This is a genomic window from Pantoea sp. E956-1, assembly GCF_982223955.1.
Window position 1 is genome coordinate 171,347 of record NZ_CEUYZP010000006.1, and the last position, 98,463, is coordinate 269,809.

Consider the following 98,463-nt stretch of genomic DNA (forward strand, 5'->3'; position numbering starts at 1 on the left):
GGGGTGCGCTGGTACAGCTCTACACCGTGCGCTCTGAACAGAACTGGGGCATTGGCGACTTCGGCGATCTCGACCAGCTGCTGGTGCAACTGGCTGAACGCGGTGGCGATTTCGTCGGGCTGAATCCGCTGCATGCGCTCTATCCCGCCAGCGCCGGTTTCGCCAGTCCGTACAGTCCGTCGTCGCGCCGCTGGCTGAACGTGATCTATATCGACGTCAGTCAGGTCGCCGATTTTCAGCAAAGCGCGGCGGCGCAGAAGTGGTGGAAAAGCGCCAGAACCCAGAAGGCGCTGACCAAAGCGCGTGAGGCGGAGCTGGTTGACTACGAGGCCGTAATGGCGCTGAAGCTTGCTGCGCTGCGGCACGCCTGGGCGCACTTTCAGGCGCGAGACAGCCAGAGCGAAGAGCATCAATCCTGGGCGGCCTTTGTGCGTGAAGGCGGCGACAGCCTGCGTTATCAGGCCGCCTACGACGGCATACAGCTGGAGCGGCGGGCAGACAAGGGGCAGCAGGGCGGCTGGCCTGCGTGGCCGGAAGCGTGGCGCAACAGCCAGTTGCCAGAGGTACAGAAGTGGTGTGCACAGCATGAAGAGGAGATCGCCTTCTGGCAGTGGCTGCAATGGCTGGCGCAGCAGCAGTTCTCTGACTGCTGGGCGCACAGCCAGGTGCTGGGCATGAGCGTCGGACTCTATCGTGACCTGGCGGTGGGTGTCGCAGAAGGCAGCGCTGAAACCTGGCACGATCCGGAGCTTTACCGGCTGAAAGCCTCGGTAGGTGCGCCGCCTGACCGTCTCGGTCCGCTGGGACAAAACTGGGGCTTACCGCCGATGGATCCGCATGTGATGCAGGCACGCGGCTATCAGCCATTCATCGACATGCTGCGCGCCAACATGCGCGACTGCGGCGCGTTGCGCATCGACCATGTGATGTCGCTGCTGCGTCTGTGGTGGGTACCCGCCGGGGAGACGGCAGATAAAGGCGCCTATGTGGCCTATCCGGTCAACGATCTTCTGGGCATCCTGGCGCTGGAGAGCCACCGGTTGCGCTGCATGGTGATTGGCGAAGACCTGGGTACCGTGCCCCAGGAGATTGTCAGTCTGCTGCGCAAAAGTGGCGTCTTTTCATGGAAGGTGCTCTGGTTTGAGCAGGAAAAGGATGCGCGCTATCGCGCGCCGCAGGACTATCCGCGCCAGTCGATCGCCAGCGCCAGTACGCATGATCTGCCCACGCTGACCGGTTTCTGGGAGCAGGGCGACCTGGCGCTGGGGGAGAAGATTGGCCTCTATCCGGGCGATGCGGTGAAAGCGTTACATCAGCAGCGCGCCGCGCAGAAGCAGGCGCTGCTGGATGCGCTGCATCAGGCGGGTGCCTTACCGGCACGCAGCCAGAAGAAGGCGGAGAAGCTCGCCATGACACCTGCGCTGAACCGGGCAATACATCGCTTCCTGGCCGATACTGAGAGTGCGCTGCTTGGCCTGCAGCCTGAGGACTGGCTCGGTATGACCACGCCGGTCAATGTCCCGGGCACGGTGGAGCAGTACCCTAACTGGCGACGCAAGCTGAGTAAAACGCTGGAGGAGATCTTTGCCGACAAGGAAGTGAATGCACTGCTGAAAGTGGTCAGCCAGCAGCGTCAGTCAGGACAGAAAGGGCAATAACAGAAGCGCGGCAGCCAGGCTGCCGCGCTTAACATCAGTAGAACGAGTGTTCACCGCGCTGATGCTCGGTAATATCCCGCACGCCTTTGAGTTCCGGGAAGGCTGCCAGCAGCTCTTTCTCAATACCATCTTTCAGAGTCACGTCGATCATCGAACAGCCGTTACAACCACCGCCAAACTGCAGAATGGCGTAGCCCTCATCGGTGATCTCCATCAGCGACACGCGACCACCATGGCCGGCCAGCTGTGGATTGATCTGCGCCTGAAGCAGATACTCAACGCGTTCAACCATTGGCGCATCATCAGAGACTTTACGCATTTTGGCATTCGGCGCTTTCAGCGTCAGCTGCGAACCGAGGTTGTCGGTAACGAAGTCAATTTCAGCATCTTCCAGATAAGGCTTGCTCAGTTCATCAACATAAGCAGAGAGCTTTTCGAACTTCAGTTCGGTGTCGGTGGCTTCAACAGCATCGGGCGGACAGTAAGAGACGCCACACTCGGCTGTTGGCGTACCCGGGTTAATCACGAATACGCGAATCTGGGTGCCATCTTCTTGTTTGGATAGCAGTTTAGAAAAATGTTCCTGGGCAGAGTCAGTAATTCGGATCATGTCGATTGCTCAATAGTTGACTAATTTAGTTGGTTATAATACGCCCATCAAAGACGCTCTACAAGGTACGGCACAGGCACCAGACCTGCACGCTGGCGGCACCCTGCGCCAGTAACAGACGACTGATTTCATCTACCGTACTGCCGGTGGTAATGACGTCATCCAGCAGGGCGATATGGCGTCCCTGCACCGCCATTTCAAGGCGGAAAGCACCGCGTAAGTTGGTGCGGCGCTGGCGGGCACTGAGCTGATGCTGCAGTGCGCCCCGTCGCTTGCGGGAAACACCTTCGCGCCATTCACATCCCAGCCAGTGTGCCAGCGGTGCGGCCAGCAATACCGTCTGATTGAAGCCGCGCTGCCAGCGTCGCCGCCGATGCAGCGGAACCGGCAGCAGCAGATCGGGACGCGGCACACTGCCACGCCGGTAAACATTAAGCCAGCTTAGCAAAAGCAGCCGCGCCAGCATCACCCTGAGTGCGGTTATGTAAGAAAATTTTAGCTGATTAACCCACTGGCTGAACGGCGGACAATAGTCATTGACGCAGACCAGCGCCTGCCAGGCGGGCGGTTTAAGCTGGCAGCGGCCACAGGCGACCTGTGCTGAACCTGCCGGCAAGCCGCAGCGCGGACAGAGCAGCGGTAACGGCGGTAATCTGCGCAAACATAAGCTGCAGATGCCGTGCCGGGCTATTTGCAACGGCATCCGGCATAGCCAACACAGGGCGGGCATTGCTAGCATAGCGACCTCCTTATCATTTTCGGGATAGTAACTGATGACGTCGCTCTACTGGCACACCTGCGGAGAAGGAAAACGCGATCTTGTGCTGCTGCACGGATGGGGACTGAATGCCGAAGTCTGGCAAAGCATAATTCCGCGACTCAGCGCGCACTATCGCCTGCATCTGGTCGATCTGCCGGGCTATGGCCGCAGCCAGCATTTCGGTGCGCTGACGCTGGAGCAAATGGCAGCGCAGTTGCTGCCTGCGCTGCCACCCCAGGCGATTGTGGTGGGCTGGTCGCTGGGCGGACTGGTGGCGACGCAGCTGGCGCTGAGTGCGCCAGAAAAACTGGCTGCATTGATCACCGTTTCCTCGTCGCCCTGTTTCACCGCCACAGAGAGCTGGCCCGGCATTAAACCGGAGACGCTGCAGAACTTTCAGCAGATGCTCAGCAACGATTTTCAGCGCACGGTAGAACGCTTTCTGGCGCTGCAGACGCTGGGTACCGAAACGGCCCGCGCCGATGCGCGGCAACTGAAAGAAGTGGTGCTGTCGCAGCCGATGCCGGAGGTGGCGGTACTGGATGGCGGACTGGAGATTCTGCGCCAGGTCGATCTGCGCGACGCGTTACCGCAAATTACGCTGCCGTTCCTGCGACTCTATGGTGCATTAGATGGACTGGTGCCGCGCCGGATTGCGGCGGAGATTGATGACATGTTGCCAGCGTCGCCCTCAGTGGTTATCGAAAAAGCAGCACATGCGCCTTTTATTTCGCATCCTGAGCGATTTTGTCAGCATATTGTTAATTTTATCAGTAATCTGCCGGGATAATGACGCTTTGCATTGGCAAAATCGCTGACAGCAGCAATACTTCTCTCTGTGAGCGAGGCCGTTGCAATTTTATGTGATTAGTCATGGAAATGACTATGCCGTTCCATACTGCCTTACGCGTTTAGCGGCTGCTTACATCTCACAATGGATCATGAATGAGGGTAAACATAATGAAGGTTTTTAAATGGGTTGTGGCTTCAATGATGATGGGCGCGATTTCATTTTCTGCGATGGCAGCGAAAGAAGTCACCAAAGAAGAAGTTAAAACAATGAACCTGCAGAAGATCGGCACCGTTAACACCACGGCGGAAACCACCTCGCCAATGGATGCTAAAAAAGTGCTGTCGCAGCTCGCTGACGAAAAAGGCGGTAAATACTACCTGGTGATCGCGGGCCGCGAACACGGTAAATTCAGCGCCACGGCTGAAGTCTACAAGTAATTAACGTAGCCACATAAACTGCCAGGCATCCAGCTTAACCGGCTGGGTGCCATCAATTTTCTCTCCGCTCACCACATCCTGCAACGTATGCGCCACCGGCAATTGCGTCTCCACTGACCGTCCACTGAGATTAAACACGCAAAGCAGCCCATCGCCGCTTTCTGGCTGATGACGTCTGAGCACCAGCACGGCGTTTTCGCTCTCATAAAGCGTCATCGGATTATCCGGGTGAAACGCAGGCTGGCGACGACGCAGCTGAATCAGTTGTCCGAGCCGGGTATAGACCTGCTGGCGCAGCCAGTTACCGCCCGCCAGCTCCGCTTCTATCTGCTGTAAATCATACTTCTGACGATTAATCGCCCGGTTGTGTCCGGCGGCGCGCACGCCCTCGTAATGGTTACGACCGCCCAGAATGCTCTGGATATAGATGGCAGGCACGCCGGGGAAGACCAGCAGAATGGCATGGGCCAGCATAAAACGTTTCAGTCGCGTGGCGTCGTCGTCGTCTTCGCGGTTGAGCGCATCCAGATAGGTCACGTTGATTTCATAGGGGCTGGTGGTGCCGTCAGGGTTGTTTTTATAGGAGACCAGCGCGCCTTCCAGCGCCAGATCGCGCACCAGCGCAACAATTTCCACTTCAGACAAAATGCCGCGCGCCGGATTAAGCCCGATGCCATCGTGTGACGCCAGGAAGTTGAAAAAGGTGGTGTCATTGCTGCTGAGATCCAGGGCGCTCGCCCACTGCCGCAGTGCGCGCGCCGATCCGGTGTGAATCGCATGCAGCACCAGTGGCGGCAGTGAAAACTGATAGACCATCTGCGCCTCATCATGCCCGTTACCCAGATAGCTGATGTTGTCCTGATGCGGCACGTTGGTCTCGGTGATAATCACCGTGCCTGGCGCAACCTGGTCGGCAATCGCGCGAAACAGCTTCACCAGCTGATGGGTTTTTTCCAGATGAATACAGCGCGTGCCGGGCGTTTTCCACATGTAGCCGACCGCATCGAGACGCACATAGTCGGCACCGCGTATCAGGTAGTCGAGCAGTACATTAGCCATGCGCAGCAGCACTTCAGGATTGGCGAAGTTGAGGTCGATCTGGTCGGCGCTGAAAGTGGTCCAGATAAAGCGGGTATCGCCATCCGCCATTTTAAACGGCGTCAGCAGCGGCGAGGTACGTGGACGTGTCACAGCGCTGAGATCGGTGGCGGGCGGCATACTGATAAAGAAATCGTCCCAGCCGGGATCCTGTGCCAGGAAGTGGCTGAACCAGGCGCTGTGTGCCGACATATGGTTGCAGACAAAATCAAACATCAGCCGGGTTTCCTGATGCAGCCGTGCAACATCCTGCCAGTCGCCGCACAGCGGATCGACCTGATGGTAATCAATTACCGAAAAGCCATCATCGGACGACCAGGGGAAAAAGGGCAGCAGGTGAACCAACGGAAACGTGGATTGCAGGTGCTGCTGATAGAACCGGGAAAAGGTACTGAGTGTCGGTTTATCGGCTTCGCGAAACTGATCGGCATAGGTGATCAGCACCACATCCTGCTCATCCCAGTGTGCCTTGCGCGGCAGCTTAATGGCCTCGCGGGCCGTGGCGATGTCAGCCAGCAGGCGCGCAAAGGTCGCCTCCGGAAATGTGCCAGCATAAATCTTATCAATCAGATCGGTGATCGTTTCCATCGTGAATTGGGTGCCACAGCAGGTGTTGTTTTTATGACAGGCGTCTTTTTAGCGTAGCGCGATGGCGGGGATTTTCAACCGGGGAAAAGCGTGTAAAGAGGGGGCCAGACAGTGGCCCCCTGAAAAGCTTAGCGTTTTTTACCGAAAGCCGCAGCCAGCGCATCACCCATCACACTGTTACCTGCTGACGAGCTGACCGGACGCGGACGACCTTTCGCGGTGTTCTGACGTTTCTCTTCACGCGGAGCACCGTTCTTCGCGCCACCACGTGCATTACCTTCGCCTGGCTGCTCATCAAGACGCATGGTCAGGGCAATACGCTTGCGCTGGAGATCGACCTCCATCACTTTCACTTTAACGATATCGCCCGCTTTCACCACCTGATGCGGATCTTCCACGAAGCGATCGGAGAGCGAAGAGATATGCACCAGGCCATCCTGATGCACGCCGATATCCACAAATGCACCGAAGTTGGTTACGTTCGTGACGGCACCTTCGAGGATCATGCCCGGCGTCAGATCGTTCAGCGTCTCTACGCCTTCAGCGAACTGGGCGGTTTTAAACTCAGGACGCGGATCGCGGCCTGGCTTCTCCAGCTCTTTCATGATGTCGGTGACGGTCGGCAGACCAAAACGTTCATCAATGAAATCGCGGGCGCTGAGGTTACGCAGGCTGCCTGCGTTGCCCATCAGGTCGCTCAGTGCCTGCTCGGTGGCGGCCAGGATGCGCTCCACCACCGGGTAGGCTTCCGGATGCACAGTTGAGGCATCCAGCGGGTTATCGCCATGGTTGATGCGCAGGAAGCCCGCACACTGTTCAAAGGCTTTTGGCCCAAGGCGGCTCACTTTCAGCAACTGCTGACGGTTCTGGAAGCGGCCATGCTCATCACGCCAGCCGACAATATTCTGCGCCATCATGCGCGTCAGGCCCGCCACGCGGGTCAGCAGCGGCACCGAGGCGGTGTTGAGGTCAACGCCGACGGCGTTCACGCAATCTTCTACTACGGCGTCGAGTTTCTTCGCCAGCTGACTCTGACTGACGTCATGCTGATACTGACCCACCCCGATCGATTTCGGGTCGATTTTCACCAGCTCTGCCAGCGGATCCTGCAAACGCCGCGCAATCGACACCGCGCCGCGCAGCGAAACATCGAGATCCGGGAACTCCAGCGCCGCCAGTTCAGAGGCCGAATAGACAGATGCGCCAGCTTCACTGACAATCACTTTCTGCGCCGTGACCTGCGGGAACTGCTGCTGCAGATCCAGGAAGAAGCGCTCAGTTTCACGTGAAGCGGTGCCGTTGCCAATCGCCACCAGCTCAACCTGATGCTTAATGCAGAGTGCCGCTACGGCGGCTGCGGCTTTCGCGGTCTGGCCGGTATGCGGATAAACGGTATCGGTCGCGACGACCTTGCCGGTGGCATCGACCACCGCCACTTTGACACCGGTGCGCAGACCCGGATCCAGCCCCATGGTGGCGCGCATACCGGCGGGTGCGGCCATCAGCAGATCGTGCAGGTTGCGGGCAAAGACGTTAATCGCTTCATCTTCTGCGCGTTCGCGCACCGTGCCCATCAGCTCCGTTTCCAGATGCAGCATCACCTTGATGCGCCACGTCCAGCTCACCACCGCTTTACGCCAGCTGTCGGCAGGAGCGTTATTCAGGCGCAGGTTCAGGTGCTCAGCAATCAGCGTTTCGCCGTGGCTCTCACGCGGTGCTTCATCAAACTGTGGATCGGCATTCAGCGAAAGTTGCAGTACGCCTTCGTTGCGGCCACGCAGCATCGCCAGCGCACGGTGCGACGGCACGCCGCTCAGCGCTTCGTGGTGATCAAAGTAGTCGCGGAACTTCGCGCCCGCTTCCTCTTTGCCTTCCACCACGCGTGACACCAGATGGGCATTTTTCCACAGGTAATTACGCACTTTCGCCAGCAGCGCGGCATCTTCAGCGAAACGCTCCATCAGAATGTAGCGGGCACCATCCAGTGCGGCACGAACGTCGGCGACACCTTTGTCGGCATCGACATACTGTTCGGCAAGCTGCTCAGGGACGTGAGACGGCTCCTGCCACAGCGTCTCCGCCAGCGGCGCCAGACCGGCTTCGATAGCGATCTGTCCACGCGTCCGGCGTTTCTGTTTGTAGGGCAGGTAGAGGTCTTCAAGCTCGGTTTTGCTGAGGGTGGTGTTGATCGCGCGGGCGAGGTCGTCAGTGAGTTTCCCCTGATCGTCAATCGACTTCAGAATCGACTGGCGTCGCTCTTCAAGTTCACGCAGATAGCTGAGGCGGGTTTCCAGCTGGCGCAGCTGGGTATCATCCAGCCCGCCGGTGACCTCTTTACGATAGCGTGCGATAAACGGCACGGTATTCCCTTCATCCAGCAGGCGAACGGCGGCGTCAACTTGCTCTGGACGCGCCTTGAGCTCACTGGCAATTATCTGGCTCAGAACTTTCATCATCAGGATTGTCTTGCTTTCCGGGTTGAGAAATAGCCGACAGTTATACGGATTGATGGTTAAAATTGCCAGAGACGCGGGCGGCTTTCAGCGATAATCTGAAGGGTTATTGCGGGTAGTCAATCGCGTTGATATACCACAGCGCCGGCCCCACTGGCGTCTCGACGGTGGCGGCATCGCCGACCTCTTTTTTCAGCAGCGCCCGCGCCATGGGCGAGTCGATGGAGATGTAATCTTTGCGGCCAAAAATCTCATCGTAGCCCACAATGCGGAAGCGTTTGAGGTCGCCCTCATCGTTTTCAATTTCCACCCAGGCACCAAAGAAGACTTTGCCATCCTGCTGGGGTGAATAGTCAACGATACGCAGCTGTTCAAGACTTTTGGTCAGATAGCGAACGCGACGGTCGATTTCACGCAGCCGTTTTTTATTGTACTGATAATCGGCATTTTCACTGCGATCGCCAAGACTGGCGGCCCAGGTGACTTTTTTTGTCACTTCCGGTCGCTCTTCACGCCAGAGATAGTCGAGTTCTGCTTTCAGCTTGTCGAAGCCTTCGCGGGTAATGAGTCGGGTTTTCATGCTATACCGGCCAGAGAGATCCAAAGAGGAACAGTGTAAGACAAAGGGGGCGCGGCAAAAAAGGGCGGGGAAAGGGTTTTTAAAGGCTAAAAACCCACGTTGACTTCCCCGGCGGCGAAAGGGTTAGTGCTGAACAATAATCTGAAGCTGTGAAAGACGTCGTGATAGTTATTTACCGGCGTGAGTCGCCGTGGTGGTCGATGTACCGGTGCTGTGACCGTCACCGCCGCCGCCGCCCATGGTGGCCAGCGCAACGCCCAGCAGGGCTGCGACTGCGCCAACACCGATGGCGTTAGAGTTACCTTGTGCTGTCGTGGTTGCCGCTGCGCCAGCCGCTTCACCGGTGGCGGTAGCAGCATAAGCTGGGCTGACGCTGCTTAATGCCAGCGCGCTCAGCAGTAAAATGGTTTTTTTCATTGTATGTATTCCCCGTTGAGACATCGAATGTTGCCTGAGCAGTCTGGTTGAAAACGGAGAAGGCGAAAAGTTGGCTTTACTGATTGATTTAACGGACTTTAATTTCAACTGGCCTTGCTGGTGGCACCGCTGAAACTAATCCGAGAGGAGAGTGAGGCGTTACGCAGGTTTACTGGAATATTATGCTGTCTGACTGCTGTTGAGGTAGATTATCTGGAGCTTATCCACAATGATGGCTGATCATTAAGTCAAATTGTCTGCTAACTCACTGAATTCGTTCATCGAATAAAAAATGGCCTGCTTCTGACGCCAGTGATTCAGAGAAACAGGGCGGTTTTTTCAGATTTGCCGTAACCGGGGCCGGGCAGCGCCAGACGCGTTAAAACTGACCCGAAATCGCCTTAAATCAAATATAAGCTCCTGTTTAATATGCTTTGTAACAATTTTGGCTAGAATATAAACCATTAATGACTGTCACTATAAGGCATCTTTTTTTAACAATGTTGGCTCAGGCAATAGCGCCTTTGGGAGTAGAAAATGCAAGAGAACTACAAAATTCTGGTCGTCGATGATGATATGCGTCTGCGTGCACTGCTTGAACGCTATCTCACCGAGCAGGGCTTTCAGGTGCGCAGTGTCGCTAATGCCGAGCAGATGGATCGCCTGTTAACCCGTGAATCCTTTCATCTGATGGTGCTCGACCTGATGTTGCCGGGCGAAGATGGTCTCTCTATCTGCCGTCGTCTGCGCAGTCAGAGTAACCCGATGCCGATTATTATGGTGACCGCCAAGGGCGAAGAGGTGGATCGTATCGTGGGGCTGGAGATCGGCGCTGACGACTATATTCCCAAACCCTTTAACCCGCGTGAGCTGCTGGCGCGCATCCGTGCGGTGCTGCGCCGTCAGGCCAATGAACTGCCAGGTGCGCCTTCGCAGGAAGAGGCGATCATTGCCTTTGGTAAGTTCAAACTTAACCTCGGCACCCGCGAGATGTTCCGTGAAGATGAGCCGATGCCGCTGACCAGCGGTGAGTTTGCGGTGCTGAAAGCACTGGTCAGCCATCCGCGTGAGCCGCTGTCTCGCGATAAGCTGATGAACCTGGCGCGTGGCCGTGAATACAGCGCCATGGAACGTTCGATTGACGTCCAGATCTCCCGCCTGCGTCGCATGGTGGAAGAGGATCCTGCGCATCCGCGCTATATCCAGACCGTCTGGGGTCTGGGCTACGTCTTTGTGCCGGACGGCAGTAAAGCATGAAGCGACTGCGCTTCTCGCCTCGCAGTTCGTTTGCCCGCACCCTGCTGCTGATCGTTACCCTGCTGTTTGTCAGCCTGGTAACGACCTATCTGGTGGTGCTGAACTTCGCCATTCTTCCCAGCCTGCAACAGTTCAATAAGGTGCTCGCTTACGAAGTTCGTATGCTGATGACCGACCGGTTGCAGCTGGAGGATGGCACGCAGCTGGAAGTGCCACCGGCGTTTCGCCGGGAAATCTACCGCGAACTGGGGATCTCGCTCTACACCAATGCAGCAGCAGAGGAGAGCGGATTGCGATGGGCGCAGCACTATGAATTCCTGAGCGAGCAGATGGGCCAGCAGCTTGGCGGCCCCACCGATGTGCGGGTTGAGGTTAACAAAAACTCACCCGTCGTCTGGCTGAAAACCTGGCTGTCGCCCGATATCTGGGTGCGGGTGCCGCTGACGGAGATTCATCAGGGTGACTTCTCGCCGCTGTTCCGCTACACCCTGGCGATTATGCTGCTGGCGATTGGCGGTGCCTGGCTGTTTATCCGCATCCAGAACCGACCGCTGGTGGATCTGGAGCACGCCGCCCTGCAGGTCGGGCGCGGGATTATTCCTCCGCCGCTGCGCGAGTATGGCGCGTCAGAAGTGCGATCGGTGACCCGCGCCTTTAACCAGATGGCGGCCGGGGTGAAGCAGCTGGCGGATGACCGCACGCTGTTAATGGCGGGCGTGAGCCATGATTTGCGAACGCCGCTGACCCGTATTCGTCTCGCCACCGAGATGATGAGCGAGCAGGATGGCTATCTGGCCGAATCGATTAATAAAGATATCGAAGAGTGCAACGCCATTATCGAACAGTTCATCGACTACCTGCGTACCGGTCAGGAGATGCAGACTGAGCGCGCCGATCTTAACAGTGTGCTGGGCGAAGTGGTGGCCGCTGAAAGCGGCTATGAACGTGAGATCGAAAATGCGGTGATGCCGGAAGAGTTAATGCTGGATATCAACCCGCTGTCGATTAAACGGGCACTGGCTAACCTGGTGGTCAACGCCGCGCGATACGGTAATGGCTGGATCAGGGTCAGCAGCGGACGGGAACTGCATCGTGCCTGGTTCCAGGTGGAAGATGATGGACCTGGCATCAAGCCGGATCAGCTGGCGCATCTGTTCCAGCCCTTTGTGCGTGGCGACAGTGCCCGCAGCACCAGCGGTACCGGTCTGGGTCTGGCGATCGTGCAGCGTATTATTGATGCCCATCAGGGCTCGCTGGAGATTGGCGAGAGCGAACGCGGCGGTTTACGCATTCGTGCCTGGTTGCCGTTAGTGGAAAGCATGGCGCTGAGCCACAATAACGGCAGCAACAGCGTGTCGGGATGATAAAAACGGCGCGGCAGTTTCATTGCCGCGCCGCTTCTTTTAGCGTTGCGGGCCAGCTTTCACCAGCGCAGCACCTGCGGCGGTATCTGTGTACTTGTCGAAGTTATCAATAAAGCGCTGTGCCAGACCTTCGGCGGCGGCGGTCCACTTCTCCTCACTCTCCCAGCTACGACGCGGATCGAGCGTGTCACTATCCAGTTCGCCCAGCATAACCGGCATCTGCAGATTAAAGATCGGCAGCGTTTCCATCGGCGCATCATCCAGCTCACCCGCCAGAATGGCATTGATAATGGCACGGGTATTCTTCAGTGAGATACGTTTGCCGCTGCCGTTCCAGCCGGTATTAACCAGATAAGCCTGCGCACCGGCCGCCTCCATCCGTTTCACCAGCACTTCCGCATACTGCGTCGGATGCAGCATCAGGAATGCCGCGCCGAAACAGGCGGAGAAGGTGGGGGTCGGCTCAGTGACGCCACGCTCGGTACCCGCCAGTTTGGCGGTGAAACCTGACAGGAAATGATACTGCGTCTGCTCCGGCGTCAGACGTGATACCGGTGGCAGCACGCCAAACGCATCCGCGGTCAGGAAAATCACTTTCTTCGCGTGGCCCGCTTTTGAGACCGGCTGCACGATGTTGTCGATGTGATTGATCGGATAGGAGACGCGGGTGTTTTCGGTTTTGCTGCCGTCGTCATAATCGACGCTGCCATCTTCACGCACCACCACATTTTCCAGCAGCGCATTGCGGCGAATGGCGCGGTAGATCTCCGGCTCAGCCTGCTCAGAGAGATTGATGGTTTTGGCGTAACAACCGCCCTCGAAGTTAAACACGCCATCATCATCCCAGCCGTGCTCATCATCGCCGATCAGCTGGCGGTCAGGATCGGTAGAGAGTGTGGTTTTACCGGTGCCCGAGAGGCCAAAGAAGACCGCTACATCGCCCGCTTTACCGACGTTTGCTGAACAGTGCATCGAGGCGATGCCTTTCAGCGGCAGCAGGTAGTTCATGATGGCGAACAGACCTTTCTTCATCTCGCCGCCGTACCAGGTTCCGCCAATCAACTGCATGCGTTCAGTCAGATTGAAGGCGACAAAGTTTTCAGAGTGCAGACCCTGCGCCTGCCAGTCTGGATTGGTGCATTTGGCGCCGTTCATCACCACAAAGTCAGGGGTGAATTCGGCCAGTTCAGCGTCGTCAGGCTGGATGAACATGTTCTTCACGAAGTGTGCCTGCCAGGCCACTTCGGTGACAAAACGTACGCTCAGACGCGAATCGGCATTGGCACCACAGAACGCATCCACCACAAACAGGCGCTTGCCGGAAAGCTGGCGGGTGACGCAGCTTTTCAGCGCGTTCCAGGTCTCCTGCGACAGGGGCTGATTGTCATTTTTGCCGGTGCCCTGGTCGTTCCACCACAGGGTATCGCGCGTGGTGTCGTCACGCACAATGTACTTATCCTTTGGCGATCGCCCGGTGAAAATCCCGGTGTCTACTGCAATCGCGCCGCTCTGCGTCAGGGTGCCACGAGCAAAACCTTCGAGGTCCGGGCGCGTCTCTTCCTGAAATAGCGTGTCGTAATCAGGGTTGTAAACCACTTCCGTGGTATCCACGATGCCCAAAGCGGCAAGGTCTTGCGAGGTCAGGCCGTTAACGCGCATTTTACTGCTCCTTAAATCGGTGTCTGTTCTGCAAAGCAGAGATAGGTTGGGATCGTGCCAGCGGCTGTTGCATCGGCTGCGGCAAATCACTGACAGTCGACTGCGCTTCGTCACGACAGCCTGCAAAGATCACCGGACTGTTCAGGGCATCTGCCTCTGACTTCCGGGCGTTTGCACGATCGCGCGCAGTTTACTCTTCTGCGTTAAGGGAAAAAGGGCAGTGATCTAAAAATGCGACTCAGGGCGCGTTAAGGCTATGTTTCGAACGTTTAAAAGATGTTATGAAAGTAAAAAAAGATAATTTGTCTGAAAAATTATGGGGATAGAGATGGGGGGCGGGGAAGGGGCGGCAGAAGCCGCCCGATAAATCAGTGAAGCTGGTTATTATTCTCAAGGGAGTGGCTGCGGATACCGGCGATATCGACGGCGTCAAACACGTAGTTTGAGCCGCAATAGTCGCAGTGCATGTCGATTTTGCCATCTTCCGCGATGATCTCATCCACCTCTTCCTGCGGCAGCGTGTTCAGTACTTCGCCACAGCGCTCACGCGAGCAGGTGCATTTGTAGATCACCGGCTGCGGATCGTAGAGGGTGACCTCTTCCTGATGATAGAGACGCCACAGCGCTTCATTCGCAGGCAGATCGATCAGCTCTTCCGTTTTAATGGTTTCGGTCAGCGTTGCCAGATGGTCGAAAACCTCTTTCTCCGTATCCTGCGCCGGCATCACCTGCAGCAGAATACCCGCGGCGCCTTTGTCGCTGGTGCGGATAAACAGGCGCGTTGGCAGCTGCTCTGAGCGCATGAAGTAATCTTCCAGGCACTCCGCCAGAGTTTCACCTTCCAGTCCCACCACACCCTGATAACGTTCGCCCTTTTCAGGGGAAATGGTAATCACCAGATAGCCATTGCCCACCATGCTTTTCAGGGTACTGTCGTCCGGGATGTCGCCTTTGATACGCGCCACGCCGCGCAACTCCTGGTTGTTGTTACCGTTGATCACCGCCAGCGACAGCGGACCGTCACCCTGCAATTGCACCGTTATTTCGCCATCAAACTTCAGTGTGGCAGTCAGCAGGCTGGTGGCGACCAGCATCTCACCCAGCAGCGTTTTAACCGGTGCCGGATAGTCATGGTTCTTTACGGTTTCACGCCAGGTGTCAGAGACGTTCACCAGCTCGCCGCGCACGGCGGCATTTTCAAACAGATAACGGTGCAGTTGATCCTGGACTGACATATTTTTCTCTCACTGGTACGGGGCGATGGCGCGTCAGCTAAGACGGCGTTACTCATCGCCCGATAATTTAAACTTCATCAAATCGCGACGCTCTTTTTTGTCAGGTCGCCGATCGGGATGGGGCATAGTCAGCGCATTCATTTTGCGCGCCTGCGCCATTTTTTCGCGTTTTTCAATGCTGGCATCGGTTTCGCGATAGAGTTGCTGGGCCTCGCTGGCGGGACGGCGCTGAGCGCTGATGTCCGCCACCACCACGGTGCGTTCATCGTTGCCCTGACGCAGTGTCAGTTCCGCATTCAGCTCTACCACCTTGCCGGGTTTGCTGCGCTGGCCGTTGTAATGCACTTTGCCGCCTTCAATCATCTCCCGCGCAATCGCCCGGGTTTTGTAAAAGCGCGCGGCCCACAGCCATTTGTCGAGGCGAACCTCTTCGCTGCTTTTCTCTTTCTTCATTGCTGCTCCTGACTCAGATCAGCGTCCGGTAATCGCCGGTGGCGCGATGACGCTGAAAGATTTGCTCAGGACGACCCGAATCGGGGTTCTTTACGCCTAAGCACTCGCCGATGCCCCATGACGTTGCAGCATCCAGAATCACTTCGCTATCATCGATAAACAGCGTGCGCGGCGCAGAAAAGCCGGTGTGCTGTTGTACCGCCTGCCATAAACGTTGGTCTTCTTTCGGATACCCAAAGGTATGGGTGGAAAGTAATAAATCAAGGTGCGGCGCTAAACCTGTCTGCGCCAGTTTGACGTCCAGATTGTAAGGATGCGCGTTGGTCAGCAGGATAGTGGACTTGCCCGCGCAGCGCAGAGCCTGCAAAAAAGGCAGCGTATCGTCACGCAGCGCAATGCGGCTGCGCATCGCCCAGGTCATGGCACGGATGTCCAGCGCCAGCGCTTCTGCCCAGTAATCCAGACAATACCAGTTTAGCGTATGGGCGACGGCCTGATACTTTTCCGCGATGATCGCTTCGGCTTCCGCCCGGGTGATGCCGCGTTGCTGACTGAGTTGTTCAGGCACATGCTCCAGCCAGAAGTGACGATCAAACGCCAAATCCAGCAGCGTGCCGTCCATGTCGAGCAGCACGGTATCAATCTCAGACCAGTTGAGCATGCGGATGATTCACCCTGTAAAAAACCGGGCGACAGGGTAGCACAGAAGGGCAGGGCTCAGAATATCGGGCGCACGCTCTGCAAAGTGCCGAGGTTATGATTGAAGCACTTGTCGTAGTACTGCTGGATATCGAGCATGCGCTGGCGATTACGGTGCATACGGCGCAGGGCCATTAACCCATTGATCACACCGCAGGCCAGCAGCACCAGCAGCAGCAATACCGTGCCGAGATAACGCCACTGGGCCATAGCATCCGGTTCATTGTGCAGCATGATGTGACGCGTGCCGTTGGCATCTGTTGAAATGCTGGTGATGATGCCGCTGGCGCTGAATGGCGTATGCAGCAGCATGGCGGAGATACGTTGCAGCTCACGCCACTGAGCAGGCGGATCGAGATCAAATAGCGACACGGTTGGCTGAGGCTGATTCACCAGCTGGCGACCCTCATCGCTGACGATCAGGAACCCGCCTGGCGGCGGGCTGTTAAGATTTTCTGCTGCACGACGGGTTTCGCGGAAAAAGAAGGTCGAGGTGGCGGTATTGACCAGGTTTTCCAGGGCTTCGGCGCTGACCGGCCGCAGCAGCACATTCATGCCGTTTAGCTGGCCGGAATCTGCCCGGCGCATCAGCGCTTCCCAGTCTTTGGCATTGCCCAGGTTCACCAGCGCATTTTTCAGACGCATACAATCCTGTGGCTGATTACAGAGATCCTGTGTTTTCACCACCAGATCTGAGAAGTCATCCAGCAGGATCATCCCTGACTTCTGAATCGCGGACGCCAGCTGCGGATTCAGTTTGGGATCGGTATTGGTTTCCGGATGCAGCTGCCTGGTGGTGGTCTCCAGCAGAGCAGCGGCTTTATCAATAATATCCGATTGTGGCTGCGGCAACGGCGTGGCGTTATTCCAGTAGACCGCCGAGCAGTCGAACGGCATATAAGCGTAGCTTCGGTTGCTCTGATAGTTGTCCGGCACCGAACACATGCCGGTACCGCTCACCTTGAGGTTGTCGCCAATATTCAGGGGCACGCTGCTGAGTTTATCGACGCTGCTGACCTCCAGGCTGTCGGTGCCCCTGGCCCAGGCCAGACTGAGCTTGATCGGCATGCCGAGCGGGATCCAGGTGACCAGCATGGTCAGCACCATCAGCGAGCCACAGGCCAGCACCACGTTTTTCCGCCAGCGCTGAATAGGGAAGTTTTTGACTTCATCCTGCAGCGACAGGAAGCGACCCTGACGTACCACCTGACGGTTGAGGTAGATCTCCACATCCGTCACCTGGCCGAGATCGTGCGCGACATAAGGCTGCCAGTGCGGTGGATAGGCGAGGTCAATAATCCCCAGCGTGATATTGCTCTGCTCCTGGTTCGATTCGCTGAACAGGCCCCAGCGCTTTGGCGCGCCGCGCAGGCAGTGTATGTCACGCAGGCCGCGCTCACCCGGAATGCGGTAGAGCAGCCACAGGCTGGCGGCAATCATGACTGCACCCGTCAGCACCAGCCAGATCATCAGCGTTGCGGGTACTAACAGGCTGAAGAAAAACAGTAAGAAGGCAAGAGAGATGAGCACCGCTTCACGCGTGCCATCTGGCCGCGACAGACGATACTCTTCCGGTGTCTCTTTGCGCACCTGCAGCAGTTCGACGTTTTCCGTTTCCGCTTTGCGGATAGAGGCGTTGGTCGACACCGGACGCATCAGCGTCGGCAGCGATTGCTGATCCACGGCGTAATCCACCAGCGAGTGGCCGTTCAGCGAGATCACCAGCGGAATAGATTGGGTGCGGATTAACTCTACGTAGTTTTCGTCGGCGATGTACTGCTCCCACAGCGGCGGCAGATGAACTTCAACTTCATCAAGGTAGTAGCGCCATTTATGGGGATCGTCCGTGGAGAGTCCGTAGCGGGTAATCGCACGGGTAACGGGATAGACATTGTTGCTCTGTGCCGTCAGCGTCAGACGTTCGGACGCGCTGCGCTTATCGGTCGTCACCGTGGTACGGGGCTGCTTTTCCAGCGCGGCGACATACTTATCAACCGCCTCACGCTCCTGAGCAGAGAGTTTACGGCAGGGCGGACTGATAAATGGCAGCGGTTTCGCCAACGGCGGACGATGCCGCATAGCGTACCAGAACCCAATGCCTGCCAGGATTGAACAGGTCAGCACTATGGCCAGGATCATCAAGATTGTGCTCATGCTCTGCTCAATTCAGCCAAAATGCTGCCTTCACTTTAAACTTTCGCTTCCGGTTATGCTCACTATAAAAGAGGCATTCCGGAAGATTATATAACCCTGAGGAGTCAGACACCCGATGAAATAGTGCCAGCGTATATCTGATTGGCATTTGTTAAACCCTGCCTTGTCCGAATGGTAACCGGCTAAGACTGGATTAAATATCGGTATTATCTGAAACTTATCGCAGCATATTGACTAATGCAAATTTAGTCTTAACTGATAACCAAAGGCTGTTATTCAAGCGCTGTAATCTGTGCAACGATAACGTCATGGTCTGACTGTCGCACAATTGCCTGCGGTTAGGTATGCTAATTCGCTCCTGATAGCCGGCGCAGAATAATTTGAGGCTGATATGAAAATTCCAAAAAAACCTGACATCCTCAATATCACCGCCGTGGCACGTTCACGGTTATTCACCATTGAATCGGTCGATCTGACTTTCAGCAATGGTGCGCATCGCGTTTATGAGCGGATGAAGCCCTCAGAGCGTGAAGCGGTGATGATTGTGCCGATTATTGATGACCATCTGATCCTGATTCAGGAGTATGCCGTCGGACTGGAAACCTATGAGCTTGGTTTCCCCAAGGGGCTGATCGATTCAGGTGAAACCGTGAATGAAGCGGCGGTGCGCGAACTGAAAGAAGAGGTCGGTTTTGGTGCTGATGAGCTGACAACGCTGGGCAAACTCACTATGGCGCCCTCCTACTTTTCCAGCAAAATGAATATTGTGGTGGCGGAAGGTCTCTATGCCGAAACGCTGGAAGGCGATGAGCCGGAGCCGCTGATTGTCCACCGCTGGCCGCTGAGCGATATGATGTCGCTGCTGGATGAACCCGATTTCCGCGAGGCACGTAATGTCAGTGCGCTGTTTATGGCGCGCGAATGGCTGGTGAAGCAGGGGCGGCTGAGTTACTGAGCGAGCGCATCGGTAAGGAAACGCGCCTGTCAGCAGGCGCGTTTCGATTTTATTCTGCTCTTGCATTTTCCTGTATGGCTGATGCGGGCTTCAACAGCGGGGCGATCAACAGATAAACCACGCATGCCACGAGAATCGAATTAAGCACCGGTACGCCGTGCTCAACCAACAGCCCGGTGGCTGCGCCCGCTGCGCTGGCAATCAGTGCGGGCCAGCCGATAAGCTGAGACGTTGCCGGTAAGGAATTGCTGTTGCGGCTCAGCGCCAGCGTCTGGCGGTCAGTTTTAAGCACATAGTAATCAATGATCATCACGCCCAGTACTGGCGGGAAGATGATCCCCAGAAGTTCCAGAAAATCGACAAAACGATCAAGAATCCCAAGAATTGAACAGAGTGTGCCAAGCATGCCGAGCAGCAGCGTAATCACAGGATAACGCGGTTTATAGCTGGTTAAGCCTTCAATCGCATTGGCGATGCCCAGCGTTGACGAATAGAGATTCAGGTCGTTAATGCGCAGGGTAGAAAAGACCACAACCAGCAAACCCAGTGAGCTGGTAGTTTGAGTAATAATCGCGATGATGTCTGAGGTCTGCAATTCTCTGGCAATCAGAATCGCCAGCCCATTAATCCCATATTCTCCCGCCAGAATGGTCAGCAGCGTAATGGCGAAGACATCTTTACCGTTACGTGAGAAACGCGTCAGGTCGGGAGTCATCAGACTGGCCAGGATTGCACCGCCAATTACCATGGTAATGGCGGCGCTCACGGTAATGGTTTCGCTCGCAATAACCGGCGGCGTCATCTGGCCAGTCTGGCCGTGGAAAGCGTGCCAGAAAATCCAGCCGACCAGCACGATGAAGAGCGGAACCGCAATGCGTGCGGTAAAGCGCAGCGCCTTAAAGCCAAAGGTAACCAGTAAAGTCAACACGGCTCCTGAAAGCGCTGCCGACTCTGCAAAGCTGATTTTGCCGTTAAGGGCATAGCTCAGCGATCGGGCGAAAACGGCGTTCTGAATGCCGAACCAGCCCAGCAGGCTGACCGCGACCAGCAGACCAATGAACACTGAGCCGTGGCGACCAAAACCACACCAGCGAGCCAGCAGACTGCCCGGCAATCCCTCGCGCATCCCTGCATAGCCGAGCGCGAAGGTCAGCACGCCAAAAAGCAGGCTGGCCAGAGTGATTGCGGTAAACGCCTCGCCCGGCGTCATGCTGTTGCCCAGAACCGCGCCAAGCATAAACTGATCCAGCGCAGTCAGCATGCCCATATGCACAATAGCGACGCTAAGCAGTGAGAGCCTTTTATTTGCAGGTACAGGGCTCAGTGGATAATCATCAAATTTACTCACAACATGGTTTCCTTACCGATTTATATATAAATAACGCCTGTGCTGAGAAACCTCTCTGGCAGATAATTCTCCAGTGACTCCGCACGACAGTAGCTCTCAAATTGTTGTAGCGAATGTACACCCGCTTTTTGATAAAGCGTGGTGATGCGGTTACCGATAGTTTTTACGCTGAGGTTGTAGATGCGGGCGATCTCTTTCGCGCTGAATCGCCGTAGCAACAGGAAAATGACATCCAGCTCGGCGGGGGTGAACAGGGAATGTTCCAGGCGCGTCGTCAGTACAGAGGATTTTTTGGGATCGATAAAACTCATTGCCGTAAGGTTATCCACCGGACGTGCATTCCAGATGCAGCCCAGCCACTGATTTCGGTTGTCGAAAACAGGGTATTTCTCGCTGATGAAAGGGGTGAGATAATTGTTGCCATACCAGTAGTGGGTTTCAATCACGGCCACGCTACTGTTATTCAATTTTACCTGTTGATCATGCTCGCAGAATTCATCGGCGCAATCACTCCAGCGCGTGGGGAACTCACTGTCTCTTTTTCCCTCAAATAAATAACTTTTAGGCGTAGCAGTATACATTTTTGCAGCTTCATTCATATAAAGATGCTGCGATGCGGCATTCTTGAAACCCCAGGGTGTCGGTAATAAATCCATGGTGGTGGCGAATGCAGAAATGAAATCATCAATACTACGGTATGGGCTGTCCATGGCGCCTCGCTGAAAGCATTCCGATTATAATCTTTTTGCCAGATAATAACGTGCGTAGCGCTGCGCATATCCATCCTGTTCGCCATAGACGCGATAACCCAGTTTTTCGTAAAAACCACGTGCCTGGAAACTTAACGTGTCAACGACGGACATATGGCAGCCTCGATTACGCGCTTCTTCTTCCGCTGCCTGCATCAGCTGACGTCCTGTGCCATGCAGGCGCCAGGTATCCTCTATCCATAAATAATGAATATCCAGCGTGCCACACCAGGTGTGGGCTAACAGGCCACCCTGGATATTTTTCTGATCGTCATACAGGATAACATTCAGCGTTTTCATATTGATGTCAGCAAAGCGTCCATTATGCTGCCAGAGTCGCTGAATAATATACTCTTCAGTATCGGGGTCTTGCATATGGCCCACTTTAATTTCCATATATAAAAGTATCCATAGGTGATTAAATCAAAATAGAGGTTATCGGGCTTTCTATTCCTATCATGATGATAAGCGATGTGCAAGAGTTAATATCCCTCCTGTTATTGAACGCAATTAATATTAAGCTGGTTATCGTTGTTCAGCTGATATGCCAATAACTATGTTTGCTGACACCAGGGAAGACTAAGCTAATCATAGCGATATAATAACTAAATTCTTTTTTTAGGTTCACTTTCTGAATCGCTTCATACACATTGCTTTATATTATCTGACTGATTTAATGCCGATCGCTCAGGATGATCGGCATTTTCCTCAGCAACAAATGATGATCTCTCTCCGGCTTTTACCTTTCTTTTTCCCCATCCCAGTTGACTAAGTCGCTCAGGCACGAAAAGTATCGCGTGTTTCATCAGGATAAGCGGGCCGATAAAAAAGGCTGATCACTTCAGGTGATCAGCCTCAGATATTTCACATTGCAGATATCACATCAGAACAGCTCGTGACTCTCACCGTTATCCATAATGGTGGTACCTGCATCATGAACCGAATATTCGGTTGGCTGTGTGCCATTGATGAAGTACTCCTGACGGGTGTTACCGCCCCCATTTGCCAGCTTACCGGTGCTGCGGTCGATAGTGACGGTGACCACACCATCCGGCGGCGTTAACGGCTGCACCGGTACACCTTCCAGCGCGCTCTTCATGTACTCATCCCATGCCGGTTGCGCACTCTTCGCGCCGCCTTCATAGCCCGAAATCTGATCGGGAATGGCGCCGGAGAGCGTGCTGCGGCCCAGATTGCGGCGCGCATCATCAAAGCCAATCCAGACGGAGGTGACCACGCCAGGGCCGTAACCCGAGAACCAGGCATCTTTCGAGCTGTTAGTGGTACCGGTTTTACCGCCGATATCATTACGCTTGAGGTCACGTCCGGCACGCCAGCCGGTGCCCATCCAGCCCGGTTCGCCAAAGATATTACTGTTCAGCGCACTCTTGATCAGGAAGGTGAGCGGGGTGTTGATCACGTGGGGTGCATATTGCTGCTCACCCTGTTGTGACTGAGCAGGAACCTGCTCCAGTTCAGGCTGAGGAACGGCCTGATTCTGGTTGTTATTTGAGGCCGCAACGTTCTCGACGCTCTCTTCATTCAGAGCCAGCGCTTTTTTGGTCTCGCCGTAGATCACCGGCAGATTGCACTGAGGACAGGCGATCTTCGGTTTCTCTTCAAATACGATGCCGCCCTGTTCGTTCTCAATTCGGGTAATGAAGTAAGGATCGACCAGGAAGCCGCCATTCGCCATCACGGAGTAGCCGCGCACCACCTGTAACGGGGTAAACGAGGCCGCACCTAATGCCAGCGATTCGGTATGAACAATGTTCTGCGCCGGGAAACCAAAGCGCTGCAGATACTCCGCGGCGTAGTCCACGCCCATCGCACGCATCGCACGCACCATCACCACGTTTTTCGACTGGCCTAAACCCTGACGCAGGCGAATCGGACCATCGTATGTTGGCGGTGAGTTCTTGGGACGCCAGTCAGCACCCGCACCTGCATCCCAGCGTGAAATCGGCACATCGTTAAGGATTGAGGCGAGCGTCAGCCCGCGATCCATTGCGGCGGTATAGAGGAAAGGTTTGATGTTAGAGCCGACCTGACGCAGCGCCTGGGTCGCACGGTTAAACATGCTCTGGTTAAAGGCGAAACCGCCCACCAGCGCGCGCACGGCACCATCATTCGGATCCAGCGAGACCAGCGCCGAGTTCACATCCGGCACCTGGCCCAGCCACCACTCATCACCCACTTTACGCACCCAGATCTGCTGGCCGGCCTGCAAGACCTGCGTCACGCTTTTCGGCGTCGGGCCCTGCACGGTGTCAGACTTATAAGGACGCGCCCAGCGCACACCGGCTAATGCCAGCGACACATTGCTGCCATCTTTCAGCATCACGGTCGCCTCATCGCTGCGCGCTTCCGTTACGACTGCCGGATGGAGCGGGCCGTAGACCGGCAGCGCCTTCAGCGCTTTCTCAATCTGCGTCTGATCCCAGGCCGGTTCACCCACTTTCCACAGCACGCTGGTCGGGCCGCGATAGCCATGACGCATATCGTAGGCCATGACGTTATTGCGAACGGAGGTCTGCGCGGCTTCCTGCAGGCGACGGGTTACGGTGGTGTAGACCTTGTAACCGTCGGTGTAGGCATTCTCACCGTACCGTTTCACCATCTCCTGACGCACCATCTCGCTGAGATAGGGAGCAGAAAAAGCAATTTCCGGGCCGTGATACTTCGCGACCAGCGGCGTATTACGTGCCTCGTCATACTGCTGCTGCGTGATGTAATGCTGATCCAGCATACGCGCCAGCACCACGTTGCGGCGCGACAGAGCGCGACTCGGCGAGTAAAGCGGGTTAAAGGTAGAAGGCGCTTTCGGCAGACCGGCAATCATCGCCATCTCACTCAGCGACAGCTGGTCAACCGGCTTACCAAAATAGACCTGCGAGGCTGCGCCGACGCCATAAGCTCGGTAGCCGAGGTAGATCTTATTCAGGTAGAGCTCAAGGATTTCATCCTTGTTCAGTAACTGCTCAATACGGATCGCCAGAAACGCTTCCTTTATTTTACGCATCAGTGTGCGTTCCGGGCTCAGGAAGAAGTTACGGGCCAGCTGCTGAGTAATGGTACTGGCACCCTGCGAGGCGTGACCGGAGACCAGCGCAACGCTGGCCGCACGGAAAATACCCACCGGATCAACACCATGGTGCTCATAAAAACGGCTATCTTCGGTCGCAATAAACGCTTTCACCATCACAGGTGGCACTTGCTGCAGAGTTAAAGGAATACGGCGCATTTCGCCATACTGGGCGATCAGATCGCCATCGGCGCTGTAAACCTGCATAGGGGTTTGCAGACGCACATCTTTCAGCGTGTTTACGTCGGGCAGCTGTGGCTCTATGTATTTGTATAAACCATAAATCGAGCCAGCTCCCAACAGGATGCAACACACTGCAAGGATCAATAAATACTTTACGAACTTCACCTGGAATTTCCCATCTGTTGTCGTTTGAGCAGTTTATAAACAACCGCGCGGTAGTATAAAGGCAAGCCAGACGCTTTGATATGTCCATTTTCCCGGACGATAAGGAGATCGCGCGCATGGCTTTTCATACCTGGCAAATTGGGCTGGATATTCAGAATAGGCAGATTTGCGCCCTGGCCCTCCAGCCGCGTCGTGATGGCTGGCAGCTACGCCACTGGTGGCAGCAGCGGCTGCCGCAAGATACGTTAAGAAACGGCGTGCTGCAATCTTCGCCTGAATTACTGGCGGCCTTAACGACCTGGCGTCAGCGGTTGCCACGCCGTTATTCGCTGCGAGTCGGGCTGCCAGCCCAGCTGGTGCTGCAGCGCCAGCTTCCCCTTCCTGCGCAGTCGCTGAATGAGCCCGCGCTGGGGCACTACGTGCAGGCGGCCGCGCGCCGTCTCTTTCCGCTGGAACCCACTGCGCTGGCGCTGGATTACCGGCCGGATGCGCAGAGCGGTCAGCTCTGCGTCACGGCAGCGCGGCTGGAGATTATCGACCAGTGGGCGGCCCCCCTGTTACAGGCAGGTTTAAAGCCGCAGGTGTTCGAACTGACCACCGAAGCGCTGAAGCGGTTAGCCCGGCAGGCAGCGCTGCCTGCCGGTGCGGTGCTGGCTCTGCAGCAGGATAACCGCTGGCTCTGGAGCGATGCGCGCATCGCGGCTGACACAGGCGAAGCTGACACGCTGGCGGCACTGCAACGGCAGGCCTTCCCGGAGGCGCGTTCTGTCGCCTGGTGTACCGCAGAGCAGACGCTGTTGCCCGCCGACGTGAGTGCGTTTTCTCCCTTTGATCTGTTTCGTTATAAACAGCCGCCTTTACCGGAGAATCCGGGCGCTTTTGCGCTGGCGGCCGGGCTGGCGCTGCGTGACGGAGATGCATGATGGTCGCGGTTAATCTGTTGCCCTGGCGGCAGCGCCGTCGGCAAAAGCAGCGGCGACAGAGCCTGGTCGTGCTGTCACTGATGATGGGCATCCTGCTGCTGCTGGTCATGCAGCAAACCTGGCAGATCCATCACGCGCGTCAACATGTGGCGCAGGCGAGCAGGGTACAGCAGCAGGCGCTGGAGATCCTGAAGCAGCAGTTAGCGCAGCAGAAGCAGTTACTGGAGCAGCTCGCGGTCATGCAAAAACAGCAGGCGAAGCATCGCCAGCAGGCTGCGCAACTGGCAGCCTGGCAGCAGTTCTGGCTCGATTTACCTGCGCTGCTGCCCGACACTGCCTGGCTGACCCGGCTGGAGAAGCGCGACAACCGTCTGACACTGGAGGGGCGGGCGCAGGATATGGTAGCGGTCCGACAGTTCCGCCAGCAATTAGCTACCGTCGCCTTGTTTGGTCAGGTGAAGCAGGGCAGTGTTAAGCGTCAGGCTGATGGCAGTTATCGGTTTTCACTGCGGGCAGAAATGCAGGAGGTGAACGATGAATGAGTGGTGGGATCGCTGGTGGCAGATGGCTGCTATTGCACGCTATGGCTCGCTCGCCGCCCTCTCATCCGGTCTGCTGCTTCTCTCCTGGATCCTGTGGTTACGGCCACAGCAGCAGGCGCTAATAGCTGAACAGGAAGCACAGTTGCAGTTGACCCGTACTCTGCAGCAACGTCAGCAACAGTGGCGTCTGAATCCTGATAATGCGCAGTTGCAGGCGCGTCTGCAGTCGATGCAGATGGCGAGATCAGCATCTGCATCGGGTCGTGCGGTGGAAGAGATCCTGGCTGGGCGCCGTACCCAGCTGGAGGAGTGGCAGCCGGACGCCCCCTCTCGCACGCTCACGCTGCATCTGCAGTGGCCGGCCTTCCAGTCGCTTTTTGCCGAGCTTGCCCAGGCCTCCGCACCGTTTCCGGTGCATTTCCAGCTGCTGGCGCAGCCGCAGTACCTGGTGGCTCAACTCTGGCTGGAGCCTGACGATGCGCCATAGCCTGCTGATTTTGCTGTTGTACTGTGGCGGCGTATGGGCGCGCGATCCGTTCCGGCCTGTTGCCGGTTCCGTCTGTGAGGCGTCAGTGGAGCCGCTCACCGGCTGGCGTCTGCAGGGGATTATTGGCCGGGAGGCGCATTTCCATGCCTGGCTGCTGACCCCGCAGGGAGAGAGCATTACGGCCCGCACCGGCAAGCCATTTCCATTCGCACCCTGGCAACTGGCGGATATGACCCACCGCAGCCTCACCTTAGCGGTGCCGAATAGCTGCAACGCACAACAGATCGCATTTTATTTAAAAGGACGTTCGCATGATAAGGATAGCCACTCTGTTGCTGGTACTAAGCTGCCTGCTGTCGGCTCACGCCGCTGATGAAGAGCCTCTCAGCCTGGCATTTGATAACGCGCCGGTAGAGCGTATTTTGCAGGCGCTGGCTGACTATCAGCAGATCAATCTGATGATTGCGCCAGAGGTTGAAGGTTCGTTATCGCTGCGGCTGGATAACCTCCCCTGGCATCAGGCGCTGGACCTGGTGGCGCGCATGGCAAAGCTGACGCTGGTTGAACAGGATAATGTCCTGCTGGTCTATCCGGAAAGCTGGCAGCAGGCTCAGCAGCAGGCACGTGAGGCTGAGCAGCAGTCGCAGTTGCAGCAGGTTCCTTTGCAACAGCGCGCTGTGATATTGCGCTATGCCAGCGCCAGCGAGGTGTATACCAGTCTGGTGAGCGAGCGTCAGTCGCTGATGACACCGCGCGGTAGCGTGACGGTCGACAAACGCACCAACGCATTGTTACTGCGCGATACTGCGGCGGCTTTAAAAGAGACGGAGCGCTGGATACGGGCGCTGGATCTGCCACTGGAACAGATTGAACTGTCAGCCCATATCGTCACTATCAGCGAGGAGCATCTGCAGGAGCTGGGAGTGAAGTGGGGGTTGCAGGCGGGGGACGCCGCCGTAACTGATATTCTGCATCATCCCCGGCTGGATGTTCCGCTGGCGGTGAGTTCACCCGGCATCAGCGTGGGTATGGCGCTGGCGCGGATCGGCGGGCAGCTTCTGGATCTGGAGTTAAGTGCGCTGGAGCAGGAGAACCAGATTGAAATCATCGCCAGTCCGCGTCTCTTTACCTCTCATCAGCAGACCGCTTCGATTAAGCAGGGCACAGAAATTCCTTATGAGGTGTCGGCAGGAAACAGCGGTGCCACCAGTATTGAGTTTAAAGAAGCGGTGCTGGGTATGGAGGTGACACCGACGATTTCCGGCAATGGCCGCATCCAGCTGAAGATCCATATCAGTCAGAATATGCCGGGTCGCAGCATCAGAACCGGCGATAGCGACATATTATCCATTGATAAACAGGAAATTGAGACTCAGGTCACGGTCAGTGACGGGCAAACACTGGCGTTAGGCGGTATCTTTCAGCAGCAGCGCACCCGCGGACAGAATCAGGTGCCGCTACTGGGTAATGTACCGTTGATTGGCGGGTTGTTTCGCCAGCAATCTGATCAGCGCAAAAAAAGAGAGCTGGTGATCTTCATTACGCCGCGATTGGTCAGGGAAGCAGCGCTTACGGCTGGATAAAACGGAAAATGCGTCCCTTAAGGCCATCTGCGTTGACGCAGGAGAGGAATTAGCTTACAAGGTTTAGCGATTTTCAATACGGTGTAACCGTCTATGCTGGGTAAATCCCGGCAAACAGATCAGAAAACTCCTCTGTACGCAGCGTTGTAAAGACGCAGCGCTGGCGCGTTACAGTTTCGCGAACACAGGCCAATTCAGAAATGGATGTGCTGAAGGCAATATAATCGGTTGCCAAACAGCCTTGAGTGTTGAGATAATTTTTCATCTGACTCTTGCTAACGCTCATGAGGTCTCAGTTCCTGTCCCGCCAGCAAATGCTGAACGCGGGGTATCATTAACGAATTCTTAGTAATACCGACAAAATGGCAGAGAAACGCAATATCTTTCTGGTTGGGCCGATGGGTGCCGGCAAAAGCACTATTGGCCGTCAGTTGGCTCAGCAACTCAACATGGAGTTCTTCGATTCCGATCAGGAAATTGAGCGACGCACCGGAGCGGATGTGGGCTGGGTTTTTGATGTCGAAGGCGAAGCTGGCTTTCGCGATCGCGAAGAAAAAATCATTAACGAACTGACCGAGAAGCAAGGCATCGTCCTGGCGACAGGCGGTGGTTCCGTCAAATCCCGGGAAACGCGTAATCGTCTCTCCGCCCGCGGTGTTGTGGTTTATCTTGAAACCACCATCGAGAAGCAACTGGCGCGCACCCAACGTGACAAAAAACGTCCGTTGCTGCAGGTGGATTCACCGCCGCGTGAAGTGCTCGAAGCGCTGGCTGGCGAACGTAACCCGCTCTACGAAGAGATCGCCGATGTAACCATTCGCACAGATGATCAGAGTGCGAAAGTGGTGGCGAATCAGATTATCCACATGTTGGAAAAAAGTTGATCCAACGTTCGAAGGCTCCTTAACAGGTATCGGGCATCATGGAGAAGATCACCGTCTCACTGGGGGAACGCAGTTACCCCATCACTATCGCTGCCGGACTGTTTAACGATCCGGCTTCTTTTTGGCCGCTAACCGCGGGCGAAAACGCCATGGTGGTGACAAACCAGACGCTGGCTCCGCTTTATCTTGACCAGCTGACGGCGCTGCTGACGGCGGCAGGTGTAAAAGTGGATCAGGTGATCTTACCCGACGGCGAGCAATATAAGACGCTGGCCGTGATGGATCAGGTTTTTACCGCACTCCTGCAAAAGCCGCACGGTCGTGATACGACGCTTATCGCCTTAGGCGGCGGCGTCATTGGCGATCTTACCGGTTTTGCTGCGGCCAGTTATCAGCGTGGCGTACGCTTTATTCAGGTACCAACCACCTTACTGTCGCAGGTTGATTCTTCGGTTGGCGGTAAAACGGCCGTTAACCATCCGCTGGGCAAAAACATGATCGGCGCATTTTATCAACCCGCGTCGGTGGTGATTGATACGGCCTGTCTGCAGACGCTGCCCGCGCGCGAACTGGCGTCGGGTCTGGCGGAAGTGATTAAGTACGGCATCATCCTCGACGGTGCGTTTTTCCAGTGGCTGGAGCAGAATCTTGATGCCCTGCTGGCGCTGGATGAACAGGCACTGGCGTACTGCATTCGCCGCTGTTGTGAACTGAAAGCCGAAGTCGTGGCCGCCGATGAGCGTGAAAACGGTCAGCGGGCGTTGCTGAATCTGGGCCATACTTTTGGCCATGCGATTGAAGCACACATGGGCTACGGCAACTGGCTGCACGGTGAAGCGATTGCGGCGGGCATGGTGATGGCGGCACGCACGGCTGAACGTCTGGGTCAGTTCCAGGCGCAGGAGACGGAGCGGATTATTGCTCTGTTCCATCGTGCTGGTTTGCCAGTGCATGGGCCGCAGGTGATGCGTGCAGAGATGTATCTGCCGCACATGATGCGCGACAAGAAAGTTCTGGCGGGCGAACTGCGGCTGGTACTCCCGCTGTCGATTGGCCGCTCTGAAGTGCGTGGTGGCGTGGCACATGATATGGTGCTGGCTGCAATTAATGATTGTCAGCAACCCTGAGATTAAGCAGTTGAGTGGTGACGCGGCGCGCAGGGTGCGCAGTGCGGAATGCCGCTTTACGGAGGAGGCAAAATGGATGAGTTTAAACCGGAAGATGAGTTAAAACCTGACGCCAGCGACCGCCGTCCCTCGCGCCCTCGTAAGTCGTCTCCCGCAGCCAAAGTACCGGTTTCGCGCCAGCGCATCATGATGGGTGTCGGGATTCTGGTTCTGTTGTTACTGGTACTGGGTATTGGTTCGGCGCTGAATGGCCCGGATGAGAAAAAACCTGCGACTGCGGGCAATACACCTGCCGCTGGCGGCGGTTCCGGCAGCGAGAAGAATATCGACCTGGCCGGCTCCTCTTCCATGTCAGGTGGACAGACGACGCCGACTGGCGGGCAGACCTCGCCAGCTACCAGCGAAAATAACGCGGCGACCAGCGGTAATGCTGCGTCTGACCCGCAGCGTGACGTCTCGATGCCGCCTGTGGCTTCAACCCCTACGCAGGCCGCCCCGGTTGACGCGCCAGCGAATCAGCAGCGTGTCACGCTGCCGGGCGATCTGAACAGCGCGCTGACTAATCAGCAGCAGCAGGTCGACAATGCCGCAATGGGCACGCAGGGTGGCAGTTCACTGCCAACGGCGCCTGCCACGGTCAGCGGCAATGCCGGAACGACTGCGAATCCGGTTACGGCCCCTGCAGGCCGTCAGACGCCCAACAAATCAAACGCGTCTGCGCGTCCGGCGCACGATTCATCGCATAAAACTGCCTCGAAGCCTGCAACTCGTGACAGCAAAACGCACACCACGCCAGCACGTACGCCAGCCCCTTCTGCTCCGGCCACTGCGGCGGCAGGCAGCAGTTCAGCCAGCAAATCATTGCCAGGCGGCAGCTATACCCTGCAGCTGAGCGGTGCATCGAAGGCGGAAAGCCTGAATGCCTGGGCTAAGCAGCAGAATCTGAGTGGGTATCACGTCTACAAAACCACCCGTAACGGTCAGTCGTGGTACGTGCTGGTGAGTGGCTCCTATGCCACACCGGCTGATGCCAAACGCGCGGTAGCCTCACTGCCTGCCGAAGTGCGTGCGAAGAACCCGTGGGTTAAACCAGTAAGCCAGGTGAAGAAAGAAGCCAGCCAATAGCGGATGTGGGGCCAGTTTGTGGCCCCGTTTTAAGCGCAGATCTGCTGTCGGTCCAGCCACAGCCTCACAATAAGATGTAATAACCACGACAGCATGAAAAAAAATCGCGCTTTCCTGAAATGGGCAGGGGGAAAATTTCCCTTAGTAGAAGAGATCCATCGCCATCTGCCGCAAGGCGACTGTCTGGTCGAACCCTTTGTTGGCGCGGGTTCGGTGTTTCTGAACACTGAATTCGATCGCTACCATCTGGCTGATATCAACAGTGACCTGATTAATCTCTACAACATTGTCAAAATGCGCACGGCGGATTTCATCCGTGACGCGCAGCTGCTTTTTACGCCGGAAAGTAACAACGAGATCTGTTATTACCAGCGTCGCACCGAATTTAATACCAGCACCGACGCTTACCTGCGCGCGCTGTTATTCCTCTATCTGAACCGTCACTGTTACAACGGCCTCTGCCGCTATAACCTGCGTGGCGAGTTCAACGTGCCGTTTGGCCGCTATCGCAAACCCTACTTTCCGGAAGCAGAACTGTTATGGTTTGCCGAACGCGCGCAAAAAGCGACGTTTGTCTGTGAATCGTACGATGTTACCCTGACCAATGCCGGTAAAGGCTCGGTGGTCTATTGCGATCCGCCTTATGCACCGCTGTCGGCAACGGCCAATTTTACGGCTTATCACACCAACAGCTTCAGCCTGCGGGAGCAGGAGAATCTGGCGGCGTTAGCGGCACAGCTCGCTTCGTCGGAGAACCGGATTCCGGTACTGATTTCTAACCACGATACTGCACTGACGCGTTTATGGTATCAGGATGCAGAGTTACATGTGGTCAAAGCCCGGCGTTCTATCAGCCGAAGCATAACCGGTCGCACCAAGGTCGACGAACTGCTGGCACTTTATAGCTAGTCTGTTTCGTCCGCGACCAACGCATTACGCCAGCCTGCGTGCTGGCGCACAACAGTGGGAGAATCGGATGAAACAATATTTGCTGGCCCCTTCAATCCTTTCGGCGGACTTTGCTCGCCTGGGCGAAGACACAGCCAAAGCGCTGGCGGCCGGAGGTGACGTGGTTCACTTCGACGTGATGGACAATCACTACGTGCCTAATCTGACCATGGGTCCGATGGTGCTGAAAGCACTGCGCGACTACGGCATCACAGCTCCCATCGATGTGCATCTGATGGTGAAGCCGGTAGATGCGCTGATCCCTGAGTTCGCCAAAGCGGGTGCCACCTACATCACCTTTCATCCCGAAGCCAGTCAACACGTTGACCGCACCCTGCAAATCATCAAAGAGCATGGCTGCAAAGCGGGCCTGGTGTTTAACCCGGCGACCCCGCTGAGCTACCTCGATTATGTCATGGATAAGCTGGATATCATTCTGCTGATGTCAGTGAACCCCGGCTTTGGCGGTCAGTCATTTATTCCTGGCACCCTGGATAAACTGCGTGAAGCGCGCAGACGTATCGATCAGAGCGGCTACAGCATTCGTCTTGAAGTGGATGGTGGTGTGAAGATCGACAATATTGGCCAGATTGCCGCCGCCGGTGCCGACATGTTTGTCGCCGGTTCTGCGATCTTTGGTCACCCTGACTATAAAAAAGTGATCGACGATATGCGTAACGAACTGGAGAAGGCCAATGGCTCATTTCACTGATATTCGTGCGCTGGCGTTTGATCTTGATGGGACACTGGTGGATAGCGCACCAGGCCTGGCCGATGCGATTGATCGCACGCTAAACGACCTCCGTCTGCCGCAGGCAGGCCTTGAGCGTGTCTCAACCTGGATCGGCAACGGCGCGGATATCATGATGACCCGTGCGCTGACCTTCGCGCTGGGCCGTGAGCCGCAGCCGGAAGAGCAGCGTGATGCGCGTGTGCTGTTTGACCGGCATTATGCCGATACCGTGGATGCGGGCAGTACGCTGTTCCCACACGTCAAGCAGACGCTGGCCGCATTAAAGGCTGCCGGGCTGCCGATGGCAATTGTGACCAACAAGCCGACACCGTTTGTGGCGCCGCTGCTGGAATCACTTGGCATTGCCGATGCGTTTTCGCTGATCATCGGCGGCGACGATGTGCCGGTTAAAAAACCGCATCCTGCGGCAATCTTTATGGTGCTGGGTACCTTTGGTGTGTTGCCGAATGAGTTGCTGTTTGTCGGCGACTCACGCAATGATATCCAGGCGGCGCAGGCGGCAGGCGTACCCAATATCGGTATGACCTTTGGCTATAACTATGGCGAGCCGATTGCCACCAGCCAGCCCGATTTAACCCTCGACTCTTTCGACGAACTTTTGCCCGCTCTGGGGCTGTAAATATCAGGACTTAAGTATGAAACCCATCGTTTTCAGCGGCGCACAGCCGTCCGGCGAACTGACCATTGGCAACTATATGGGAGCGCTGCGTCAGTGGGTGCAGATGCAGGATGATTTCCACTGCATTTACTGCATCGTTGATCTGCACGCGATCACCGTGCGTCAGGATCCTGCTGCACTGCGTAAAGCGACGCTGGACACGCTGGCGCTCTATCTGGCCTGTGGTATCGACCCGCAAAAAAGCACCATCTTTGTTCAGTCGCATGTGCCAGAGCACACGCAGCTGAGCTGGATCCTGAACTGCTACGCCTACTTCGGTGAACTGAGCCGCATGACGCAGTTCAAGGATAAATCAGCGCGTTACGAAGAGAACATTAACGCCGGTCTGTTCGACTATCCGGTGCTGATGGCAGCTGACATTCTGCTCTATCAGACCAATCAGGTGCCGGTAGGTGAAGATCAGAAGCAGCATCTGGAGCTGAGCCGCGATATCGCGCATCGCTTCAATGCGATTTATGGCGATATCTTCCGGGTGCCAGAGCCGTTCATTCCGAAGTCTGGCGCACGCGTGATGTCGCTGCTGGAACCGACGAAGAAGATGTCCAAGTCTGACGATAACCGCAATAACGTGATCGGCCTGCTGGAAGATCCGAAAGCGGTCGTGAAGAAGATTAAACGCGCCGTTACCGATTCTGAAGAGCCGCCAGTGGTGCGCTACGACATCAAAGAGAAAGCAGGCGTCTCTAACCTGCTGGATATTCTGTCGGGCGTGACCGGTAAAACCATCGCCGAGCTGGAGCAGGAGTTCGAAGGCAAGATGTATGGCCACCTGAAAGGCGCAGTAGCCGATGCTGTGTCGGGTATGCTCTCTGAGCTGCAGGAGCGTTATCACAGCTTCCGCAACGATGAGGCACTGCTGGAGCAGGTGATGCGTGATGGCGCGGCCAAAGCACGCGCACAGGCGCAGGAAACGCTGAAGAAGGTCTATCAGGCGGTAGGCTTTGTCGCGATGCCGTAATGGCTGAGCAGACAACCACGACGGCGGGCATTGTGCCCGCCGTTTTTATTTGCCGGACTCAGAACCAGCGCAGGCTGTCACGCAGACTCACCACGCTCCCGATGATCATCAGGCTGGGACTGGTTACCTGACCGGCTAACGCTTCCAGCTCGCTCAGTGTCCCGGTGACCACGCGTTGACGCGTAGTGGTGCCGTTTTCCACCAGCGCCACCGGCATATCGCTGCGCATACCGTGCTTTATCAACTGCTGCTGAATCTCGCCGGCCTGCGTGAGTCCCATATAAAAGACCAGTGTCTGCTGTTCCGCCGCCAGCGTCTGCCAGGCGAGCGTGCCCTCTTTCTGCAGATGCCCGGTAACCAGTCTGACACTCTGGGCATGATCGCGGTGGGTCAGGGGAATACCGCTGTAGGCCGCACAGCCCGATGCGGCGGTGATCCCCGGCACCACGCTGAACGGAATCTGCCGCTGCGCCAGCGCTTCCAGCTCTTCACCGCCGCGACCAAAGATAAAGGGATCGCCGCCTTTCAGCCGCACTACGCGTTTTCCCCGCTGCGCCTGTTCGCAGAGCAGCTGGTTGATCTCATCCTGCGGCACGCAGTGATGTCCGGCGCGTTTCCCGACAAAAATGCGCTCGGCATCGCGGCGCACCAGATTCAGGATTTCATCGGAGACCAGCCGGTCATAGACGATGACGTCTGCCTGCTGGATTAGCTGTAAGCCTTTCAGGGTCAGTAATCCGGCATCACCCGGACCGGCACCGACCAGCGCCACTTCACCCTGTTGGGGAAGGTCAGCGTTAAAGAGCTGGTCGGTAATCTGCTCCGCGCGTTCACTGTCGCCGTTGGCCAGCGTCTGGGCCAGCCGCTCGCTGTTAAAGAAGCGTTCCCAGAAGTGGCGGCGGGCACTGACAGCGCTGAACTGCTGTTTAACCCGCGCGCGCAGGGTGCCTGCCAGCTGCGCCAGCTGGCCAAGGTGTTGCGGCAGCATCGCCTCCAGCTTCTCCCGCAACAGGCGCGCCAGTACCGGCGCGCGTCCACCGGAAGAGACGGCGACCATCAGCGGGGAACGATCGATGATCGACGGCATAATGGCGCTGGCCTGCTGCGGCGCATCCACCAGGTTGCAGAAGATCTGCTGTTTTTCGGCGGCTTCAGCCACCTGCTGATTAACCGCATCGTCGCTGGTCGCGGCGACCACCAGCCAGCAGCCGGTCAGCCAGTGCGGATTAAACGTCCCTGGCAGCAGCGTGACGGTTTCCTGCTGCGCCCATTGCCGGAAGGCGGGGGAGAAATCAAGGGCACCGACTCGTAGCTCGGCGCCGGCCTCCAGCAGCAGGCGGGCTTTCCGCTCAGCCACGTCACCTGCGCCGACCAGCAGGCAGCGTCGGCCCTGCAGGCGGCAGAACAAGGGGAAGTAGTCCATCAGACGTCCTTAAAAAAGCCCGCGGAGGCGGGCTGTTAACGGGAGTTACAGGCAGACTTCAACCTGTCCGGCATTGACCCGCACCGGCCAGGCCGCCACGGAGCGCGTTTCATCCTCCATGCAGTAGCCATCGCTAAGACGGAAACGCTGCTTTTTCAGCGGGCTGGCCACCCAGAACGCATCCTGATGTTCAGCAATAATGCCGCGTGACAGCACGCTGGCACCGGCAAAGGGGTCGATATTGCTGATCGCATAGAGCTGCTCATCGTTGCGGGGACGGAAGATAGCCACCTGCTGGCCTTTGACCAGCGCGCAGACGCCCGTAGCGGGCAGGATCTGCGTCAGCGGACACACCGGATTCCACTGGCTCATGATTCGGTCTCCTCAATCAGTGTCACGGCAATGCGTTCATCGGCGCGTGCCGGGCGGTGCTGGTCGCGCTCCGCGACCCGTTGCACGCCAGGATCGCGCTGCGGCGAGTTGATAAAGTGGGCAAAGCGCGTCAGATGATCCTTATCCTCCAGCGTCGCTTTCCATTCGCAGCTGACGCTGGCGCGCAGCGCGGCCAGCTGCTGCTCCATCTGGCTGTTGAGGCCAAGTTTGTCATCCACGATCACCTTACGCAGATAGTCGATGCCGCCATCCAGACTCTCCAGCCACAGCGAGGTGCGCTGCAGGCGGTCGGCGGTGCGGATATAGAACATCATGAAACGGTCGAGATAGGTGACCAGCGTCTGCTGATCGAGATCGGCCGCCAGCAGATCGCCATGGCGTGGTTTCATGCCGCCGTTGCCGCAGACGTAGAGGTTCCACCCTTTTTCCGTCGCGATAATACCGACATCTTTGCCCTGTGCTTCCGCACATTCGCGGGTGCAGCCAGAGACGCCAAACTTCATCTTATGCGGCGTACGAATGCCTTTGTAGCTGTTCTCCAGCATCACGCCGAAGCCGAGGCTGTCACCCACGCCATAACGGCACCACGCGCTGCCAACGCAGGTTTTCGCCATCCGCAGCGCCTTGGCGTAGGCCTGGCCGGTTTCAAATCCGGCGTCGATCAGCTGTGACCAGATAGCGGGCAGATCGTCTTTCTGCGCGCCAAACAGACCGATGCGCTGAGAGCCGGTAATTTTGGTGTAGAGCTGATAGCGCTCGGCGATCTCGCCAATCACTTTCAGTCCCCGGGGCGTGATTTCACCGCCGGGCGAGCGCGGGATCACCGAGTAGGTGCCATCTTTCTGGATGTTGCCAAGATAGAGGTCGTTGCTGTCCTGTAACGGCGCGTGCTGGGGCTTGAGCACATACTCATTCCAGCAGGAGGCGAGCAGTGAGCCAACCACCGGCTTGCACACTTCACAGCCGTAACCCTGACCATAGCGGGCCAGCAGTTCGTCAAAGGTTTTAATCTCCTCTACCTGAATCAGGTGATAAAGCTCCTGCCGTGACCAGGCGAAGTGGGCGCAAAGATGATTATTGACCTCAATGCCCTGACGGCTGAGTTCACTGTTGAGAACCTGGGTGATCAGTGGGATACAGCCGCCGCAACCGGTGCCGGCACGGGTGCTGCTTTTCAGTGCTGCCACGGTATGACAGCCACCCTGAACCGCCTTAATGATGTCGCCTTTACTGACGTCAAAACAGGAGCAGATTTGTGCGGTATCAGGCAGAGAATCGACGCCGATGGCCGGTTTATCCCCGCTGCCGGCTGGCAGAATCAGCGCTTCCGGATTAGCAGGCAGCGGAATACCATTCAGCACCAGCTGCAGCAGGTTGCCATAATCGCTGGTGTCACCCACCAGTACGGCACCCAGCAGGGTTTTCTGATCTTCGCTGATAATCAGGCGCTTATAGACCGATTTGCCTTCATCCAGCCAGACCACGCTGCGTACGCCTGGCGTAGTGCCGCGCGCATCGCCAATGCCGCCGACATCGACACCCAGCAGCTTCAGTTTGGCGCTCATGTCCGCGCCGGTAAACGCATTGTCGCGGCCCAGCAGATGGTCGCTGGCGACCTGGGCCATTTTGTACCCCGGCGCCACCAGGCCATAGACGCGATTCTGCCAGGCAGCGCACTCACCGATAGCGTAGATGGTGGGATCGCTGGTCCGGCACTGGTCATCAATGGCGATGCCGCCGCGCGGACCCAGGGCTAATCCACACTGCTTCGCCAGCTTGTCCTGCGGCCGGATACCGGTCGAGAAGACGATAAAATCGACCTCCAGCGCGCTGCCATCAGCAAACTGCAGCGTTTTGCCGCCATGCTCGTGATGCACAATCTGCCGGGTATTTTTACCGGTATGGACCCGCACGCCCATTTGCTCAATCTTGCGGCGCAGCTGCTCACCGCCTTGCTGATCTAACTGCTCTGCCATCAGCACCGGCGCAAATTCAATAACGTGGGTTTCAATGCCCAGGTTTTTCAGTGCGCCCGCTGCTTCCAGCCCCAGCAGGCCGCCGCCAATCACCGCACCGCGTTTGCTGCGGCGTGAACAGGCTTCGATGGCGTTGAGATCTTCGATGGTGCGATAGACAAAGCAGTCGCTGCCTTCGGCTCCGTTAATTGGCGGGATCCACGGATAAGAGCCGGTGGCAAAAATCAGCGTATCGTAATGCACCGCGCGACCGGTACTGGAGTGGATGAGCTTCTCATCACGGTTAATGGTGATGGCGCGTTCACCCAGCAGCAGATTGACCTGATGCTTGTCGTAATAGCCTTCACGAACCAGTGACAATTCTTCAGCGGTGTGATGGGAAAAGTAGGCGGACAGGTGGACACGATCATAGGCGACGCGGGGTTCTTCACAAAAGACGGTCAGCGAAAACTGGTCAGGCTCCGCTTTCTCAAGTAATTCTTCTATGAAGCGGTGGCCGACCATGCCGTTACCGATAATGACGACATTGTGCTTGCTCATTTTTGCCTCAAATTTGCGATATCTGCGGCTACAATAGCGCGCCGTTTCTGGCACTTATTGATATACATCAACCACGACGCCATATACCCATTAAGAGGTATATGGTTGATTTGAAATAATTTTTTCCGGTGCGGATAACCTGCTGATTATTCGGGCTTGCGGCGGGTTACCTGAATCGTGTTAGTTTTAAAACACCAAACCGGAAAAGGAGTCGGCAATGATGTCACCTAAGTGGATCAATAACGTGCGTTTACCCTGGCGGGACGGGTTATGGCAGATCGCGATCGCCGACGGCAAAATTGCCCGGCTCTCAGCCCAGCCGCAGCACGCTTCACCGGCGGATGAATCGCTGGACGGCGAGGGCGGCTTAGCCTGCGCGCCTTTTATTGAACCGCATATTCATCTGGATACGACCCAGACCGCTGGCGAACCCGCATGGAACCAGTCCGGGACGCTGTTTGAAGGCATTGAGCGCTGGGCTGAACGCAAAGCCATGCTCAGCCATGAAGATGTTAAGCGGCGGGCTATGCAGACGCTGAAGTGGCAGATTGCCAACGGCATTCAGTTTGTCCGTACCCATGTGGACGTTTCTGACCCGTCACTGACGGCGCTGAAAGCGATGCTGGAGCTAAAGGCGGAGATGGCGCCGTGGATCACTATCCAGATTGTTGCTTTTCCCCAGGAGGGGATTCTCTCTTATCCCAACGGTGAAGCGTTGCTGGAGGAGGCAGTACGGCTGGGCGCGGATGTGGTCGGCGCGATCCCGCATTACGAATTCACCCGTGAATATGGCGTTGAGTCGCTGCATAAAACCTTTGCGCTGGCTAACCGCTACGACCGGCTGATCGATGTTCACTGCGATGAGATCGATGATGAACAGTCGCGCTTTGTGGAAACCGTGGCGGCGCTGGCGCATCGCGATGGCAACGGCGCGCGCGTGACAGCCAGTCATACCACCGCGATGCACTCTTACAATGGCGCGTATACCTCACGACTGTTTCGCCTGCTTAAGCTGTCGGGCATTAATTTTGTCGCGAATCCGCTGGTCAATATTCACCTGCAGGGCCGCTTTGATACCTACCCTAAGCGGCGCGGCATTACGCGGGTGAAAGAGATGCTGGAGGCGGAGATTAACGTCTGTTTCGGCCACGACGATGTGTTCGATCCCTGGTATCCGCTGGGCACCGCCAGCATGCTGCAGGTGCTGCATATGGGCTTACACGTCTGTCAGTTGATGGGTTATGAGCAGATTGATGCGGGTCTGGATCTGATTACGCATAACAGCGCGAAGACGCTGCAGCTGTCAGGCTATGGCATTCAGACCGGCAACGATGCCAGCCTGATCATTCTGCCGGCAGAGAGTGGTTTTGATGCGGTAAGAAGGCAGGTTCCGGTGCGCTATTCAGTGCGTCGCGGCATCGTGGTGGCAGAGACAAAGCCTGCAGAAAGCGAGATTTACTGGCGGGAGCGGGAGCGGATAGACTTCCGGCGTTAAACAGCAGGGCGGCGATCAATCGCCGCCCTGAATGATTAATGCGTGACGTGACCGTGTGAGCGATGTTTAGTGACCAGCCCCAGCAGGACACACATCACAAACACCACCGCGTAGAGGCCGTTGGCGGTGGCCAGCGCCGTGTGCACGCCGCTCTTCTCGACAATCGGCGCGGTCACCACGAAGGTCAGCATGGTGCCGACGGTGCCGCAGGTCAGAATGAAGTTCACCAATTTCGGTGACGCCACTTTGGTCTGTAGTGAGCCGAGCGTGATGATGGTGGTGTAAATCGCGCTGGAGCTGAAGCCCAGCACCATAATGATCCACTTCAGCATGCTGGCATCGCTGCTGCTGACGAACCAGTACATCAGCACGGTAGCCAGTCCCGCCAGCACCATCAGAATGCGTTGCAGATCGAAGAAACGCAGCAGGAAGCTGAAGGCCCACATCCCCACCATATAAGCGGTCCAGAAGCTGCCCACCAGTTGTCCGGCATCGTTAATATTCATGCCCATCACTTTGGTGGCATATTCCGGCACCCAGGAGATAAAGCCAAGCTGGCCCAGAATGTAGCAGAGCGCCGCCACTGCCAGCAGCAGCACGCCCACACCCCATTTTTCTTTCTCAACTGTCGGGCTGTTTTCGGGCTTACGCAGCACCGGGAACTCGACAAACAGCGTCATGATGAAGATCGCGACGTAGATAAAGCCGATGCAGACGTAGACCCAGTACCACGGCAGCTGACGCGCCAGCAGAATCCCTGCCAGCACCGGAAACAGCGTGCCCGCCATGCTGAAGAAGGAGTCGGTAAACAGCAGGCGTGAACCACGCTGACGGCCTTCATACATATGGGTGATCAGGAAGGTGCCGATCGACATGGTAATGCCGCTGACTACGCCCAGCACAAACATACAGAGCGAGAAGACGGACAGATCGCGGCTGGTCATCAACCCGATTATCGCCAGAACCATCAGGACGAAGCCGAAAATCAGCTGGCGCTTCAGGGGCACAATCACCATCAGCCAGGCGTTCAGGAAAACCGCAGCCAGGATGCCGCTGTTGAGGAAGGTGAAGGTATTACTCATGCTGGAGATGGGGATCTGGAAATCTTTTGCGATATCGCCCATTACCATGCCGGTAACGATCACCAGCGCGCCGGTCAGCGCGTAGGAGAAGAAGCTTATCCAGGTGAGGCCAATACGATTACGGTTTGTCATGTTCTGAACCTGTTGAGAACCGGGTGCCAAAAAGTGTCAGAAAGTGTAAACGGAACCGTGATCTTAATAAACAACCAGTGAAACCAGAGATCCATATTTCATGTGTTGTGTGATTTTAATCACGCAATTGCCGGGGTTTAACGTTTGCTCATCTCATTTTCTGTCACAGCGTAAATATAGGTAAAACGCTGGCTCCTGGAATAGAGTCTCTTTACAATCAATCACGTTTTTGTGCCCGCTCTCCCAGGTAAGGAATCTTTCATGTTTAAACGTACTTTAACAGCGGCCATCACCCTGTTAGCGCTCTCTTCCGTTTCCGCCCAGGCGCTGGCTGCAAAAGGTGACACTCACGTTCTGCTCACCACCTCCGCCGGCAATATTGAACTCGAACTGAATAACCAGAAAGCGCCGGTTTCTGTGAAAAACTTCGTTGATTACGTCAACAACGGTTTTTACAACAACACTATTTTTCACCGCGTGATCCCGGGCTTTATGGTGCAGGGTGGTGGCTTCACCACGGACATGCAGCAGAAGCAGACCAACGCGCCGATCAAGAATGAAGCGGATAACGGCCTGCGTAACCTGCGCGGCACCATCTCCATGGCGCGTACCGCCGATAAAGACAGTGCGACCAGCCAGTTCTTCCTCAACGTCGCGGATAATGCATTCCTCGACCACGGGCAGCGTGATTTTGGCTATGCCGTATTTGGTAAGATTGTGAAAGGTCAGGATGTGGTTGAAAAAATTTCTCAGGTACCGACCAAAGATGTCGGTCCATACCAGAATGTTCCGTCCAAACCGGTAGTTATCCTCTCCGCCAAAGTCCTGCCTTAAGTCCGTTCGTCGCCATCTGCGGATGGCGACCGCCTGCCGCATCCGGCAAAGCCAGAATTTGCTCTTATACTTAGGGCAAAAACCTGAGCAGGAGGCGGCATGGCGAACAAACTCACCGAAAAACAGAAGGTCACCCTGTGGCGACAGCGGCGTAGCGCCAGCTATCAGGCCAGCTGTCGGCTGGAAGGCTTTACGCCAAATGAAACCAGCGTAAACAGCGATGATGCGGCCGCACGTCTGGCGTCACTGAGGAGGCAATATGGACTCTAATACCGCCATCAGCCAGGATCCCTATCTCTGGCAGCATGACAATGTGCTGAAAAACCTGCCCGATATTCATGATGCCGCGCAGTTGCGTAAGGCGGAGTTGAGCTTCAGTGCGGCGCGTGCCGCCACGCTGGAGCTGGGCCCCCGTAATCCTGGACTGCCTTACCTGCGCCAGATCCACCGTACGCTGTTTCAGGACATCTACAGCTGGGCTGGAGAACTGCGCACCATCGATATCTGGCGCGATGAGACGCCGTTCTGTCATTTCGAATATATCGAAAAGGAAGGTAACGCCCTGATGGCCGCGCTGGAGGAGGAGAAGGGACTTGCTGACCTGCCGCGTGACGCGTTCATTGAGCGTATCGCCCACTACTATTGCGAAATCAATATGTTGCATCCTTTTCGCCACGGCAACGGTCGGGCGCAGCGGATTTTCTTTGAACAGCTGGCACTGCATGCCGGTTATCTGCTCTCCTGGGAAGAGACTGACGCTGAGAGCTGGAAAGCGGCGAATCAGGCCGGTGTGGCCGGAGATCTGACTCTGCTGGAGCAGGTCTTTGCGAAAGTGGTGAGCGAGGCGGCTTAACCGCGTAGAATAGCGGCGCGGGTAATTATTCTGGACTGACCATGCTGCTGCTTATCGACAATTACGACTCCTTTACCTGGAATCTTTATCAATATTTCTGCGAGCTTGGCGCGCAGGTTCAGGTGGTGCGTAATGATGCCATCACGCTGGAGCAGATGGCGGCATTACCGCTGACTCATCTGGTGATCTCGCCTGGTCCCTGCACGCCGTCGGAGTCAGGCATTTCGCTGGCGGCGATCCGGCATTTCGCCGGTCAGCTGCCGGTGCTGGGCGTCTGTCTGGGTCATCAGGCGATTGCGCAGGCGTATGGCGCGCAGGTCGTGCGTGCACGTCAGGTGATGCACGGCAAAACCTCTGCGATTCAGCACACCGGCCAGGGCGTGTTCCGCAATCTGAATAATCCACTGACCGTAACCCGCTACCATTCCCTGATTGTACAACGTGACTCCCTGCCTGATGCCTTTGAGGTGACTGCCTGGACGGTGCGTGACGGCGAGCCTGACGAAATTATGGGATTCCGCCATAAAACCCTGGCGCTGGAAGGCGTGCAGTTCCATCCCGAAAGCATTCTCAGCGAGCAGGGACATCAGCTGCTGCGTAATTTCCTTGAGCAATAAGTTGCCTTTGAGTGATTTTTTATGCATATTTTATGATTATTATTTCAAGGCATCACCATAATCATTTAAATGGAGTCACTAATGGCAGCGGAAAAAATTGCGGTCACGCGGGAGACGTTCGATAACGTTATTTTGCCTGTTTATGCACCTGCGCAGTTCGTGCCGGTAAAAGGCAAGGGCAGTCGTGTATGGGATCAGCAGGGCAAAGAGTATATCGATTTCTCAGGTGGTATCGCCGTCACCGCACTTGGACACTGCCATCCTGCGCTGGTGGAGACGCTGAAAAGTCAGGGCGAGACGCTGTGGCATACCAGCAACGTCTTCACCAATGAACCGGCGCTGCGTCTTGCCAGTAAGTTAATTCAGGCGACCTTCGCTGAGCGTGTCTTCTTCGCTAACTCCGGCGCTGAAGCCAACGAAGCTGCCTTTAAGCTGGCACGTTATTACGCCTGCAAACGTCACAGCCCATTCAAAAGTAAGATCATCGCCTTTCATAACGCCTTCCATGGCCGGACGCTGTTTACCGTCACGGTCGGCGGACAGCCAAAATATTCTGACGGATTCGGGCCTAAACCGGCGGATATCGTCCATGTGCCATTCAATGACCTGAACGCAGTGAAAGCGGTGATTGACGATCACACCTGCGCCATTGTGGTTGAACCGATTCAGGGTGAGGGCGGCGTCGTGCCGGCAACGCAGGAATTTATGCAGGGACTGCGTGAGCTTTGCGATCAGCATCAGGCGCTGCTGGTGCTGGATGAAGTGCAGAGCGGCATGGGGCGCAGCGGCAAGCTGTTCGCCTATGAGCATTATGGCGTCCAGCCCGATATTCTGACCTCAGCCAAAGCACTGGGCGGCGGTTTCCCGGTCAGCGCCATGCTGACCACTAACGAGATCGCCTCGACGATGGCGCCGGGCGTGCATGGCACTACCTATGGCGGTAATCCCCTCGCCTGCGCTATTGCCGAAACCGCGCTCGATATTATCAATACGCCGGACGTGCTGGCAGGCGTTGAGACGCGTCGTCAGCACTTTGTCACGGCGCTGCAGGCCATCGATGCGAAGTATGATCTCTTCAGCGATATTCGCGGCAAGGGGCTGCTGATTGGCGCGGCGCTGAAACCGCAGCATGCCGGTAAAGCACGCGACATCCTGAATGCCGCGGCCGCAGAAGGCGTGATGGTGCTGGTTGCCGGAACCGACGTGATGCGTTTTGCCCCGTCACTGATCATTGAGCCTGCCGATATCGAAGAGGGCATGAGCCGCTTCGCCACGGCCGTCGGCAACGTGCTCAACGGCTAGCTTAGTTTTTACGTAAGCGTCTGATCAGCCAGCGGCCATGTTGCGGCCGCTGGTTCCACGCCAGCGATGAAATGGTGTACATCACGCTCAGATGATCGAGAATGCGCCGTACATGCTGCTCCACCACCGTTATCGGTCCCTCACTGATATTTTCCAGGTCATCCAGCAGGTTCACCTGTGAGCTTTCCCCATCATATTCCAGCCGCTGCTGACACCGCTGCAGCGCGATTTCACAGGATTGCAGGTAACGCTCAGCCAGCGACGCAGTGAGCATGGTGTGCTCACGCGCCAGAATCGTCATGGCGTTGATATGCTCGACGATAAACTGACTGTGCGTGACCCAGAGCCGCATATCACTCAGATAGCGGGAGTTGAACGCGGGTTCCTGCATCGCCTGATTCAGTGAGTTAAACAGCGCATTGTGTGCCTGATTGACCTTCACCCGCTGATAAGCCAGTTTCTCTGGTGACTGTTCGTCACCCAGCAACAGCCGTAGCGCATCCTGATAGGTTTCCAGTGCGTCATGGGCGTTCTGCCGTAGTAAGCCGCTCTGCCACTGCGGCCACAGCCACAGCATCCCGCCAAAAGCGATCAGACAACCCATCAGCGTATCCATGAGTCGCGGCAGCAGAAACTGCGCGCCATTCAGCGACAGCAATTGCAGCGAGTAAACCGCCGTGACCGTAAAGCCAATCATCGACCAGCCATAGAACTGGCGGGTAAAGCGATAGCTGATAAAGGTAATCGCCAGCATGATCAGCAGCACCAGCGACTCCGGCACCGCCATGCGCAGCGTGGCGGCCGCGATCACCAGACCGGCAAAAGTGCCCAGTGCCCGGTGCTGAATGCGGACACGGGTAGCGCTGTAGCCGTTCTGGCTGACGAACATGATGGTCATCAGGATCCAGTAGGGTTTGGGGATGTTGAAGAACAGCGCCAGCGCGCTGCCCAGCATCAGCATCACCGCAAAGCGGCCGGCAGTGCGCAGGGCCGATGAGCGGAACGAGAGATAACTGCGCAGCGCCGGTAACAGCGGCAGACGGCGCTGGCGGTCAGCCATCAGATCGCGCTGATAAAGGGGTTTCTGGGTGCGCAGAACCCGCGCGATGCGGTTGAAGTGGTAAAGGCAGAAGTTACCCACCGGATTGTCGGGATGCTGATGGGCGATTTTCTCCAGCGCGCCGAGCTGTTTATCCATCGCAAAGCGATCGGGTAGCTGGTGATAGAGAATGTCATCCGCCAGCACCCGCAACCGGGCCGAGATGGTTTTGGCATTCCATCGGATCACCGCTTCAGCGTGGCTCTGTTCGACCAGTTTCTGCACCTCTTCCGGCCGATGCAGGCTGACCGAGATATGTTCCTGCAGATCCAGCGCCACCTGAAAGGCGCGCGTCAGCCGTTTATGGCTGTGATCGCGGCTTGCCGACAGCATGTGCATCTGCTGATAACAGGTGTTGATCAGATCGACCACTTTCTGCTGGCGTGCCAGCAGCGGCGGCAGCGCCTTTTCCGGATCGGTCAGCTGCGTCAGCAGGGTATATTTGGCGTCGCAGTAGTTAGCCAGCTCGCGGTAGATCAGGCTCAGGCTTTCGCGCATTGGCTGCTCTTTCCACAGCCAGAACCAGAACCAGTTAAACAGCCCGTACCACAGCGTGCCGCCGATATAGAGCAGCGGGGGGACATAGATTGGCATGCGGCCAATCAGGCTCAGGGTAAAGATGGCGGCGATCAGGGTGCCGGGCAGCAGACGACCATGCAGCGGGCTAATTTCACCAGTGACGCCGAGCAGCAAGGGCATGGCGAACAGGATCAGCGGCAGAGGGATAGCATGCAGAGTAAGCCACTGCATCAGAAAGCTGCCGAGGGCAAACAGGCTGCCGCCAACAATCAGGCGTTTGAAGAAGCGTTTATGCGGGGTATCCAGACCGGCGATGTTGCAGCAGGCGGGCACTAATGAGAACAGCAAACCTTTTTGCAGGTCGCCAGCCAGCCAGCCCAGTGCCACGGGCAGACAGAGCACCAGCGTTTGCCGCAAGGCGTAGTTAACTTCAGGATGGTAAATAATTCGACGCCACATCGGCCCAACACAAACAATAACGGCGTGATGTTGCCATCACGCCGTGGGTGACAGGAATTAGCGGGTGCCGTAAACGACGATGGTTTTGCCGTGTGCGGAGATCAGGTTCTGATCTTCCAGCATCTTCAAAATACGGCCCACGGTTTCACGTGAACAACCAACAATCTGGCCAATTTCCTGACGAGTGATTTTAATTTGCATGCCGTCGGGATGCGTCATGGCATCTGGCTGCTTCGCCAGGTTAAGCAGAGTCTGTGCAATACGTCCGGTTACGTCGAGGAAAGCGAGGTTACCCACTTTTTCAGACGTCACCTGCAGGCGACGCGCCATCTGCGATGAGAGTCGCATCAGGATATCGGGATTAACCTGGATCAGCTGACGGAATTTCTTGTAAGAAATTTCCGCCACTTCGCACGCGCTTTTCGCACGTACCCAGGCGCTGCGCTCCTGGCCTTCTTCAAACAGGCCAAGCTCACCAATAAAATCGCCCTGATTCAGGTAAGAAAGAATCATCTCTTTGCCTTCTTCATCTTTAATCAGAACCGCAACGGAACCTTTCACGATGTAGTAAAGCGTTTCTGCTTTTTCACCTTGGTGAATCAGCGTACTTTTGGATGGATACTTGTGAATATGGCAATGGGACAGGAACCATTCGAGTGTAGGGTCTGTTTGCGGTTTGCCGAGAACCATTCGCTATTATCCTCTGTTGTAATCGTGCCCAAAATACAGGGGGCAGTTTTCCCTGTCAGGCGGTGAAAGCTTCAAGCGTTTCCATTTCAGGAAATTATTCGGGCCGCATCAGGCGCAGTGCGCATCATTCTTCCCGGCTTCGCCATCGGGTGACGAAAAATATTTTCAGCACTGTTTGTAGCACAGCTTTTGCCGACTGTCTTCTGTTGTCTCGCTTCAGCTACAGGCGGATTTCTCTGGATTGCTGTTTACCAGGCGAAAGCGTACTCTGGCGACAAAACAGCGTATTCCGGAGCAAAAATCATGCAGGCAAGAGTGAAATGGGTAGAAGGGCTGACATTCCTCGGAGAATCCTCATCCGGCCATCAGATACTGATGGATGGAAATTCGGGTGATAAAGCGCCCAGCCCAATGGAGATGGTGCTGATGGCGGCGGGCGGATGCAGCGCGATTGACGTGGTATCAATTCTGCAAAAAGGCCGCAACGATGTAGCTGATTGTGAAGTAAAACTGACTTCAGAACGTCGTGAAGAGGCGCCGCGAATCTTTACGCACATCAACCTGCATTTTATCGTGAGTGGCAAAGCGCTCCAGGATAAAGCGGTCTCACGCGCCGTGGATCTTTCTGCTGAAAAATATTGCTCTGTGGCCATCATGCTGGGTAAAGGCGTCAACATTACGCATAGCTATGAAGTGATTGAGCTGTAGTAGCCGCAAGGGATCTTTTAGTGATTGAGCTGTAATAGCCGCAGGGATCTTTTAAGGTCGCGGGCAAAATCTGTCGTGCTCTGCTGTCAGACTGTGCCTGCATCGGGAATCCGCTTTGATACTGTGCCTGCGCAGGGAACCGGGTCAGATCGGAAAGACGCAAAAGCCGCCATCCATGGCATGCCCGGCCCGCGCGATTACGCACCTCATCCCTGAGGTGCGCCCGTAACCGGGCCAACGCGTTGCGTTGTTCAAAAACGCTCCCGGCGTTTTTATCCGGGCGGCGGGACGCTTTCCTCTTCTGACCCGGTTCCCGGCGTGTTGAACTTATCTATTGCTGCCAGATTCTTTCTGCCCAGGCGTTGTCTGTAGCGACCTTCCTGAAACCGGATGCGGTTGCCGGACGGGAAGTGAAGGGAGCATATACCTGTAGCAAAGCATCGCGGGCCAGGGATGGCCCGCGCTGAGCCTGCCAGGGATGGCGGTTTTGCGTCTTTGCGAAAGGTGTATGCTACCTGAAGCCTGCTCAGCGGTAAGTCTTTAGCCGCAGGAAAACCAGTTTTACCATCTTTGTGAAAGACATCTGCTCTCAGAGCGGTTTTTGCTGACCTCTTACTCTATTCGCTTACCTTCCATCAGCCGCTTCACCAGCGGACCCATGATCAACTCCATCGCCAGACCCATTTTGCCGCCAGGCACCACCAGCGTATTGATGTGCGAGATAAACGAGCCCTGCAGCATCGCCAGCAGGTAGGGGAGGTCGATATCTTCCAGCGCCTGGAAGTGGATCACTACAAAGCTCTCATCCAGTGACGGAATAGCGCGGGCAGCGAACGGGTTTGAGGTATCGACCGTCGGGACGCGCTGAAAGTTGAGGTGAGTGCGTGAAAACTGTGGTGTGATGAAGTTGATGTAATCTTCCATCGAGCGCACCACCGAATCCATGACTGCTTCACGTGAATGGCCGCGCTCGCCGGTATCGCGCACCAGCTTCTGAATCCACTCCAGGTTCACAATTGGCACCACGCCAACCAGCAGATCAACCTGTTCTGCTACGTTGTGCTGCGCCGTTACCACGCCGCCGTGCAGCCCTTCGTAGAAGAGAATATCGGTGTTCTGCGGCAGCGGTTGCCACGGCGTAAAGGTGCCAGGCACCTGATTCCACGGCACCGCTTCATCGTAGGTGTGCAGATATTTACGCGACTGGCCCTGTCCGCTCTGGCCATACTCTTTAAAGCTCTGCTCCAGCAGGCCAAAGTCATTGGCTTCCGGGCCGAAGTAGCTGACATGACGTCCTAAATCGCGCGCCTTACGAATCGCCATATCCATTTCAGGACGGGTAAAGCGGTGAAAACTGTCACCTTCCAGCTCCGCCGCATGAAGATCGAGCTGCTGAAAGATCTTGCGAAACGCCACGCTGGTGGTGGTGGTCCCTGCGCCGCTGGAACCAGTCACCGCGATAATGGGATGACGTGCAGACATAGAAAAGCTCCCTGTGAGGTCGGGCAATAGGCATTGTTAACACGAAATGCCGTTGGGTGCATCAGCCACGAAATTCTTTGCGCGGCATGATATTGACCGATTCGTGCAGTTCCGACCACACCAGTACCACTTCACCCGTTTCCAGCTGACGTCGCACATCGGCCACCTTGTCGATCAGGCTGCGTTCCTGCTCGCCATAGTCCGTGCCTTCACGCAGTACAAAGGTTTCAATCAGATTTTCAAGGGTCTCAGGTGAGACCTGTTGCCAGGGAATAATCACGAGATCAGTTATCCAGAAAAGGGGCGATCCACTGGGGGATGCGCTGTTCCAGCCACATTTCAGGCTGGCGTAATGTCCCACCAACAAAACCTACATGGCCGCCGTGTGGTGTCAGTTGATAGGTAATAGTGGCAGATAATTGGCTGCTGTGCGGGATCACCTCATCACTCATAAAAGGATCATCTTTGGCGTGAATGATCAGCAGCGGTTTCTCTGCGTGCTTCAGCCAGGGCATGGCGCTGGCACGATGATAGTAATCGGCCGCATCCAGAAAACCGTGGGCGCGGGCGGTAATGGCATCATCAAAATCGCGTAGTCGCCGCAGCGCTTTCAGCTGCGCCAGATTGACCGGCAGCGTATCCGGCCAGGCGTGCAGTTTGCGGCGGGCATTTTTCTTGAGCTGCGCCAGCAAATAGTATTGATAGACGCGTGAGAAGCCGCTTTCCAGTTTTAGGCTACAGGGCTCCAGCAGCAGCGGAGCGGAGACAATGACACCCGCGTCTACCTCAGCGGCTGCGCCCTGCTGGCCCAGCAGGCAGCCCAGCATGTTACCGCCCAGCGAGAAACCGACCGCGGCGGTGGGTACGCGGCCCCAGCGGGTGCGCAGCCAGTGCAGAAAAAAGCGGGCATCTTCGGTTTCGCCGGAGTGATAGATACGGTTGAGCCGATTCGGTTCGCCGCTGCAGCCGCGAAAATGCATCACCACCGCCAGCCAGCCGCGCGCACGGCAGATCGCCATCAGGCCATGAATATAGGGGCTGTGAAAACTGCCCTCCAGCCCATGAAACAGCACCACGCGCGGTTTATGCTGCGCGAACTGCGGATCTTCACTCCAGGCGAGATCGACGAAGTCGCCATCCGGCAGGTCGAGACGCTGCCAGTGGGGATCGCCCGTAATACGACGACGTAGCAGGCGCGGCAGCAGGGTCTGCAGGTGCGCGTTACGCAGACTCTCAGGTGGCGTGAAGTGCTCGTTTTCTGGTCCGGTAAATTTCATGTGGTAAAAGCTTGTCTGTTCCATATCACACTGTTAGCTTCGATAAGTTTTTTCTTGCAGGGTAAGGAGTACCCGATTGCCATGGAACTGAGTCTTTTCTTATCAATGTTGGGATTTCTTTGGGTCGCGGCCATTACGCCCGGGCCTAATAATATGTTACTCACCGCCTCGGGCGCTAATTTTGGCTTTATGCGCACCATTCCGCTGATGATTGGCATTATGATCGGGATGCAGGTGATGCTGCTGATGGTGGCCTTTGGCGTCGGCGGGCTGATCCTGCTCTATCCTTCGCTGCACCTGGTGCTGAAAATCGCCGGTAGCCTCTATCTGCTCTGGCTGGCGTGGAAGATTGCGACGTCCAGTTATGAAAAGCTGGAAACCGATCAGGCACCGGATGCGCCGATGCCCTTCTGGCAGGGCGGCTTGTTGCAGTTGATCAATCCCAAAGCCTGGCTGATGGCGCTGGGCGCGGTCGCCAGCTTCAGCCTGGCCGGTGACGCGTATCGGCATTCCGTGATGGCGATAAGCATCGGCATGTTTCTGGTTAATCTGGTATCGGGAGTTATCTGGATGGGATTTGGTGCGATGATCGGCCGCATTCTGCGCAGCCGTCGCGCCTGGAAAATCTTTAACCTCGCCATGGGGCTGCTGACCGCTGCCTGCGTGCTGTTAATCTGGCACTGAGTCAGCTGGATGCGCGTTCAACGCGCGTCCAGGGCAGCACCTCGCGGATCACAGGCGCATTCGGGTTACGGATCTTCTGTAGCAGCAATTGCACGCTGCGCGCGCCCAGCTGGTTCATCGGCTGCTCAATGGTCGTCAGCGGCGGATTCAGGCTGCGGGTAAACGACACGCCATCAAATCCGACCACCGCCAGATCTTCCGGCACGCGCAGACCCGCTTCCAGCGCCGCATGCACCACGCCCACCGCCAGCACATCTGAAACCGCAAATACCGCATCCGGCGGTTCCGGCAGCGCCATCAACGCTCTCAGCCCCTGACTGCCTGCCTCACAGGAGATTTCGTACGTGTAGGAGACGCCGGACCACGCATACCCCAGCTCCTCAATCGCCTGCCGGTAGCCCTTTTCACGATGATGTGAGTAAAGGTAACGCATGTCGCCATTGATCAGCCCGATGCGTTTACGCCCTTTACCGGCAAGGTAGTGGACGGTGTCGCGCGCGGCTTCAAGGTGATCAATGCTGACCGAGGAGGCGGGGATATCCGGATCAAATTCGCAGCACTGCACCCACGGCGCACCGGCGATGAGCGCCTGTAAATCCTGTAAACCAGAGGCCGCATCCATAGTAATTACGCCATCCACCACTTTTCCGGTCAGCAGGGACAGATAGGCGGCTTCACGCTGGAGCTGCGAGGCGGAGTTACAGAGCAGGATGTGATAGCCGTGCAGTTCCGCTTCGGCCTCGATGCCCTGAACCACGTGTGAACAGAAGGGATTGGTGATATCCGAGATCAGCACCAGCAGCATGTTGCTTTGTGACGTACGCAGCTGACGCGCCAGTAAGTTGGGCTGATAGTCGCAGGCAGAGATTGCCGCCAGAACTTTCTCACGCGTATCGGGCTTCACGCCGGGATGCGCGTTGAGAACCCGCGATACCGTGGCTTTGGAGACGCCAGCCAGCTGAGCGACTTTCTCGATCGACATCGGATTCAGAAACCTTAACAGGCAATCATTGGGAACGCATATGAATAGCACAGAGACAATGTGAGCGCCTGACATTTTTGCTTACTTTAGCTATTTTCAGCATTTGCGATTTTTGACTTAGTTTTGCAGATAGTGATCTAAGAACTTATTTCTATTAGGGATAATTTTTAATTCCTTTATGAAACTATCGTGTGCAGAGACACTGCCTCCACTCTAAAAACGGTGGGGTAGTGATCATGGCAGCAACACGTTTAACTTTTTTAGCCGCAGCGCTGGCGCTGCTGGCGTTTCGGGCTGATGCGGTCAATGTCACCGTGGCTTACCAGACCTCGGCCGAACCGGCGAAAGTGGCGCAGGCTGATAACAGTTTTGCGAAAGAGAGCGGGGCCAGCGTTGACTGGCGCAAGTTTGACAGCGGCGCCGGGGTATTACGTGCGATGGCGTCCGGTGACGTCCAGATTGGCAACATCGGCTCCAGTCCGTTAGCGGTCGCGGCGGCGCAGAAGCTGCCGATTGAAGCCTTTTTACTCGCCTCTCAGCTGGGCAACTCTGAAGCGCTGGTGGTGAAGAAGAACATCACTACGCCCAAAGATTTAATTGGCAAGCGCATCGCGGTGCCGTTCATCTCTACCACTCACTACAGCCTGCTGGCTGCGCTGAAGCACTGGGGCATCAAACCGTCACAGGTACAACTGGTCAATCTGCAGCCGCCAGCAATTATCGCGGCCTGGCAGCGTGGCGACATTGATGGCGCTTACGTCTGGGCACCGGCGGTTAATGAGCTGGAAAAAGAGGGCAAGGTGTTAACCGACTCTGCGGAAGTGGGAAGCTGGGGATCGCCGACGCTGGATGTCTGGGTGGTTCGCAAAGATTTTGCTCAGCAGCATCCGGAGATCGTGACCGCCTTCGCCCGCAGCGCGCTTGACGCGCAGCAGGCCTACCTGAACAGCCCCGACAGCTGGCTGAAACAGTCCGATAACCTTAGTAAACTTTCTCGCCTCAGCGGTGTGCCGGAAGCACAGGTGCCCGGTCTGGTAAAGGGCAATACCTACCTCACGGCGCAGCAGCAGGTTGAGCAACTGGGCAAACCTGTCAATAAAGCGATCGTCGATACCGCGCAGTTTCTGAAAGCGCAGGGCCGGGTGCCGCAGGCGGATAATGACTACAGCAGTTATGTGACCTCCCGTTTCGTCGAGCCATTAGTTAAACCTTAAGGAGGCACTATGCTGCGCATTGCTCACCTTAATGCCCGTTATGCCGGACAGCCGGTGTTGCAGGATATCAATCTGCAACTGGATAGCCATGAACTGCTGGTGGTGCTCGGCCCCTCCGGCTGCGGCAAAACCACACTGCTCAATCTGGTTGCCGGTTTCCTGCCGGTGGAGTCGGGCAGCATCACGCTGGATAACCAGCCGGTGACCGGGCCTGGTGCGGAGCGCGGCGTGGTGTTTCAGCATGAAGGATTACTGCCGTGGCGCAACGTGCTGGATAACGTCGCCTTTGGCCTGCAGCTGGCCGGGATGTCGCGCCCGGATCGCGACACGATTGCCCGCCGGTTAATCAGGCAGGTGGGGCTGGAAGGTGCGGAAAAACGCGCCATCTGGCAGTTGTCTGGCGGTCAGCGTCAGCGGGTGGGCATTGCGCGCGCGCTGGCTACCGATCCACAACTGCTGTTGCTGGATGAGCCTTTCGGCGCACTGGATGCCTTTACCCGCGAGCAGATGCAAACCCTGCTGCTGACGCTGTGGCGCGACAGTGGTAAACAGATTCTGCTGATTACGCACGATATAGAAGAGGCGATTTTCCTGGCCAGCGAACTGATTCTGCTGTCGCCAGGACCGGGCCGCATCGTTGAGCGGCTGCGTCCTGGGTTTGGTCAGCGCTTTGCCGCAGGGGAGTCGTGCCGCAGCATCAAATCCGATCCGCAGTTTATCGCCCAGCGCGAGTATGTGCTGAGCCGGGTATTTGATCAGCGGGAGGCGTTTGCATGAGTGCACTCATCAATGACAAGTCTCTGCCGGTGCGCCGTCGTTTGCGCTGGCCGTTTTCAACCGCCTTTTCGCTGAGCATGCTGAGTCTCTCTCTGCTGTTGCTGCTCTGGTGGGGCGTGACCGCGCTGGGCCTGATTGCCCCGCTGTTCCTGCCGTCGCCGCAGCAGGTGTTAAGCAAGCTGCTGCTGATTGCCAGCGCGCAGGGCTTTATGGATGCCACGCTGTGGCAGCATCTGGCCGCCAGCCTGATACGGATGCTGATTGCGCTGACTGCCGCTGCCGCCATCGGCATTCCGGTAGGGATCCTGATGGGCCTCAGCCCGGTCGCTCGCGGGTTGCTCGATCCCCTGATTGAACTCTATCGCCCGATTCCGCCACTCGCCTATCTGCCATTGATGGTGATCTGGTTCGGCATTGGTGAGACCTCGAAAATCCTGCTGATCTATCTGGCGATTTTCGCGCCGGTGACGCTCTCCACCCTGGCTGGCGTGCGTAACACGCAGCAGGTCCGGCTTCGTGCGGCGCGCTCGCTGGGGGCTAACCGCTGGCAGCTGCTGCGCTGGGTGATTCTGCCGGGCGCGCTGCCGGAGATCCTCACCGGTCTGCGCATTGGTCTGGGAGTTGGCTGGTCAACGCTGGTGGCCGCTGAGCTCATTGCCGCCACGCGGGGCCTGGGTTTTATGGTGCAGTCAGCAGGAGAATTCCTCGCCACCGATGTGGTGCTGGCGGGTATCGCGGTAATCGCCTTTATCGCTTTTAGCTTAGAACTCGGGCTCCGCGCGTTGCAGCGCCGTCTGACGCCCTGGAGTGGAGAACAATCATGAACGAACGTCTCAGTTTTACCCCGCTTGGCCCGTACATTGGCGCGCAGGTCTCAAACCTCGATGTGTCTCGCCCATTGAGTGATGCGCAGTTTGAGCAGCTTTATCATGGCCTGCTGCGTCATCAGGTGCTGTTTCTGCGTGACCAGAAAATAACGCCCGAACAGCACCGCACGCTGGCAATCCGCTTTGGCGATCTGCATATCCATCCGGTCTATCCGCATGCGGAAGGCGTCGAGGAGATTATTGTGCTGGATACCCATCAGGATAATCCGCCGGATAATGACAACTGGCATACCGATGTCACTTTTATTGATACGCCGCCAGCGATCGCCTTGCTGGCCTCGAAGGTGTTACCGGAGTCGGGGGGTGACACGCTCTGGACCAGCGGCATTGCGGCTTACGAAGCGCTCTCTGACCCCTTTAAGCAGCTGCTGGCAGGTCTCCATGCCGAGCATGATTTCAAAAAGTCATTCCGGGAGTATAAGTACCGCAAAACGGAGGAGGAGCATCAGCGCTGGCAGCAGGCGGTAGCAAAACATCCGCCGGTGCAGCATCCGGTCATCCGCACCCATCCGGTCAGCGGCAAAAAAGCGCTGTTTGTGAATGAGGGCTTTACCACGCGGATCGTCGATTTAAGCGAGAAAGAGAGTGATGCGGTGCTGGGGTTTCTGTTTGCGCACGCCACCAAACCGGAGTTTCAGGTGCGCTGGCGCTGGCAGCCAGACGATCTGGCTATCTGGGATAATCGGGTCACGCAGCATTATGCCAATGCTGATTACTATCCTGCCCGGCGCATCATGCAGCGGGCAACGGTGCTGGGCGATAAACCCCGTTAAAAGAGAATCTCCCCGCGAGCGGGGAGATTTTTTTATGAGGCCATAATCTGTTCGAGCTGTTCCTGCGCTTCCAGCCACGCCATCTCCACTTCTTCCAGCGCAGATTTGCTCTCCGCCTGACGCTTCAGCGCGGTGGTCAGGTCCGCTTTACGGCTCTGATCATAGATAGCGCTGTCTGAGAGCTGAGCTTCGGCTTCGGCCAGCTGGCTCTGCCATTTGCTCATCTGCTTTTCCAGCTTCTCTATCTCTTTGCGCAGCGGCTGCGTCTGGGTGCGCAGTTCGGCATCACGACGCTTCTGGTCTTTACGCGCCTGGGCACTGTTGCCGTTATCCTGCTTCGGTGCGGCATCCTGTTGCGCCTGCTGCTTCTGCAGATCGCTCAGCCACTGCTGATAATCTTCGAGATCGCCTTCAAACACATCCACTTTGCCATCATGCACCAGATAGAGATCGTCGGTGGTCGCGCGCAGCAGATGACGGTCGTGCGAGACCACGACCAGCGCACCTTCGAAGTCGATCAACGCTTCAGTCAGCGCCTGGCGCATATCGAGATCGAGGTGGTTGGTGGGTTCATCCAGCAGCAACAGGTTAGGGCGCTGCCAGACAATCAGCGCCAGCACCAGTCGCGCTTTCTCACCGCCGGAGAAGCGCTTAGTGATTTCAGTGACTTTATCGCCGCGGAAATCGAAGCCGCCCAGATAGTCGCGCAGCTGCTGTTCCAGCACGTCAGGCGCAATGCGCGACAGATGCTGCAGCGGTGACTCATCGGCCCGCAGGTACTCCAGCTGATGCTGGGCGAAGTAACCGAGCTTGATCCCTTTCGCCAGCCCCATCTTGCCGTCCATCGCTTCCAGCTCACCCGCCAGCAATTTAATCAGGGTCGATTTACCGGCACCGTTACGTCCCAGCAGGCCGATGCGCGAGCCCGGCACCAGGTTGAGTTTGATGGCGTCGAGAATAATACGATCGCCATAACCTGCGGTGACCTTCTCCATTTTCATCAGCGGATTAGGCAGGTTCTCCGGCTTGCGGAAAGTGAAGCTGAACGGGTTATCGACATGGGCGGGCGCAATCATCTCCATGCGCTCCAGCATCTTGATGCGACTCTGCGCCTGCTTCGCCTTGGTGGCCTGAGCGCGGAAGCGATCAATGTAGCTGTGCAGGTGCGCCACTTTCTCCTGCTGGCTCTCATACAGCGCCTGCTGCTGAGCCAGTTTGGCGACGCGCTGCCGCTCAAAGGAGCTGTAGTTGCCGGTATATTCGAACATCGACTCCTGTTCGATATGAATAATTTTGTCGATGACGGGATCGAGGAAGTCACGATCGTGCGAGATCAGGATCAGCGTGCCTTCATAACTCTTCAGCCAGCGCTCCAGCCAGATCACCGCATCAAGATCGAGGTGGTTGGTCGGTTCATCCAGCAGCAGCAGATCGGAACGGCAAATCAGCGCCTGTGCCAGGTTGAGACGCATGCGCCAGCCACCGGAGAAGTCGCTGACCGGGCGTTGCAGCTGTTCCTGACTGAAGCCCAGACCATGCAGCAGGCTGGAGGCGCGCGCATGAATGCTCCACGCCTGCACCGCGTCCAGCTTGCCATGCAGCAGCGCAATGGCATTGCCATCGTCACGCAGATTAGCGTCCGCCAGTTCCGCTTCAAGCTGGCGAAACTGACGATCGCCATCAATCACGTACTCCAGCGCGGCTTTCTCCAGCGCAGGGGTTTCCTGATTCACCCAGGCCAGCGCCCAGTGAGTGGGGAACGTGACGGTACCGGCATCGCTGGTGATTTCACCTTTTAACAGCGACAGCAGCGTGGATTTTCCACAGCCGTTTTTACCCACCAGCCCGACCTTCTGGCCGGGATTGATGGTGGCGGTGGCATTGTCGAGCAGGACGCGGATGCCGCGGCGAATTTGTAAGGCTGAGAAGACAATCATGTAGGCGCCGTATCGTCAGAATATGTTAATTTACTGGCAACATAATGAGATTTTGCTGCGTCGTGCATGGTAGCGGAAAACCGCACCAATGACGACGCTTTGGAGAGAAAGGATGTCGCAGCCACCCAGGGTTCTGCTGCTTTATGCTCATCCGGAATCACAGGATTCGATCGCCAATCGGATCTTGCTGCAGCCGGCTCAGGCACTGGAACACGTTACCGTGCACGATCTGTACGCAACCTATCCCGATTTTTTTATCGATATTCACCATGAACAACAGCTGCTGCGTGAACATGATGTCATCATTTTCCAGCATCCGCTCTATACCTATAGCTGTCCGGCGCTGCTGAAAGAGTGGCTGGACAGGGTTCTGTCGCGCGGTTTCGCCAATGGCGTGGATGGCAATGCGCTGGAAGGAAAGTACTGGCGCAGCGTCGTCACCACCGGAGAACCGGAAAGTGCTTTCAGACATCAGGGTCTGAACCGCTATTCGCTCAATGACATTATGCGTCCTTTTGAGCTGACCGCGCAGATGTGCCGTATGCACTGGATGCCGCCGATGATCGTCTACTGGGCGCGTCGTCAGAGTCCTGAATTAATGAAAAATTACGCCCGCGCCTATGGCGACTGGCTGGCGGCACCGCTGCCGAATGGAGGGGTATAGATGGAAGGGCAAACGCTGCTGACCGCCGGGGTGATTTATCTGGTCGCGGCGGTATTGATTGTACCGGTGGCGGCTCGCCTCGGTATTGGTGCAGTTCTGGGCTATCTGGTGGCGGGTATCGCTATCGGCCCGTGGGGATTAGGTTTTATCAGCGACGTCGACGAGATTCTGCACTTCTCTGAGCTTGGCGTGGTGTTCCTGATGTTTATTATCGGGCTGGAGCTGAACCCGGCAAAGCTTTGGGCGCTGCGCCGCTCCATTTTTGGCGTCGGCGCGGCGCAGGTGATCTTCTCAGCGGCAATTCTCGGCGGCTTATTGTGGCTGACCAACTTTAGCTGGCAGGCGGCGATCATTGGCGGGATTGGTCTGGCGATGTCCTCGACCGCCATGGCCCTGCAGCTGATGATGGATAAAGGCATGAACCGCAGCGAGGCGGGGCAACTGGGCTTTTCGGTGTTGCTGTTTCAGGATATCGCGGTGATCCCAGCCCTGGCGCTGATCCCGCTGCTGGCCGGAACCGACAGTGGTCATATCGACTGGATGAAGGTTGGCATGAAAGTACTGGCGTTTGCCGGCATGCTGGTGGGCGGACGCTATCTGCTGCGGCCTATCTTCCGTTACATCGCTGCGTCGGGCGTGCGCGAAGTCTTTACCGCCGCTTCACTGCTGCTGGTGCTGGGCTCGGCGCTCTTTATGGATGCGCTGGGTCTGTCGATGGCGCTGGGTACCTTTATTGCCGGGATCCTGCTGGCGGAAAGCGAGTACCGGCATGAGCTGGAAGTGGCTATCGATCCGTTTAAAGGCTTACTGCTGGGCCTGTTCTTTATTTCGGTTGGCATGGCGCTCAACCTCGGTGTGCTCTATACCCATATTGTGACCATTCTGCTGGGCGTCGTGACGCTGGTGGCGGTGAAAACGCTGGTGCTCTATCTGCTGGCGCGCATTTATGGCTTACGCAGCTCTGAACGGCAGCAGTTCGCTGGCGTGCTGAGTCAGGGGGGCGAGTTCGCCTTTGTGCTCTTTTCAGCGGCCTCCTCGGCAAAGCTATTCTCTGGCGATCAACTGCCGATGCTGTTGGTAACGGTGACTCTGTCGATGATGACCACGCCGCTGCTGATGAAGGGAATCGATCGTCTGCTGGCACGCCGCTTCAATGAGCCGGATGACGAGGCAGAGAAGCACTTTGTTGAAGACGATCAGCCGCAGGTAATTGTGGTGGGCTTTGGTCGCTTCGGGCAGGTGGTGGGTCGTTTGCTGATGGCGAACAACAAACGCATCACCGTGCTTGAACGCGACATCAGTGCAGTCAGTCTGATGCGGAAGTATGGCTATAAGGTCTATTACGGCGATGCCACCGAACTGGAGTTGCTGCGGGCAGCCGGTGCGGCCAGCGCTCAGGCGATTGTGATCACCTGCAATGAGCCAGAAGATGTGATGACGATTGTACATCTGTGCCAGCAGCATTTTCCGCAGTTGCAGATTCAGGCGCGCGCCCGGGGCCGTGTAGAAGCGCATGAACTGCTTCAGGCGGGTGTCACGCAGTTCTCGCGTGAGACCTTCTCCAGTGCGCTGGAACTGGGACGTAAAACGCTGATGACGCTGGGGATGCATCCGCATCAGGCGCACCGCGCCCAGCAGTATTTCCGCCATCTTGACATGCGGATGCTGCGCGAGTTGATGCCCAATCTCTCTGAAAGCGCGCAGGCTTCGCGCGTCCGCGAAGCGCGACGTGAACTGGAAGATATCTTCCAGCGCGAAATGCAGCGCGAAAAGCGGCAGATCGACGGCTGGGACGATGATGAATAACTTCTTTAAACAGGCAGAAGCTAATGCGTAAACGTTTTATTGCTGGTGCGACATGCCCGCACTGTCAGGAGAAGGACACGCTGGCAATGTGGCGTGAAAATAATGTCGATGTGGTGGAGTGCGTGAAGTGTGGTCACCAGATGCGTGAGGCCGATAAGCAGGCGCGCGATCAGGTTCGCACTAATGAGCAGGTTATCGGTATTTTTCATCCTGAATAGCGGAATGGCGCAGCTTTTTTTACGCCTGGACTTACAGCGGGATTGAATTCCGTTACAATTGTCGCCATTAAGGCTGTAGTCGCAAGAGAAAGTGAAAACCCTCTTGTACTCAGCCCCGAACCTTTCTGGTTGGTGTTATTGCACGAAAGAATAGACCAATGAGACGGGATCTCAGCTCTCAACGGTTAGGAGATATCATGAAAGTAGCAAAAGACCTGGTGGTAAGCCTGGCCTATCAGGTACGTACAGAAGACGGCGTGTTAGTTGACGAGTCACCGGTGAGTGCACCGTTAGACTATCTGCACGGTCATGGTTCCCTGATTTCTGGTCTGGAAAATGCGCTGGAAAACCACATTGCCGGCGACAAGTTTGACGTGCATATCCCGGCAAACGATGCCTACGGTCAGTATGACGATAACCTGGTGCAGCGTGTGCCTAAAGACGTCTTCATGGGCGTTGACGAACTGCAGGTTGGCATGCGCTTCCTGGCAGAAACCGATCAGGGTCCGGTACCGGTAGAAATCACCGAAGTGGAAGATGATCACGTCGTGGTTGATGGTAACCACATGCTGGCGGGTCAGAACCTGAACTTCAACGTTGAAGTGGTTGCTATTCGCGAAGCCACGCCGGAAGAACTGGCTCATGGCCATGTTCACGGTGCAGATGGCCATCATCATGACCACGATCACGGCCATGATCACGACCATGATGATGGTAAAGGCGGTTGTGGCACTGGCGGTTGCGGCTGCAGCCACTAAGTCTCAACAGACCTTTTAAGGCCACCTTCGGGTGGCCTTTCTTTTGGCGCGCATTCTGGTTCTGCCCGTGAAAGCCGGGACCAGATAGCCCGCAATCAGTAGTGCGGTGGTGGCGTCTCTTCAGATTGTGAGGCGACGATCGATGGCGCATTTGCTTTGAGCTTGTCAGTTAAAATGCGCATCTGCTCACGCATTTTATTCATCTCCAGCTCGTGCTGAACGACCGCGCTGTTCAGCTGATCGATAGTCATCTCCTGAAAGGCCAGTTTGCTCTCAAGCGTCTCCAGACGCTGTTCCCACTCAGATTGTTGCATGACCTGTTCCTCTGTTAAGGTGCGACTCGGGGCATGATTCTACGACCTGACCGCCAGGAATCACCTGTTTTTTTCACGCCCGGAGGCGTTGCGCTTGAAAAAAGGCGGCGCGGCATCATCTCTGATGAAACTTCCCGATGTTATAAAGGTCGGAGGTAAACCGGGTAATTACATTGTGGGAGTGTTCGACACTGCCACGTAAAGTTATAGTGTGGACTCTGAAGTCCGCAATGTTTCCCGAGGTTAGACGCTTCGGTTTTGGAGAATGGATGAAATCACTGTTTAAAGTCACATTGTTAGCTACCACCATGGCTGTTGCGCTGAATGCTCCGCTGGCAATGGCGGCAGATACCGCTGCGGCGCCACAGGCTGCACCAGCCGCCGCGCCACAGTCTGCGCCACAGGCACCGAAAAATGCTGCCTTCAAAGATGAAGACCAGCAGTCTGCCTACGCGCTGGGTGCTTCACTGGGTCGCTACATGGACAACTCCCTGAAGGAGCAGGAAAAACTGGGCATCAAACTGGATAAGCAACAGCTGATCGCTGGTGTTCAGGATGCATTTGGTGGCAAGAGCAAGCTCTCTGATGAAGAGATTGAGCAGACGCTGCAATCCTTTGAAGGCCGCGTGAAAGGCGCAGCCTCAGCGAAAATGGAAAAAGATGCGAAAGAGAACGCTGAAAAGGGCGAAGCTTACGCAACCAAATTTGCGAAAGAGAGCGGCGTGAAAAAAACCGAAAGCGGCCTGCTGTATAAAGTTGAGAAAGCGGGTACCGGCGACGCACCTAAAGACAGCGATACCGTAGTGGTAAACTACAAAGGTACGCTGATTGACGGTAATGAATTCGACAACTCTTATACCCGTGGCGAGCCACTCTCATTCCGTCTGGATGGTGTCATCCCAGGCTGGACTGAAGGTCTGAAGCACGTGAAGAAAGGCGGCAAGATCAAGCTGGTGATCCCACCAAATCTGGCTTACGGCAAAAATGGCGTTCCGGGCATCCCGGCTAACTCCACACTGGTGTTTGATGTTGAGCTGCTTGATATCAAACCAGCGCCAAAGGCAGATGAAAAAGCACAGGCTCCTGCGCCTGCTGCTGCAGAAAAAGCGCAGTAATCTGCTCACCGCCGCCTCCGGGCGGCGGTTTCATTTCGGCTTCACGACAAACCTCTGGCATAAGCCGACGACATTTGCCAGACTAATGCCTGCCTAATTATCCCAATATTGAGTCTGCCCATAAGCCGCTGTGACAGGCTCCAGCCATTCAGGGTGATACTCTTCAATGTCTAATCCATTCAATCCGGGTGAACTGAGCGACTTCGATCTTCTGGAGCAGCGCCCGTTCGAACAAAGTGATTACGATATTCTGAAATCGTACGAGGCTGTCGTGGATGGCCTGGCGATGTTGATCGGTTCGCATTGTGAAATTGTCCTGCATTCGCTTGAAGATCTTAAGTGTTCCGCAGTGCGTATCGCCAATGGAGAACATACTGGCCGTAAAGTCGGTTCGCCTATTACCGATTTAGCCCTGCGCATGCTGCATGATATGCATGGCGCGGACAGTAATGTCTCCCGTGCCTACTTCACACGTGCCAAAAGTGGCGTGCTGATGAAATCGGTCACGATTGCGATTCGTAACCGTCAGCAACGGGTCATTGGTTTGCTCTGCATCAACATGAACCTTGATGTGCCGTTCTCACAGATCATGTCGACTTTTATGCCGCCTGAGATGCAGCAGGTTGACTCTAACGTCAACTTCGCCAGTTCGGTAGACGATCTGGTGATGCAGACGCTGGAGTTCACCATTGAAGAGGTGAGTGCTGACCGTAATGTGTCGAACAATGCCAAGAATCGTCAGATTGTGCTGAACCTGTATGAGAAGGGGATCTTCGACATCAAGGATGCCATCAACCAGGTGGCCGATCGGCTGAATATTTCGAAGCACACCGTCTATCTTTACATCCGCCAGTTTAAAAATGGCGACTTCCAGGGACAGGACAGGTAATGCGTTACACCCTGCTGGTCACCGGCCCGGCCTACGGTACGCAACAGGCGACCAGTGCCTGGCTGTTTGCCCGCGCACTGCTGACGGCAGGTCATCAGCTTGACAGCGTTTTCTTCTATCGCGAAGGGGTGCTGAACGCTAACCAACTGACGTCGCCCGCCAGTGATGAATTTGATCTGGTGCGCGCGTGGCAGACATTGCATCAGGAACAGGGTGTGGCACTGAATATTTGTGTGGCGGCCGCGCTGCGTCGTGGCGTCAGCGACCAGCAGGAAGCGGCACGACTCCAGCTGGCGGGCAGTAACCTGCAACCGGGCTTTACCCTGAGTGGGCTCGGTGCGCTGGCGGAAGCGGCGCTAAGCTGTGAACGCATGGTACAGTTCTGATGAATCGTGTCGCATTTGTCTTTACCCAGGCACCGCACGGCAGCAGTGCAGGGCGAGAGGGACTGGATGCCGCACTGGCCACGGGCGCACTCAGTGAAGATATCGGCCTGTTTTTTATCGGTGATGGTGTGCTGCAGCTAAATCTGCATCAGCAACCTGACACGATTAAGAGCCGCCACTATGCCGCAACCTTTGGCGTGCTGGCGCTGTATGAGATTGAACAGTGTTATCTCTGTCAGTCATCGCTGATAGCGCGAGGATTAAAGGTTGACGCTGACCGGTTGCTGGATGTTACGCTACTGGACGCGCCGGCGCTGCGGCAGACGCTGGCCAGCTACGATCGCATTCTTACTTTTTAAGAGACGTTAATGCTGCATACTTTAATGCACTCACCGGCACACAGTGACCTTGAGACCCTGCTTTTAATGGCAGGTGCGGGTGATGATCTGCTGCTGTTGCAGGATGGCGTGCTGGCTGCTTTAGCCGGCAGCCACGCATTGATGCGGCTCTCAGAGAGCGAAGCGACGCTCTGGGTGCTGGAAGAAGATGTTCAGGCTCGCGGTCTTGCTGGACAAATTTCGACCCGTGTGCAGTCAGTAGACTATACTGGGTTTGTCACGCTAACGATCAGGCATCAGCAGCAAATGGTCTGGTAATCGGCTAAAACCTGGTTATTTCTTGACACCCCTTTGACTCAGCCCTAAAATTCTGCCTCCTCGTAATTCTACGAGGCGATTTATTACGTGTTTACGAAGCAAAAGCAAATCCAGGAGCTATTTAATGGCAACAGTTAACCAGCTGGTTCGCAAACCACGCGTCCGCAAAGTTGCAAAGAGCAACGTGCCGGCGCTGGAAGCTTGCCCGCAAAAACGTGGCGTTTGTACTCGTGTGTACACCACCACTCCTAAGAAACCAAACTCCGCACTGCGTAAAGTTTGCCGTGTGCGTTTGACCAACGGTTTTGAAGTTACCTCCTACATTGGTGGTGAAGGTCATAACCTGCAGGAACACTCCGTGATCCTGATCCGTGGCGGTCGTGTAAAAGACCTGCCAGGTGTGCGTTACCACACCGTTCGTGGCGCGCTTGACTGCTCAGGTGTTAAAGACCGTAAGCAGGCTCGCTCCAAGTACGGCGTGAAGAAGCCAAAGGCTTAATGGTTCTCCGTTAAGTAAGGCCAAACGTTTTAAATTAAATGTCAAAATAAACTCATAGAGTTTTGGACAATCCTGAATTAACAACGGAGTATTTCCATGCCACGTCGTCGCGTCATTGGTCAGCGTAAAATTCTGCCAGATCCTAAGTTCGGATCAGAGTTGCTGGCCAAATTTGTAAATATCCTGATGGTAGATGGTAAAAAATCTACTGCAGAATCAATCGTTTATACCGCGCTTGAGACCCTGGCTCAGCGTTCAGGTAAAAACGCGCTGGAATCTTTTGAAGTAGCCCTGGAAAACGTGCGTCCGACTGTCGAAGTTAAGTCACGTCGCGTTGGTGGTTCTACTTATCAGGTACCAGTAGAAGTCCGTCCGGTTCGTCGTAATGCTCTGGCAATGCGCTGGATCGTAGATGCTGCTCGTAAACGCGGTGATAAATCAATGGCTCTTCGCCTGGCGAACGAACTTTCTGATGCTGCAGAGAACAAAGGTACAGCAGTTAAGAAACGTGAAGACGTTCACCGCATGGCAGAAGCCAACAAGGCGTTCGCACACTACCGTTGGTAATTACCACGTAGTTGTTAAACCAGCGGGCGCTCAATCAGCCAACCCGCTGGGGTCGACTTACCTTGAACGTCCGAGAATCAGAGGAATCAAATGGCTCGTAAAACACCCATTGCTCGCTACCGTAATATCGGTATCAGTGCGCACATCGACGCCGGTAAGACTACCACTACCGAACGCGTTCTGTTCTACACCGGTGTAAACCACAAAATCGGTGAAGTACATGACGGTGCAGCAACCATGGACTGGATGGAGCAGGAACAGGAACGTGGTATTACCATCACTTCCGCTGCGACCACCTGTTACTGGTCTGGTATGGCCAAGCAGTTTGAACCACACCACATCAACATCATCGACACCCCAGGACACGTTGACTTCACCATCGAAGTTGAACGTTCTATGCGTGTGCTTGATGGCGCGGTAATGGTTTACTGTGCAGTTGGTGGCGTTCAGCCACAGTCTGAGACCGTATGGCGTCAGGCTAACAAATATAAAGTTCCACGCATTGCGTTCGTTAACAAAATGGACCGCATGGGTGCTAACTTCCTGAAAGTTGTTAAGCAGATGGAAGTTCGTCTGGGCGCAACTCCAGTTCCTCTGCAGCTGGCTATCGGCGCAGAAGAGAAATTCACCGGTGTTGTTGACCTGGTGAAAATGAAAGCAATCAACTGGAACGACGCAGATCAGGGTGTAACCTTCGACTACGAAGATATTCCAGCTGATATGCAGGAACTGGCTGAAGAATGGCATGCGAAGCTGGTTGAAGCCGCTGCTGAAGGCTCTGATGAGCTGATGGAGAAATTCTTCGGTGGTGAAGAACTGACTGAAGAAGAGATCAAAACATCTCTGCGTAAGCGTGTTCTGAACAACGAAATTATCCTGGTAACCTGTGGTTCTGCATTTAAGAACAAAGGTGTTCAGGCGATGCTGGATGCAGTTGTTGAATATCTGCCAGCACCGACTGACGTTACCGCGATCAACGGTATGCTGGACGACGGTAAAGACACGCCGGCTGTTCGTCACTCTGATGACAACGAGCCGTTTGCTGCACTGGCGTTCAAAATCGCTACCGACCCGTTCGTGGGTAACTTAACCTTCTTCCGCGTTTACTCTGGTGTTGTTAATACGGGTGACACCGTGTTCAACCCGGTTAAGTCAAACCGTGAGCGTCTGGGCCGTATCGTTCAGATGCACGCCAACAAGCGTGAAGAGATTAAAGAAGTTCGTGCGGGTGATATCGCAGCTGCGATCGGCCTGAAAGATGTGACCACTGGTGACACCCTGTGTGACCCAGATAACGTCATCATCCTTGAGCGCATGGAGTTCCCGGAGCCGGTAATCTCTATCGCCGTTGAGCCAAAAACCAAAGCTGACCAGGAAAAAATGGGTCTGGCTCTGGGCCGTCTGGCAAAAGAAGACCCATCATTCCGCGTATGGACTGATGAAGAATCTAACCAGACCATCATCGCCGGTATGGGTGAATTGCACCTCGACATCATCGTTGACCGTATGAAGCGTGAGTTCAACGTTGAAGCAAACGTGGGTAAACCACAGGTTGCTTACCGTGAAGCGATTCGCAACAAAGTTACCGATGTTGAAGGTAAACACGCCAAGCAGTCTGGTGGTCGTGGTCAGTATGGTCATGTTGTTATCGACATGTACCCACTGGAGCCAGGTTCGAACCCGAAAGGCTACGAATTTGTCAACGACATCAAAGGTGGTGTGATTCCTGGTGAATACATCCCTGCGGTTGACAAAGGTATCCAGGAGCAGCTGAAATCAGGCCCTCTGGCTGGTTATCCGGTTGTGGATCTGGGCGTGCGTCTGCACTTCGGCTCTTACCACGATGTCGACTCCTCAGAGCTGGCGTTTAAACTGGCCGCGTCTCTTGCCTTCAAACAAGGCTTTAAACAAGCGACACCTGTTCTGCTTGAACCTATCATGAAGGTTGAAGTTGAAACGCCAGAAGAGAACACGGGTGATGTCATCGGTGACCTTAGCCGTCGTCGTGGTATGCTCAAAGGGCAGGAATCTAACGCTACTGGCGTTCAGATTCACGCTGAAGTTCCGTTGTCTGAGATGTTCGGATACGCAACTCAGCTGCGTTCTCTGACCAAAGGTCGTGCTTCTTACTCCATGGAGTTCCTGAAGTATGACGATGCGCCAAACAACGTAGCGCAGGCCGTTATTGAAGCTCGTAGCAAATAAGCTACGGTTTAAATTTGAACTGATGCCTTCACCCAGATGGTGAAGGCACAACGTAAGGAATTATCGCCATGGCGAAAGAGCAATTTCAGCGTAACAAACTGCACGTAAACGTGGGCACCATCGGTCACGTCGACCACGGTAAAACCACCCTGACTGCAGCTATCACCACCGTACTGTCTAAAACTTACGGCGGCCAGGCTCGTGCATTCGATCAGATCGATAACGCACCAGAAGAGAAAGCACGTGGTATCACCATCAACACTTCACACGTTGAGTATGAAACCCCGACTCGCCACTATGCGCACGTTGACTGCCCAGGCCACGCCGACTATGTGAAAAACATGATCACCGGTGCTGCGCAGATGGACGGCGCGATCCTGGTTGTTGCTGCGACTGATGGCCCAATGCCACAGACCCGTGAGCACATCCTGCTGGGCCGTCAGGTTGGCGTTCCTTACATCATCGTGTTCCTGAACAAGTGTGACATGGTTGATGATGAAGAGCTGCTGGAACTGGTAGAGATGGAAGTTCGTGACCTGCTGTCAGCATATGACTTCCCAGGCGACGACACTCCAATCGTTCGTGGTTCTGCTCTGAAAGCGCTGGAAGGCAACCCAGAGTGGGAAGCGAAAATCATCGAACTGGCTGAGCATCTGGACAACTATATCCCAGAGCCTCAGCGTGCGATCGACATGCCGTTCCTGCTGCCAATCGAAGACGTATTCTCAATCTCTGGCCGTGGTACCGTTGTTACCGGTCGTGTTGAGCGCGGCATCGTTAAAGTCGGCGACGAAGTTGAAATCGTGGGTATCAAAGATACTGTGAAATCAACCTGTACCGGTGTTGAGATGTTCCGTAAGCTGCTGGACCAGGGTCAGGCAGGCGAAAACTGTGGTGTTCTGCTGCGCGGTATCAAGCGTGAAGACATCCAGCGTGGCCAGGTTCTGGCTAAGCCAGGCTCAATCAAGCCGCACACCCAGTTCGAGTCAGAAGTTTACGTTCTGTCTAAAGACGAAGGTGGTCGCCATACTCCGTTCTTCAAAGGCTATCGTCCACAGTTCTACTTCCGTACAACTGACGTAACCGGCTCAGTAGAGCTGCCAGAAGGCGTTGAGATGGTCATGCCAGGCGACAACATCAAAATGGTTGTTACCCTGATCCACCCAATCGCAATGGACGAAGGTCTGCGCTTCGCAATCCGCGAAGGTGGCCGTACCGTTGGCGCGGGTGTAGTTGCTAAAGTTATCGCTTAATTGTGATATCTGCTGTGGCCGTGTAAATGGCCACTGCAACACAGTAAAAAGAGCACTTCGGTGCTCTTTTTTTTGCTCTGAAAACGCCATAACCCTGCAAAGGGTGGGTTTGAAATAAAAACGATTCGCATTTACACTGTGTACAGAAAATGTACCCGAGTGATGAATCAATGTACGTCTGCCTGTGTAATGCCATCAGTGATAAAACCCTTCGTGAAGTCGTGCGTCGCTATCAGCCCAAATCTATTCAGCAACTGCGCCAGCTTGTGCCGGTCGGCAAGCAATGCGGCAAATGCATTCGTGCTGCGCGTGAAATTATGGATGAAGAGCTGCAGCATGCACCACTCTACAAAGAGATAGCCTGACCGATGATCGGTGCGTGAATACCCACAATATCTGTCGCGTTTTTTTGACTTCTTTTTAACCGCATCTACGCTCTAATAAACCAGACGCGGAGGGTTAACAATGAAGGGCGATATCAAAGTTATCAGTCATCTCAACAAACTGCTTGGAAATGAACTGGTTGCTATCAATCAGTACTTTCTGCATGCGCGCATGTTCAAAAACTGGGGTCTGACGCGCCTCAATGACGTTGAGTACCATGAATCAATCGATGAAATGAAACATGCCGATAAATATATAGAGCGTATTCTTTTCCTTGAAGGGATCCCAAACCTTCAGGATCTGGGACGGCTCCGTATCGGTGAAGATGTTGAGGAGATGCTGAGTTCAGACCTGAATCTGGAGCTGGAGGGTGCGAAAGACCTTCGTGAAGCCATCTCCTATGCTGACAAAGTGCATGACTATGTCAGCCGTGACATGATGATTGAAATCCTGGCTGATGAGGAACATCACATTGACTGGATCGAGACGGAACTTGAGTTAATCCAGAAAATGGGCATCCAGAACTATCTGCAGGCTCAAATCAAACAAGAGTGAATCGGGTCTGCAGCACTATCGTTACCCAGCCCGCAATGGCCAGGAAAGGGCCAAACGGCAGCGGGCTGTCCCCCTGAATAAAACCCCGCAGTTGTAGCATCACAATCGACGTCAGCGCCATAACGGTGGCACCCAGCGCAATCCAGGGTAATGTCTGCCAGCCACAGCAGGCACCTAACGCTGCGAAGAGCTTGATATCGCCATAGCCTAACCCTTCGTACCCCCGCATCTGCCGATAGCTCCACGCGAGCAGCCACAACGCACAGTAGCCCGTCAGAGCACCCCCTATCGCCGTTGTTTCGGTTCCGGACAGCGTGGCATGGAGTAATCCGGACCAGAGCAGCAGATAATTGAGCGGGTCAGGTATACAGAAGTGGCGGCGATCGATGGCTGCCACGAGCAGCAAGAGGCCGGAGGCAGTAATAATAAAAATAGCCTCCGCAGAGTGGTCAAAGCTCTGCAACACCAGCAGGCACAGAAGGGCGAACAGCCATTCAATGACAAAACTTTCTGCGCCGAACGCGTGATGACAGAAGCGACACCGCCCTTTTAAACCTGGCCAGCTTATTAACGGCAGCGCATCGCGCCACAGCAGGCGCTGCTGGCAATGATTACAGTGCGAACCCGGAAAGCAGAGTAGGGCAAACCATTGAGCGGGTGAGAGGTCGGGGGTGAAGCGCTGGCAGGTCAGCGAAAGAAAGCTTCCCAATGCACCGCCGCCTGCGAGTGCAGCAATGTGAGTTATCAGAGTGGGCAACATGTTTATGCTCCGGACGAAAGGTTAGATGCACTCTCGTCGGCAATGGGTTCTGTGTCATCTGTGGATTAAGAACAGCGGAAACAGACTCACAACGGACTAACTGATTTATCAGCGATACGGCAGTGCAATGCGAAGTACGCCTCACTAACCAGCCACAATTTAATGGGTAAAACTTCAACACGGGTTGCTTCCTGAACAGATTTACGTATAATGCGCGGGCCTGCAGATATTGCAGGCGCGATTCGAGCAGAATCGCAGACGGCTGAAATATAGGCCGCCTGACAATACTCCCAATTGTGGAGTTATATGCTGAACGATTACACTCTCCCATCAATCGTAATGGGCTCGAGTAGTAATTTTTTTCGTCTATAAAAAGTTTGGAGCTCTGGTCTCATGCAGAACCAAAGAATCCGTATCCGTCTTAAAGCGTTTGATCATCGTCTGATCGATCAATCAACCGCGGAAATCGTTGAGACCGCCAAGCGCACTGGTGCGCAGGTTCGTGGTCCAATCCCGCTGCCAACCCGCAAAGAGCGTTTTACCGTTCTGATCTCTCCGCACGTTAACAAAGATGCGCGTGATCAGTACGAAATCCGCACTCACAAGCGTCTGGTAGACATCGTTGAGCCAACTGAAAAAACCGTTGATGCTCTGATGCGTCTGGATCTGGCTGCCGGTGTTGACGTGCAGATCAGCCTGGGTTAATCAGGTCATCGAGCGATTGAGAGGTTGAAACAATGATTGGTTTAGTCGGTAAAAAAGTGGGCATGACCCGCATCTTCACTGAAGATGGCGTTTCTATCCCCGTCACCGTAATCGAAGTTGAAGCGAACCGCGTTACTCAGGTCAAAGGCCTGGAAAACGATGGTTACCAGGCAATTCAGGTTACCACCGGTGCTAAAAAAGCAAACCGTGTGACCAAACCTGAAGCTGGTCATTTTGCTAAAGCTGGCGTTGAAGCTGGCCGTGGCCTGTGGGAATTCCGCACCGCTGAAGGTGAAGAATACTCTGTAGGTCAGAGCATCAGCGTTGAGATTTTCGCTGAAGTTAAGAAAGTTGACGTAACCGGTACCTCTAAAGGTAAAGGTTTCGCCGGTACCGTTAAGCGCTGGAACTTCCGTACCCAGGACGCTACTCACGGTAACTCCTTGTCTCACCGCGTTCCGGGTTCTATCGGTCAGAACCAGACTCCGGGCAAAGTGTTCAAAGGCAAGAAAATGGCAGGTCAGCTGGGTAATGAGCGCGTAACCGTTCAGAGTCTGGACGTAGTACGTGTTGACGCTGAGCGCAACCTGCTGCTGGTTAAAGGTGCAGTTCCCGGTGCTACCGGTAGCGACCTGATCGTTAAACCAGCTGTGAAGGCGTAAGGGGATAGCAATGGAATTAGTATTGAAAGACGCGCAGAGCGCGCTGACTGTTTCCGAAACTACCTTCGGTCGTGATTTCAACGAAGCGCTGGTTCACCAGGTTGTTGTTGCTTACGCATCTGGCGCCCGCCAGGGTACTCGTGCGCAGAAAACTCGCGCCGAAGTAACCGGTTCAGGCAAAAAGCCATGGCGTCAAAAAGGCACCGGCCGTGCGCGTGCAGGTTCTGTAAAGAGCCCAATCTGGCGTTCAGGTGGTGTGACCTTTGCTGCGAAGCCGCAGGACCACAGTCAAAAAGTTAACAAAAAGATGTACCGCGGCGCGCTGAAAAGCATCCTGTCCGAGCTGGTACGTCAAGATCGTCTGATCGTTGTCGAATCATTTGCTGTAGAAGCACCGAAAACCAAGCTGCTGGTACAGAAACTGAAAGACATGGCTCTGGAAGACGTGCTGATCATCACCGGTGAACTGGATGAGAATCTGTTCCTGGCTGCGCGCAACCTGTACAAGGTTGACGTACGTGATGCATCCGGTATCGACCCAGTTAGCCTGATCGCCTTCGACAAAGTCGTTATGACTGCTGATGCAGTTAAGCAAGTTGAGGAGATGCTGGCATGATCCGTGAAGAACGTCTGCTGAAAGTACTGCGCGCGCCGCACGTATCTGAAAAAGCATCTAGCGCGATGGAAAAAACCAATACCATCGTTCTCAAAGTTGCTAATGACGCGACCAAAGCAGAGATCGTTGCTGCTGTTGAGAAACTGTTCGAAGTAGAAGTTAAAGACGTAAACACCCTGGTAGTTAAGGGCAAAGTTAAGCGTCAAGGACAGCGTATCGGTCGTCGTAGCGACTGGAAAAAAGCTTACGTCACCCTGAAAGAAGGCCAGAATCTGGACTTCGCTGGCGGCGCTGAGTAAGTCGGAGGAGAAAGACAATGGCAGTTGTTAAATGTAAACCGACATCTCCGGGTCGTCGCCATGTAGTTAAAGTGGTAAACGCGGAGCTGCACAAGGGCAAACCATTTGCCCCGCTGGTAGAAAAAAACAGCAAATCCGGTGGCCGTAACAACAATGGTCGTATCACTACCCGTCATATCGGTGGTGGTCACAAGCAGGCTTATCGTATTGTTGACTTCAAACGCAACAAAGACGGTATCCCGGCAGTTGTTGAACGTCTTGAGTACGATCCGAACCGCTCTGCGAACATCGCACTGGTTCTGTACAAAGACGGCGAGCGCCGTTACATCCTGGCCCCTAAAGGCCTGAAAGCCGGCGACCAGATCCAATCTGGCGTTGATGCTGCGATTAAAGCAGGTAACACTCTGCCGATGCGTAACATCCCGGTGGGTTCAACCGTGCATAACGTAGAAATGAAACCAGGCAAAGGCGGTCAGATTGCTCGCTCAGCCGGTGCTTACGTGCAGATCGTTGCGCGTGAAGGTTCTTACGTTACCCTGCGTCTGCGTTCAGGTGAAATGCGTAAAGTCGAGTCTGACTGCCGCGCAACACTGGGCGAAGTCGGCAACGCTGAGCATATGCTGCGCGTTCTGGGTAAAGCTGGTGCAGCCCGTTGGCGTGGTGTTCGTCCTACCGTTCGTGGTACCGCGATGAACCCAGTTGATCACCCGCACGGTGGTGGTGAAGGTCGTAACTTTGGTAAGCACCCGGTAACTCCGTGGGGCGTTCAGACCAAAGGTAAGAAGACCCGTAGCAACAAGCGTACCGATAAGTTTATCGTACGTCGCCGTAGCAAATAATATTAGAGGATAAGCCATGCCACGTTCTCTCAAGAAAGGTCCTTTTATTGACCTGCACTTGCTGAAGAAGGTAGAGAAAGCGGTGGAAAGCGGTGACAAGAAGCCTTTGCGCACTTGGTCCCGTCGTTCAACGATCTTTCCTAACATGATCGGTTTGACCATCGCTGTCCATAATGGTCGTCAGCACGTTCCTGTCTTTGTTTCCGACGAAATGGTTGGTCACAAACTGGGTGAATTCGCGCCGACACGTACTTATCGCGGTCACGCGGCTGATAAAAAAGCCAAGAAGAAATAAGTAGGAGGAAGAGATGGAAACTTTAGCTCAACATCGCCACGCTCGTTCTTCTGCTCAGAAGGTTCGCCTTGTTGCTGACCTGATTCGCGGTAAGAAAGTGTCGCAGGCACTGGACATTTTGACCTACACCAATAAGAAAGCGGCTGTACTGGTCAAAAAAGTTCTGGAATCTGCCATTGCTAACGCCGAACACAACGATGGCGCTGATATCGACGATCTGAAAATCACGAAAATTTTCGTTGATGAAGGTCCGACCATGAAACGCATTATGCCGCGTGCCAAAGGTCGTGCAGATCGCATCCTGAAGCGCACCAGCCACATTACTGTGGTTGTGTCCGATCGCTGAGACTCTGGAGACTAGCAATGGGTCAGAAAGTACATCCTAATGGTATTCGCCTGGGTATTGTAAAACCATGGAACTCTACCTGGTTTGCGAACACCAAAGAATTCGCTGACAACCTGGACAGCGATTTTAAAGTACGTCAGTTTTTGACTAAAGAACTGGCTAAAGCATCTGTCTCTCGTATCGTTATCGAGCGTCCAGCGAAGAGCATCCGTGTGACTATTCACACCGCTCGTCCGGGCATCGTTATCGGTAAGAAAGGCGAAGATGTAGAAAAACTGCGCACGGTCGTCGCGAATATCGCTGGCGTTCCTGCACAGATTAATATCGCCGAAGTCCGCAAGCCGGAACTGGACGCGAAACTGGTAGCTGACAGCATCACTTCACAGCTGGAGCGTCGTGTGATGTTCCGTCGTGCTATGAAGCGTGCAGTTCAGAACGCCATGCGTCTTGGCGCGAAGGGTATTAAAGTCGAAGTTAGCGGCCGTCTGGGTGGCGCCGAGATCGCACGTACCGAATGGTATCGTGAAGGTCGCGTGCCATTGCACACACTGCGTGCTGACATTGACTACAACACCTCTGAAGCGCACACCACTTATGGTGTAATCGGCGTTAAGGTATGGATCTTCAAAGGTGAGATCCTGGGTGGTATGGCTGCTGTTGAACAACCGGAACCGGCTGCTCAACCTAAAAAGCAGCAGCGTAAAGGCCGTAAGTAAGGAGAGTCGCTGATGTTACAACCAAAGCGTACGAAATTCCGTAAAGTGCACAAAGGCCGTAACCGCGGTCTGGCTGCGGGTACGGATGTCAGCTTCGGTACTTTCGGTCTGAAAGCTGTTGGCCGTGGTCGTCTGACTGCTCGTCAGATCGAAGCAGCACGTCGTGCTATGACCCGTGCAGTTAAGCGTCAAGGTAAGATCTGGATCCGAGTATTCCCGGACAAACCGATCACCGAGAAGCCGCTGGAAGTGCGTATGGGTAAAGGTAAGGGTAACGTAGAGTATTGGGTTGCCCTGATCCAGCCTGGTAAAGTCCTGTATGAAATGGACGGCGTACCAGAAGAGCTGGCCCGTGAAGCATTCAAGCTGGCAGCAGCAAAACTGCCTATCAAAACCACCTTTGTAACTAAGACGGTGATGTAATGAAAGCAACTGAGCTGCGTGAAAAAAGCGTTGAAGAGCTGAACACTGAGCTGCTTAATCTGCTGCGTGAGCAATTTAACCTGCGCATGCAGGCAGCATCTGGCCAACTGCAGCAGACTCATCTGCTGAAACAGGTTCGCCGTGATGTTGCACGCGTTAAGACTTTACTGACTGAGAAGGCGGGTTCGTAATGACCGATAAAATCCGTACTCTGCAGGGTCGTGTAGTAAGTGACAAAATGCAGAAATCTGCAGTTGTTGCTATCGAACGTTTCGTGAAACACCCGATCTACGGCAAATTCATTAAACGTACGACCAAGCTGCACATCCATGACGAGAACAATGAATGTGGAATTGGTGACGTGGTAGAAATCCGCGAATGCCGTCCACTGTCCAAGACTAAATCCTGGACCCTGGTTCGCGTAATCGAGAAAGCTGTTCTGTAATAAGAATCGTTTTTTCTGAGGAAACCCTCTGCTTCGGCAGGGGGTTTTTTTTTGCCTGTAATTCGGGCTTGATCCATTTGTGCCTGTGGCAATGCGGATTTGATGGCGCTCACAAATTCAGGGGCTTGCGAGGATTAAGCTGTCTCTCTTCAGGCGACGCGGCCTGAAAGCGCCAGGCTATAAAAGCCGGGGTTATCATAACTGTACAAGGAAATGTGCCGTGAAAATGGAGAGTCATGACCGCTTACGCCGGTCACTGTTAAAATTGCCACTGTTAGCTGCGTTACCTGTGATTAGCTCTGCTAAAAGCTTGCCGCTATTATCGGGAAACACACAACCACTACTCACAGGCAATAGCATGGAACGAACTCTGTTACTAAAGAATGCTGAATGCGTGGTCTGCATGGATGCCGACCGTCGGGAACTACGTAACGCTTCTGTTCTGATAAAAGGAAATCAGATCGTTGCAGTCGGGGAGGCTGAATCGTTACCCGATAGTGCGGATGAGATTATCGATCTGCGAGGACACATTGTTATTCCTGGCCTGATCAATACGCATCACCACATGTATCAGAGCCTGACCCGCGCTATTCCTGCCGTGCAAAACGGCGAGCTTTTTAACTGGCTGACCCACCTCTATCCACTGTGGCAGAATTTGACGTCTGAGATGATTCATATCTCAACACAGATCTCCATGGCCGAGCTAATGCTCTCCGGCTGCACCACCACCAGTGACCATCTCTACGTCTACCCGAATGGCTGTAAGCTTGACGACAGTATTGAGGCTGCAGCCTTAATGGGCATGCGTTTCCATGCGAGCCGGGGCAGCATGAGCGTCGGTAAATCCCTGGGCGGCTTACCTCCCGATGCACTGGTAGAGAATGAAGCGGCAATTCTGAAAGATACGCAGCGAGTGATTGAGCGCTACCATGATGACAGCCACGGTTCGATGTTACGAATCGTCGTTGCGCCGTGTTCGCCGTTCTCAGTCAGCCGCGAGCTGATGAAGCAGTCTGCTGCGATGGCACGCAGCTTCAACGTCTCAATGCATACTCATCTGGCGGAGAACGACAGCGATATTCGTTATAGCCGTGAAAAGTTCAATATGACACCAGCACAGTATGTTGAAGACCTTGGCTGGGTAGGACCGGATGTCTGGCATGCGCACTGCGTCAAACTGGATCAGCATGGCATAGAACTCTTTGCACGTACCGGTACCGGCGTCGCGCACTGTCCTTGCTCGAACATGCGTCTCGGTTCCGGTATTGCGCCGATACGCCATATGTGTGATGCCGGCGTACACGTGGGTATGGGTGTGGATGGCTCAGCCTCCAATGACAGCTCAGACATGATGGCCGAGGTTCGTCAGGCGATGCTGCTGCAACGCGTTGGCTTTGGCCCGGATGCGATGACGGCACGTCAGGCGCTGGAACTGGCGACGCTAGGTGGAGCTAAAGTGCTTAACCGCAATGATGTGGGCACCATTGCGCCAGGCATGATGGCCGATCTGGCCATTTTTGACCTGAACCGGATTGGTCTTGCCGGGGCAGGGCACGATCCTGTCGCCGCCCTGGTGTTCTGTAATCCGGGACAGGTTGCGTATAGCATCATTAACGGAAAAGTCAGGGTACGGGGTGGACAACTCGCGGGAATTGAACTGCCAGCCGTACTGCGTCAGCATAACCAACTGGCCAGGAAACTGGCTGGTTGAGTCAGATGGGCACTTTATTTAGGAGGCGACGAAAAATAAGGCAGATTACATTTGCTACTGTTCGCACTATTCCCTAGAATACGCCCTCCCTGTCATCAGGGGAAATCAGCGGCTCGATTGAGAGCCGCTTATTTTTTCTACCCATCTGTGAGAACCGGTGTTACAATGCCGCGCCCTCAATTATGGGGCTTTCTAACGACCTGAGGTTTAGGTCCCGAAGTAGTAGTTGACATTAGCGGAGCACTAAAATGATCCAAGAACAGACTATGCTGAACGTCGCCGACAACTCCGGTGCACGTCGCGTAATGTGTATCAAGGTTCTGGGTGGCTCGCACCGTCGCTACGCAGGCGTCGGTGACATCATCAAAGTTACCATCAAGGAAGCAATTCCGCGTGGTAAAGTCAAAAAAGGTGATGTCCTGAAGGCGGTAGTGGTGCGCACCAGGAAGGGTGTTCGTCGCCCGGACGGTTCTGTCATTCGCTTCGATGGTAATGCATGCGTTATTCTGAACAATAACAGTGAGCAGCCTATCGGTACGCGTATTTTTGGGCCGGTAACTCGTGAACTTCGTACTGAAAAGTTCATGAAAATTATCTCTCTGGCACCAGAAGTACTCTAAGGAGCGAACAATGGCAGCTAAAATCCGTCGTAACGACGAAGTTATCGTGTTAACCGGTAAAGATAAAGGTAAGCGCGGTAAAGTTAAGAATGTCCTGTCTTCTGGTAAGGTCATCGTTGAAGGTATCAACCTGGTGAAGAAACATCAGAAGCCGGTTCCGGCTCTGAACCAACCAGGTGGCATCGTTGAAAAAGAAGCTGCTATTCAGGTTTCTAACGTTGCACTGTTCAACGCGGCAACTGGTAAGGCTGACCGTGTAGGCTTTAGATTCGAAGACGGCAAAAAAGTCCGTTTCTTCAAGTCTAACAGCGAAACTATCAAGTAATTTGGAGTAGTACGATGGCGAAACTGCATGATTACTACAAAGACGAAGTAGTCCAGAAACTCATGACAGAGTTTGGCTACAATTCTGTCATGCAAGTCCCTCGGGTCGAGAAGATCACCCTGAACATGGGTGTTGGTGAAGCGATCGCTGACAAGAAACTGCTGGATAACGCAGCAGCTGACCTGGCAGCAATCTCCGGTCAAAAACCGCTGGTCACCAAAGCACGCAAATCAGTTGCAGGCTTCAAAATCCGTCAGGGCTATCCGATCGGCTGTAAAGTAACTCTGCGTGGCGAGCGCATGTGGGAGTTCTTTGAGCGTCTGGTCACCATTGCTGTTCCACGTATCCGTGACTTCCGTGGCTTGTCCGCTAAGTCATTCGATGGTCGTGGCAACTACAGCATGGGTGTACGTGAGCAGATCATCTTCCCAGAAATCGACTACGACAAAGTCGATCGCGTTCGTGGTTTGGATATCACCATTACCACTACTGCGAAATCTGATGATGAAGGCCGTGCTCTGCTGGCTGCCTTTGACTTCCCGTTCCGTAAGTAAGGTAGGGTTACTTAATGGCTAAGCAATCTATGAAAGCACGCGAAGTTAAGCGTGCAAAATTAGCAGACAAATTCTTCGCTAAACGCGCTGAACTGAAAGCGATCATCTCTGATGTGAACGCTTCCGACGAAGATCGTTGGGATGCTGTTCTGAAGCTGCAGAGTCTGCCGCGTGATTCCAGCCCTTCGCGTCAGCGTAACCGCTGCCGTCAAACAGGTCGTCCGCACGGTTTCCTGCGGAAGTTTGGGTTGAGCCGTATCAAGGTCCGCGAAGCCGCCATGCGCGGTGAAATCCCGGGCCTGAAAAAGGCTAGCTGGTAATTGTCACCAATTGAATCACGGGAGTAACACAGATGAGCATGCAAGATCCGATCGCGGATATGCTGACCCGTATCCGTAACGGTCAGGCCGCAAACAAAGTTGCGGTCACCATGCCTTCCTCCAAGCTGAAATTGGCAATTGCCAACGTTCTGAAGGAAGAAGGATATATTGAAGATTTTAAAATCGAAGGCGACATCAAGCTGGAACTGGAACTTACTCTCAAGTATTTCCAGGGTAAAGCTGTTGTAGAAAGCATTCAGCGAGTAAGCCGTCCTGGTCTGCGCATCTATAAGAAAAAAGATGAGCTGCCAAAGGTAATGGCTGGTATGGGCATCGCTGTAGTTTCTACATCTAAAGGTGTCATGACTGATCGTGCAGCGCGCCAGGCAGGTCTTGGTGGCGAAATTATCTGCTACGTAGCGTAATCGGAGGATACATATGTCTCGTGTTGCTAAAGCACCTGTCGTTGTTCCTGCCGGCGTAGAGGTAAAACTCAACGGTCAGGTAATTTCGATTAAAGGTAAAAACGGCGAGCTGACTCGTACTATCAATGATGCTGTTGAAGTTAAGCATGCTGACAACGCTCTGACTTTCGCTCCGCGCGAAGGTTTCGTTGACGGCTGGGCGCAGGCGGGTACTTCTCGCGCGCTGCTGAACGCAATGGTAATCGGTGTTACCGAAGGCTTCACTAAGAAGCTGCAGCTGGTTGGTGTAGGTTATCGTGCAGCCGTTAAAGGCGACGTGGTTAACCTGTCTCTGGGCTTTTCTCATCCAGTCGATCACCAGCTGCCCGCGGGTATCACTGCAGAATGTCCAACTCAGACTGAGATCGTGCTGAAAGGCGCTGATAAACAGCTGATTGGTCAGGTTGCAGCGGACTTGCGCGCCTACCGTCGTCCTGAGCCTTATAAAGGCAAGGGTGTCCGTTACGCCGACGAAGTCGTGCGTACCAAAGAGGCTAAGAAGAAGTAAGGTAACACTATGGATAAGAAATCTGCTCGTATCCGTCGTGCGACCCGTGCACGTCGCAAGCTCAAAGAGCTGGGTGCTACTCGCCTGGTGGTACATCGTACCCCGCGTCATATTTACGCACAGGTAATCGCCCCGAACGGTTCCGAAGTTCTGGTCGCTGCTTCTACTGTAGAAAAAGCTATCACTGAACAACTGAAGTATACCGGTAATAAAGAAGCCGCAGCTGCAGTAGGTAAAGCTATCGCAGAACGCGCAATCGAAAAAGGCATCACTGGTGTTTCTTTCGACCGTTCCGGTTTCCAATATCATGGTCGCGTCCAGGCACTGGCAGATGCTGCCCGTGAAGCTGGCCTTCAGTTCTAAGGTAGAGGTCTAAGATGGCACACATCGAGAAACAAGCTGGCGAACTGCAGGAAAAACTGATCGCGGTAAACCGTGTTTCTAAAACTGTTAAAGGTGGTCGTATCTTCTCCTTCACAGCACTGACTGTGGTAGGCGATGGTAATGGTCGCGTAGGTTTTGGTTACGGTAAAGCGCGTGAAGTTCCAGCAGCGATCCAGAAAGCGATGGAGAAAGCCCGTCGCAACATGGTTAACGTCGCGCTGACCAACGGCACCCTGCAGCACCCAGTTAAAGGTGCACACACGGGTTCCCGCGTGTTCATGCAGCCGGCTTCAGAAGGTACCGGTATTATTGCCGGTGGTGCAATGCGCGCCGTTCTGGAAGTCGCTGGAGTTCATAACGTACTGGCAAAAGCCTATGGTTCTACTAACCCGATTAACGTGGTTCGTGCAACTATCGACGGCCTGGGCAATATGAAATCTCCGGAAATGGTCGCTGCTAAGCGTGGTAAATCCGTTGAAGAAATTCTGGGGTAATCACGATGGCTAAGACTATTAAAATCACTCAAACCCGTAGTTCAATCGGCCGCTTGCCTAAGCATAAAGCCACTCTGGTTGGCCTGGGTCTGCGTCGTATTGGCCACACCGTTGAGCGTGAAGACACGCCTGCAGTACGCGGTATGGTTAACGCGGTTTCCTATATGGTTAAAGTGGAGGAGTAAGAGATGCGTTTAAATACTCTGTCTCCGGCCGAAGGGTCTAAGCACGCTACCAAGCGTCTGGGTCGTGGTATCGGTTCTGGCCTCGGAAAAACCGGTGGTCGTGGTCACAAAGGTCAGAACTCACGTTCTGGCGGTGGCGTACGTCGCGGTTTCGAAGGTGGTCAGATGCCTCTGTACCGTCGTCTGCCGAAGTTCGGTTTCACCTCTCGCAAAGCAATGATCACCACAGAGATTCGTCTGTCTGATCTGGCGAAAGTTGAAGGCGGTATCGTCGACCTGAACGCGCTGAAAGCAGCCAACATTGTCGGTGTTCAGATTGAATTCGTTAAAGTAATTCTGTCTGGTGAAGTTTCTACACCGGTAACGGTTCGCGGTCTGCGTGTCACCAAAGGTGCTCGTGCTGCAATCGAAGCTGCTGGCGGTAAAATCGAGGAATAAGTAGCAGATGGCTAAACAACCGGGATTAGATTTTCAAAGTGCCAAGGGTGGCTTTGGTGAGCTGAAACGCAGACTGCTGTTTGTAATCGGCGCACTCATTGTCTTCCGTATTGGCTCTTTTATTCCAATCCCTGGTATTGATGCCACTGTACTTGCCAAACTGCTTGAGCAACAGCGTGGCACCATCATTGAAATGTTTAACATGTTCTCTGGTGGTGCTCTCAGCCGTGCTTCTATTTTCGCACTGGGTATCATGCCGTATATTTCGGCATCGATTATCATCCAGTTATTAACGGTGGTTCATCCAGCGTTAGCGGAAATTAAGAAAGAAGGGGAGGCTGGCCGTCGTAAGATTAGCCAGTACACCCGATACGGTACGTTGGTATTGGCCATATTTCAGTCGATCGGTATTGCTACCGGTCTGCCGAATATGCCAGGGATGCAAGGCCTGGTAATGAATCCAGGCTTTGCTTTCTACTTTACCGCTGTTGTGAGTCTGGTCTCAGGAACGATGTTCCTGATGTGGCTGGGCGAACAGATTACTGAACGTGGTATCGGTAACGGTATTTCGATCATTATCTTCGCAGGTATCGTTGCGGGTCTCCCGCCGGCCATTGGCCATACCATCGAGCAAGCGCGGCAAGGCGACCTGCACTTCCTTCTGTTGCTGTTGGTTGCAGTACTCGTATTCGCAGTGACCTTCTTTGTTATCTTTGTTGAACGTGGTCAACGCCGCATTGTGGTGAACTACGCAAAACGTCAGCAAGGTCGTCGCGTTTACGCTGCACAGAGCACACATTTACCGTTGAAAGTGAACATGGCGGGCGTGATTCCAGCCATCTTTGCTTCCAGCATTATTCTGTTCCCGGCAACGATTGCATCGTGGTTTGGGGGCGGTACCGGTTGGAACTGGCTGACAACAATTTCGCTGTATTTGCAGCCAGGACAGCCGCTTTATGTGCTACTCTATGCGACTGCAATCATCTTCTTCTGTTTCTTCTATACGGCGTTGGTTTTCAACCCACGTGAAACAGCAGATAACCTGAAGAAGTCTGGTGCATTCGTACCGGGAATTCGTCCGGGAGAGCAAACGGCGAAGTATATTGATAAAGTAATGACGCGATTGACCTTAATCGGCGCTCTCTACATTACGTTTATCTGCCTTATCCCGGAGTTCATGCGTGATGCGATGAAGGTTCCCTTCTACTTTGGCGGTACTTCACTGCTTATCGTAGTTGTCGTCATCATGGACTTTATGGCTCAAGTGCAAACTCTGATGATGTCAAGTCAGTACGAGTCGGCACTGAAGAAAGCTAACCTGAAAGGCTACGGCCGTTAATTCAGTTGGTTGAGAAGTTACGGAGAGTAAAAATGAAAGTTCGTGCTTCCGTCAAGAGATTATGTCGTAACTGCAAAATCATTCGTCGCGACGGTGTCGTCCGTGTGATCTGCAGCGCCGAGCCAAAGCATAAACAGCGCCAAGGCTGATTTTGTCACATATTTTTCTTGCAAAGTCGGGTTGAGCTGGCTAGATTAGCCAGCCAATCTTTTGTATGTCAGTGCGTTTCCATTTGAGTATCCTGAAAACGGGCTTTTCAGCATGGGACGTGCTTGTTTAATTATAGGAGTGCATAGTGGCCCGTATAGCAGGCATTAACATTCCTGATCAAAAACATACCGTTATCGCATTAACTTCGATCTTCGGTATCGGTAAAACTCGTTCTAAAGCCATCTGCGCTTCAACGGGTATTGCTGAAAATGTTAAGATCAGTGAGCTGTCTGAAGAACAAATTGATCAGCTGCGTGATGCAGTTGCGAAATTCGTTGTAGAAGGTGATCTGCGCCGTGAAATCACCCTGAGCATCAAGCGTCTTATGGACCTTGGTTGCTACCGTGGTTTGCGCCATCGTCGTGGTCTTCCGGTTCGCGGTCAGCGTACTAAGACCAACGCACGTACCCGTAAGGGTCCGCGTAAACCGATCAAGAAATAATCGGGGTGAGTAAATAATGGCAAAGGCACCAGTTCGTGCACGTAAGCGTGTAAGAAAACAAGTCTCAGATGGCGTGGCTCATGTCCATGCTTCTTTTAACAACACCATCGTTACCATTACTGATCGTCAGGGTAACGCACTGGGTTGGGCAACCGCCGGTGGTTCCGGTTTCCGCGGTTCACGTAAATCCACTCCGTTTGCTGCTCAGGTCGCTGCAGAGCGCTGTGCAGAAGCGGTAAAAGATTACGGAATTAAGAACCTGGAAGTTATGGTAAAGGGTCCGGGTCCAGGACGCGAATCTACGATTCGTGCTTTGAACGCCGCTGGTTTCCGCATCACTAATATTACTGATGTGACTCCTATCCCTCATAACGGTTGTCGTCCGCCGAAAAAACGTCGCGTATAACGCCCGTTTTTTTAGGATAGTTGGAGAAAGAAAATGGCAAGATATTTGGGTCCTAAGCTCAAGCTGAGCCGTCGTGAGGGCACTGACTTATTCCTTAAGTCTGGCGTTCGCGCGATTGATTCCAAGTGTAAGATTGAACAAGCCCCTGGTCAGCATGGTGCGCGTAAACCGCGTCTGTCTGATTACGGCGGTCAGTTACGTGAAAAGCAAAAAGTTCGTCGTATCTACGGCGTGCTGGAGCGTCAGTTCCGTAACTATTATAAAGAAGCAGCTCGTCTGAAAGGCAACACCGGTGAAAACCTGTTGGCTCTGCTGGAAGGTCGTCTTGACAACGTAGTTTATCGTATGGGCTTTGGTGCCACTCGTGCAGAAGCACGTCAGCTGGTGAGCCACAAGTCTGTTCTGGTAAATGGCCGCGTTGTTAACATCGCTTCTTATCAGGTATCTCCGAATGATGTCGTTAGCATCCGTGAGAAAGCCAAAAAGCAATCTCGCGTGAAGGCCGCTCTGGAGCTGGCTGAGCAGCGTGAAAAGCCAACCTGGCTGGAAGTTGATGCGACTAAGATGGAAGGTGTGTTCAAGCGTATTCCTGAACGTACTGATCTGTCTGCGGACATTAACGAACACCTGATCGTCGAGCTTTACTCCAAGTAAGGCTTAGTACCAAAGAGAGGACACAATGCAGGGTTCTGTGACAGAGTTTCTAAAACCGCGCCTGGTAGATATCGAGCAAGTGAGTTCGACGCACGCCAAGGTGACCCTTGAGCCTTTAGAGCGTGGCTTTGGCCATACTCTTGGTAACGCACTGCGCCGTATTCTGCTTTCATCCATGCCGGGTTGCGCGGTGACCGAGGTTGAAATTGATGGTGTACTTCATGAGTACAGCACCAAAGAGGGCGTACAGGAAGATATCCTGGAAATCCTGCTCAACCTGAAAGGGCTGGCGGTAAGAGTTCAGGGGAAAGATGAAGTTATTCTGACCTTGAATAAATCTGGCATTGGCCCTGTGACTGCAGCCGACATTACCCATGATGGTGATGTCGAAATCGTCAAGCCTCAGCATGTCATTTGCCATCTGACCGATGAGAACGCTGCTATCAGCATGCGTATCAAAGTTCAGCGTGGTCGTGGCTATGTGCCGGCTTCTGCCCGAATTCATTCGGAAGAAGATGAGCGCCCAATCGGCCGCCTGTTAGTTGACGCTTGCTACAGCCCTGTAGACCGTATCGCCTACAATGTTGAAGCAGCGCGTGTAGAGCAGCGCACCGACCTGGACAAGCTGGTCATCGAAATGGAAACCAACGGCACAATCGATCCTGAAGAGGCGATTCGTCGTGCGGCAACCATTCTGGCAGAACAACTTGAAGCTTTCGTTGACTTACGAGATGTACGTCAGCCGGAAGTTAAAGAAGAGAAACCAGAATTCGATCCGATCCTGCTGCGCCCTGTTGACGATCTGGAATTGACTGTCCGCTCTGCTAACTGCCTTAAGGCAGAAGCTATCCACTACATCGGTGATCTGGTACAGCGTACCGAGGTTGAGCTGCTTAAAACGCCTAACCTTGGTAAAAAATCTCTTACCGAGATTAAAGATGTGCTGGCTTCTCGTGGTCTTTCTCTGGGCATGCGCCTCGAGAACTGGCCGCCAGCAAGCATTGCTGATGAATAATCAGATCACAGGTTAAGGTTTCACTGAGAAGGATAAGGTCATGCGCCATCGTAAGAGTGGTCGTCAACTGAACCGCAACAGCAGCCATCGTCAGGCTATGTTCCGCAACATGGCCGGTTCTCTGGTTCGTCATGAGATCATCAAAACGACTCTGCCGAAAGCCAAAGAACTGCGTCGCGTAGTTGAGCCGCTGATTACTCTTGCCAAGACCGACAGCGTAGCTAATCGTCGTCTGGCATTCGCCCGTACTCGTGATAACGAGATCGTGGCAAAACTGTTTAATGAGCTGGGCCCGCGTTTCGCGAGCCGTGCCGGTGGTTACACTCGTATTCTGAAGTGTGGCTTCCGTGCTGGTGACAACGCTCCGATGGCTTACATCGAGCTGGTTGATCGTCCAGAAGCTCAAGCAGAAGCAGCCGCAGAGTAATCTGTAGCAACGTAAAAAACCCGCTTCGGCGGGTTTTTTATTGCCTGAAATTTACTACCTTAGAACTTATTATTTCATGTTCAAAGGAGCCAACTATGTGGCTGGTTGACGAGCTTGCTGAACAGCATATCAAAGCGGCGCTGGAAAAAGGCGAGCTGAGTAATCTTCCCGGTTCCGGTAAGCCGCTACAGCTGGATGACGACAGTCATGTTCCGCCTGAGTTAAGAGCGGGGTACCGGTTACTGAAAAATTCGGGCTTTCTGCCGCCGGAGCTTGAGCTCAGACGGGAAGCCATGGAAGTTAACGATCTTATTCGCAACCTCGATCCTGCGGATCAATCCTATCAGGATCATTGCCATCGGCTTCAGGTGCTGGAGCTAAGATTACGCCAGGCGGGTATCAGTACCGATTTTCTTCATGGTAATTATTCCACTGCTATTCAGCATCGTTTCCGCGAGGAGGAGTAAATGTTTCGCATCGGTCAGTTAGCTAAGCTTGCGGAGGTGACGCCAGACACGATCCGTTTTTATGAAAAGCAGCAGATGATGGATCATGATGGTCGGACGGAAGGTGGTTTTCGCCTTTACAGCGAGGGCGATCTCCAGCGTCTGAAATTTATTCGCTACGGTCGTAAACTGGGTTTCAGCCTTGAAGCGATCAGAGAGCTGCTTTCGATCCGGGTTGATCCTGTGCATCACACCTGTCAGGAATCAAAAGCGATCGTTGAAAAACGGTTGAGTGAAGTTGCTCAGATGATCGCAGAATTAGAAACGATGCAGCGTTCCCTGCGACACCTTTCCGACGCCTGTTGTGGTGACAGTCACAGTAGCATTTCGTGCTCAATTCTTGAGGCGCTGGAGCGGGGAGAGGTTTTGAGCAAATAAGCATATTGTTATTTTGCTGCAAAAGAATAGAGTATCAGACCATCTCAACAGGAGGCGTTATGAGTAAATATCAGCACACCAAAGGGCAAATCCGCGATAACGCGATTCAGGCTCTGCTACACGACCCGCTATTTCGGCAACGCATCGAGCAGAAGCAAAAGGGTAAGGGTAGTTTTAAGCGGAAAGAGAAACATGGCAAGGGGACTGGATGGGAGGGCAATGATAAGAAAGCATCTTATCACTGCCCTTCTGCTTTTACGGTTAAAAAAACCGCCTGTGCGGCGGCTGATTAACTAGACCCGGGTATTCTGCTGTTTCAGCAGATCGCGGATTTCAGTCAGCAGAACTTCTTCGTTTGACGGTTTAGCAACGGGCTTCTCTACTTCTTTTTTCTTGTACAGACGATTCATTAACTTGATCGCCATAAAGATTGCGAAAGCGATGATGACGAAATCGAAGATGGTCTGAAGGAAGATACCGTACTGCATTACAACGGCTGGCGCATCGCCAACTGCGGGCTTAAGTACCCAGGCGAATGATTTAAAATCGACACCGCCAATCAGTAAGCCTAATGGCGGCATAATAATATTGGCGACTAACGATGAAACGATTTTACCGAATGCAGCACCGATGATGACACCGACGGCTAAATCCATCACATTGCCGCGCATTGCGAAATCGCGAAACTCTTTGATTAAACTCATTCTTATCTCCTTGCCCAAGCCAATGCCATAAAGTCTATCAAACCCTACTGTTTTTGCCATCAACACAGCTAATTAAGCGGCAGTTTTGCCTGCCATGTACCCTGTTTGTATATAAACAGGACGTTTACAGGAAAAATGGACTCGGCTGGAAGAGACGTTCTACATCTGATACGAATTTCTTGTCGGTCAGGAACATGATGACATGATCGCCTTGTTCAATACGAAGGTTATCATTGGCAATCATCACATCGTCTCCGCGAACTACTGCGCCAATAATGGTCCCTGGCGGCAGTTTAATATCATCAATCGAGCGGCCGACCACGCGTGAAGTCGATTCGTCGCCATGCGCTATCGCTTCGATCGCTTCTGCAATACCGCGCCGTAACGATGAAACGCCAACGATATCTGCTTTGCGCACATGACCCAGCAGGGCAGAGATGGTGGCCTGTTGAGGTGAAATAGCAATATCGATAACGCTGCCTTGTACCAGATCAACGTAGGCGCGTCGCTGAATCAGCACCATAACCTTCTTCGCACCCATTTTTTTTGCCAGCATGGCTGACATAATGTTGGCCTCATCATCATTGGTGACGGCGATAAACAGATCAACCTGCTCAACATGTTCTTCCGCAAGAAGCTCCTGATCTGAAGCGTCACCATAAAAAACGATGGTATCCTGCAGATGCTCCGCCAGCTCAGCTGCACGCTGAGGATTACGTTCAATCAGCTTAACGCTGTAATTTTTCTCAAGCTTTTGCGCCAGACCGAAACCAATGTTACCGCCACCTACCAGCATAATCCGTTTGTAAGGCTTCTCCAGCCGCTGCATTTCACTCATTACCGCACGAATGTTCTGACTGGCTGCGATGAAAAAGACTTCATCACCCGCCTCTACGATGGTTGAGCCCTGCGGACGAATGGGGCGATCCTGACGAAAAATAGCGGCTACGCGTGTATCAATGTGTGGCATATGCTCACGCATGATCGAAAGCGGATTACCTACCAGCGGGCCACCATAATAAGCTTTCACCACAGCCAGACTGACTTTGCCTTCAGCAAAGTTCACGACCTGTAATGCGCCAGGGTACTGAATCAAACGATAAATATTGTCGATCACCAACTGCTCAGGCGAGATCAGGTGATCGATAGGCACCGCTTCAGGAATGAATAACTTGTCCGCATCACGCAGATAGTCGGCCGCGCGAATACGGGCGATACGATTCGGCGTATTGAAAAGCGAATAAGCAATCTGACAGGCAATCATGTTGGTTTCATCTGAGTTGGTCACGGCAACCAGCATGTCGGCATCTTCCGCACCGGCCTCACGCAAAATTCGCGGATGGGAACCATGACCCTGCACGACGCGCAGATCGAACTTATCCTGCAGGTGACGCAGGCGTGACGAATCGGTATCCACCACCGTAATGTCGTTATTTTCACCCACCAGATTTTCTGCCAGGGTTCCGCCAACCTGTCCTGCGCCCAGAATGATTATTTTCATCGCTTATCAATACTCATTTCAGTTTGTACCCGATTTCTTTATCAGCTTAGCGTAGAAGAAGCCATCTCCGCCTTCGGCTTCCGGGAATACCTGTAACCCGTTTGCCGGCGCATCCCTGAGGGACTCTGCCTGCGCATCGTGCTGGCGCTGCAGGAAGGCATCTATCTGCTGATGATTCTCTTCAGGCAGGATGGAACAGGTTGCATAAATCAGCGTACCGCCAGGTTTCAGGTGCGGCCAGATAGCGTCAAGAATTTCACGCTGAAGCTTTGCCAGCTCGGCGATATCACGATCGCGACGCAGCCATTTAATATCGGGATGGCGTCGGATAACACCGGTCGCAGAGCAGGGCGCATCCAGCAGAATTCGGTCAAACTGACGAACACCGCACCACTGTTGCGGTGTTCGTCCATCACCCTGTTTCACGTCTGCGTTCATCCCCAGTCGCTGCAGATTCTCATTAACGCGTTTAAGACGCTGCGCATCCACATCGACGGCCATAACTTCGGCCTGAGGCGCGATTTCAAGGATATGGGTCGTTTTACCGCCAGGTGCAGCGCATAAATCCAGAATCTGTTCGCCGTTTTGGGGCTCAAGCAGCAAAGCACAGCGCTGAGCAGATAAATCCTGCACGGTGACCCAACCCTGATTAAAGCCGGGTAACTGGCTGACCGGGGCAGGGGCATCAAGCCGCAGCGCATCCGGCACATCGGCCGCAGGCTGTGCATTCCTGCCGCTTTCGGTCAGCATTGCCAGCCACGTATCCCGATCGTGGTGCTGGCGATTAACCCGCAGCCACATCGGCGGACGCAGATTATTTGCTTCGACAATCTGTTGCCATTGTTCCGGCCAGGCATGCTGCAACCGCTTTAGCAGCCATCCCGGATGCAGATAACGTTGCGGCCCATCCTGAACAGTGGCGAGCAGCTCTTCCCGCTGACGCTGAAACTGGCGTAATACGCCATTTAATAAGCCTTTCATACTGGTGCGCTTCAGTACTTCGGCGCCCGCGACCGTTTCTGCCAGTGCAGCATGGGCAGGCACACGGGTATACTCCAGCTGATAAAGCCCGACCATGATCAGATAGTGCAGAACCCGCTGTTTGCCAGTAAGTGGACGCTCCATCAGTTTGCCAATGAGCGCTTCCAGCTGCGGTAATGAGCGCAATACGCCAAAACAGATCTCCTGCACTAACGCGCTATCTTTGTCAGAGAGCTTTTTCTGGGCGGCTGGCAGTGCCGTATTCAGGGATTCGCCCTTGTCGACCACACGCTCAATAAGTTGAGCCGAGAGGCTACGCAGGTTGATTGATTTAGTCATAGGGTTTTGTCATCAAACAAAAAGCCCGGTGAGTGACCGGGCCTGAGAGTCAGTCCAGAAGGGTTCCAGGTTCAAACCATTCCCGGCGCGAGTTGAGAAGATCCTGAGCCGACATCGGCTTTTTACCGGCGGGCTGTAGCTGCAGCAGGTTCAGCACACCCTGAGCGGTCGCCACCTGGATGCCATGCTTATCAGCATGGATAATTTCACCAGGCGCACGATCGTTGTGGGGCAGAACGGTTGCCTGCCAGACTTTAACCGGCTGATCTTCAATGGTGAAAAAGCTCATCGGCCACGGGTTAAAGGCGCGAATACAACGCTCAAGCTGTTCTGCAGAGAGTGTCCAGTCAAGTCGTGCCTCCTCTTTACTGAGTTTCTCAGCATAGTTGGCCAGCGTTTCATCCTGTTTTTCAGGTGAAGCCTGCTGAGTGCTCAGTAATGTCAGCGTATCCAGCAGCCCCTGTGGCCCAAGCTGTGCCAGCTTGTCATACAGTGTGGCACTGGTATCCTGGGCCGTAATCGGACAAGCCAGCTTATGCAGCATATCGCCGGTATCCAGTCCCACGTCCATCTGCATGATGGTCACGCCGGTTTCGCTGTCGCCAGCCCAGAGCGCACGTTGAATAGGCGCGGCTCCGCGCCAGCGTGGCAGCAGTGAGCCATGGACATTGATACATCCCAGACGAGGCATATCAAGCACGGCCTTGGGCAGAATTAATCCGTAGGCCACGACAACCATTACATCGGCTTTGAGGTCAGCAACCAGTTGCTGATTTTCTTCAGGTCGCAGTGATTTAGGCTGATAAACCGGAATATCATGTGCCAGCGCCAGCGTTTTGACCGGGCCTGGGGTTAATTTGTTACCGCGACCAGCAGGACGGTCGGGTTGGGTGAATACGCCGATAACCTGATGTTCAGAAGCAAGCAGCGCGTCAAGATGACGCGCTGCAAAGTCAGGTGTGCCGGCAAAGATGATTTTTAGCGGGGCAGACACGTTTATCCCTTATTAAAATCTCAGGAAGCCTGCGCGCTCTGACGCGCCAGTTTCTCTAATTTAGTTTTGATCCGTTGCCGCTTTAAAGGCGACAAATAATCGATAAACAGTTTGCCTTCCAGATGATCGATCTCATGCTGGATACAGATGGCCAGTAACTCGCTGGCTTCCAGCTCGAAACTTTTACCGTCGCGATCAAGTGCGCGGACCTTGACCCGCTCGGCACGCGGAACAAATGCGCGCTGTTCCGGAATAGAGAGGCAACCCTCTTCAATGCCGGTTTCACCGCTTTTTTCCAGTAGCTCAGGGTTAATCAGTACTAAACGCTCTTCGCGACTTTCAGAGACGTCAATCACGATAATGCGCTGATGAATATCGACCTGCGTAGCCGCAAGACCGATACCTTCTTCGGCATACATCGTCTCGAACATATCATCAACGATACGCTGAATGTCTGCGTTAACTTCTTTAACGGGCGCGGCGACTTTGCGAAGACGCTCGTCAGGGAAATGTAATACCTGCAAAACTGACATAAATATCCAGATCTGTATTCGGTTAAGAAAAGATTACTACCTTATATTGTAGACTTTTCGAGTCCTGATTGACAGCATTCTGCGGCAGGAAGCAAGGGCGATCAGGGAGCTGAAGATGGACAAAATAGCGCAGTCTGTACGGCTGGCCGCCGTTACTGGAATGACAGGGAAACGCTGGGTTGATGTGGCGCAGCAAATAGGTGTTGGACAGGCAGACAGGGAGCAGCTTATCCGGCTTGGCTTAGATGAGAGCCAGTGCAAGCAATATTATGATTATAATGAAAATAATCTTACAGAAGTCTATTCCTGGCTGGCTCAAAGCCCGGCTCATCATCTGGTGACTGCTCTGGACGCGGCCTATCCTGCCCGTCTTAAAGAAACAAACCGCTTTCCGCCGCTGCTCTATATTGATGGCGATCCTGCGCTTATCAGCACACCACAGTTAGCGGTGGTGGGCAGCCGGAACTGTTCACACTATGGCCGTTACTGGTGCGACTGGTTTACCCAGCACTTAAGCCTTAGCGGTCTGACCATTACCAGCGGACTGGCCAGAGGTATTGATGGTGTTGCGCATCAGGCCGCACTCAACGTGGGCGGTAAAACGGTGGCTGTGTTAGGGAATGGCTTGCAGAAGCTCTATCCCAGGAATCATACCCATCTTGCCGCAGAGATCGTTGAACAGGGTGGGGCGGTGGTGTCTGAGTTTCCGCTGACGACCCTGCCGCATCCGCTTAATTTTCCGCGCCGTAATCGTATCATCAGTGGCCTGAGCCATGGGGTGCTGGTGGTAGAAGCCTCTCTGAAGAGTGGCTCCCTGGTGACGGCGCGGTATGCGCTGGAGCAAAATCGAAACGTCTATGCCTTACCAGGCGCGCTCGGTAACCCGTTAAGCGAAGGCGTAAACTGGCTTATTCAGCAGGGGGCGCTGCTGGTGGCCCATCCCAATAACATCGTGGAAGATCTGGCAAGTGCACTTAACTGGCTGCCGATGAAACAGGCCGATGAAATTTATTCTGAGGTGAGTGACGATGCTCCATTGCCATTTGCTGATGTGTTGGCTAACGTAGGTGATGATGTTACACCTGTTGACGTTGTCGCTGAACGTGCCGGCCAATCTGTGCCAGTTATCTCAGCTCAGTTGCTGGAACTGGAGTTAGCAGGATGGATCGCAGCTGTACCCGGCGGCTATGTCCGATTGAGGAGGGCATGCCATGTTCGACGTACTGATGTATTTGTTTGAGACATATATCCACAACGAAGCAGAAATGGGTGTTGATCAGGACAGATTGACAGACGACCTGACGGATGCCGGGTTCCATCGTGAAGATATTTACAGTGCGCTGAACTGGTTAGAAAGATTGGCTGACTATCAGGAAGGACTGGTCGCACCAATTTTAATGACAAATGATCCGCTCTCCATGCGTATTTATACCGACGAAGAGAGCAAGCGTTTAGATGCTGACAGCCGTGGTTTCCTGCTGTTCCTGGAGCAGATTCAGGTGCTGAACCTGGAAACGCGTGAAATGGTCATCGAACGCATTATGGCGCTGGATACCTCTGAGTTTGACCTGGAGGATCTTAAATGGGTGGTACTGATGGTGTTGTTCAACATTCCCGGATGTGAAAATGCCTATCAGCAGATGGAAGAACTGCTATTCGACGCCAATGAAGGTATGCTGCATTAAATTTCCTTTCATGCATTGATCGCTATGAGTAAAGCTGCACTCTTCACCGTGCGTAAACAGGATCCCTGCCCCGCTTGCGGGGCAGAACTGGTTATCCGCTTCGGTAAGCACGGTCCTTTTCTGGGCTGCGCGAACTACCCGGCGTGCGACTACATTCGACCCTTAAAAGGTCAGGCCGATGGCCATGTGGTCAAAGTGCTTGAAGGCCATGCCTGTCCCGAATGTGGCGCGGATAAAGTATTGCGGCAGGGACGATTTGGCATGTTCATTGGCTGTAGCCTCTATCCGGAATGCGGATACACCGAAACCATCGATAAACCGGATGAAACCTCGCTGGCCTGTCCACAGTGTCATGAAGGCCGGTTAGTTCAGCGGCGTTCCCGTTACGGCAAAACGTTTCACTCCTGCGATCGCTATCCAGCCTGCCAGTTTGTCGTGAATCTGACACCCGTTGCCGGAATCTGCCCTTATTGCCAGTATCCTCTGTTAGTTGAAAAAAAGACGGCACAAGGGATCAAACGCTGTTGCGCCAATAAAAGTTGTGGCAAAGCCATCGCTGAAGAGAATTCATAGACCATGGAAAATCAACACCTCGCCGATTCATTTGAAACCTGCTTAGAGCAGCTGAATCGACAGGCGGTCATCGCCTATCCTACTGAAGCCGTATTTGGTCTGGGCTGTGACCCTGACAGTGAATCTGCCGTCATGGCCTTGCTGGCGCTGAAACAGCGTCCGGTAGAAAAGGGACTTATCCTGATTGCGGCTGATTACACCCAGCTTGAACCTTACATCTCCGCTCGGGAACTGTCTGTGATCCAGCGTGAGCGGATGTTTGCATGCTGGCCCGGCCCGGTGACCTTTGTTGTACCCGTCCCGCCACAAACGCCTCGCTGGCTGACCGGACAGTTTGATTCACTGGCCATTCGCGTCAGTGACCATCCTGATGTGCAGGCTCTTTGCCGCGCATTTGGTAAACCGCTGGTTTCAACCAGTGCAAATCTGTCGGGCCTGCCTCCCTGCCGAACGGCTGAAGAAGTGAAGCAGCAGTTTGGTGAGCAGTTCCCGGTTCTGTCGGGAAAAACGGGTGGTCGGCTCAATCCCTCTGAAATCCGCGATGTCATCAGCGGCGAACTTATACGTCAGGGCTAATTCATGGATCAATTCGCCGTTTTTGGTAATCCGATCAACCACAGTAAATCTCCGCTGATCCACCAGGCTTTCGCTGAACAGACGGGCATTGAACATCGCTATGGTCGGATTTGTGCCCCGATTGATGGTTTTCCTCAGGCGCTCTCTGACTTTTTCGAACAGGGAGGCCGTGGCGCCAACGTGACGTTACCGTTCAAACAGCAGGCATGGGAATTTGCCGATCAGCTCAGTGAACGTGCAGCCCAGTCCGGCGCGGTAAACTCGGTGAAAAAGCTCAGTGATGGGCAGATCCTGGGTGACAACACGGATGGTATTGGCCTGTTAAGCGATCTTGAAAGGCTGAAGATGATTAACGCTGGCGACAAGGTTTTGCTGGTGGGAGCGGGCGGTGCCGCACGTGGGGTCATTCTGCCGCTTCTCTCAGCAGACGTGACACTCACTGTTGTTAACCGTACCGCCGCGCGGGCGGAAGAGCTGGCTAGCCTGTTTGCAGAGAGCGGCACTATCCGCGCATGTGGTTTTGAGCAGCTGGCAGATCAACACTTTGATCTGATCATTAATGCGACCTCAAGTGGTGTGAATGGCGAAACTCCTCCTTTACCTGCAGCAGTCATCCATGCTGATGTGCGCTGTTATGATATGTTTTATCAAAGCGGGCTGACGCCTTTCCTGCGCTGGTGTCAGGCGCAGGGCACGTCTCATCTGGCAGATGGACTGGGCATGCTGGTGGGGCAGGCTGCTCATGCCTTCTATCTGTGGCACGGTGTGATGCCGGAAATCGCGCCGGTGATTACTCAGCTTAAACAGGCCATGCAGCCATGAATCAGGCGATACAGTTTCCTGATGATGAAACCTATGATGCTGAACTGAACGCGGTCTGTTTCCCGGTGCTGGTCAACGGTATGCGGCTGACCTGTGCAATCAGCGGGAAGTCGCTGGCTTCACGTTTCGGCGAAGGGGAGGCGATGGCGCTGTTTCAACACCATCGCTGGGATCTGGAAGATGAGGCCGAAGCGGCTATTCGTCAGGATGATGTGGATACTCAGGGCTGGATCTGGTTATCTCCCGCCATGTAATCATTTTTCCAGGCGACATAGTTATTAGCGGAATAGCGTAAACCTTCTTTCTCTGCGTCATTTAGCGGCCTGATCTGTCTGACCGGACTACCCAGATAGAGATAGCCGCTCTCCAGCCTTTTACCTGGCGGCACCAGACTTCCGGCGCCGATCATTACCTCTTCTTCTACTATTACACCATCAAGCAGAATCGATCCCATCCCGACCAGCACGCGATCGCCAATAGTGCAGCCGTGCAGCATCGCTTTATGTCCTATCGTGACGTCCTCGCCAATAAGAAGAGGGAAGCCTTGTGGGTTGGATGCTGATTTATGCGTGACATGCAGAACACTGCCGTCCTGCACATTGGTACGGGCACCAATGCGAACCTGATTTACGTCACCCCTGATTGCAACCAGCGGCCAGATGCTCACGTCATCCTCCATAATCACATCACCGATAACGACACTGCTTGGATCAACCATAACGCGCTGGCCAGTTTGCGGGAAAAGGTCTTTATAAGGACGTAGGGCGGAAGTCATGATGTTCTCCTTTATTCTGTTTTCAATGCAGCCTGATGCGTTTTTAGCCAGCTGACAAGCCAATTCTGGCCTGGATCGCTGGCGATCTCATCAATCTGGATCATTTATAACCGTTCAGATAAAAGATCCTAAAAAAGGGTTGTGCTCTGAAACGGGATCCCTATAATGCGCCTCCATCGACACGGAACACCGGCAACGGGAAGCGGGTTGAGAGGCACAGGAGACTGCGCCGCCGGAGAAAAACTTCTGAGAAAGAGGTTGACTCTGCAGGAGGAAAGCGTAATATACGCCACCTCGCGACAGGACGCTAACGCACTGTTCGCACTGCTCTTTAACAATTTATCAGACAATCTGTGTGGGCACTCGCAGGATTGATATCA

General features: G+C 54.6%; 118 protein-coding genes (1 of these 118 running past the window's edge). 83 read left to right on the plus strand and 35 right to left on the minus strand.

Features of this window, described 5'->3' with window-relative positions; all coding sequences use genetic code 11:
• Nucleotides 1-1,658, plus strand: partial view of a 4-alpha-glucanotransferase gene (gene malQ / locus AC0T7J_RS16085; protein ID WP_473795325.1) — the 3' portion only. It extends 424 nt beyond the left edge of the window; 1,658 of the gene's 2,082 nt are visible here — the last part of the coding sequence; its start codon lies off the left edge, out of view; it ends in the stop codon at nt 1,656-1,658.
• A 34-nt stretch (nt 1,659-1,692) separates the two neighbouring features.
• Here malQ and nfuA read toward each other — a convergent pair whose 3' ends face one another.
• Nucleotides 1,693-2,268, minus strand: a complete 576-nt coding sequence (nfuA, locus tag AC0T7J_RS16090) for a Fe-S biogenesis protein NfuA (RefSeq protein ID WP_010253194.1) — start codon at nt 2,266-2,268, stop codon at nt 1,693-1,695.
• Nucleotides 2,269-2,326: 58 nt separating this feature from the next.
• Nucleotides 2,327-3,007, minus strand: coding sequence for a DNA utilization protein GntX (gene gntX, locus AC0T7J_RS16095; protein WP_473795326.1), 681 nt, complete (start codon nt 3,005-3,007; stop codon nt 2,327-2,329).
• 34 nt (nt 3,008-3,041) lie between these two features.
• On the opposite strand from gntX, the gene bioH reads away from it, so the two are divergent.
• Nucleotides 3,042-3,818 carry a pimeloyl-ACP methyl ester esterase BioH gene (gene bioH / locus AC0T7J_RS16100; protein ID WP_473795327.1) on the plus strand — a complete coding sequence of 259 codons (777 nt, stop codon included), beginning with the start codon at nt 3,042-3,044 and terminating at the stop codon, nt 3,816-3,818.
• A 170-nt stretch (nt 3,819-3,988) separates the two neighbouring features.
• The gene (locus AC0T7J_RS16105) at nt 3,989-4,258 is read left to right on the plus strand and encodes a YdgH/BhsA/McbA-like domain containing protein (RefSeq protein ID WP_010253187.1); all 270 of its coding nucleotides are present in this window, start codon (nt 3,989-3,991) and stop codon (nt 4,256-4,258) included.
• On the opposite strand, the gene AC0T7J_RS16110 is transcribed toward AC0T7J_RS16105, so the two are convergent.
• The 4 genes from AC0T7J_RS16110 to yjbE form a co-directional block, all read right to left on the minus strand.
• A complete protein-coding gene (locus AC0T7J_RS16110; protein WP_473795328.1) occupies nt 4,259-5,944 on the minus strand; it encodes an alpha-amylase family glycosyl hydrolase in 1,686 nt (561 codons plus the stop codon).
• Nucleotides 5,945-6,072: 128 nt separating this feature from the next.
• Nucleotides 6,073-8,400: a Tex family protein gene (locus AC0T7J_RS16115; protein ID WP_473795329.1), complete on the minus strand. Its 2,328-nt coding sequence runs from the start codon at nt 8,398-8,400 to the stop codon at nt 6,073-6,075.
• A gap of 103 nt (nt 8,401-8,503) precedes the next feature.
• Nucleotides 8,504-8,977, minus strand: a complete 474-nt coding sequence (gene greB, locus AC0T7J_RS16120) for a transcription elongation factor GreB (protein ID WP_010253180.1) — start codon at nt 8,975-8,977, stop codon at nt 8,504-8,506.
• 168 nt (nt 8,978-9,145) lie between these two features.
• Nucleotides 9,146-9,394, minus strand: a complete 249-nt coding sequence (gene yjbE, locus AC0T7J_RS16125; protein WP_086906577.1) for an exopolysaccharide production protein YjbE — start codon at nt 9,392-9,394, stop codon at nt 9,146-9,148.
• A 537-nt stretch (nt 9,395-9,931) separates the two neighbouring features.
• Here yjbE and ompR point away from each other — a divergent pair.
• Together ompR and envZ are read left to right on the plus strand one after the other, a co-directional pair.
• A complete protein-coding gene (gene ompR, locus AC0T7J_RS16130) occupies nt 9,932-10,651 on the plus strand; it encodes an osmolarity response regulator transcription factor OmpR (RefSeq protein WP_003853014.1) in 720 nt (239 codons plus the stop codon).
• Nucleotides 10,648-12,015, plus strand: a complete 1,368-nt coding sequence (gene envZ / locus AC0T7J_RS16135; protein WP_010253168.1) for a two-component system sensor histidine kinase EnvZ — start codon at nt 10,648-10,650, stop codon at nt 12,013-12,015. Before ompR ends, envZ begins: the two co-directional genes overlap by 4 nt.
• Nucleotides 12,016-12,054: 39 nt before the next feature.
• Here envZ and pckA read toward each other — a convergent pair whose 3' ends face one another.
• The 5 genes from pckA to AC0T7J_RS16160 all read right to left on the minus strand — a co-directional run bounded on the left by pckA (nt 12,055) and on the right by AC0T7J_RS16160 (nt 18,215).
• Entirely contained in the window at nt 12,055-13,674 is a 1,620-nt protein-coding gene (gene pckA / locus AC0T7J_RS16140) for a phosphoenolpyruvate carboxykinase (ATP) (protein WP_473795330.1), read from the minus strand.
• A gap of 368 nt (nt 13,675-14,042) precedes the next feature.
• The gene (gene hslO, locus AC0T7J_RS16145) at nt 14,043-14,909 is read right to left on the minus strand and encodes an Hsp33 family molecular chaperone HslO (RefSeq protein WP_335570270.1); all 867 of its coding nucleotides are present in this window, start codon (nt 14,907-14,909) and stop codon (nt 14,043-14,045) included.
• Between the two features lie 48 nt (nt 14,910-14,957).
• Nucleotides 14,958-15,362 (minus strand): ribosome-associated heat shock protein Hsp15, encoded by a 405-nt coding sequence (gene hslR, locus AC0T7J_RS16150; protein WP_010253159.1) that lies wholly within the window; start codon nt 15,360-15,362, stop codon nt 14,958-14,960.
• Between the two features lie 13 nt (nt 15,363-15,375).
• Nucleotides 15,376-16,023 carry a GMP/IMP nucleotidase gene (gene yrfG / locus AC0T7J_RS16155; RefSeq protein WP_473795331.1) on the minus strand — a complete coding sequence of 216 codons (648 nt, stop codon included), beginning with the start codon at nt 16,021-16,023 and terminating at the stop codon, nt 15,376-15,378.
• Nucleotides 16,024-16,079: 56 nt separating this feature from the next.
• Nucleotides 16,080-18,215, minus strand: coding sequence for an intracellular growth attenuator family protein (locus AC0T7J_RS16160; RefSeq protein WP_473795332.1), 2,136 nt, complete (start codon nt 18,213-18,215; stop codon nt 16,080-16,082).
• Between the two features lie 391 nt (nt 18,216-18,606).
• Here AC0T7J_RS16160 and nudE point away from each other — a divergent pair, with 391 nt between their 5' ends.
• On the plus strand, nt 18,607-19,170 hold the full coding sequence (gene nudE / locus AC0T7J_RS16165) for an ADP compounds hydrolase NudE (RefSeq protein WP_473795333.1): 564 nt from the start codon (nt 18,607-18,609) through the stop codon (nt 19,168-19,170).
• 49 nt (nt 19,171-19,219) lie between these two features.
• Here nudE and AC0T7J_RS16170 read toward each other — a convergent pair whose 3' ends face one another.
• The 4 genes from AC0T7J_RS16170 to mrcA all read right to left on the minus strand — a co-directional run bounded on the left by AC0T7J_RS16170 (nt 19,220) and on the right by mrcA (nt 24,700).
• Nucleotides 19,220-20,518, minus strand: coding sequence for a cytosine permease (locus AC0T7J_RS16170; RefSeq protein ID WP_473795334.1), 1,299 nt, complete (start codon nt 20,516-20,518; stop codon nt 19,220-19,222).
• Between the two features lie 20 nt (nt 20,519-20,538).
• Nucleotides 20,539-21,228, minus strand: coding sequence for a helix-turn-helix transcriptional regulator (locus AC0T7J_RS16175; RefSeq protein ID WP_039388899.1), 690 nt, complete (start codon nt 21,226-21,228; stop codon nt 20,539-20,541).
• Nucleotides 21,229-21,252: 24 nt separating this feature from the next.
• Entirely contained in the window at nt 21,253-21,663 is a 411-nt protein-coding gene (locus AC0T7J_RS16180; protein WP_109652945.1) for a GNAT family N-acetyltransferase, read from the minus strand.
• 487 nt (nt 21,664-22,150) lie between these two features.
• Entirely contained in the window at nt 22,151-24,700 is a 2,550-nt protein-coding gene (gene mrcA / locus AC0T7J_RS16185) for a peptidoglycan glycosyltransferase/peptidoglycan DD-transpeptidase MrcA (protein WP_473795335.1), read from the minus strand.
• 116 nt (nt 24,701-24,816) lie between these two features.
• Between mrcA and pilM the strand changes: the two genes are divergently transcribed.
• The 5 genes from pilM to hofQ are packed head-to-tail and all read left to right on the plus strand — an operon-like array spanning nt 24,817 to nt 28,235.
• Nucleotides 24,817-25,623 carry a type IV pilus biogenesis protein PilM gene (pilM, locus tag AC0T7J_RS16190; protein ID WP_473795336.1) on the plus strand — a complete coding sequence of 269 codons (807 nt, stop codon included), beginning with the start codon at nt 24,817-24,819 and terminating at the stop codon, nt 25,621-25,623.
• Entirely contained in the window at nt 25,623-26,165 is a 543-nt protein-coding gene (locus tag AC0T7J_RS16195) for a PilN domain-containing protein (protein WP_473795380.1), read from the plus strand. The genes pilM and AC0T7J_RS16195 overlap by 1 nt, the downstream gene beginning before the upstream one ends.
• Nucleotides 26,158-26,652, plus strand: a complete 495-nt coding sequence (locus tag AC0T7J_RS16200; RefSeq protein ID WP_473795337.1) for a HofO family protein — start codon at nt 26,158-26,160, stop codon at nt 26,650-26,652. The genes AC0T7J_RS16195 and AC0T7J_RS16200 overlap by 8 nt, the downstream gene beginning before the upstream one ends.
• Complete coding sequence (locus AC0T7J_RS16205; RefSeq protein ID WP_473795338.1) at nt 26,642-27,025, plus strand: HofP DNA utilization family protein; 384 nt, start codon at nt 26,642-26,644, stop codon at nt 27,023-27,025. The genes AC0T7J_RS16200 and AC0T7J_RS16205 overlap by 11 nt, the downstream gene beginning before the upstream one ends.
• Nucleotides 26,964-28,235 carry a DNA uptake porin HofQ gene (hofQ, locus tag AC0T7J_RS16210; protein ID WP_473795339.1) on the plus strand — a complete coding sequence of 424 codons (1,272 nt, stop codon included), beginning with the start codon at nt 26,964-26,966 and terminating at the stop codon, nt 28,233-28,235. The genes AC0T7J_RS16205 and hofQ overlap by 62 nt, the downstream gene beginning before the upstream one ends.
• Nucleotides 28,236-28,326: 91 nt before the next feature.
• On the opposite strand, the gene AC0T7J_RS16215 is transcribed toward hofQ, so the two are convergent.
• The gene (locus tag AC0T7J_RS16215) at nt 28,327-28,500 is read right to left on the minus strand and encodes a hypothetical protein (protein ID WP_223265993.1); all 174 of its coding nucleotides are present in this window, start codon (nt 28,498-28,500) and stop codon (nt 28,327-28,329) included.
• A gap of 97 nt (nt 28,501-28,597) precedes the next feature.
• Between AC0T7J_RS16215 and aroK the strand changes: the two genes are divergently transcribed.
• From aroK to trpS, 7 genes are all read left to right on the plus strand, one after another.
• Nucleotides 28,598-29,119, plus strand: a complete 522-nt coding sequence (gene aroK, locus AC0T7J_RS16220) for a shikimate kinase AroK (protein ID WP_003852989.1) — start codon at nt 28,598-28,600, stop codon at nt 29,117-29,119.
• 38 nt (nt 29,120-29,157) lie between these two features.
• Nucleotides 29,158-30,246, plus strand: coding sequence for a 3-dehydroquinate synthase (aroB, locus tag AC0T7J_RS16225; RefSeq protein ID WP_473795340.1), 1,089 nt, complete (start codon nt 29,158-29,160; stop codon nt 30,244-30,246).
• Between the two features lie 72 nt (nt 30,247-30,318).
• Nucleotides 30,319-31,371, plus strand: coding sequence for an SPOR domain-containing protein (locus AC0T7J_RS16230; RefSeq protein WP_473795341.1), 1,053 nt, complete (start codon nt 30,319-30,321; stop codon nt 31,369-31,371).
• Between the two features lie 93 nt (nt 31,372-31,464).
• Nucleotides 31,465-32,280 carry an adenine-specific DNA-methyltransferase gene (gene dam / locus AC0T7J_RS16235; RefSeq protein WP_473795342.1) on the plus strand — a complete coding sequence of 272 codons (816 nt, stop codon included), beginning with the start codon at nt 31,465-31,467 and terminating at the stop codon, nt 32,278-32,280.
• Nucleotides 32,281-32,347: 67 nt separating this feature from the next.
• Nucleotides 32,348-33,031 carry a ribulose-phosphate 3-epimerase gene (gene rpe / locus AC0T7J_RS16240; RefSeq protein ID WP_179898849.1) on the plus strand — a complete coding sequence of 228 codons (684 nt, stop codon included), beginning with the start codon at nt 32,348-32,350 and terminating at the stop codon, nt 33,029-33,031.
• The gene (locus AC0T7J_RS16245; protein WP_473795343.1) at nt 33,015-33,692 is read left to right on the plus strand and encodes a phosphoglycolate phosphatase; all 678 of its coding nucleotides are present in this window, start codon (nt 33,015-33,017) and stop codon (nt 33,690-33,692) included. The genes rpe and AC0T7J_RS16245 overlap by 17 nt, the downstream gene beginning before the upstream one ends.
• A gap of 16 nt (nt 33,693-33,708) precedes the next feature.
• The gene (gene trpS / locus AC0T7J_RS16250; RefSeq protein WP_136196875.1) at nt 33,709-34,710 is read left to right on the plus strand and encodes a tryptophan--tRNA ligase; all 1,002 of its coding nucleotides are present in this window, start codon (nt 33,709-33,711) and stop codon (nt 34,708-34,710) included.
• 58 nt (nt 34,711-34,768) lie between these two features.
• On the opposite strand, the gene cysG is transcribed toward trpS, so the two are convergent.
• The 3 genes from cysG to nirB are packed head-to-tail and all read right to left on the minus strand — an operon-like array spanning nt 34,769 to nt 39,042.
• Complete coding sequence (cysG, locus tag AC0T7J_RS16255) at nt 34,769-36,133, minus strand: siroheme synthase CysG (RefSeq protein WP_473795344.1); 1,365 nt, start codon at nt 36,131-36,133, stop codon at nt 34,769-34,771.
• Nucleotides 36,134-36,178: 45 nt separating this feature from the next.
• Complete coding sequence (gene nirD / locus AC0T7J_RS16260) at nt 36,179-36,505, minus strand: nitrite reductase small subunit NirD (RefSeq protein WP_473795345.1); 327 nt, start codon at nt 36,503-36,505, stop codon at nt 36,179-36,181.
• Nucleotides 36,502-39,042, minus strand: a complete 2,541-nt coding sequence (nirB, locus tag AC0T7J_RS16265; RefSeq protein ID WP_473795346.1) for a nitrite reductase large subunit NirB — start codon at nt 39,040-39,042, stop codon at nt 36,502-36,504. Before nirB ends, nirD begins: the two co-directional genes overlap by 4 nt.
• Nucleotides 39,043-39,259: 217 nt before the next feature.
• Between nirB and AC0T7J_RS16270 the strand changes: the two genes are divergently transcribed.
• Complete coding sequence (locus AC0T7J_RS16270; RefSeq protein ID WP_473795347.1) at nt 39,260-40,537, plus strand: cytosine deaminase; 1,278 nt, start codon at nt 39,260-39,262, stop codon at nt 40,535-40,537.
• A 35-nt stretch (nt 40,538-40,572) separates the two neighbouring features.
• On the opposite strand, the gene tsgA is transcribed toward AC0T7J_RS16270, so the two are convergent.
• Nucleotides 40,573-41,751 (minus strand): MFS transporter TsgA, encoded by a 1,179-nt coding sequence (gene tsgA, locus AC0T7J_RS16275; protein WP_473795348.1) that lies wholly within the window; start codon nt 41,749-41,751, stop codon nt 40,573-40,575.
• 261 nt (nt 41,752-42,012) lie between these two features.
• Between tsgA and ppiA the strand changes: the two genes are divergently transcribed.
• From ppiA to argD, 5 genes are all read left to right on the plus strand, one after another.
• On the plus strand, nt 42,013-42,585 hold the full coding sequence (gene ppiA, locus AC0T7J_RS16280; RefSeq protein ID WP_003852970.1) for a peptidylprolyl isomerase A: 573 nt from the start codon (nt 42,013-42,015) through the stop codon (nt 42,583-42,585).
• 99 nt (nt 42,586-42,684) lie between these two features.
• Entirely contained in the window at nt 42,685-42,855 is a 171-nt protein-coding gene (locus AC0T7J_RS16285) for a YhfG family protein (protein WP_071941047.1), read from the plus strand.
• On the plus strand, nt 42,845-43,438 hold the full coding sequence (locus AC0T7J_RS16290) for a putative adenosine monophosphate-protein transferase Fic (RefSeq protein WP_473795349.1): 594 nt from the start codon (nt 42,845-42,847) through the stop codon (nt 43,436-43,438). Before AC0T7J_RS16285 ends, AC0T7J_RS16290 begins: the two co-directional genes overlap by 11 nt.
• A 41-nt stretch (nt 43,439-43,479) precedes the next feature.
• Entirely contained in the window at nt 43,480-44,055 is a 576-nt protein-coding gene (locus AC0T7J_RS16295) for an aminodeoxychorismate/anthranilate synthase component II (RefSeq protein WP_039388916.1), read from the plus strand.
• Nucleotides 44,056-44,136: 81 nt separating this feature from the next.
• Nucleotides 44,137-45,357 carry a bifunctional acetylornithine/succinyldiaminopimelate transaminase gene (gene argD, locus AC0T7J_RS16300; RefSeq protein ID WP_031593893.1) on the plus strand — a complete coding sequence of 407 codons (1,221 nt, stop codon included), beginning with the start codon at nt 44,137-44,139 and terminating at the stop codon, nt 45,355-45,357.
• A gap of 1 nt (nt 45,358) precedes the next feature.
• On the opposite strand, the gene AC0T7J_RS16305 is transcribed toward argD, so the two are convergent.
• Nucleotides 45,359-47,434 (minus strand): YccS/YhfK family putative transporter, encoded by a 2,076-nt coding sequence (locus AC0T7J_RS16305; protein ID WP_473795350.1) that lies wholly within the window; start codon nt 47,432-47,434, stop codon nt 45,359-45,361.
• Nucleotides 47,435-47,491: 57 nt separating this feature from the next.
• Nucleotides 47,492-48,124 carry a cAMP-activated global transcriptional regulator CRP gene (gene crp, locus AC0T7J_RS16310; RefSeq protein ID WP_003852956.1) on the minus strand — a complete coding sequence of 211 codons (633 nt, stop codon included), beginning with the start codon at nt 48,122-48,124 and terminating at the stop codon, nt 47,492-47,494.
• Nucleotides 48,125-48,427: 303 nt separating this feature from the next.
• Between crp and AC0T7J_RS16315 the strand changes: the two genes are divergently transcribed.
• Nucleotides 48,428-48,832 (plus strand): OsmC family protein, encoded by a 405-nt coding sequence (locus tag AC0T7J_RS16315; protein WP_010253071.1) that lies wholly within the window; start codon nt 48,428-48,430, stop codon nt 48,830-48,832.
• A 612-nt stretch (nt 48,833-49,444) separates the two neighbouring features.
• On the opposite strand, the gene AC0T7J_RS16320 is transcribed toward AC0T7J_RS16315, so the two are convergent.
• The 3 genes from AC0T7J_RS16320 to AC0T7J_RS16330 form a co-directional block, all read right to left on the minus strand.
• On the minus strand, nt 49,445-50,314 hold the full coding sequence (locus AC0T7J_RS16320; RefSeq protein ID WP_010253068.1) for a phosphoribulokinase: 870 nt from the start codon (nt 50,312-50,314) through the stop codon (nt 49,445-49,447).
• 61 nt (nt 50,315-50,375) lie between these two features.
• Nucleotides 50,376-50,594: a YheU family protein gene (locus AC0T7J_RS16325; protein ID WP_010253066.1), complete on the minus strand. Its 219-nt coding sequence runs from the start codon at nt 50,592-50,594 to the stop codon at nt 50,376-50,378.
• Nucleotides 50,595-50,598: 4 nt separating this feature from the next.
• Nucleotides 50,599-51,615, minus strand: a complete 1,017-nt coding sequence (locus AC0T7J_RS16330; protein WP_473795351.1) for a hydrolase — start codon at nt 51,613-51,615, stop codon at nt 50,599-50,601.
• A 57-nt stretch (nt 51,616-51,672) separates the two neighbouring features.
• Here AC0T7J_RS16330 and AC0T7J_RS16335 point away from each other — a divergent pair, with 57 nt between their 5' ends.
• Nucleotides 51,673-52,275: a LysE family translocator gene (locus tag AC0T7J_RS16335; RefSeq protein WP_010253059.1), complete on the plus strand. Its 603-nt coding sequence runs from the start codon at nt 51,673-51,675 to the stop codon at nt 52,273-52,275.
• A 1-nt stretch (nt 52,276) separates the two neighbouring features.
• Here the strand turns inward: AC0T7J_RS16335 and AC0T7J_RS16340 are convergent, their stop codons facing one another.
• The gene (locus tag AC0T7J_RS16340; RefSeq protein ID WP_473795352.1) at nt 52,277-53,257 is read right to left on the minus strand and encodes a LacI family DNA-binding transcriptional regulator; all 981 of its coding nucleotides are present in this window, start codon (nt 53,255-53,257) and stop codon (nt 52,277-52,279) included.
• A gap of 236 nt (nt 53,258-53,493) precedes the next feature.
• Here AC0T7J_RS16340 and tauA point away from each other — a divergent pair, with 236 nt between their 5' ends.
• From tauA to tauD, 4 genes are read left to right on the plus strand one after another with little or no spacing between them, the layout of a single operon-like run.
• Nucleotides 53,494-54,471 (plus strand): taurine ABC transporter substrate-binding protein, encoded by a 978-nt coding sequence (gene tauA, locus AC0T7J_RS16345; RefSeq protein ID WP_010253052.1) that lies wholly within the window; start codon nt 53,494-53,496, stop codon nt 54,469-54,471.
• Nucleotides 54,472-54,480: 9 nt separating this feature from the next.
• Nucleotides 54,481-55,248 (plus strand): taurine ABC transporter ATP-binding subunit, encoded by a 768-nt coding sequence (gene tauB / locus AC0T7J_RS16350; protein ID WP_010253049.1) that lies wholly within the window; start codon nt 54,481-54,483, stop codon nt 55,246-55,248.
• Nucleotides 55,245-56,072 (plus strand): taurine ABC transporter permease TauC, encoded by an 828-nt coding sequence (gene tauC, locus AC0T7J_RS16355; RefSeq protein WP_473795353.1) that lies wholly within the window; start codon nt 55,245-55,247, stop codon nt 56,070-56,072. The genes tauB and tauC overlap by 4 nt, the downstream gene beginning before the upstream one ends.
• A complete protein-coding gene (gene tauD, locus AC0T7J_RS16360; protein WP_473795354.1) occupies nt 56,069-56,908 on the plus strand; it encodes a taurine dioxygenase in 840 nt (279 codons plus the stop codon). Before tauC ends, tauD begins: the two co-directional genes overlap by 4 nt.
• Nucleotides 56,909-56,940: 32 nt before the next feature.
• On the opposite strand, the gene AC0T7J_RS16365 is transcribed toward tauD, so the two are convergent.
• Nucleotides 56,941-58,845, minus strand: coding sequence for an ABC transporter ATP-binding protein (locus AC0T7J_RS16365; RefSeq protein WP_473795355.1), 1,905 nt, complete (start codon nt 58,843-58,845; stop codon nt 56,941-56,943).
• Between the two features lie 112 nt (nt 58,846-58,957).
• Between AC0T7J_RS16365 and kefG the strand changes: the two genes are divergently transcribed.
• The 4 genes from kefG to slyD all read left to right on the plus strand — a co-directional run bounded on the left by kefG (nt 58,958) and on the right by slyD (nt 62,291).
• Complete coding sequence (gene kefG / locus AC0T7J_RS16370; RefSeq protein ID WP_010253037.1) at nt 58,958-59,509, plus strand: glutathione-regulated potassium-efflux system ancillary protein KefG; 552 nt, start codon at nt 58,958-58,960, stop codon at nt 59,507-59,509.
• Nucleotides 59,510-61,315, plus strand: a complete 1,806-nt coding sequence (gene kefB, locus AC0T7J_RS16375; RefSeq protein ID WP_010253035.1) for a glutathione-regulated potassium-efflux system protein KefB — start codon at nt 59,510-59,512, stop codon at nt 61,313-61,315. It abuts the gene before it with no gap.
• Between the two features lie 23 nt (nt 61,316-61,338).
• On the plus strand, nt 61,339-61,533 hold the full coding sequence (locus tag AC0T7J_RS16380) for a YheV family putative zinc ribbon protein (protein WP_010253033.1): 195 nt from the start codon (nt 61,339-61,341) through the stop codon (nt 61,531-61,533).
• A 197-nt stretch (nt 61,534-61,730) separates the two neighbouring features.
• A complete protein-coding gene (gene slyD, locus AC0T7J_RS16385; protein ID WP_473795356.1) occupies nt 61,731-62,291 on the plus strand; it encodes a peptidylprolyl isomerase in 561 nt (186 codons plus the stop codon).
• Nucleotides 62,292-62,386: 95 nt separating this feature from the next.
• Here slyD and AC0T7J_RS16390 read toward each other — a convergent pair whose 3' ends face one another.
• Entirely contained in the window at nt 62,387-62,605 is a 219-nt protein-coding gene (locus AC0T7J_RS16390; protein ID WP_010253031.1) for a SlyX family protein, read from the minus strand.
• A 269-nt stretch (nt 62,606-62,874) separates the two neighbouring features.
• Between AC0T7J_RS16390 and fkpA the strand changes: the two genes are divergently transcribed.
• The 11 genes from fkpA to bfr all read left to right on the plus strand — a co-directional run bounded on the left by fkpA (nt 62,875) and on the right by bfr (nt 71,114).
• Nucleotides 62,875-63,720: an FKBP-type peptidyl-prolyl cis-trans isomerase gene (fkpA, locus tag AC0T7J_RS16395; protein WP_473795357.1), complete on the plus strand. Its 846-nt coding sequence runs from the start codon at nt 62,875-62,877 to the stop codon at nt 63,718-63,720.
• Nucleotides 63,721-63,886: 166 nt separating this feature from the next.
• Nucleotides 63,887-64,609 (plus strand): helix-turn-helix transcriptional regulator, encoded by a 723-nt coding sequence (locus AC0T7J_RS16400; RefSeq protein WP_193405631.1) that lies wholly within the window; start codon nt 63,887-63,889, stop codon nt 64,607-64,609.
• Entirely contained in the window at nt 64,609-64,995 is a 387-nt protein-coding gene (gene tusD, locus AC0T7J_RS16405) for a sulfurtransferase complex subunit TusD (protein WP_010253028.1), read from the plus strand. Before AC0T7J_RS16400 ends, tusD begins: the two co-directional genes overlap by 1 nt.
• A complete protein-coding gene (gene tusC, locus AC0T7J_RS16410) occupies nt 64,995-65,354 on the plus strand; it encodes a sulfurtransferase complex subunit TusC (protein WP_473795358.1) in 360 nt (119 codons plus the stop codon). The genes tusD and tusC overlap by 1 nt, the downstream gene beginning before the upstream one ends.
• Nucleotides 65,355-65,363: 9 nt before the next feature.
• The gene (gene tusB, locus AC0T7J_RS16415; RefSeq protein ID WP_473795359.1) at nt 65,364-65,651 is read left to right on the plus strand and encodes a sulfurtransferase complex subunit TusB; all 288 of its coding nucleotides are present in this window, start codon (nt 65,364-65,366) and stop codon (nt 65,649-65,651) included.
• 124 nt (nt 65,652-65,775) lie between these two features.
• A complete protein-coding gene (gene rpsL, locus AC0T7J_RS16420) occupies nt 65,776-66,150 on the plus strand; it encodes a 30S ribosomal protein S12 (protein ID WP_003852912.1) in 375 nt (124 codons plus the stop codon).
• A gap of 96 nt (nt 66,151-66,246) precedes the next feature.
• Nucleotides 66,247-66,717, plus strand: a complete 471-nt coding sequence (gene rpsG, locus AC0T7J_RS16425; RefSeq protein ID WP_003852909.1) for a 30S ribosomal protein S7 — start codon at nt 66,247-66,249, stop codon at nt 66,715-66,717.
• A gap of 90 nt (nt 66,718-66,807) precedes the next feature.
• A complete protein-coding gene (gene fusA, locus AC0T7J_RS16430; RefSeq protein ID WP_039388931.1) occupies nt 66,808-68,922 on the plus strand; it encodes an elongation factor G in 2,115 nt (704 codons plus the stop codon).
• A gap of 68 nt (nt 68,923-68,990) precedes the next feature.
• Nucleotides 68,991-70,175 carry an elongation factor Tu gene (gene tuf / locus AC0T7J_RS16435; protein WP_010253018.1) on the plus strand — a complete coding sequence of 395 codons (1,185 nt, stop codon included), beginning with the start codon at nt 68,991-68,993 and terminating at the stop codon, nt 70,173-70,175.
• A 170-nt stretch (nt 70,176-70,345) separates the two neighbouring features.
• The gene (gene bfd, locus AC0T7J_RS16440) at nt 70,346-70,540 is read left to right on the plus strand and encodes a bacterioferritin-associated ferredoxin (protein WP_473795381.1); all 195 of its coding nucleotides are present in this window, start codon (nt 70,346-70,348) and stop codon (nt 70,538-70,540) included.
• Nucleotides 70,541-70,640: 100 nt separating this feature from the next.
• On the plus strand, nt 70,641-71,114 hold the full coding sequence (bfr, locus tag AC0T7J_RS16445) for a bacterioferritin (protein WP_010253012.1): 474 nt from the start codon (nt 70,641-70,643) through the stop codon (nt 71,112-71,114).
• Here bfr and AC0T7J_RS16450 read toward each other — a convergent pair.
• Nucleotides 71,101-71,874, minus strand: coding sequence for a prepilin peptidase (locus tag AC0T7J_RS16450; RefSeq protein ID WP_473795360.1), 774 nt, complete (start codon nt 71,872-71,874; stop codon nt 71,101-71,103). The two genes, bfr and AC0T7J_RS16450, sit on opposite strands and share 14 nt — an antisense overlap.
• Nucleotides 71,875-72,267: 393 nt before the next feature.
• Between AC0T7J_RS16450 and rpsJ the strand changes: the two genes are divergently transcribed.
• From rpsJ to AC0T7J_RS16610, 32 genes are all read left to right on the plus strand, one after another.
• The gene (gene rpsJ, locus AC0T7J_RS16455) at nt 72,268-72,579 is read left to right on the plus strand and encodes a 30S ribosomal protein S10 (RefSeq protein WP_001181005.1); all 312 of its coding nucleotides are present in this window, start codon (nt 72,268-72,270) and stop codon (nt 72,577-72,579) included.
• Between the two features lie 32 nt (nt 72,580-72,611).
• Nucleotides 72,612-73,241 carry a 50S ribosomal protein L3 gene (gene rplC, locus AC0T7J_RS16460; RefSeq protein ID WP_003850712.1) on the plus strand — a complete coding sequence of 210 codons (630 nt, stop codon included), beginning with the start codon at nt 72,612-72,614 and terminating at the stop codon, nt 73,239-73,241.
• A 10-nt stretch (nt 73,242-73,251) separates the two neighbouring features.
• Nucleotides 73,252-73,857, plus strand: coding sequence for a 50S ribosomal protein L4 (gene rplD, locus AC0T7J_RS16465; RefSeq protein WP_003850711.1), 606 nt, complete (start codon nt 73,252-73,254; stop codon nt 73,855-73,857).
• On the plus strand, nt 73,854-74,156 hold the full coding sequence (gene rplW / locus AC0T7J_RS16470; RefSeq protein ID WP_003850708.1) for a 50S ribosomal protein L23: 303 nt from the start codon (nt 73,854-73,856) through the stop codon (nt 74,154-74,156). The genes rplD and rplW overlap by 4 nt, the downstream gene beginning before the upstream one ends.
• A gap of 17 nt (nt 74,157-74,173) precedes the next feature.
• Complete coding sequence (rplB, locus tag AC0T7J_RS16475) at nt 74,174-74,995, plus strand: 50S ribosomal protein L2 (protein ID WP_008927137.1); 822 nt, start codon at nt 74,174-74,176, stop codon at nt 74,993-74,995.
• Between the two features lie 16 nt (nt 74,996-75,011).
• A complete protein-coding gene (gene rpsS / locus AC0T7J_RS16480) occupies nt 75,012-75,290 on the plus strand; it encodes a 30S ribosomal protein S19 (protein WP_001138115.1) in 279 nt (92 codons plus the stop codon).
• 13 nt (nt 75,291-75,303) lie between these two features.
• Nucleotides 75,304-75,636 (plus strand): 50S ribosomal protein L22, encoded by a 333-nt coding sequence (gene rplV, locus AC0T7J_RS16485; protein WP_008927136.1) that lies wholly within the window; start codon nt 75,304-75,306, stop codon nt 75,634-75,636.
• A gap of 17 nt (nt 75,637-75,653) precedes the next feature.
• Nucleotides 75,654-76,352, plus strand: a complete 699-nt coding sequence (gene rpsC / locus AC0T7J_RS16490; protein ID WP_009087585.1) for a 30S ribosomal protein S3 — start codon at nt 75,654-75,656, stop codon at nt 76,350-76,352.
• Nucleotides 76,353-76,364: 12 nt separating this feature from the next.
• A complete protein-coding gene (rplP, locus tag AC0T7J_RS16495; RefSeq protein ID WP_008927134.1) occupies nt 76,365-76,775 on the plus strand; it encodes a 50S ribosomal protein L16 in 411 nt (136 codons plus the stop codon).
• The gene (gene rpmC, locus AC0T7J_RS16500) at nt 76,775-76,966 is read left to right on the plus strand and encodes a 50S ribosomal protein L29 (protein WP_003850146.1); all 192 of its coding nucleotides are present in this window, start codon (nt 76,775-76,777) and stop codon (nt 76,964-76,966) included. Before rplP ends, rpmC begins: the two co-directional genes overlap by 1 nt.
• Nucleotides 76,966-77,220 carry a 30S ribosomal protein S17 gene (gene rpsQ, locus AC0T7J_RS16505; protein ID WP_003850147.1) on the plus strand — a complete coding sequence of 85 codons (255 nt, stop codon included), beginning with the start codon at nt 76,966-76,968 and terminating at the stop codon, nt 77,218-77,220. Before rpmC ends, rpsQ begins: the two co-directional genes overlap by 1 nt.
• A 358-nt stretch (nt 77,221-77,578) precedes the next feature.
• Nucleotides 77,579-78,931 carry an 8-oxoguanine deaminase gene (locus AC0T7J_RS16510; protein ID WP_473795361.1) on the plus strand — a complete coding sequence of 451 codons (1,353 nt, stop codon included), beginning with the start codon at nt 77,579-77,581 and terminating at the stop codon, nt 78,929-78,931.
• A gap of 248 nt (nt 78,932-79,179) precedes the next feature.
• Nucleotides 79,180-79,551 (plus strand): 50S ribosomal protein L14, encoded by a 372-nt coding sequence (gene rplN, locus AC0T7J_RS16515; RefSeq protein ID WP_006120590.1) that lies wholly within the window; start codon nt 79,180-79,182, stop codon nt 79,549-79,551.
• A 10-nt stretch (nt 79,552-79,561) separates the two neighbouring features.
• Nucleotides 79,562-79,876, plus strand: a complete 315-nt coding sequence (gene rplX / locus AC0T7J_RS16520; protein ID WP_003850150.1) for a 50S ribosomal protein L24 — start codon at nt 79,562-79,564, stop codon at nt 79,874-79,876.
• A 14-nt stretch (nt 79,877-79,890) separates the two neighbouring features.
• Nucleotides 79,891-80,430: a 50S ribosomal protein L5 gene (rplE, locus tag AC0T7J_RS16525; protein ID WP_003850155.1), complete on the plus strand. Its 540-nt coding sequence runs from the start codon at nt 79,891-79,893 to the stop codon at nt 80,428-80,430.
• A gap of 14 nt (nt 80,431-80,444) precedes the next feature.
• Complete coding sequence (rpsN, locus tag AC0T7J_RS16530; RefSeq protein WP_008927132.1) at nt 80,445-80,750, plus strand: 30S ribosomal protein S14; 306 nt, start codon at nt 80,445-80,447, stop codon at nt 80,748-80,750.
• Between the two features lie 32 nt (nt 80,751-80,782).
• On the plus strand, nt 80,783-81,175 hold the full coding sequence (rpsH, locus tag AC0T7J_RS16535; RefSeq protein ID WP_003850158.1) for a 30S ribosomal protein S8: 393 nt from the start codon (nt 80,783-80,785) through the stop codon (nt 81,173-81,175).
• Between the two features lie 13 nt (nt 81,176-81,188).
• Nucleotides 81,189-81,722, plus strand: coding sequence for a 50S ribosomal protein L6 (gene rplF / locus AC0T7J_RS16540; RefSeq protein WP_003850161.1), 534 nt, complete (start codon nt 81,189-81,191; stop codon nt 81,720-81,722).
• A gap of 9 nt (nt 81,723-81,731) precedes the next feature.
• The gene (gene rplR / locus AC0T7J_RS16545; protein ID WP_003850163.1) at nt 81,732-82,085 is read left to right on the plus strand and encodes a 50S ribosomal protein L18; all 354 of its coding nucleotides are present in this window, start codon (nt 81,732-81,734) and stop codon (nt 82,083-82,085) included.
• A gap of 14 nt (nt 82,086-82,099) precedes the next feature.
• The gene (rpsE, locus tag AC0T7J_RS16550; protein ID WP_003850164.1) at nt 82,100-82,600 is read left to right on the plus strand and encodes a 30S ribosomal protein S5; all 501 of its coding nucleotides are present in this window, start codon (nt 82,100-82,102) and stop codon (nt 82,598-82,600) included.
• 5 nt (nt 82,601-82,605) lie between these two features.
• Entirely contained in the window at nt 82,606-82,785 is a 180-nt protein-coding gene (rpmD, locus tag AC0T7J_RS16555) for a 50S ribosomal protein L30 (RefSeq protein ID WP_003850166.1), read from the plus strand.
• Nucleotides 82,786-82,788: 3 nt separating this feature from the next.
• Nucleotides 82,789-83,223, plus strand: a complete 435-nt coding sequence (rplO, locus tag AC0T7J_RS16560; protein WP_003850168.1) for a 50S ribosomal protein L15 — start codon at nt 82,789-82,791, stop codon at nt 83,221-83,223.
• A gap of 7 nt (nt 83,224-83,230) precedes the next feature.
• Nucleotides 83,231-84,562: a preprotein translocase subunit SecY gene (gene secY / locus AC0T7J_RS16565; RefSeq protein ID WP_003850175.1), complete on the plus strand. Its 1,332-nt coding sequence runs from the start codon at nt 83,231-83,233 to the stop codon at nt 84,560-84,562.
• 32 nt (nt 84,563-84,594) lie between these two features.
• A complete protein-coding gene (gene rpmJ / locus AC0T7J_RS16570; protein ID WP_010252805.1) occupies nt 84,595-84,711 on the plus strand; it encodes a 50S ribosomal protein L36 in 117 nt (38 codons plus the stop codon).
• A 146-nt stretch (nt 84,712-84,857) separates the two neighbouring features.
• On the plus strand, nt 84,858-85,214 hold the full coding sequence (rpsM, locus tag AC0T7J_RS16575; protein ID WP_003850176.1) for a 30S ribosomal protein S13: 357 nt from the start codon (nt 84,858-84,860) through the stop codon (nt 85,212-85,214).
• A gap of 16 nt (nt 85,215-85,230) precedes the next feature.
• A complete protein-coding gene (rpsK, locus tag AC0T7J_RS16580) occupies nt 85,231-85,620 on the plus strand; it encodes a 30S ribosomal protein S11 (RefSeq protein WP_004160563.1) in 390 nt (129 codons plus the stop codon).
• Nucleotides 85,621-85,653: 33 nt separating this feature from the next.
• Complete coding sequence (rpsD, locus tag AC0T7J_RS16585; protein WP_008927131.1) at nt 85,654-86,274, plus strand: 30S ribosomal protein S4; 621 nt, start codon at nt 85,654-85,656, stop codon at nt 86,272-86,274.
• Nucleotides 86,275-86,299: 25 nt separating this feature from the next.
• Nucleotides 86,300-87,289, plus strand: coding sequence for a DNA-directed RNA polymerase subunit alpha (locus AC0T7J_RS16590; RefSeq protein WP_003850179.1), 990 nt, complete (start codon nt 86,300-86,302; stop codon nt 87,287-87,289).
• 40 nt (nt 87,290-87,329) lie between these two features.
• Complete coding sequence (gene rplQ, locus AC0T7J_RS16595; protein ID WP_003850180.1) at nt 87,330-87,716, plus strand: 50S ribosomal protein L17; 387 nt, start codon at nt 87,330-87,332, stop codon at nt 87,714-87,716.
• A 95-nt stretch (nt 87,717-87,811) separates the two neighbouring features.
• Nucleotides 87,812-88,183: a DnaJ family domain-containing protein gene (locus AC0T7J_RS16600; RefSeq protein ID WP_473795362.1), complete on the plus strand. Its 372-nt coding sequence runs from the start codon at nt 87,812-87,814 to the stop codon at nt 88,181-88,183.
• Complete coding sequence (gene zntR / locus AC0T7J_RS16605; RefSeq protein WP_473795363.1) at nt 88,184-88,600, plus strand: Zn(2+)-responsive transcriptional regulator; 417 nt, start codon at nt 88,184-88,186, stop codon at nt 88,598-88,600.
• Between the two features lie 59 nt (nt 88,601-88,659).
• Nucleotides 88,660-88,893: an alternative ribosome-rescue factor A gene (locus tag AC0T7J_RS16610; protein WP_473795364.1), complete on the plus strand. Its 234-nt coding sequence runs from the start codon at nt 88,660-88,662 to the stop codon at nt 88,891-88,893.
• On the opposite strand, the gene mscL is transcribed toward AC0T7J_RS16610, so the two are convergent.
• The 5 genes from mscL to def all read right to left on the minus strand — a co-directional run bounded on the left by mscL (nt 88,894) and on the right by def (nt 93,652).
• A complete protein-coding gene (gene mscL / locus AC0T7J_RS16615; protein WP_022625142.1) occupies nt 88,894-89,304 on the minus strand; it encodes a large-conductance mechanosensitive channel protein MscL in 411 nt (136 codons plus the stop codon).
• Nucleotides 89,305-89,428: 124 nt separating this feature from the next.
• Nucleotides 89,429-90,805 carry a Trk system potassium transporter TrkA gene (gene trkA / locus AC0T7J_RS16620; RefSeq protein ID WP_473795365.1) on the minus strand — a complete coding sequence of 459 codons (1,377 nt, stop codon included), beginning with the start codon at nt 90,803-90,805 and terminating at the stop codon, nt 89,429-89,431.
• Between the two features lie 18 nt (nt 90,806-90,823).
• Nucleotides 90,824-92,125 (minus strand): 16S rRNA (cytosine(967)-C(5))-methyltransferase RsmB, encoded by a 1,302-nt coding sequence (rsmB, locus tag AC0T7J_RS16625; protein ID WP_473795366.1) that lies wholly within the window; start codon nt 92,123-92,125, stop codon nt 90,824-90,826.
• 49 nt (nt 92,126-92,174) lie between these two features.
• Nucleotides 92,175-93,119 (minus strand): methionyl-tRNA formyltransferase, encoded by a 945-nt coding sequence (gene fmt / locus AC0T7J_RS16630; protein WP_473795367.1) that lies wholly within the window; start codon nt 93,117-93,119, stop codon nt 92,175-92,177.
• A 20-nt stretch (nt 93,120-93,139) separates the two neighbouring features.
• The gene (def, locus tag AC0T7J_RS16635; RefSeq protein ID WP_473795368.1) at nt 93,140-93,652 is read right to left on the minus strand and encodes a peptide deformylase; all 513 of its coding nucleotides are present in this window, start codon (nt 93,650-93,652) and stop codon (nt 93,140-93,142) included.
• Between the two features lie 115 nt (nt 93,653-93,767).
• Here def and dprA point away from each other — a divergent pair, with 115 nt between their 5' ends.
• The 6 genes from dprA to AC0T7J_RS16665 are packed head-to-tail and all read left to right on the plus strand — an operon-like array spanning nt 93,768 to nt 97,562.
• On the plus strand, nt 93,768-94,892 hold the full coding sequence (dprA, locus tag AC0T7J_RS16640; RefSeq protein WP_473795369.1) for a DNA-protecting protein DprA: 1,125 nt from the start codon (nt 93,768-93,770) through the stop codon (nt 94,890-94,892).
• The gene (gene smg, locus AC0T7J_RS16645; RefSeq protein WP_473795370.1) at nt 94,864-95,337 is read left to right on the plus strand and encodes a DUF494 family protein Smg; all 474 of its coding nucleotides are present in this window, start codon (nt 94,864-94,866) and stop codon (nt 95,335-95,337) included. Before dprA ends, smg begins: the two co-directional genes overlap by 29 nt.
• Before the next feature lie 24 nt (nt 95,338-95,361).
• Complete coding sequence (locus AC0T7J_RS16650) at nt 95,362-95,910, plus strand: DNA topoisomerase family protein (protein WP_473795371.1); 549 nt, start codon at nt 95,362-95,364, stop codon at nt 95,908-95,910.
• Between the two features lie 3 nt (nt 95,911-95,913).
• Entirely contained in the window at nt 95,914-96,486 is a 573-nt protein-coding gene (gene tsaC / locus AC0T7J_RS16655) for an L-threonylcarbamoyladenylate synthase type 1 TsaC (RefSeq protein ID WP_258993368.1), read from the plus strand.
• Between the two features lie 3 nt (nt 96,487-96,489).
• Nucleotides 96,490-97,308 (plus strand): shikimate dehydrogenase, encoded by an 819-nt coding sequence (gene aroE, locus AC0T7J_RS16660; RefSeq protein ID WP_473795372.1) that lies wholly within the window; start codon nt 96,490-96,492, stop codon nt 97,306-97,308.
• Complete coding sequence (locus AC0T7J_RS16665; protein ID WP_473795373.1) at nt 97,305-97,562, plus strand: DUF1488 family protein; 258 nt, start codon at nt 97,305-97,307, stop codon at nt 97,560-97,562. Before aroE ends, AC0T7J_RS16665 begins: the two co-directional genes overlap by 4 nt.
• On the opposite strand, the gene AC0T7J_RS16670 is transcribed toward AC0T7J_RS16665, so the two are convergent.
• Nucleotides 97,529-98,083 carry a gamma carbonic anhydrase family protein gene (locus AC0T7J_RS16670; RefSeq protein ID WP_473795374.1) on the minus strand — a complete coding sequence of 185 codons (555 nt, stop codon included), beginning with the start codon at nt 98,081-98,083 and terminating at the stop codon, nt 97,529-97,531. The two genes, AC0T7J_RS16665 and AC0T7J_RS16670, sit on opposite strands and share 34 nt — an antisense overlap.
• Nucleotides 98,084-98,463 lie beyond the last annotated feature (380 nt).

Excerpts from the sequence above, each read along its gene's own strand:
- rplX (WP_003850150.1), top strand. The coding sequence starts at position 79,562 with ATGGCAGCTAAAATCCGTCGTAACGACGAAGTTATCGTGTTAACCGGT.
- zntR (WP_473795363.1), top strand. The coding sequence starts at position 88,184 with ATGTTTCGCATCGGTCAGTTAGCTAAGCTTGCGGAGGTGACGCCAGAC.
- rpmJ (WP_010252805.1), top strand. The coding sequence starts at position 84,595 with ATGAAAGTTCGTGCTTCCGTCAAGAGATTATGTCGTAACTGCAAAATC.
- AC0T7J_RS16295 (WP_039388916.1), top strand. The coding sequence starts at position 43,480 with ATGCTGCTGCTTATCGACAATTACGACTCCTTTACCTGGAATCTTTAT.
- AC0T7J_RS16230 (WP_473795341.1), top strand. The coding sequence starts at position 30,319 with ATGGATGAGTTTAAACCGGAAGATGAGTTAAAACCTGACGCCAGCGAC.
- AC0T7J_RS16365 (WP_473795355.1), bottom strand. The coding sequence starts at position 58,845 with ATGATTGTCTTCTCAGCCTTACAAATTCGCCGCGGCATCCGCGTCCTG.
- envZ (WP_010253168.1), top strand. The coding sequence starts at position 10,648 with ATGAAGCGACTGCGCTTCTCGCCTCGCAGTTCGTTTGCCCGCACCCTG.
- AC0T7J_RS16610 (WP_473795364.1), top strand. The coding sequence starts at position 88,660 with ATGAGTAAATATCAGCACACCAAAGGGCAAATCCGCGATAACGCGATT.
- rplR (WP_003850163.1), top strand. The coding sequence starts at position 81,732 with ATGGATAAGAAATCTGCTCGTATCCGTCGTGCGACCCGTGCACGTCGC.
- nudE (WP_473795333.1), top strand. The coding sequence starts at position 18,607 with ATGAAAATTCCAAAAAAACCTGACATCCTCAATATCACCGCCGTGGCA.
- rpsK (WP_004160563.1), top strand. The coding sequence starts at position 85,231 with ATGGCAAAGGCACCAGTTCGTGCACGTAAGCGTGTAAGAAAACAAGTC.
- trpS (WP_136196875.1), top strand. The coding sequence starts at position 33,709 with ATGAAACCCATCGTTTTCAGCGGCGCACAGCCGTCCGGCGAACTGACC.
- rpsC (WP_009087585.1), top strand. The coding sequence starts at position 75,654 with ATGGGTCAGAAAGTACATCCTAATGGTATTCGCCTGGGTATTGTAAAA.
- tuf (WP_010253018.1), top strand. The coding sequence starts at position 68,991 with ATGGCGAAAGAGCAATTTCAGCGTAACAAACTGCACGTAAACGTGGGC.
- rpsL (WP_003852912.1), top strand. The coding sequence starts at position 65,776 with ATGGCAACAGTTAACCAGCTGGTTCGCAAACCACGCGTCCGCAAAGTT.
- rpe (WP_179898849.1), top strand. The coding sequence starts at position 32,348 with ATGAAACAATATTTGCTGGCCCCTTCAATCCTTTCGGCGGACTTTGCT.
- AC0T7J_RS16400 (WP_193405631.1), top strand. The coding sequence starts at position 63,887 with ATGTCTAATCCATTCAATCCGGGTGAACTGAGCGACTTCGATCTTCTG.
- smg (WP_473795370.1), top strand. The coding sequence starts at position 94,864 with ATGTTCGACGTACTGATGTATTTGTTTGAGACATATATCCACAACGAA.
- tauD (WP_473795354.1), top strand. The coding sequence starts at position 56,069 with ATGAACGAACGTCTCAGTTTTACCCCGCTTGGCCCGTACATTGGCGCG.
- rplN (WP_006120590.1), top strand. The coding sequence starts at position 79,180 with ATGATCCAAGAACAGACTATGCTGAACGTCGCCGACAACTCCGGTGCA.
- ompR (WP_003853014.1), top strand. The coding sequence starts at position 9,932 with ATGCAAGAGAACTACAAAATTCTGGTCGTCGATGATGATATGCGTCTG.
- AC0T7J_RS16205 (WP_473795338.1), top strand. The coding sequence starts at position 26,642 with ATGCGCCATAGCCTGCTGATTTTGCTGTTGTACTGTGGCGGCGTATGG.
- AC0T7J_RS16380 (WP_010253033.1), top strand. The coding sequence starts at position 61,339 with ATGCGTAAACGTTTTATTGCTGGTGCGACATGCCCGCACTGTCAGGAG.
- nirB (WP_473795346.1), bottom strand. The coding sequence starts at position 39,042 with ATGAGCAAGCACAATGTCGTCATTATCGGTAACGGCATGGTCGGCCAC.
- rpsS (WP_001138115.1), top strand. The coding sequence starts at position 75,012 with ATGCCACGTTCTCTCAAGAAAGGTCCTTTTATTGACCTGCACTTGCTG.
- rpsN (WP_008927132.1), top strand. The coding sequence starts at position 80,445 with ATGGCTAAGCAATCTATGAAAGCACGCGAAGTTAAGCGTGCAAAATTA.
- pckA (WP_473795330.1), bottom strand. The coding sequence starts at position 13,674 with ATGCGCGTTAACGGCCTGACCTCGCAAGACCTTGCCGCTTTGGGCATC.
- AC0T7J_RS16340 (WP_473795352.1), bottom strand. The coding sequence starts at position 53,257 with ATGTCGATCGAGAAAGTCGCTCAGCTGGCTGGCGTCTCCAAAGCCACG.
- bioH (WP_473795327.1), top strand. The coding sequence starts at position 3,042 with ATGACGTCGCTCTACTGGCACACCTGCGGAGAAGGAAAACGCGATCTT.
- dprA (WP_473795369.1), top strand. The coding sequence starts at position 93,768 with ATGGACAAAATAGCGCAGTCTGTACGGCTGGCCGCCGTTACTGGAATG.
- AC0T7J_RS16600 (WP_473795362.1), top strand. The coding sequence starts at position 87,812 with ATGTGGCTGGTTGACGAGCTTGCTGAACAGCATATCAAAGCGGCGCTG.
- AC0T7J_RS16105 (WP_010253187.1), top strand. The coding sequence starts at position 3,989 with ATGAAGGTTTTTAAATGGGTTGTGGCTTCAATGATGATGGGCGCGATT.
- kefG (WP_010253037.1), top strand. The coding sequence starts at position 58,958 with ATGTCGCAGCCACCCAGGGTTCTGCTGCTTTATGCTCATCCGGAATCA.
- rplE (WP_003850155.1), top strand. The coding sequence starts at position 79,891 with ATGGCGAAACTGCATGATTACTACAAAGACGAAGTAGTCCAGAAACTC.
- rplF (WP_003850161.1), top strand. The coding sequence starts at position 81,189 with ATGTCTCGTGTTGCTAAAGCACCTGTCGTTGTTCCTGCCGGCGTAGAG.
- AC0T7J_RS16270 (WP_473795347.1), top strand. The coding sequence starts at position 39,260 with ATGATGTCACCTAAGTGGATCAATAACGTGCGTTTACCCTGGCGGGAC.
- rpsG (WP_003852909.1), top strand. The coding sequence starts at position 66,247 with ATGCCACGTCGTCGCGTCATTGGTCAGCGTAAAATTCTGCCAGATCCT.
- rplQ (WP_003850180.1), top strand. The coding sequence starts at position 87,330 with ATGCGCCATCGTAAGAGTGGTCGTCAACTGAACCGCAACAGCAGCCAT.
- AC0T7J_RS16180 (WP_109652945.1), bottom strand. The coding sequence starts at position 21,663 with ATGGAAATTAAAGTGGGCCATATGCAAGACCCCGATACTGAAGAGTAT.
- rpsH (WP_003850158.1), top strand. The coding sequence starts at position 80,783 with ATGAGCATGCAAGATCCGATCGCGGATATGCTGACCCGTATCCGTAAC.
- crp (WP_003852956.1), bottom strand. The coding sequence starts at position 48,124 with ATGGTTCTCGGCAAACCGCAAACAGACCCTACACTCGAATGGTTCCTG.
- trkA (WP_473795365.1), bottom strand. The coding sequence starts at position 90,805 with ATGAAAATAATCATTCTGGGCGCAGGACAGGTTGGCGGAACCCTGGCA.
- AC0T7J_RS16650 (WP_473795371.1), top strand. The coding sequence starts at position 95,362 with ATGAGTAAAGCTGCACTCTTCACCGTGCGTAAACAGGATCCCTGCCCC.
- yjbE (WP_086906577.1), bottom strand. The coding sequence starts at position 9,394 with ATGAAAAAAACCATTTTACTGCTGAGCGCGCTGGCATTAAGCAGCGTC.
- AC0T7J_RS16245 (WP_473795343.1), top strand. The coding sequence starts at position 33,015 with ATGGCTCATTTCACTGATATTCGTGCGCTGGCGTTTGATCTTGATGGG.
- rpsE (WP_003850164.1), top strand. The coding sequence starts at position 82,100 with ATGGCACACATCGAGAAACAAGCTGGCGAACTGCAGGAAAAACTGATC.
- tauB (WP_010253049.1), top strand. The coding sequence starts at position 54,481 with ATGCTGCGCATTGCTCACCTTAATGCCCGTTATGCCGGACAGCCGGTG.
- nirD (WP_473795345.1), bottom strand. The coding sequence starts at position 36,505 with ATGAGCCAGTGGAATCCGGTGTGTCCGCTGACGCAGATCCTGCCCGCT.
- fkpA (WP_473795357.1), top strand. The coding sequence starts at position 62,875 with ATGAAATCACTGTTTAAAGTCACATTGTTAGCTACCACCATGGCTGTT.
- hslR (WP_010253159.1), bottom strand. The coding sequence starts at position 15,362 with ATGAAGAAAGAGAAAAGCAGCGAAGAGGTTCGCCTCGACAAATGGCTG.
- tusB (WP_473795359.1), top strand. The coding sequence starts at position 65,364 with ATGCTGCATACTTTAATGCACTCACCGGCACACAGTGACCTTGAGACC.
- AC0T7J_RS16510 (WP_473795361.1), top strand. The coding sequence starts at position 77,579 with ATGGAACGAACTCTGTTACTAAAGAATGCTGAATGCGTGGTCTGCATG.
- yrfG (WP_473795331.1), bottom strand. The coding sequence starts at position 16,023 with ATGCTCAACTGGTCTGAGATTGATACCGTGCTGCTCGACATGGACGGC.
- AC0T7J_RS16200 (WP_473795337.1), top strand. The coding sequence starts at position 26,158 with ATGAATGAGTGGTGGGATCGCTGGTGGCAGATGGCTGCTATTGCACGC.
- aroE (WP_473795372.1), top strand. The coding sequence starts at position 96,490 with ATGGATCAATTCGCCGTTTTTGGTAATCCGATCAACCACAGTAAATCT.
- ppiA (WP_003852970.1), top strand. The coding sequence starts at position 42,013 with ATGTTTAAACGTACTTTAACAGCGGCCATCACCCTGTTAGCGCTCTCT.
- nfuA (WP_010253194.1), bottom strand. The coding sequence starts at position 2,268 with ATGATCCGAATTACTGACTCTGCCCAGGAACATTTTTCTAAACTGCTA.
- AC0T7J_RS16670 (WP_473795374.1), bottom strand. The coding sequence starts at position 98,083 with ATGACTTCCGCCCTACGTCCTTATAAAGACCTTTTCCCGCAAACTGGC.
- bfr (WP_010253012.1), top strand. The coding sequence starts at position 70,641 with ATGAAGGGCGATATCAAAGTTATCAGTCATCTCAACAAACTGCTTGGA.
- AC0T7J_RS16335 (WP_010253059.1), top strand. The coding sequence starts at position 51,673 with ATGGAACTGAGTCTTTTCTTATCAATGTTGGGATTTCTTTGGGTCGCG.
- AC0T7J_RS16160 (WP_473795332.1), bottom strand. The coding sequence starts at position 18,215 with ATGAGCACAATCTTGATGATCCTGGCCATAGTGCTGACCTGTTCAATC.
- AC0T7J_RS16665 (WP_473795373.1), top strand. The coding sequence starts at position 97,305 with ATGAATCAGGCGATACAGTTTCCTGATGATGAAACCTATGATGCTGAA.
- slyD (WP_473795356.1), top strand. The coding sequence starts at position 61,731 with ATGAAAGTAGCAAAAGACCTGGTGGTAAGCCTGGCCTATCAGGTACGT.
- fusA (WP_039388931.1), top strand. The coding sequence starts at position 66,808 with ATGGCTCGTAAAACACCCATTGCTCGCTACCGTAATATCGGTATCAGT.
- tauA (WP_010253052.1), top strand. The coding sequence starts at position 53,494 with ATGGCAGCAACACGTTTAACTTTTTTAGCCGCAGCGCTGGCGCTGCTG.
- gntX (WP_473795326.1), bottom strand. The coding sequence starts at position 3,007 with ATGCTAGCAATGCCCGCCCTGTGTTGGCTATGCCGGATGCCGTTGCAA.
- AC0T7J_RS16305 (WP_473795350.1), bottom strand. The coding sequence starts at position 47,434 with ATGTGGCGTCGAATTATTTACCATCCTGAAGTTAACTACGCCTTGCGG.
- AC0T7J_RS16590 (WP_003850179.1), top strand. The coding sequence starts at position 86,300 with ATGCAGGGTTCTGTGACAGAGTTTCTAAAACCGCGCCTGGTAGATATC.
- dam (WP_473795342.1), top strand. The coding sequence starts at position 31,465 with ATGAAAAAAAATCGCGCTTTCCTGAAATGGGCAGGGGGAAAATTTCCC.
- pilM (WP_473795336.1), top strand. The coding sequence starts at position 24,817 with ATGGCTTTTCATACCTGGCAAATTGGGCTGGATATTCAGAATAGGCAG.
- AC0T7J_RS16390 (WP_010253031.1), bottom strand. The coding sequence starts at position 62,605 with ATGCAACAATCTGAGTGGGAACAGCGTCTGGAGACGCTTGAGAGCAAA.
- mscL (WP_022625142.1), bottom strand. The coding sequence starts at position 89,304 with ATGAGTTTAATCAAAGAGTTTCGCGATTTCGCAATGCGCGGCAATGTG.
- rpmD (WP_003850166.1), top strand. The coding sequence starts at position 82,606 with ATGGCTAAGACTATTAAAATCACTCAAACCCGTAGTTCAATCGGCCGC.
- AC0T7J_RS16195 (WP_473795380.1), top strand. The coding sequence starts at position 25,623 with ATGGTCGCGGTTAATCTGTTGCCCTGGCGGCAGCGCCGTCGGCAAAAG.
- aroK (WP_003852989.1), top strand. The coding sequence starts at position 28,598 with ATGGCAGAGAAACGCAATATCTTTCTGGTTGGGCCGATGGGTGCCGGC.
- rplW (WP_003850708.1), top strand. The coding sequence starts at position 73,854 with ATGATCCGTGAAGAACGTCTGCTGAAAGTACTGCGCGCGCCGCACGTA.
- tusC (WP_473795358.1), top strand. The coding sequence starts at position 64,995 with ATGAATCGTGTCGCATTTGTCTTTACCCAGGCACCGCACGGCAGCAGT.
- bfd (WP_473795381.1), top strand. The coding sequence starts at position 70,346 with ATGTACGTCTGCCTGTGTAATGCCATCAGTGATAAAACCCTTCGTGAA.
- AC0T7J_RS16330 (WP_473795351.1), bottom strand. The coding sequence starts at position 51,615 with ATGGAACAGACAAGCTTTTACCACATGAAATTTACCGGACCAGAAAAC.
- cysG (WP_473795344.1), bottom strand. The coding sequence starts at position 36,133 with ATGGACTACTTCCCCTTGTTCTGCCGCCTGCAGGGCCGACGCTGCCTG.
- AC0T7J_RS16285 (WP_071941047.1), top strand. The coding sequence starts at position 42,685 with ATGGCGAACAAACTCACCGAAAAACAGAAGGTCACCCTGTGGCGACAG.
- tsgA (WP_473795348.1), bottom strand. The coding sequence starts at position 41,751 with ATGACAAACCGTAATCGTATTGGCCTCACCTGGATAAGCTTCTTCTCC.
- AC0T7J_RS16215 (WP_223265993.1), bottom strand. The coding sequence starts at position 28,500 with ATGAAAAATTATCTCAACACTCAAGGCTGTTTGGCAACCGATTATATT.
- hofQ (WP_473795339.1), top strand. The coding sequence starts at position 26,964 with ATGATAAGGATAGCCACTCTGTTGCTGGTACTAAGCTGCCTGCTGTCG.
- rpmC (WP_003850146.1), top strand. The coding sequence starts at position 76,775 with ATGAAAGCAACTGAGCTGCGTGAAAAAAGCGTTGAAGAGCTGAACACT.
- tsaC (WP_258993368.1), top strand. The coding sequence starts at position 95,914 with ATGGAAAATCAACACCTCGCCGATTCATTTGAAACCTGCTTAGAGCAG.
- rplD (WP_003850711.1), top strand. The coding sequence starts at position 73,252 with ATGGAATTAGTATTGAAAGACGCGCAGAGCGCGCTGACTGTTTCCGAA.
- rplC (WP_003850712.1), top strand. The coding sequence starts at position 72,612 with ATGATTGGTTTAGTCGGTAAAAAAGTGGGCATGACCCGCATCTTCACT.
- tusD (WP_010253028.1), top strand. The coding sequence starts at position 64,609 with ATGCGTTACACCCTGCTGGTCACCGGCCCGGCCTACGGTACGCAACAG.
- aroB (WP_473795340.1), top strand. The coding sequence starts at position 29,158 with ATGGAGAAGATCACCGTCTCACTGGGGGAACGCAGTTACCCCATCACT.
- AC0T7J_RS16320 (WP_010253068.1), bottom strand. The coding sequence starts at position 50,314 with ATGTCTGCACGTCATCCCATTATCGCGGTGACTGGTTCCAGCGGCGCA.
- rpsD (WP_008927131.1), top strand. The coding sequence starts at position 85,654 with ATGGCAAGATATTTGGGTCCTAAGCTCAAGCTGAGCCGTCGTGAGGGC.
- kefB (WP_010253035.1), top strand. The coding sequence starts at position 59,510 with ATGGAAGGGCAAACGCTGCTGACCGCCGGGGTGATTTATCTGGTCGCG.
- rplO (WP_003850168.1), top strand. The coding sequence starts at position 82,789 with ATGCGTTTAAATACTCTGTCTCCGGCCGAAGGGTCTAAGCACGCTACC.
- AC0T7J_RS16115 (WP_473795329.1), bottom strand. The coding sequence starts at position 8,400 with ATGATGAAAGTTCTGAGCCAGATAATTGCCAGTGAGCTCAAGGCGCGT.
- AC0T7J_RS16110 (WP_473795328.1), bottom strand. The coding sequence starts at position 5,944 with ATGGAAACGATCACCGATCTGATTGATAAGATTTATGCTGGCACATTT.
- tauC (WP_473795353.1), top strand. The coding sequence starts at position 55,245 with ATGAGTGCACTCATCAATGACAAGTCTCTGCCGGTGCGCCGTCGTTTG.
- rplP (WP_008927134.1), top strand. The coding sequence starts at position 76,365 with ATGTTACAACCAAAGCGTACGAAATTCCGTAAAGTGCACAAAGGCCGT.
- AC0T7J_RS16450 (WP_473795360.1), bottom strand. The coding sequence starts at position 71,874 with ATGTTGCCCACTCTGATAACTCACATTGCTGCACTCGCAGGCGGCGGT.
- greB (WP_010253180.1), bottom strand. The coding sequence starts at position 8,977 with ATGAAAACCCGACTCATTACCCGCGAAGGCTTCGACAAGCTGAAAGCA.
- argD (WP_031593893.1), top strand. The coding sequence starts at position 44,137 with ATGGCAGCGGAAAAAATTGCGGTCACGCGGGAGACGTTCGATAACGTT.
- secY (WP_003850175.1), top strand. The coding sequence starts at position 83,231 with ATGGCTAAACAACCGGGATTAGATTTTCAAAGTGCCAAGGGTGGCTTT.
- AC0T7J_RS16290 (WP_473795349.1), top strand. The coding sequence starts at position 42,845 with ATGGACTCTAATACCGCCATCAGCCAGGATCCCTATCTCTGGCAGCAT.
- rpsJ (WP_001181005.1), top strand. The coding sequence starts at position 72,268 with ATGCAGAACCAAAGAATCCGTATCCGTCTTAAAGCGTTTGATCATCGT.
- rplV (WP_008927136.1), top strand. The coding sequence starts at position 75,304 with ATGGAAACTTTAGCTCAACATCGCCACGCTCGTTCTTCTGCTCAGAAG.
- AC0T7J_RS16315 (WP_010253071.1), top strand. The coding sequence starts at position 48,428 with ATGCAGGCAAGAGTGAAATGGGTAGAAGGGCTGACATTCCTCGGAGAA.
- rsmB (WP_473795366.1), bottom strand. The coding sequence starts at position 92,125 with ATGACTAAATCAATCAACCTGCGTAGCCTCTCGGCTCAACTTATTGAG.
- hslO (WP_335570270.1), bottom strand. The coding sequence starts at position 14,909 with ATGTCAGTCCAGGATCAACTGCACCGTTATCTGTTTGAAAATGCCGCC.
- def (WP_473795368.1), bottom strand. The coding sequence starts at position 93,652 with ATGTCAGTTTTGCAGGTATTACATTTCCCTGACGAGCGTCTTCGCAAA.
- AC0T7J_RS16175 (WP_039388899.1), bottom strand. The coding sequence starts at position 21,228 with ATGGACAGCCCATACCGTAGTATTGATGATTTCATTTCTGCATTCGCC.
- rpsQ (WP_003850147.1), top strand. The coding sequence starts at position 76,966 with ATGACCGATAAAATCCGTACTCTGCAGGGTCGTGTAGTAAGTGACAAA.
- rplB (WP_008927137.1), top strand. The coding sequence starts at position 74,174 with ATGGCAGTTGTTAAATGTAAACCGACATCTCCGGGTCGTCGCCATGTA.